A 91522-nucleotide genomic window follows, 5' to 3' on the forward strand; every position below is an offset into this window, starting at 1 on the left:
GTGTCAATGGTGACTTTGACGAGTTCGTTATCTGCTACAGTAATCTCGTCAACTAAATCCAGGTTGCGACCAGTAATTTCCAATTAACTACCAACTACCAACTACCAACTACCACTCTTCATTGATAACTGACAACTGATAACTGATTACATTTTCTCGCGTTAAAATCTGCTAGCGTTCCATAACAGCATCGTCAGATGGCAAAATAAAAGTTTCTAGACTCCTGGTGTAGCAATCCATGTACGAGAAGATTACTCCTCCTACTACTGGTTCTCGAATTACCTTCAGTAATGGCGAACCAATCGTTCCCGATAATCCAATTATCCCCTTCATTCGCGGAGATGGTACGGGGGTAGATATTTGGCCCGCCGCCCAAAAGGTGATGGATGCTGCTGTACAAACTGCCTATCAGGGCAAAAGACAGATTGACTGGTTTAAAGTCTACGCTGGAGATGAAGCCTGCGAAGTGTACGGAACGTATCAATATTTGCCTGAAGATACGCTTCAGGCGATTAAAGAATTTGGCGTGGCAATTAAAGGTCCGCTCACGACACCGATTGGTGGTGGTATTCGATCGCTCAACGTGGCGCTACGCCAAATCAACGATTTATATGCCTGCGTTCGCCCTTGTCGTTACTACCCTGGAACGCCTTCCCCGCACAAAAACCCAGAAAAACTAGATGTGATTATTTATCGCGAAAACACGGAAGATATTTATCTAGGTATTGAGTGGCGACAGGGTAGCGAAATTGGCGATCGCCTGATTAAAATCTTGAATGAAGATCTCATCCCTGCTACCCCCGAACACGGTAAAAAACAAATTCCCCTTGATGCAGGGATCGGCATCAAGCCCATCAGCAAGACTGGTTCTCAACGCTTAGTCAGACGCGCAATTAAACACGCTCTACGGTTGCCTCCCAATAAACAAATGGTGACTTTGGTGCATAAAGGCAACATTATGAAATATACCGAAGGCGCTTTTCGCGATTGGGGCTACGAATTGGCAACATCTGAGTTTCGCAACGAGTGCATCACCGAACGCGAATCTTGGATTCTTAGCAACAAAGAACATAACTCAGACCTCAGTACAGAAGACAACGCCCGACAGCTCGAACCTGGCTACAATGCTTTGACTGCCGATAAAAAAGCCCAAATTTGCCAGGAAGTCGAAGCGGTGTTGAGCCAAATTTGGGAGACGCACGGCAACGGTCAATGGAAACATAAAATCATGGTCAACGATCGCATTGCCGATAGTATTTTCCAACAAATCCAAACCCGACCCGATGAATACTCCATTCTGGCTACGATGAATTTGAATGGAGACTATTTATCCGATGCAGCAGCGGCGGTTGTCGGCGGCTTAGGGATGGGTCCAGGGGCAAATATTGGCGACGAGTGCGCTATTTTTGAAGCGACTCACGGCACTGCACCAAAACACGCCGGACTCGACAGAATCAATCCTGGTTCGGTAATTCTTTCCGGCGTAATGATGTTGGAATATATGGGTTGGCAAGAAGCAGCAGAATTAATCAAAAAAGGAATTGGAGATGCGATCGCCAATCGTGAGGTTACTTACGATTTAGCGCGATTGATGGAACCCCCAGCTCAACCGCTTAAATGTTCTGAATTTGCCGACGCGATTATTAAACATTTTAGTGACTAGTGGCTCGTGGCTGGTGGCTAGAAAAGATTAGGTCTGAGGTTACACGTATTATTTCCTTGTGCCTTCTGGCACTAGTCACCAGCCGCTAGTCATCAGCCACTTAATTTATCGTCCCAATTTATTTGGAATCCCTTCACAGCCACCAGGAATGGTGGCTCTGGTTTTTTCGCCTCCCCAAGCGCAGCAGTAATAACGTAAGGATTCAGACATGCGCTGGGCATCAGTAAAATCAGCATTCTCAATGACTGCCCCCGTCTGTTCTCCTGTATTGTAGTTGGGAGCGATATTGCGACTGCGGGGTGTAGCAGTTTGGGCATCACCGTAAAATAAACGAGTACTTTTGAGGTCGGCACTCACTAGCTGTGCTTCATACAAAATGGTACGGGAAAAATTAGCTTTTACTAAGTCGCAATTGGTAAGATCTGCCCCAATTAAATTAGCTTCTGAGAGATCTGTCCAACGCAAATCGGTTTTAGAAAGATCTGCTCTAGCTAGCATTACACCTAAATCTATAACGCGAATACCGTAGTTACGGTCTTCGGAGTAACCGCCTTCACCATTAAGAATGGCTCTACCCAAGCGAAAATCTCGCTGTAAGGGAGTCAGTAACTTTGACTGGGATAAAAAGCGAATGATTTTGGCTTTACCGCTAGCATCGACACTACTAAAAATTGCAGCCGTACGTCCTTCAGCGATCGCTCGTTCTTGGGGCCAATCTTCTAACATTCCCTCTTCATCTAATACCAGATCGGAAATTCCCTGAAAATAAGAATCGATGGTTTGCTGTTGGGTAATTAAATTTTGCTGTACTGTTAGCAAGTTTTGTTGAATTGTCAAGTCTTTGGAGATTACATATTGTCGCCAAGCTACATAAACGGCAATAATTGCAATTAAAATTTGTCCTAACGCGCCAAAAACTTCACCTAATGCACCGATCGCATCCCAGTTTAATTTTGTTGCCCAATCGATAATGGCACGACCGATATTTCCAAATCGGAATAAGCCGATTAAGGCAATAGCTAAACCTGTCCCCGCCACAAATAGCGATCGCTCTAGGGGGGAAAATATGTCTGATATTGCTTTTATCGTCCAAGGTAAAAGTACCCCCAGCGAAAGTAACAACGCTAGCAGCGTCCCTACCCAGCCAATCCACAAAAAGTTATTTAAGTACAGTCCGACGCAAATCAGCGCGATCGCGACTAAGGTAAGTAAAGAAGCCCTGGGATGTGCCGTGCGCCAACTCGTGCGTTTGACGATGAGATTTGATGCAGAAGACGATTGCTGTTGGGCATTAATTGCGGCAATTGCTGCCAGTGCTTGCTGAGTTGCCAAGTTCTCATTTGATGTATCGTTGTCTTGGAAATCATCTAGATCCAAAGGCGATCGAGATTGAGTCCCAATCTCTGGATTCGGAGATGATGCCTTATTGTTACTATCTGAGTTGTTTTGGCTAGTCATGCTCAATTATTTGCAGCAGGCTGAAGGGCTTCTCGCTTTCATATGGTAACTGCTGTCAAGAACGGAACGATCGCGCCTCGGTATCAAATTTTTCTTACATCTAGGCGAATGTAATTCGCCCCATACTCGCTATTGCAATGCCTCGATTTGCCGCACCACTGTTAGGGCTGAATAACTCACGCCAGCCGTTCCTTCTCCTGGATGCGTAGAGTCGCCGACTAACCACAAATTTTTAACAGGGGTGCGGTTGGCAAAACCAAAGGGTCCAAATGTCGGGACTCTCTGACCGATCCCGCCTACTATACCGCGATCGCGTGCTGTATAACGGGCAAACGTGCGTGGTGTCGCTGCTTCCTGGTGTAATATTGTTTCTGGCGTGAGGTGAAAGAATTGTCCCAAACGGGCGATCGCTTCCCGAGTATATTTTTCCTTCATCGCCTCATAGTCTTCACTCCGCCACCAAGGTTTCGGATCGACAAAAGATGAAGCAATAATCGTACCTTTTCCCTCTGGGGCGCGTCCGTCTGCTGTGCGACTGACGGAGACAAATAAAGAATTATTTTCCCCGATTGCTCCATTGCGATCGTACATGAATTGCAAGTGCGGCGGACATCCTGACGGAATCGCAGTTTCATCTACGCCGAGATACACGACAAAAGCCCCCGATGCTTCGGGTAATTTATCGACACGTTGCTTGTAACCTTGGGGGGCATTTCTACCCAACAACTGAACTAAGTTTTGTACCGTAACGTTAGCCACGATCTCGTCTGCGGTTTCTGTCCTGACTTCTTTAGTTTTTTGGTTGCGCACCAAAACACCTTTAACTTTGCCGTTTTCAACTAAAATTTTCTCTACACTATGGCGCATCAGCAGCTTGCCACCATATTTTTCTAAAGCTTCTACCAAGCGATCGCTCAACACCTGCATACTACCGTGAAGGTGAGACAATCCTTGCGGTGATTGGGAAACGCTTAATGCTGTAGCCGCATAAAGTAAAGCTGTTTCCTCTGCATCGACTTGGGAGTAAAGTTTTAATTGCAAATCTAAAAACGTCCGTAGCCGCCAATCGTCTTCCAAACCGTGTCCCCGTAAAGCATCGCCTACGGTCAAAAAGGTATAGGGTAAGGTAGTTAAAGTCCCTGGACGAACGGCTTGCGTCAGTTGCCACAAATCCCAGATGTTGCGGGGTGGTAAAACCGGATCGCGGGCTTGAAATGCCCAACTCGCTTGAAATAGATTGTCTATTAATTGCCAAAAGCGATCGCTACCTGGAAATTGTTTTTCTCTTTCGGCTTTCCATTTGGCGCGATCGCGCCAAACATTAATCGGTTGATTCTCTCCTGGTAAATATACCGCACAAGCAGGATCGCAAGGCGTTGCTTCTGGTAGATCGATTTCTAATTCGGCAAAGATACGGTGATGAATTCCGCCTGGTTCTAAACCAGCTACCTGAGTCGCGCCGACATCGAAGGTAAATCCTTTACGTTGGAAAGTCGAGGCACACCCTCCAGGGACGATTGCCTGGTCTAAGACTAAAACCTGGTAGCCGCGACGGGCAAGCAGCGCCGCCGCCGTTAGTCCACCAATTCCAGCACCAATGACGACAACACGCGATTTGCGATCGCTCGCTAACCTACTTAGCATGGATATAAAGCCAAAATCAAACCTACTCTATCTTTATATTAAGTTATGTTAAACACTGAAAAAAAGACACAGGAAGCAGAAGAAGCAGAGGAGTAACTACCAACTACCAACTACCAACCACTAACCACCAACTACCAACCACCATCACATCTGACTTCTGACTTAAGCTTATGTCCGATCGCGATTGGGAGACACCGCTGACTAGCAATACTCTAGAACAGCGATATGAGATTATACAACAATTAGCAAAAAAAGCAGGCAGACGCACGTTATTGGCGCGTGACAGAAAAACTGAGGAGTTAGTTGTTGTCAAACTCCTGTCCTTCACCAGTGATTTTGAGTGGGATGCACTGAAATTATTTGAACGGGAAGCCAAAATATTACAAGCAATCTCTCATCCTGCGATTCCCCGTTATCTAGATTATTACGAACTCGATTTCAATAACGGTAACAAGGGTTTTGCTTTAGTACAAACTTATATTTCTGGAAAATCTATAGAAGAGTATCTTAAATCTGGACGTAGCTTTGATGAAGTAGAAATTAAACAGCTAGCGAAAGCAGTACTAGAAATTTTAATTTATTTGCATGGCAGACAGCCGCCAGTGATACACCGCGATATTAAACCGAGTAATATTTTACTGGGCGATCGCTCTGGTAACAGTATCGGACAAGTCTATTTAGTTGATTTCGGTTCCGTGCAAACTTTAGCGGCAAAAGAAGGCGGAACGATGACAGTAGTAGGAACTTATGGCTATATGCCACCAGAACAATTTGGCGATCGCACCGTTCCTGCTTCCGATCTTTACAGTTTGGGTACAACTTTAGTTTATCTGGTAACGGGAACGCATCCGGCAGATTTACCGCAAAAAGACGGACGAATTCAATTTGAGTTATTGACAAATCTCAGTCTTGAATTTACCCAGTGGTTGCGGCGGATGATAGAGCCAAGTTTAGAACGTCGTTTTACTTCTGCCGAACATGCACTACAAGAATTAATTCAACCTCAGCTTGTAGATATAGTTCTTTCAACGACCCAACAACCTAGTGATAGTAAAGTCAAATTAACTAGAAAAGCAGATACCTTGGAAATTCTTCTTCCTGCTAAAGGTTGGAATTTTGGCGTAGGATTTACTACGGCTTTTACTACTTTTTATAACCTCATACTCGTTCCTGCAACAGGTATAGCTTTTTCCCCATACTGGAGAATTAGCCATCCTTTAATATGGTTAATTGTTGGAGGTCTGTGGTATGGAAATTATATTTTAATCTCGGGAGTTCTGAAGTATTTATTAAAGCGAGTTAGACTCAAAATCAGTTCTCAGGAAATCGAGCTTACTCATGAAATAATCGGCTGGAAGTATCGCCATATTTTCAATGCAAGTAAACAAGATGTGTCAGCATTAAAGTTAATTTATGGATATCACGGTAACCGCCGATACATGCATATTTGGATTGGTAAAAATAGGTATGAGTTGTGGGGTGATTCGATTCTAACCGAACCCGAAATGGAATGGTTGGCGCAAGAAGTTAGTAGTTGTTTAGGGATAGAGATTTCTAGAGAACCTAATTTTTATATTCCCAAAGGCGATTAACTTTACAACAGTTTGCGATCGGCGAGCGATCGCTCATTTTTTTTGAAACAGTAGACATTGCTCGGATAGATGCAGATGTTATTCGAGATTTTCACCGAAACTAATGCTACAACAACTTTTCTGAGTCGAGCGATAGAAGAAAGCGATCGCTTCAATAGATAGAGTGTATTGCTACGTAGTGTAATTTTAATATCCAGCCAATTCAAATCTAGCATACCTATATAGTTTACTAGTGTTTTTAATGGTTCTTCTGTATAGGAATAATCTCGGATGTTTTACATAACAAAAACAAGTATTTTGCAGTTCAGATGCACATAGATCGAGCTAAATTTAGCCGTGTAGTTATAAAACATTTAAGTGATTTTTATGAGCAGTTTTTTGTTACTTCGATCGTTTGCTTGTTCTCGGTTAATTTAAAATATATCAATGTTAGTTTGCAAAAGAATATCGTTAATCAAGATATGTAAACTTATCTTTTTTGAATTGTATTGGCTGGTATTCTCAATTGCAGTCAGTCCAGTATTATTAAATACAACTACAAATCGATAGACGGAGTTGTATTAGTACTGCGATATTCTGTATATTTGGAGGATATTGGTATGATCGAAAATTCCATAAAAGGTTTGAAAGTTCTGCAAGAAGAAGATGAGATTTGTTTGACTGGCGGTGCAGCCAGAGCTTATGGTTTTGCTGATGCTCGTGGTTTAGATCCGAAAGATGCTGACGCTAGAACGTCAGTGATAGTAGAAGCTATTGATGATGGAGTTTTTCGTTATGCTCGCTCTACCTCGATTGCTTCTATAGTCTTACAGTAGAGCGCTAGTGAAATTGCTCTAGCATTGACGCTATATCGCTGAAAGCTTCCTGCAATCTAAGAGATTTGCTTTCAGCGATAAGATTTGCTTTCTGCAATTGTCTTCTAACAAATTGGTTGCAACAAAATGGAATTTCAGTTTGCAGCTAAGTTTTTTGTTCGTGTATATCCAAAAAGTGAGATTGAGTTGATTAAGATAGTGATTCGCTACAAGGTTATCTCAGTCATTCAAGCTAACTTTCTAAATGTACATCAACGTTCTTAACTATTAAAGCTATTACCGATACTTTCAGTAGTAATAGCTAACAGGATCGATCGGGAGTTCATCTAAATTTATGGCGTTGCCATCTCACATTTACCCAGAAGCACAAAATCTTCCCAAGCAGACAGAAATTGCTAAGGTTTGTGTTTATGGTCTTAGCATCTTATCAGCAGCAACATTCCTATTCTTGCCTCTGTTTAATTTATTGCATCCTAGTCCTTGGCAACGTTGGATGGGTGTAGTACACGGTTCAGCCGCCATACTGGCAACAGTAGTTGCTGTTTATACAGGACATTTAGCTTTCCCATTGCTTCGAGGTGCAAGCAAGATTTTACCGCAACTGCGAACGTTAACATTTTGGACAACAGTACTAGCCTTACTGTCTATTGTTTCAGGTAACTGGGCTTATATGAGATACCGCGCGCCTATAGGTGGTGCGCGTGCTTGGTTGCAATCAAACTCTCCATTAGTTCATAACGTGTTCATGGAATATCACGAATTTACCGTACTGTTTACAGTCCCACTAGGAACAGCTTGTGCGTGGATTCTTTGGCGCTATGGAGACTCTATAGTTGATAAGAAAAATGTTCCTGTTCTGGCAGCTACCTCAATTGCGTTGATGGCAATTATGTTTTTTGCTTTGGGTGGTTTAGTCACTGGTATTGGTATTGCCAAAATCCATAGCTTGTGATCGTTGAATAACTGGAAAAACTGACAAATGAAGCAAAATTCGCCCCAAAAAACTCAAAATTTGATTGACGAGGATAAAACGGTTGATTTGCCAATTTACAGTCAAATTTGGCAGTGGCTCAAGCATTTTCCATCAGGATTAGCTGTTGGTTCTAAAAATCCACCTCATAGTTCTGCTTCAGCAGCCGCTGCCTTAATTAGTGCTAGTTTTGGTTGCTTCTATATGATGGTCAACCAACATTTAACTGTACTTTTTAAATCGTGGGATGAGTTTGTTTGGATGCTTGGCAGTTGGATACCAGGTAGCCACAATGCTAACAAGCTGTTTGGTGAAATTGGTCCATATTCTGGTAAAGAGACATTATTGTTGTTTGGTTGGCTATGCAGTTGGTTTTGCCTGCATAATTTGTGGAAGCGCAAAAACATTCATTTCTCATTCATGTTTTTTTGGATGGCTTTTTTCTTGGTAGCCGCAACTTTGATGAATTGGCATCCATTATTCCCTTACATGCCATTGATGCCAACAAAATAGCTCTAGTTCATGACAAATTTTTGCAGTATCTTGACAAAGCTGATGATTACTCAACAAGAAAATTACTCGAATCAAACTCGCTTGCATCAAATACAAGTAAGACAGATGCATAAAGCTGTATTTGGCTTAGTCGGTATTTGGCTAGCTTTTACAACTACCTTTCTGATTGCCGGTTGGCGAGTTAGCCAAAGTGGAAGGTACAGTAATTTTTATCTCAATTCTTGGACAATTGAAAGTCAAGAACTACCAACCGTTCGTTCTCAGCAGGATAAATCATGAATTTTTTGCTTCGTACCAATTTGTCTAGGGACAATCCCGCTAGCGCTAAATTGTTTGAGCATACGGCAAATCTTTCCGCGTTAGTGAAAGTCTGTACTGTTGTTGACACGAAAATTGAGAGGTAAACAATGACTCATTTAGCAATTGATTCGGAATTATTGACAGACATTGCAGAAGATAGCGAAGCTAGTCTTTGTGGCGGGGTTTCTACAGGAATCAGCATTTCTGCCTTTGCGGACGGTACGAACTTTGCTTATTCTAGAACAGGCGCTTTCAGCTTTGCTGTAAAATTACCAGATAGTCGTAGAGTGTCAATTTCCTTGGGGGGTGGTCTTAGTATAGGCATAGACAATCCCTCAGACTGAATAGATTCATACTTGAGCAAATAGTTCGTCACAATTTTGGCGATCGCCACACTAGATTCTATCCCCCCTCGCTCCCCTAATTCAGGAGATGAGGGGATTTTCTGTGGTATATTTCGATCAAAATTTCCAAGTTAGTTGCAGTCCGACAACATCAACATCACTTTCAATGCTTCCTCTCAAATTACCGCTAGTACTGCTAGATAAATCGATCTGACTATCATCAACAAATAAGTGAGCGTAACCGACATCAAAACTAATAGCATCAGAAGCTTTGAAACTAGCACCGATCGCTAACCAAGTACGATTATTATCGGGAATTCTAGGCGATCTATAAGTACTATCTACCGGACTCGGATCGTATGCAACACCAGCACGTAATTCCCAAACTGGACTTAATGTATAGTTAATTCCTAAAGAATAGCGCACTGTATCGTGCCAATTTTCCGGCTGCACGTTATCCGGTTCCGCTGGGTTGTCAAATGTGACGCGCAACTCTTCAAACCGACTCCAATTCGTCCAAGTTACGTCACCTGTAAGTGCAAGGCGAGAACTAATTTGATGATAGGCATTGAGAGATAGAGTATCGGGTAGGTTCAATTCAGCGTCGATACTACCATCTTGAAATCGTCCAGTCGCGGTTAAAGCTGACACCGCAGCAGGAACGTTAAAATCAGCCTCCCCTGCTAAATCGTGGGTAATTGCCGAACGATAAGCCAAGCCGAGGCGCGTTTTCCGATTGGGTTCGTAGAGTAACCCCAAGTTATAACCCCAACTCCAATCATCGCCTTCTAACTCAACAGAACCATCAGTTGCTTGAGGCGCGGTACGCAATCTCGTAGCACCAATCAAACCAAAATCGATCGCGTTTGATAGTTTTGCCTCAGCATATTGTAAATTGATGCCAGCACCTAAAGAAAGGTTGTCTGTCAGTTTTGCCGCAACAGTAGGATTAATATTAATTGTGACGAGTTCTGAATTAATCGCGTAGTAGCGCCCAACCCAGTCGCGATCGTACCTCGTCTTCAGACCAAAAGGCGAATTTACTCCTAAACCTAGCTTGACGCGATCGCTGGCATTCCAGACAGCGTAGAAGTTAGGGACAAAAATATCCACGCCGCCGTCTCCGCCATCTCCACCTGTTAAAGGTGCGCCAGTGACAACGACCGAACCTCGATCTTGAAACAGAGCTGTAGGAGATATATAGTATCCTGCCGCGATCGCCGAATTATTTGACAGACGAGTTAATCCAGCAGGGTTGAAAAAGATCGTACTGGCATCATCCGCCGCTGCACTATTAGAAAAAGCACTGCCTAAACCGCGCACGCTTTGTTCGAGAATTGCAAAACCTGATGCTACAGCAGTACTAGTCGTGCCAAAAAATTCTAACGCCAAGAACAGCGGCAACAGCGCTGCAATTGACTGCAACGTTCTCCTCACTCTGACTCCTCGTTCTGATATTTGAATAAAGCAAAAGCAAATATATACCTTCGAGCAGTCACGCTTATAGTTTTGAAGCTAAATGAACAAATAATTATTAGATCGTTACATTTCAGTCGGGTTTCAGTGCCAATATAGAAAATAGAACTGGCAGCCAACAACAAAAAGTAGCAAGGGAGCAGGGAAAGACACAAGATCTAGAAATAGCTGAATAGTCGATCGCCTTTACGTTGCGAGATGTATTTTCCTACGACTTTCCCCTACAGTACTGATAACAAATGCTACCTCTTGATGTACTGCAAGAATTCGTCCTTAAGGCGCATTAAAAACTATGATGAAGTAAGTTAGTCTGGCAGAGCTACATCATATTTTGTAACTTACTATTCCGTCAGCGTCTGCTTTTACTTTCACAGTAGAGTTAAGTTGGATTTTCTACAGGTGAAGGTGTAAGGTAAAACAAACGATCTGGCAACAATATGGCTTATCTGAGTGTAACTACTTAGAATAGTACGACCTTTATAGATAAAAGTTTTTCTAATGTTGAAATTTAGAATATTTAACTCAAAATTTGACTAATTACAGGGGAGCGAACGGTTAATGTTGTCTTTGCACTCTCAGACTCAACTACACTGATGGAGTAAAAAATTACAATGAGGATTCGACTGGAGCGAAAGTTAAGTTCATGCCCCCATCACCTATGTTGTACTGTCTGCGATCGCATGTTTGAATCAGGTAGAGTCCGCACGCTCCTACACAATGACGAAGGATTCATCCAAGGTGACATTTGCCCAGAGTGCATGAGGCTATCGGTCGAAACCATTCAACATAAAATTAGAGAGCGGGCAATGCTGCTACTGGAAGAAACAGACGACAGTAGCAATACGACTTTCTCACCTCAAGCACGGGCAATGGAATTGCTAGACTGCTCTACCGAAAACGTCAAATATCCCCAGTTTTATCATTGGTGGTTGGTACAGCTAGAGATCTTCTCGCGTAAATCCTCAGATGCTAGAAATGTTACAGGTATAGAAAATTGGGAATACAAAGGGCGATCGCGTAAGGCACAAGATCGCAGTTGGCGAGAGCGATTGCGGACGTTTTTTGAAAAAGATGAATCGGAAAAATAGGGGCGATCGCGTCGCGGAATTTCCTAGTTTTTCAAGCTGAGTTTTTAGAACTTACGCCACAGCTTGTGTATCCACTGCCAAAATTTCAGAAAAACTTCTTCAAACCACAACATGGCGCGATCGAGCCATGCCAAGATTTGCTCTAGTGGATGTTTAACATAACCCATTAAGGTTGCAGGGGTTTCAATCCAGTCTGGTGTTGACTGCACGGATGAATTTTGAGTCTCTGATGTAGAAATATTGCTCGGCTCAGCTTTATGCAGCGATTGTTTGCCTTTGCTAGCTTTACGAATTTCAGAACTTTTTGCTCTGGTTTCGATCCCCCCAACCCCCCTTGAGAAGGGGGGCGAGATTTTCTCGCGAGAGCCGCTCTCCCCAACTCCTCTTCTTAAGAGAGGTGAGATTCTCTTGCTAGCACGATTTTGCAGCCTTGAAATTTCAGGAGTAGACTGCTGCCCCCCTTTATAAGGGGGGTTGGGGGGATCGTTCGCCTGCCTCCCTTCATAAGGGGGGTTGGGGGGAGCGCTTGCCCGAATTTGTGGTTTAGCTATACCTTTAGGCGCTCTAATTTTGGAGAGAAATTGACGCAACCTTCCACGTTCTTGAGGGAAAGTATAGTCAATACTAGGATTAGCGGGGAGAGCAAAATTAGGCATGGTGCGATCGCCTGTCGTTTCTGGCGTAATCGATCCGAAGAGATCGCTAGCCGTCAGCCAGGGATCTTCTAGATCTTCCTCGGCTGAACCTTCACTAGCAGGAAGTTTGGCAGTTGGGCGACGAGCGGGAAATTTAGGATTTACGGGGATCGATCTACCTGTGAGCGGGGAAACTCCCTTGGGAGTCGTACTAGTTGTGATGGAAGGTGTAGTAGCGCGATCGTCCGTCCCAAAAAAGTAATCGATCGCCGCCCAAATCAGAGATAGAATTCCTGTCGCGTGAGTTTTGCTGCTTGCCTCAGTTCGCACGGCGGCTGTAGAGCGTTCTGAACCAGCAATATCGTGACTTTGAGAGAAAATACCTTGATAGAAGGCGATCGCAGCTGACTTAACTCGGACGAGATGATGAGATTCTACCTCAGCCACAGTATGGTCTAGAGAAGTCAGCCACGGGGGAGTTGTAGGGGCGCACAGCTGTGCGCCCGTACTGGAGTCGGGAGGAGCCAGTCGCTTGCGGGGGTTCCCCCCGTTGTGCGAACTGGCGTTCGGGAGTTGAGATTGATGCCCAATTTTTTGACGGTATTGCCAGTACTGAGCTATGGCAGTCATTATTTGGTCTTGTAACGCTACTTGCTGTTGAGGATCGATAACATCCAGAGTTTGATTTTGTGCTGTCACTAATACCAAATTTCGGCTATCTAGCTGTGAAGCAATTCCTTGGATGGGGTAATTGGTAATTGGTAATTGGTAATTGGTAATTGGTAATTGGTAGTTGTTGGTTGACAGTTGACAGTAGACGCTGGCGCTACACTGCGTGAAAACAGGTGAGTGTTGTTTTTTCTCCCTCAGCTCCCTCAGTTCCCTCAGCTCCCCCAGCTCTTTTCTCCCTGCTCCCGTCACATACAGCAAAACTTGCCGAATCGGAGTATCAACCGTTGGCGATTCCTCTTGAATCACTGCGTCATCAGATGGTAACTGACGCAGGGTGGCTTCAACTGCTTGATGTACTTGATTTGCCGTCGATCGCCTGGACTGTAACAGTAGAAATATGGGATACATTCCCACAGCTGCAACCCAACTGGCAGTAGATTGGAGATTGCGCCAAGCGCGATCGCACTGCTGGTTAAAGCGGCGCGATTGCTTGTGAACGAATCGAAACAGTCTGCTTTGATAGCGAGCGGAGGAAGCAGGAGTCATAGACTAAGTGCGGACGAGGAATTATAAATTATGAAACGAACGATCTAAAAAATGAATGAGTATTTTATCCTTGAGGCGGCTAACATTCATGTCGGCAGATATGCACCGATCTTATCGAGAAACAGATCCTTTTATAACGTTTGTTGCTAACTGAAATCTTAAAATAGATCGATTCTTATCACTTCTCAACCGTGCTTTTATCTTTATAATTTAGTGTTTTGATATTTTCGCGTCCTCATAACTGGGCTAGATCTATGACATCTTTTGCACCACACTCCAATTTAGAGGTAATTGCACAAGCGATCGCCCAGTTACGCCACTGTACTCAAGTCGATCTGCAAATGAATTGGTTGGGGTGGCTGGAGCCAAAATCGGAGAAGTCTGTAGGGGCGCACAACTGTGCGCCCCTACCAACCCTTTGCTCCCTCAATAACAGAGGACATATTGCCTGGGAAAAAGGGAAAAAAGTCTTGTGGTTGCAGCAAAAGTTAGTAGTTCCAGCACAATTACAGGGCTATCCTCTGGCTGGCTTATCGCTGCGACTGGCTTTGACTTGGTGGGCGGAATTAGCTCAAATTTATGTCAACGATGAATTGGTACAAGAGGGAGATTTATTCGATTGCTCGACAAGAATACTCCTCAGTTCTGGCGTGAGTCCTGGGGAAGAATTTTCTGTGAGTTTACGGCTGGTAAGTCCAAATCACGACGATGGAGCCTTGGTACGATCGCTGTGTCTTTACGAATCAAACGATCCAGCAGATCCAGAGCCAGGTTTTGTGGCAGATGAATTAACCATTCTCCAGAAGCATTTAGAAACCTTTGAGCCAGCACAATTATCCACGCTTGCAGATGCGATCGCTCAAATCGATTGGTCGATTTTATCAGATAAAGACAAATTTGGGCGATCGCTCCATGCTTTACGCCAAAATCTCCAACCCAAAATCCAAAAGCCAAAATCTAAAATCTTTCTCCTCGGACACGCTCACTTAGATTTAGCATGGTTGTGGGCTGTCAGCGAAACTTGGGAAGCGGCTCAGCGTACCTTTACTTCCGTTCTTAACCTGCAACAAGCTTTTCCCGAACTCACTTTTTGCCATTCTACTCCCGCTCTTTACGCCTGGATCGAACAATACCGTCCCGATTTATTTACCGCAATTCAGCAACAAGTCAAAACTGGACGTTGGGAAATTGTCGGCGGTTTATGGGTAGAGCCAGAACTCAACACCGTCAGTGGAGAATCAATTGTCAGGCAGCTCTTGTACGGACAAAGATACGTGCAAGCAAAATTTGGTCAAATTTCTTCTGTTGCTTGGTTGCCAGATAGTTTCGGCTTCTGCGCGACTCTACCGCAATTTTTAGTTTTGGGAGGAATGGAATATTTCGTCACCCAGAAATTACGCTGGAATGACACGACTCAATTTCCCCATGAAATTTTCTGGTGGCGATCGCCTGACGGTACGGATATACTGAGCCTCATGTCTGCGCCCATCGGTGAAGGCATCGATCCGGTCAAAATGGCAGCTTATGCTTGCGACTGGGAAGCCAAAACTCAATTACCACAATTTCTCTGGCTACCTGGGGTCGGCGATCATGGTGGTGGTCCCACCCGCGATATGCTTGAAGTCGCGCGACGCTGGCAACAATCGCCCTTTTTTCCCGATTTAGAATTTACCACCGCTGAGAAGTATTTGCGGGGAATTCCGCATGTAGAGACGTTACATGTAACGTCTCTACATTTGCCCATATGGAACGATGAGCTTTATTTAGAATTTCATCGCGGCTGTTATACGTCTCATGCCGATCAAAAACGATTCAATCGTCGTTGCGAAGACTTGTTATATCAAGCAGAATTATTCGCAACTCTGGCAATGCTGACTGCTGAGACAGCCTATCCCAAAACAGAAATTGAAGAGGCTTGGAAAAAAGTCTTATTTAATCAATTTCACGATATTTTACCTGGTTCTGCTATTCCTGAAGTTTATGTTGATGCTAACCAAGATTGGCAGGCAGCAGAGCAAACGGCAACAGCTATTTTAAACCAATCTTTGCAAGCGATCGCCGCTCAAATCGATCTCCCTCCATTTCCCCATCCTGAAGCACAGCCAATTGTCGTTTTTAACTCCCTCAATTGGGTGCGATCGCAAGTTGTCGAACTTACAGTTCCAAATCTACAAGATACTAACTGGCAAATCTGTACTTCAACGGGAGAAAGCGTCCAATCTTACATTAACGTTACTGAATTTACGGGCGATCGACAATCATCTACCGGACTTATTTCTTTTCTCGCCAAAGATATTCCCTCCGTTGGTTATCGCGTTTATTGGTTATGTCCCCATCCCAATTTCATTGCATTGAGTTCTCAGGTAGCAAGTTCTACCGAATATGTTATTGAAAATGAGTATTTGCGCGTTACTGTAGATTCTCATACGGGAGATTTATCAAGCGTTTTTGACAAAATCAATCGATGGGAAGTCCTCAATGGTGCAGGCAATCAACTGCAAGCTTTCCAAGATAGCGGACAGTATTGGGATGCATGGAACATCGATCCTAATTACGCTCAACACCCCTTACCATCTGCTGAACTCATAAGTATTAACCAACATTGCGATCGCGATTTCCTACAAAGTTGCGTCAGTGTAGCTCGAAAAATCGGTCAGTCAATTTTTAGCCAAGATTACATTTTAGAAATAGGTTCTCCCGTCCTCAAAATTAAAACTAGCGTTGACTGGCAAGAACGTCATGTAATGGTAAAAGCTGCTTTTCCCCTGAATGTATCAGCAAACTATGCTAATTATGAAATTCCCTGCGGTGCGATCGCCAGACCGACGCAACCCCAAACTCCAGCAGAAAAGGCAAAATGGGAAGTACCGGCTTTACGTTGGGCTGACATAAGTATGAGCGATCGCGGTGTCAGCTTGCTAAATGATTGTAAATATGGCTACGATTGCCAACCGGATCGACTGCGTTTAACATTACTGCGTAGTCCTGTATGGCCCGATCCCGAAGCAGACATGGGCTTACATGAATTTACCTATGCACTTTATCCCCATGCTGGTACGTGGCAACAAGCACAGACAGTTAGGCGTGGTTACGAACTGAATATACCGTTGCAAGTTTTACTATTGCCTGCTGCGACAGCTACATCAGGAAAGATCCCAGATAAGACCAGCTTTTTAACAATATCAGCCGATAACTTAATTTTGATGGCGTTCAAGCCTTCAGAAGACGAGCCGCAAGAGTTGATTTTGCGGTGCTATGAATGCCACGGCGATCCAGCTCAATTAGACCTACAGAACACCTTAAATTTAAACGTAGCCGACGATCTCGATCTTTTAGAAAGATCTATAGCTACTAATCGAGCCGACCGAACAGCCAAGACTATTTCACCGTGGAAGATCGTCACCTTAAAGCTCAAGGTTAGATGAAACGGAGCAACTGCGATCGCTGGCGATTGCGGTGGGCTTCTGGAGAATATAGAGACTGCCTGCTGCCCACCAATAATACAAAAGTATAACTATCTTTAATCTTCGTGTTCTTCAAACGGATCTCTTAACTCTTTTGCTGGAGGACCGAAGGAGGTATACACTGTCCAGCCAGTAATGGCAATCAATACGGCAGCCAAGGAAATGCTAAGAACTGTTGCGGGTTCCATCATAGCGATAGATTATGAGTACTCTTCCTATACAATATTACAGAACGTTAAAAAATGCTTTCGCAATTCATCATAGGTGAGTCATGGCACAACGGACTTGGTTGGGAGAAATCCTCAGACCCTTGAATTCAGAGTATGGTAAGGTTGCCCCTGGTTGGGGGACGACTCCCGTAATGGCGATTTTCATACTATTATTTTTCGTCTTTCTCTTGATCATCCTGCAAATTTATAACCAATCATTGCTGATTGAAAGACCTGATATTGCCCCTAGTTGGACTGGTTTAGGTGGTTAATCGTTAGAAAACTGAGAGTTATTAACAATACTTATAACTTGCATTCCACCCAGAATCGATCTGGGTTTTTTTTTGAGATATAAGGAATAAAGTACAGACGTGACAACTTTGTAGAGACTTTACATGTAACGTCTCTACACTGACAACCAATCGCTACTCAATAGTTACTGTTCGCAGCCTATACTAAGACTGGGGGAACAGACATTGCAGGAGGGTTGTTTATGAATGTCTTCGGTATTGGACTGCCAGAAATGGCTTTAATTTTTGTAGTTGCATTGCTGATCTTTGGACCCAAAAAGCTGCCAGAGATTGGTCGGAGCTTGGGGAAGGCTATTCGCAGTTTCCAAGATGCCTCTAGCGAGTTCCAGTCAGAGTTTAAGCGCGAAGCGGAACAGATAGAACAGGCAATGCAGACAACTGCCGAACTAGAACCAAAGCAAATTCCGCCAGCAGCAACAGAAGAAACCGTTTCTACCAATACGACAACTTCTTCAACGCAGCAAAGCTAGACAAATAAAAGCTAGATCGATAGGTGTAATGACAGAAGCGATCGCGTCTAATTCAACTTCCAATCAAGTTCTCATTGTGCCGCAACTCATTGTTGGTCTGGGAAACCCAGAGCCTAAATACGACCAAACCCGCCACAATATTGGTTTTGCTGCTGTTGATGCGATCGCTCGTGCTTGGCAAATTCCACTGGCAGACAATCGCAAATTTCAGGGCATATTTGGTGAAGGTAGGAGTAATGCAGGTAAAATCCGCTTACTCAAACCCTTAACATATATGAATAATTCCGGTCAGGCAATTCGCGCCGTCACGGATTGGTATAAGCTACCACCAGAATCGGTACTGGCAATTTACGACGATATGGATCTCCCCTTGGGAAAAATTCGTCTGCGCTTATCCGGTTCGGCTGGCGGACACAATGGAATGAAAAGTGCGATCGCTCACTTAGGAACGCAAAACTTTCCCCGCCTACGAATCGGTATCGGTAGACCTCAAGGCAACAATACCAAGGAAGACGCATCGACTATATCTTACGTGCTGGGACGCTTTTCCTCAGATCAAACCCCATTAGTAGCTGAAGTTTTGCAAATGGCGTTAGAAGCTGTAGAACTAAGCTTAAAGCAAGGAGTCGCGCAAGCAATGAACCGTTATAACAACCGCAATATCTTATTAAACGCGAAGGATACAAAACAGGCTGTAGGTAACTAGCAATCGCCTATTTTGTATCCTTATCTCACTTTTTATCTGATACGATGACTTACTTCCTTCAATTCAGTTAAGCAGCGTCACCAATTGAGAATATATTAAATTTAAATTTCCGATCTATCTATCTCATCCGTCGCTTGCGTCGAGCTGCAACAGCTTTGCGTTTGCGTTTCTCTTGGGGTGTTTCAAAATGACGATGATATTTTACATCTGCCAAAATTCCTGCTTTGGATACTTGGCGCTTGAACCGCCGTAATGCCGAATCAATTCCTTCATTTTCTCCGAGAAGCACTTGGGTCATTCTATCTCTTTCCTCAAAATCATCAATTCAATTGTAGTCTTCCCTAAAGTTCGTTTGTTCGGTGACTACATACCATAAATAGTGCTGAAAACAAGTTTAACATTATCGTTGTTGCCTTAACTAGGGATAACCAATGCTGGAAGAGAGCTGAGGGGGATAAAGGGGACAAGGGGGACAAGGGGGACAAGGGGGACAAGGGGGAACTCGGGGACCCCACGACCGAAGAGAGTGGGGACAAGGGGGACAAGGGAGACAAGGGGGAGAATTCTGGTTCCACCAGCCACTAGTCACTAGTCACTGATAACTGATAGCTGACAACTGACATTTTGGGCAACATAAATACAGTTGCTCTCTTGTCCTATTGATGCTCGATCTCATTGCTGCTGCTTTTGAACGCCAAGATTATGACACCGCAGCCCAGTTATTACAGCAGCTGCGACATAGTTCTCCCACAGACCCTTGGGTACAATTCTACTCGGGTAGATTAGATGAAATATCTGGCAAATTAGATACAGCAGCAGAGATTTATCGGCAACTGTTACTGAGTTCGGTTCACGTTCACGCTAGGATTATGGCGCAAGCGCGTCAAGGTATAACCCGCATCGAATCACTGCTCAAGGCACAACGCCAGCAGGCGATCGCCCAAGCTATTGCCGATCCAGATAACATGCAAAAAGGCGTGTTGGTATTAGAACCGATTGCTAGCGATCGCAAGTCTGAAGCTGCCCGCAGATTATCCCAAATCATGCAGATTGACCCTTATACAGCTCGACTTCAGCTACCAAGTCGCGGTTGGCGGCTGTATCGTACAGGTGCAATTGGCGAATTACAATTTTTCGGTCAACAACTTTTAGCTGCTGACATTCCTTGTTTTTGGGCAACTTTGGCAGAAATCGAACAAATCCAAGTTTTTCAAGCGCGATATTTTGAAGTCGCTCCAGCAGCCAGTGTTGTTTGTCAAAATGAAGTAGATGAGCTGAGTTTTCTGAGCTTTCAATGGTCGGAAGTGACTCATAAAGTGACGGGATTACTACCCCTTTTCGAGCAAGTTGTAGACATAAATGTACGTGGCAAGCTACAACGCAAAACTCAGACTCAAGACTACGCGCAATTCTGCGATTTACACTTAAGCGATCGCGGTTATATCGTGCGACTATGCGATCGCGATTATATGTTCCACAACGGCATTTCTTTTTCCGAGCAGCAAACGCACAATCAAACAACCGTCAGAATTAACTGGAATCATTTACAGAATTTTCTCGACCAAAAACTCGAACGCGCTGAATCCTGGTCGGATTTTACCATTTTTGCCAATACAGCTTTGGATTGGAGCGATTTGCTCGCTCCAATTCCATCTCACATCCATCTGTTCCGCCGCGATCCCTCCAACTGGGATGCAGCATTCCATCTCTACAGTGGATTAGTTTTTCTTAAAAGGAAGGAAAAATTAATGTAGAGAGGCGATCGCCACACCCTACATTTTCTACTTCAATCTAACCAGGAGTCTTAACCTGGCGTGCCATATCCAAGAAAGAATTCATATTTGCTCCTGGGCGACGACGGCTGTTAGAAGCAGACGGCATCAGGTAGTTGGGCGCAAATGTAGAAGCAGCCTTACCATTGCTATCAGCAACAGCTTTCACTGGTTTGGTTGGCTTAACAGCCTGAGCTTTGACTCCCTCAGCAGTTTGCACCAATTCTACTTCTACTTTAGGGGGTTGTTTCTTAGTAGGAACCTCAGCTTTTACCGTTTCTGCTTTGGCTGGTGTAGCCGCATCAGCTGTTTTTACCTTCTCTGCCTTAGCTGGCTCTGCTTTAGCTGGCTCTGCTTTAGCGTTAGACTCAGATTCTTTGGTTGTTGCAGCAGTGACGAGTTCTGACGCTTTAGCTTTAACTTCGTTGGTTGCTGAAGCAATTGATTTAGCAGCAGCTTTTAGTTCTTTAGGGACTTCTGTTTCTTCTAATTCAAGAAAATAACCATTACGCTTGCGAGGTTTATCGGGTTTACCTTCTAAGGATTTTTTGCTACTGAAAAAACCTAAAAAGAAAGACACTATCCCACTCAGTATTTTTTTGATCGAACCAAACATTTGCAATACTCCTGGCTTCTGACGATGAGATTGACGGCAACTTATGAAAAACTCAACTAGGCTGCGATCGCAACACGAGATCGCTCGCGCTGCCCCCTGCTATCTGACAGCACTTGTTTCTTTTTATACTTTTTCGCTTGCAGTTGAAATTGCTTCACTAGGCTAAATATCCCTAGATACTTCTTGCAGGTCACTCAAATTTGGATCTAATTAGGATTAATTATGAAATTTTTTGGGAATTTTATGCAAGATTACTATTTATTTCTTAACATTTATTTACTCTAAACCACTCAAGTATTATTGCTTAGTCCATTAGGAGTAGATAAACGCAGCAATTGTTAATAAAAATCTACATATTTTTAAGAAAGCAACGGTTATTGATGAGTGGCTGGTGGCTGGTGACTAGTGGTTAGAAACGATTCTAGCCACCAGCCCCTAGTCACTAGTCACTGATAACTGTCCCTCATCTTTGCCACTGCTGTAATATGTACTCATAAAATATCTCGCGATCGACTCGCTCCATGACTTGAACTTTGCGCCCGCCAGGTTGAATTTTGGTGCGACCTTGGCTTGCACCTGTAGTGATAATTGTGGTTTCCCATTCTCGCAGTTGATAAAACTCTGGATGAGCTAGATATGCTGTGGCTAACACATCCCAAAAATAATAATCTTGAGGAATGACCAAGGCATAACACTGTCCTACCAAGTCTGAAAGGGGATAATGACGCTGTTTGCCCATTTGTCGCACGATCGCGGCTGTGACTGGAACATTATTTGTTAAATCCAGAGGACACATCACAATCGGAATCTGTGTCTGCCAAACGCGATCGACAGCCATTGCATCCCAGTAAGCATTCCATTCCGCCGAACCATCCTGTCCTGGCTCGATGCTTTTTTCCACATTACCAGGAACATTCAGCGCTCCACCCATCCAAACCAGGCGTTGAATCTTAGCTTCGATTTCTGGAGCCGTATCTAAAGCAACTGCAATAGTGGTCAAGGGACCAGTTACCATCAAGGTTACGGGTTCTGGCGCATTCAGCAACGTATGGATGGTAAACTCCTGACCTGTTTGCTCAACCAAAGACGTGCAAATGGTATCTTGCTGGTTGAGAATGGGTAGGCAATCGACAATGAGGGAATCGCGACGATAGAGACGGGGGAAAGGATTAATCCCGCGCACGGTACTAGCTGCAACCGGAACGCGATCGCATCCCATGAAATCGAGAATTTTACGGGTAGCACTGACGGCGGCGTGGGCGTAACAATCACCTGGAGTGACAACAACACCCAGACATTCAACTCGTTCCATCGTCATCAGTAGCATAGTTGCTAGATAATCATCTACACCACCGTCACAATCCATAAGTACGAGTTGTTTAGACATAAATAGGAGAATTATTCATGGATGAATTTATGGCAGCCGCGATCGCTCAAGCACAACAAGGGTTAGCAGAAGGAGGTATTCCCATCGGTTCGGTACTAGTCAAAGATGACAAAATTGTCGGTCAGGGACACAATAAGCGAGTTCAAGACGGCGATCCTGTCACCCATGCAGAAATCGATTGTCTCCGTAACGCAGGTAGAATCGGTAACTATAAAGGTACGACTCTTTATTCCACATTGATGCCTTGTTATCTCTGTGCTGGTGCTGTAGTGCAGTTTGGGATTAAAAAGGTGATTGCAGCTGAATCTGCCAATTTTGCTGGAGCCAAAGACTTTATGGAGGCACATGGCGTAGAAGTTATCGATTTAAATATGTATGAGTGCAAGCGAATGATGGGAGATTTTATTGAAAAAAATCCTTCTCTTTGGAATGAGGATATTGGTGAATAGGGTACAGCATAGCGCCTCGGACTCTACTCGATCGCAAAAAATAAGAGCGCTAAATCGTGCGCTCTCATTGTTTTATTTAAGTTGATTCAAGCAACTTGCGAGTGTATTTCCTCTTCACTCGGTATCCAGTTAGCTGATAAGTCTTCAACGACACCTGTTTGTCCTAATTCCCTATCTCTCACGACTCTGACTATTAAGGTTGGCTGATAAACTCCATCAATAATCTGGTGTCCGTAACCGATGACATTACCAGATTGTCCGCTAGCGTGATGAATAACGCGATCGCCGACTTGAAACATGGCTCACTCTCCTTATTTGAGGATATGGTTGTCTGCTGTTTCTTGTCTCGAACCTGGATCGTTAAATTGATTAAGTTGTGATTCTCCTTCTATACAATTTGCCGTGAATTATATGTTGAGGTCAACTTCGATTTATGGGTTGATTGCCAAAATATGTTCTTCTTACTGAAGAACACTTGACCTACAATTGACGCAAACGAACTGCCCAGACAACACTCAATCAAATGAGAGAAAGTTATTTCGATTGGCAGCCACTAACATTGACTTTACTCTTACTTTATTCCAACGTCACAATATCAGACGAAGTTTAACGGGTCAACAAGCTGAAAATATTTTGTAATCAGTACTACGAGTTATTTGATAACTCAGTAGTATTTAAGTATTTCTTTAGTTCTGCTTTAACTTTTATGTACTCAGCCTCAAGCTCAGAGACAATTTCTCTACTCTTTGGGAATTCAATTGTGCCATTACGTCCAATGATTTCTAATTGCTTTGATAGCTGACTGAAATACATTGCCCCCAAAGTAGCGCTACTAGATTTGAGAGTATGGGCTGCTCGTTGTAATTCTGTAGCATTTACAGATGCGATCGCGATTTGCATTGTTTGAATTAATTTCGGTGCATCTTCTAAATAAGCATCAACTACCACTGCGATCGTTGCTGCTCCACCTTCCCCCGCCATCTCCTCTAATGCTTGCAAAGCTTTAGGATCGATTGCAGGAGAGGGTAAAGGTGGTGCGTGGTAGGTGGTGAAGCGGGCGGGAGCGTCCGGTTCCTCCGCAATAAAGCCGCGTCGTGGTGCGTGACTAATTTCTCCCTTGTCCCCCTTGTCCCCCTTGTCCCCCTTGTCCCCCTGCTCCCTACTCCCTGCTCCCTGCTCCCTGCTGCCAACACCTACGGGATGGCACTGACTCAAAGCCTGAGCCAAATGCTCGATCTTGACGGGTTTAGTTAGGTAATCGTCCATACCAGCATAGAGACAGGCTTCGCGATCGCCTTGCATGGCATTTGCAGTCATGGCGACAATTCGCGGTTTATGCGGAGGGAACCACCGCTGGCAAATTTGTCTTGCTGCCTCCAATCCATCCATTTCTGGCATCTGTACGTCCATCAACACGACATCGTAAGGCTGACGTTGCAGCGCGGCTAGAACTTCCAGTCCATTGTTAGCAACATCTGCCCGATATCCCATTTGCTGCAACATTAACAACGCTACCTTCTGATTTACCGTATTATCTTCAGCTAATAAAATATTTAAAGGATGAGTTTGCGCTATTTGAGCGCTAAGAGTTGAGGATTTAGGCAAAAATGGCGCAACTTGGGATGGCTGCGATTGTTCGCTCAAAATTTGCAACAGTACGTTATATAGCTGAGATTGTTTGACAGGCTTTGTCAGACAGGCAGATAACTTGACTGCTGTACTTTGACTGGCGACTTCTGGCTTACCCATAGAAGTCAAGATGACTAAAGGTAGCTTGCGATAGTTAGAGTGTTGGTGGATAGTTGTAGCTAGGCTCAAACCATCCATCTGCGGCATTTGCATATCTAACACTGCTAGATCGAAAGGATCGCCACGTTGCAACCATTCCAATGCCTCTGCACCAGAAGTAGCTGCACGGGGAAGCATTCCCCAAGATTGAGCTTGCAGCATCAGAATTTTACGATTGGTAGCACTATCGTCCACAATTAACAAACGCTTACCGTGCAATTGCGGCAAAATACAGGAACTTTCATGCTGCACGATATTGGGTGCTGCTACCGCGATCGTAAAGTAGAAGGTAGAACCAACACCGACTTGGCTCTCTACCCACATTCTCCCGCCCATCATCACACTTAAACGCTGAGAAATTGCTAAACCCAACCCCGTCCCGCCATATTGACGAGTGGTGGAAGTATCGACTTGACTGAAGGACTTAAATAACCGATCCATGCGATCGCTAGGAATTCCAATCCCGGTGTCTTTAACGGCAAATTGAATTTCATAGAATGTCGGCATGAGATAATCGGCAGTCTGCGGTAGTTGCTCTTTTTTTCTCCCCTCTAGGTACTCGCTACTATTTATCTCTTTAGTCGTGACTGAAACTACAACTTCTCCATGCTCCGTAAACTTAACTGCATTGCTCAGCAGGTTGACTAGAATTTGACATAGCCGCGTCACGTCTCCCATAATCGTAGCTGGTGTTTGTGGATCGAGCAGGTAAGCCAGCTCCAGGTTCTTGTCCGCAGCTTGAGGAGCTAGCACATCGAGAGAATTTTCAATACAAACTCGCAAATCGAAGGGTTGTTCTTCTAAATCCAACTTGTCTGATTCAATTTTGGAAAAGTCTAGAATGTCGTTGATGATTGTCAGTAAAGCATCGCCGCTTCTGCGGATCGTATCTACAAAATCTTGCTGCTGAGGAGTTAGGGATGTATTGAGCAGCAAACCTGTCATGCCAATCACTCCATTCATGGGAGTACGGATTTCATGGCTCATGTTGGCGAGAAACGCACTTTTAGCTTGATTGGCAGCCTCAGCTGTGGTACGAGCCATCTGCGTTTCCAACTGCAACACTTCCAATGCTGTTTTTGATTCTACAAGTTGCATACTAGCGGCTTCTGCTTGCTCTAAGGCTGCCTGTAAAGCTGCCGTTCTCGCGGCTACTTCTCGTTCTAGCTTCGTATTTTGCTCTGCTAACTGGGTATCCCGATGCGCGATCGCATTTGCCATCTTGTTAAATGATGTCGCCAGATACCCCAATTCATCTTTTCTGTCGGCATCTAGTTGGACATCTAAGTTTCCCGCCGCAATCAGCTCTGTGGCTGTCAGCAATCTCCTTAAAGGTTTAGCAATTTGCTGGCGTAAAGTGACAAATATTAAGGCAACTTCTGTTAATAGCGATAATAGCCCTAAGATCGGGATAAATTTAGCGTTAGACCATGCTTGCTGGAACAAGAATGACTTGGGAAGGACAACTACGAAATACCAATTAAGAGTGGGAATACTAGCAACAGCAAGATACTCGTTATTCTTGACGTTATCTATGACTGTTTGTCCGGGTTGACTATGCTTAACTAATTTAAAAATAGTTTGCAAATGCAAATCGTCCGCGCGATCGAGATAAAATTTACCCTGACTAGTTTGAATTTGTGACATCAAATTTGGATGAGCAATTAGGCGACCGTCGGAGTGAAAAATCATGCTGTACGATCCTGGCAACCACTCGTTTGTCGTTCTCTTAACTAGATCGTCGAGCAGAATGTCACGATCGGTTGAGGTTAAGCGTCGCTCGTCCTGAGTTGCTGCTGCGAGAGCCAAAAAATCGCTCTCTTGCCGACCTCGTTCAATTACATATTGTTTGAGGTCTTCTCGCACATGAGATTCTAAATTCGATAAAACATGAAGATAACCGATCGCACTAGCAGCAATAATCACAAGAGTTACTCTCAGTGTTATTTTTAATAATGTTCGCCGTGCTATCTTGCCAATTGCTATTCGACTAGAAGCCATATCTTAATTTCCAATCCGACAAATGCTTCACGCTACGTTCGCATTTAGTATTCCCGGAATCAGTTATCAGTTATCAGTGAAGAGGGAGCGCACGAGCGCACGAGCAGAGAGCAGGGAGAATATTCTGATTTCCCTAAAATTTTCTTTATCAAAAATTTATGAGAGTAGGACAAAATTGCGTGATTTACTCGATGTGAAAGCTGACAATAGTAGTCCATAGTGAAGCTACGAGATCCAGCAGACTTTGCGACTCGGTAGAATATGTGACTCATAGTTTGCTATTCAGAGTTCAAGTGCTGCATCTATTACGATTGATTCTCTCAACGCGAGTGCCAATAACAATACTGGCAATACCAGTACTGGTAACACCAGACAGTTGGCAGTGCAAAAAGTCTTGCTCTTCTACTGCAACTTTACTAATCTTTCCTACTTCTTATGGGTGTTCGTCACTATGAACTCTAACCCCGTCTCTTCAACTACACCCTTAATTCTCGTGGTGGACGACGATAGAACCATGAGGATTTTACTGCGTCAAGCAATGGAGAAGGATGGCTACAGGGTAGTAGAAGCGGTAAACGGACAGCAAGCGTTAGAGGCGTATACTCAATTTCATCCAGATTTGGTCTTGCTCGATGCACTCATGCCCGTGATGGATGGCTTTACTTGCTGCGGTCAGCTACAAGCTCTTTCTCGCTCCAAACACGCACCTATCTTAATTATCACGGCTCTGGAAGACCAAGAATCAGTCGATCGCGCCTTCCGCGCTGGTGCAAGCGACTTTGTGACAAAACCGATTCACTGGGCTGTTTTACGGCAGCGAGTCCGCCGACTTTTACACCAAACTCAACTTTACAAGCAATTGGCGCGATCGAATCGCGAATTACAAACAAAAATCAACGAACTCCACCAAGCACAAAAAGCACTGCAAGAGAGCCGCGAACGTTATGCTTTAATCGCGCAGAGCGCTCACGATGGTTTGTGGGACTGGAATATCAGAAGCAATCAGATTTATTATTCTCCTCGTTGGAAATCGATGTTGGGTTATGAGGAGAAAGAAGTAGGTAATACTTTAGCAGAATGGTTCGATCGCATACATGCTGAAGATAAAGCTCAGTTCCAAGGAAAATTAAGCGCCCATTTAGCGGGGTTAACCAACCATTTTGAAACTGAATATCGGTTATTGCGTCAGGATGGTAGCTGCGGTTGGATGCTTTGTCGGGGGCTAGCCGTGCGCGACTCTGAAGGCAAACCTTACCGCATGGCAGGTTCTCAAACTGACATTACTCAACAAAAGGCAGCTGAGGCGAAATTACTGCACGATGCTTTCCACGATGGGTTAACAGGTCTACCAAATCGTCTCTGGTTCATGGAGCAATTAGAAAAAGCCATTCACCAAACAAAACAAGACCCGAAATCTCAATTTGCCCTCCTATTTTTAGATCTCGATCGCTTTAAAGTGGTCAACGATAGTTTAGGTCATGCTATGGGCGATCGCCTCCTGTTGGAGATCGCAACTCGCTTAAAAGCGTGCTTACCATCCAATAGCACTCTCTCTAGGTTAGGAGGAGATGAGTTTACGATCCTGTTGGAAAATTGCGACGCTCTTCGAGTTCGGCAAATTGCAGATCGAATTCATCGAGAATTGTCAACCCCCTTCAACCTCAAAGGCAATGAAGTTTTTTGCACCGCTAGTATTGGGATTGCTTTAAGTCATAGCGGGTACGAACATTCGGAAGACGTGCTGCGAGATGCCGATATGACCATGTATCGTGCTAAAGCTATGGGTAAAGCGCGATCGGAAGTCTTTGAACCTGCCATTCACGATCGGGCGATCGCCAGAATGCAGCTCGAAATTGACCTGCGGCGGGCGCTAGAACACAAAGAGTTCATGGTAGTATACCAGCCAATTGTCTCGCTCAACAGCGGTCGAGTTGCTGGATTTGAAGCATTAATTCGTTGGCAGCATCCCCAACGAGGCTGGGTATCACCCGCAGAATTCATTCCTGTAGCCGAAGAAACTGGATCGATCGTCCCGATTGGTTGGTGGATACTCGAACAAGTGTGTCAGCAGTTACGCACTTGGCAACAGCATTCTGTAGTTGACTCTCGATTAACAGTGAATGTCAATCTTTCTGGCAAGCAATTGACGCAACCCGATCTGGCGCGGGAAGTTAAACAAATTCTGCACAAAACTGGACTTTCTCCCAGTAGCTTGAAGTTAGAAATTACTGAAAGCGTACTGATGGATAATGTTGATGCTGCGGTTACTATTTTGCAGCAGTTGAAGACCTTGGGAATCCAATTGGCGATCGATGATTTTGGCACGGGTTATTCTTCCCTCAGCTATCTCCATCGCCTACCCATAGATACGCTGAAGATCGATCGTTCTTTCGTTAACGATATTGATTGCGATCCAGAAAAAATTGAGATGATCCGTACTATCGTCTCTATGGCGTGGAACTTGGGCATCAATGTGGTTGCTGAAGGGGTAGAAACGAAAAAGCAAATGTATCAATTGCAAGCCTTAAGATGCGATTACGGACAGGGTTATTTCTTCTCGCGTCCGGCGGATGCTGAAGCTGCCAAGACTCTAAAGTATTTTGAGATTAGAGGTAGCCGTTCTTCGCGCAGATCGAAACAACATATGCCAACACGTCATATCGATTTGATGGAAACTCGTCACGTCGATTTATTGGAAAATAGTTCTCAACACGCAACAAAAACATTTAGCCTACCAGATTTAGTCGATCTGGGCGGGCATGGATTAACCGATCGCAGATAGGGAGGAATATCTCGTTTAGAATTAGGAATGACGATCGATAGACAGCCTTAACGTGAATCGATATCTAGACGTAATTAAGCTGTTGTGGAGTGCCGCGATCGCGGCTGAGTTAGAATACCGCGCTAATTTTGTTTTAGCAACCCTCACCAGCCTTGGCAATCTTGCAGGCAGTTTATTCGGGCTTTCCCTATTCTATAATGGCACTGGCTATACTTTTGAAGGCTGGCGTTGGCAAGAAGCCTTAATCGTACTGGGTGTTTTTACTGTACTTCAAGGCTTTTCCAGTACGTTTCTCTCGCCTAATCTCAACAAAATTGTCACCTACGTCCAACAGGGAACGTTGGATTTCGTGCTGTTAAAACCAATTAATAGCCAATTTTGGCTTTCTACCCACACCCTTTCCCCTTGGGGAGTTCCCGATATTCTTTTCGGTAGCATCATCATCGGTTACGCTGGGAGTCTACTCGGTTTAACAATTGGTGACTACTTACTGAGTGCAATTCCATTAATCTTTGGTTTTATCAGCCTCTATAGCTTGTGGTTTATGCTAGGGGCGACAAGTATTTGGTTTGTCAAAATTTATAACGTCACCGAGGTATTACGAGGATTATTAGAAGCAGGACGATATCCAATGGTAGCTTATCCAATTGCTTATCGTTTCTTCTTTACCTTTGTCGTTCCCGTCGCTTTTCTCACCACAGTTCCAGCCGAGACAATGTTGGGAAGAGTTCAGTTAGGCTGGGTAATTGGTGCGGGAGTATTGGCGCTATTTTTATTTGCGATCGCTACTGTATTTTGGCGGTTTGCTTTACGGTTTTACACCAGTGCTTCGAGTTAGTAAGATGTAGGATAAGTGACCTTGTTAACGCAGCCCACGAACTTAAAATAAAGATTAATTTTAAAATTGCAGAAGATTTTTCAGCAAATATTGGCAGTTTTCCCATCTTTGCTACCTCCAGTAGTCGCGATCGCTTCAGCGTTACTTGTAGGTGCGGGATTGATGTTAGTTGCAGGGGCAAATCCGATCGCGGCTTATACAGCCCTATTTCAAGAATCCCTCTCTACTTATTTCGGTTTTGGTAATACGCTCACAAAAATGGCTCCCCTACTACTAACCAGTCTAGGGGTTCTAGTAGCTTTACGAGCTGGACAATTTAATATTGGCGGCGAAGGACAGATTTATATGGGTGCGCTAGGAAGTGCGATCGCAGGATTATCTATCAAAGGTATACCTGCATTAATTCACGTCCCTTTAGCACTACTAGCGGGTTTTCTGTTTGGGGGAATTTGGGGTTTAATTCCTGGTTATCTGAAAGCAGTGCGGGGAGTCAATGAAGTCATTACTACGCTGTTGCTCAATTATATTGCTTTCAACTTAGTCAGTTACCTCGTGCAAGGACCGTTAATGGCTCCCAATGCACCTAGCCCTTATTCTCCCATCATTCCCCGTTCTGCCCAATTGCCGATTATTCTACCAGGCAGTTTAGCCCATGCAGGAATTTTAGTCGGACTCGTAGCGGCTGGGGTGTTATGGGTACTGTTGCAGCGATCGCCTTTTGGTTATCGTACCGCCGCCGTGGGAATGAACCCAATTGCAGCCCGTTATGGTGGTATATCGGTACAACGTACGATCGTGCTTGTCATGGCGCTGGCGGGTGGTTTGGCGGGGTTGGCTGGTGCATCGGAGGTGATGGGGTTGAAATTTCGTTTGTTCGAGCAAGTTTCGCCCGGTTACGGCTTTGATGCGATCGCGATCGCTTTTTTGAGTCGCGGTAGCGTTCTCGGAGTTGTTCTCACTTCTCTATTTTTTAGCGCCCTCCGTAGCGGTGCAAATGTCATGCAACGCAGCGCAGGTGTTCCCGTAACGATTGTTTTTGCGATTCAGGGGTTAACCGTGTTGTTCGTGGCTATTAGCCAGCGTTGGTTAGTTAAACCGCCGCAGAGAGAAAGCATTGTTCAAAAAGTCTCTCCTGCTAACGAATCGTAAAATTGGCGATCGCAGAGCTTAACGGTGCAGTAGATGACGCGATGTATTGCCAATATCCACAAGTCATTCGTAACAATATATTACATCTACGTGAAATTGAGCTATATTTCGCGGAATTTGCTTATGACAAACAGTATTTTAACTAAATCCACCTCTAGCAAGCGCGCATGACTTCCATTCACACAAAGTTTCGTTCACAGCGAGTACAGCAAAAGTAAGCATCGATCGCTCTCACTTGCATTCTCCACTCGATTCTAGAGCGGCGATCGTCAAACACTTCATCGTTTCTTCAACTTAGATTTACACACACTTTATCTCAAATCTCTATCCAAAGAGGTAGTTCGAGTGTATGTTAGAATTTATACATAATATAGAAATGATCGATTAGCTCTGTTAAACAAACACTTTTAAATCAAGAGTAAGCGTATAAGTAACTGAGATGCTCATAACAAAAAGAATACATCAAGTACGTAATAAAATCTTAAGAAAGATTTTTGATACTCCAGTATTTACAATTCCCTCAGAACTTGCTTATAAAGAGGCAGTTGAGCAGCATACTCATAAGTTACCCGTACTTACTCCCAACGACTCTCAGATTGTTAAGACACTCAAACAAGAAGGAATTTTTATAACTTCCTTAGAAGCATTAAATATTTCTTCTACACCTTCAGTTCTGGCATCTGTAAAAAAAATACTGCCAACCTTACGAAACGTTTTACCCAGCAACAAACAAGAATTTGCCCTTCACGCCAGCAACGCACAAATTATAGAACATCCAGAGCTTTTTCTCTGGGGATTAGAAGATAGATTGCTGGATATTACCGAGAATTACATTGGTTTACCAATCTCGTATCACGGCGTATACTTTCGGAAAGATCTAGCAAATGATGTCAAAATTAAATCAAGGCTTTGGCACATAGATACAGAAGATCGCTGTGTGTTTAAAATTATCATTTACTTACATGATGTCAGCGAAGGTAACGGTCCTTTTCAATACATTTCCAAACCTTTGACTGCGCTTTTATCTAATTCGTTAGGATACAAACACGGCTATCTACAAGATAAGACTGTAGAACCAATTATTCCTCAATCTGAATGGATCTCATGCACTGGTGCGGCTGGCACGGTAATTTTAGTAGATACTGGCAGTATTTTCCACCGAGGCAAAGTGCCGGAGAATAGCGATCGATTTGCTCTATTTTACGATTACAGTTCGAGAGAACCAAAATATCCCTATTACTGTAAGTCTTCTCTACCGCAAAAAGATTTACTTACCTTGATGCCGAGATTATCCACACATCAACAGCAATGTCTTTGGGGTGTTGACTAGCCGCGATGAGGCGATCGCATGTATGAAGCTTAACTAGCAGTTATTTTAACATCTCATCCAGTGGCTATGTAGTTAAACTAGACATAACTTTCTTTACAGTAATGTATGTCAAGCTATCAGCCTCAAGCTAGTGATACGCATCCAAACGTCGATCGCTTCCTGATGCAAGCTTTTCGTCACATGCCTGTTTGGAAAAAAGCACATTCGATCGACGAAGCAACGAAAGGAATTCGACAAATGGCGATCGCTGGGATTCGCCATCAATATCCCAATGCTACTACTAGTCAAATTAAATTTCAACTAGCGATTAGATGGTTAGGAAAAGATATAGCAGTTCGATTTTGCGGAGATAGAAATGAGGATAAATTAGTGGATGCAGAATCAATTCAACTAGCTTTGAGAATGGCAGAAATTTTAGATACACTAGCTATTCCTTATCTAATTGGCGGTTCTGTAGCAAGTTCAATTTGGGGCGAACCGCGTGCTACTCTGGATGTAGATATTGTTGCCGATATCCAAAATTCTCAGATACAGCCATTGGTTGAGATGCTAACTGGAGAATTTTTTGTCGATGAAATGATGGTAAGAGAAGCAATCGAACGTAAATCGTCTTTTAATGTTATCCATCTTGAAACTTTACAAAAAGTCGATATTTTTATTCTTTCAAATCAGCCTTTAGCTCAATCGGAGATGCAGCGGAAACAGCAACTAGCGATCGCTCAAAACCCCGAACGATTGGCTTGGTTGCCAACTCCTGAAGACATCATTTTACAAAAGTTGATTTGGTATCAAATCGGAAATCGAGTTTCAGATCGACAGTGGCGAGATGTATTAGGTGTGCTAAAAGTTCAAAGCGATCGCCTCGATCTTGACTATTTAAATTATTGGGCTGCAACGCTAGAATTACAGGAATTATTGGCACAAGCATTGCAGCAGTCAGGATTGAGTGATGAGTGATGTATCTGCACAACACTACGCACTAGTCGATCGCCTCAAACAACAAGGCTTCATTCGTACTCCTCGCATAGAAGCTGCTTTTCGTAGCGTACCGCGTCACTTATTTCTTCCCGGCGTTTCAATAGAAACAGCCTACACAGATGAAGCGATTATTACCAAATACTTGAACGGCAAACCAATCAGTTCTGCTTCCCAGCCATCAATTGTGGCAATCATGTTAGAACAACTGAGCGTGCAAGAGGGCGATCGTGTATTAGAAATTGGTGCGGGAACAGGTTATAATGCTGCTCTAATGGATTACTTAGTTGGAGATCGAGGTCAAGTTGTTACCCTTGATATCGATCCTGACGTTGTAGAAAATGCCTGTCAGCATTTATTGACTGCTGGTTGCGATCGCGTGCAAGTTATTTGTGCTGATGGCGGTTTTGGTTATCCTGCTGCTGCACCATACGATCGGATTATTCTCACAGTTGGCGCTGGGGATATTTTACCTGCTTGGCAACAGCAATTAAAACCTAGTGGGCGGTTATTATTGCCTTTAGCACTTACAAAAAACGTACAACTGTCTGTTGCTTTCGATAGAGTAAATAGTTATTGGGAAAGTGATTCTGCTGCAAATTGTGGTTTTATGAAACTACGGGGTGCTTTTGCTGAGTCACAAGAAAAGGAGACAAATAGTAAGGCTTTAGATTTTAAAGAAGTACTAATTCAAGTTAATAATATTTATCCTTTGCTCGAAACTTTACCTCTCGATTTGTTATTAAGTCTATACAATTTGATAAATTTTGGTCATGCTTCTCTGAAAGATTTGAAGATTAAAGCTTATTCTCAAGAAATTGATTACATGCCAAAAGCAAAGGAAACTGTCATTGATAAAAATTGGACAAAGCTTGTATTGTCATGGCAGTAATGTTTAAATTGAACGCAGATGTAGGCGTTAGCCTTCGAGTACGCGAACTACCTTTTGCGAAAGAATTGCTGTAATATTTCTTTTGGCGATCGATCCCAGGTGTCGATATGTTCGTAAATTAAACCATTGTCATTTAATTTGTAGTTGGAATAGCCGTTAAAAAATACTTTAGCTTTCCAAGGTACGCGCAAGACTCCTCGAACAGTCCAAGTTGCTAGAATCGTCTGTTCGTCTTTCTGATGTACGTCGTGTACGTCGAAGTAGATTTCTGTGAAAAATAATTTGGCGTGAAATCGTAACGTCCAAAAGATGATTCGATAATTGAATTTATATTTAAATTTATTAACTGGGTCTTGAAAGTAAATATTTTGTGTATAGATATCGTAGGAAATATCCCGTTCAAACAGAGTTGGTAAATCGTGTTTGAGCGTATTAATGTTATGTTTTACCTGTAATTGATATTCCATTAATCCCTATTTATTACCGTTTTGTGTTGGGTGAAATCGCAGTTGGTAGTAGGGGCGCACAGCTGTGCGCCCCTACAGATAATTTGTCCTTAAAAGCGATTCTGCCACAATTTGAGCAAGTTCTGAATTCCTCTAGCTACCGAAGAACCAGCGTTCTCAGGCTGGGGCTGGGCAAGGTTGGCAACAGAGGGAAAGGCAGCAGATTTCGCATAAGCACCGTTACGTAAAACTTTAGCTAAAGCATGATTATCCGATCGCAAGCCTTCGTAAAAGAAAAAGACTTCTCCATTGATACCGCAATAGCGATTATGGGCGATCGCCTGCGATAAATATTGAGGAGTCATGCGGTACGAACTAATATTGAGTAAAACACCTGGAGCGACTCGCGATCTCTGTTGTGGGGTTTGTTCTGTGACAAGGCGATCGATAATCTGTTTGTAGCTGTTGAAATCGCGCCGATAAGCTTGGGGATGGAGTAGATCGACTAATCCTCGTTGCAGCCAAGTTTGAGAATCTTGCAGATATTCTTTATAACCCCAATCGTAGATACTAGGAGCCATTGATATGAGTAAATTGGGATTAACGGCTTTGACTTCTCGATTCAGACGGGCGAGAAAGTTAGTTAAAATATCTGCCCGCCATTGCAGCCAACGCCGATCCTGGGGGTTTGAGGGCGGTTGACGGCGAAATTTTTGGCGATAGCGGGCTACAGTTCCCGCGTCGTAGCCACCTTCACATGGCATAGCAGGAATGCGATCGTCGCCTTGAATGCCATCTATATCGTAATTATTGACAACTTCTAAAATTAAACTCAGCAAAAAATCTTGTACTTGGGAGTCGAGGGCATTCATCCACTCGAAGCCATTCTTTTTCAGTAGATTACCGTTACAATCGCGGGCTGCCCATTCTGGTTTTTTTGCTAATAACTGTCCTCCGTTTTGATTGTAGGAACTAGCAAAGCCATATTCAAACCAGGGAATAACTTTCAGTTCGACTCGTCTTGCTTCAGTCACCAGTTCGGCTAACGGATCGCGCCCAGTGTAGCGCGGATCGATCGCCAAGCCAAACTGCGATCGCATCACTTGACTGGGATAAACTGTAGCTCCTTTACTCCACACAACGGGAAACACCACATTAAATCCCGTCGCTGCCAAGAAATTCATCGCCTCGGCAATATTAGCTTGAGAGTCGAGAACTGTACTATCGGTATTGGTAATCCAAATGCCTCGTATTTCACTCACGATTTAATCTACTTTCAATCGGCGATATCGTGCTTGCAACACCATATAAATACTGTAAGCAATTAATCCCAAAGCTACAATTCCTAAAATCCACTTACCAAAAGGTTGTTGGGATAGCACCTGTAGCGCCTCACCCAGTCCTCTTGCTTCGTTAGGGTTATTATTTCTTGCCGCTTGGATCAGAAAAAAGCCGATCGCGCAAAATACGACTCCCCGTGCTGCCGTGCCAAATCCACTAATACCTAATACCCATTTTTTCTCAGTTTCACTTAATTGATGCAGATCCATTTCTTGACGATATTTAGCCTTAAAAGCGCGGTAAAACTGATAGAAACCCATGCCAATAATAAATGCACCTACAGTTCCAACCAACCATTGTCCGAAAGGTTGAGAAAGTAGCCTTGCCGTCCAATCTTGAGTTGCATTACCACCACTCCCACCGCCAGTTCCAGCAACTAATTGAATTGCAGTAAAAGCTAATCCAGCGTAGATAAAACCATTAATTGCATAACCAAGTCGCTGAAAAATTCCCTTAGCATTTGTACCTTTATGTTCGGGATCTTTAATTGCCTGGACGAACCGCCAAAGCGCGTATCCGAGTAAACCAAGAGCGATCGCGGCTAGTAAAAATTTTCCGAATGGCTGAGTTAATACCGTTTGTAATGCACCTTCGGTATCTGTTGTTTTTCCACCTGCGCCAAAAGCCGCTTGTGCTGCCAACAATCCAACAATACCGTAAACCACTCCCTTAGCTGCATAACCAAATCTCGCCAGTCGCTCCACCCAAGTTGAAGGGTCTTGCCTTGTCAGCTGTTGTGTCATGGTACGTAGTAGAACTCATGTAAGTTCTTTAGCAGTAAAGCATTAATAATTACATCTATCCAAGTGTTTAGCTAGGATTTTGATAGCTCGTTGCTTGGTCAGTTGTTAGGATCGATACAAGCGCGATCGCAAATATTATGTCAACTGCTAATTGCAATAAATCCGTAGAGGCGCACATCGGTGCGCCCCTATAGAGGGTAATGCTCAGAGAGCAGGACATAAGCTAGATTCTGGCAAAGAATCTTACTCCGTAAGGCTTTCAGACTTTGTACAAAATTTACGTACGTTAAGCGTACAAATATACACGAAATGTATGTAGAATTTTCTGTACGGAGTAAATAAAACGTTCGTACTATGCGTACAAAAAACGTACAATCATGCTATCCAGCTATCCATTCTCCCAAACCACTTAGAGTATTAACTTAAAGTAGTAGTGCTATTTAGGAAAGGCTAGAGAAAAAAGAATAGGATAGGCGCTCCAACGGTCGGTGTAAAGCACAGCACACTGGACGGTACATCGGTGGCATCGAGTTCCAGAACGCTTTTGCACAGTTGCCACTACGATCGCCAATGTGCAAGCCCACAATCTCTCGTGTTACAACATCTAATGATAACTACACCCACTGGTCATTGCCTTTGCGAAAGTCGATAGGTCTACTTAGCTTACACCACTTTTACACCAATTTTGCAAGTCTACACCACTCATTACTCTCTCTTTCTTAAGCCGATGGCGGGATTTGAACCCGCGACCGCTCGATTACGAATCGAGTGCTCTACCACTGAGCCACATCGGCGCTGCCAAACCTTTATTATACTATCAAAACTTTGATGATAGAGCAAAATCCTAAAAATCGCGGCGACAAACGGTTGACATCAGAACAATACGCTCGGTTGAGAGCAGAAGCAGCCGCTCCTTATCGAGGATTGAGAAAATTTATCTACTTTTCTTTCGGAGCATCGGGTTTAATTGGTGCTGTCATCTTTTTAGCTCAACTAGCAGCGGGACAAAACGTCAGTAATGCTTTACCCAATTTTGCTCTCCAAGTAGGAATCGTTGCCTTGATGATTTTCCTGTTTCGTCTGGAACGGGGGCGAGCAAAGTCGTAGTTAATAGAGACAAGGAGGACTTGGGGGACACGGGAAACTCTTAGACTTCAAAAATCTGAATTCCCCTCACTCCTTCTAAATAAATTTGGAAGAAATACTCAGGATTATCTCTTGTCAAATGTATACTATTACTCGTTTTGGCAGCTCGGCGGCGCGATCGCCCTGTTAAACAGACCGCTCCTTAAAGAAAGTTCAAGCTCATTCACAACTCTCAACGGTATCGTAGAAAAAATAAAGAAAACATTAGAAAAGTCATTACTTCAGATAGAGTTTGTCATACTATATACATAGGTTCAAACGGGGTCAGCTTATATAAAGACCCTGACTATATCTCCGCTAACTCAAAGGGGTCAGCCATAAATATATAAAGACCCCACTGCATATAAGAAGCAAAATAGCGCCAGCATTCCGACAGGAACGCTGGCGTTGTTAATTCAGTTATCAGTTGTCAGTTACCAGCGATCGGGGTGTAGGGTGTAGGGTGTGGAAATTGTAAATTTCTTTCTCCCTTGTCTCCCTTGTCTCCATTGTCCCCCTGCTCAGAAGCTCCCTCATCTAAGGCAGACTAACGAGGTAAGGCGAGGGAATCGCTTTAGCTCGTCCGGCGTTCACGAGTGCTTGATAGACAAAAGCAGCAACCTCAGCACGGGTAGCCTCGCGATTTGGGTTTAATTGAGTGGGTGTAGGATAGTTAATCACCAATTGTTTCTGAGTAGCGGCGGCTACGGGTTGAGCGGCGTAGTTGGGAATTTGAGCTGCGTCAGTATAAACTGCGATCGCGCTAGAATTATCCGCACTCAATTTTAGACCGTTTGCCAAGGAAACCAGCGCTTGGACTCTGGGAATTTTCTGCTCGGGTTCAAATAAATTGCCAGGATATCCAGCCACAAAACCACCTTGATATGCCGTTTGGATCGCTTGGTAGCCCCAATATTTACGCTGAACGTCCTGAAAATTAACGGCTGGGCGTTGTCCTTTTGGTGTAAAGGCTTTACTGACAATTGCGGCAAATTGGGCGCGGGTGACAGGTTCGTCTGGCTTAAAAGTACCATCAGGGAAACCAGCAATAATATTTTTAGCAGCTAAGGCTTCAATATAAGGCTGCGCCCATAAACCTTTGATATCGCGCAGAGCAAATTGAGCAGGGGTAAATGTGACTTTGCCAGAAATGCGCTTGGGATCGATATCGTTACCAATTGCAACCAGAGCGTTGCTCCGCGTGGCATTGTATAGGTCATAGCGCTTATTACCGCGAATCAGATTTTGTCCGGCGTTATCAGCGGAACCAATATCGGGTTGAGCGTTGACAGTGGCGACAACTCCATCGCGATCGTTATTTTGAATCACGTTATTGCGTAAAATCGGTTGAGCCGCCTCGGAAACATAGATCCCGTCTTTATTTTGTTGAATTTGGTTATCGCTGACTAAGGGTGATGAGGTACCACCAATTGCGAGTCCAAAACCCGTAGCTTGAAAGACGTTGTTGCGAATTTCTCCCTGTGCTGCCCGTGCTACAGAGATTCCGTTACCACCATTTTTAATGAATCGGTTTGCTTCTATTTTGGGGCTAGCCGTTCCAGTCACAAAAATACCATCTCGATTGCTGTTGGCAAAAGTACTGTTCGTTACCGTAGGATTAGTCGATTCAATCCACAAGCCCGTGCCGCGTGTATTAGTGTTAGTCACGGTGACACCACTAATTGTTGTCTCTTTCTCGGCACGAATCGTGACGTTCTGTCGGGCAAAGGTAGGGCTGATATACTCTCCACCACCACTGATGATAATATTCTCACCTTTAGTTGCTTCATCACCGCGTAGCGTCACGCCGGATTTGAGAGTGAGGGGAAAGGCTTCTCCAGTTTCGCTAGTATAGTTACCAGCAGCAAGTTGAACGACCGTGCCAGGTTCGGCTTGAGTCAAAGCAAAAGTAATAGTTTTGTAAGCAGATGCTTCGCTCGTACCAGCACCAGGAGTATCCGTACCGACTTCGGGATTGACGTAAATAACTTTGGCAGTGGTGGGAGCGGCAATTGGAGGTGTAGTTGGCGCTTGAGCGTGTACGATAGAAGTATCTGTTAGTGTAGCGATGGGGATCGTGCCACTGGCAACTAACAGTAAGGCGGTTAGTCCAGTTCGCCAAGGAAATAACGAGCAAACAAGCGGTTTGACGGACGAAGCGCGATTGGCAGACGAGAAAATTGGAGAATCTTGGCGTGTCATACTTGTAGGATGTGTCATGTGCTGACGATCTGCATCTAGTAAGACAAGCGATCGCAAAAATTGCACAAAAATTTTACTTTTATTAACATTCTTGGAACGAATTCGCTTGTCCTGAGATTTGAGCTGATGACACATACCACTGCTACTATGTTCCGCAATTTTCTATAAATCTTTCGCAGAGTAGATAGTACCTGCTTTACCAAACTCGGTTAGTTGTGAGAAACAATCTTGTAGGATGAGTCTTGACTGAAAGCAACCGTGCTACTGTGTTGAAGTTAAAACAATAAAAACAACTTAAATCTTAACTTTTAATTAATGCGCTTATTTTCGTTGTTGCTGCGTTATGGTTTCGCCTCCTGGGTAAGTGCAGCAATTGTATTTTCTAGCACCTCCGTTTTTGCAGCCGAACGAGTCGTACTGAAGTACCGAGCTTTTCGCGAATCAATCGCGATTGAGGATTTGACAAAGTTCGCGCGCACTGGAGAAATGTCACCCGATCTACGGGTAAACTTGGCATTAGCCCGACAAGATCCCCAGACGATTCGCCAGTCCCTTACAAATACAGTAACGGTCGATCCAATCTTGTTAGATCGATTTCTCAACAATGCTTTAGGAGAATTATTGTTAGATGAAATAGGTAAAACCGTTCATCCACCTTCGCGCCAAGCAAATCGACAAGCTCTACGCGCTGCCATTACCTTATCTGCTCGCGATCGCCAGCTCTCGCTACTGGAAATTCTCCAAAACTACCCGACAACAGATGTGGAAGTGGAAGGCAATCGCCTGGAAGCCGTTTACAGCCAACTGCGTCGCCTAGAAGGGACTCTGAAAAATTTTTTGAAATAGTCCTGTGAGAAACAAGGAGAGTCAACCTAAAATTTGCCTTCTCCCTACTCCCTGCTCCCTAATAAGCCAAAGTTTCCAGCGTTTCGCGCAAATACAGACTAACTTGACGATCGAGGTTCACCTCTTGCAGTTGGCGATCGCCAGACATCTTTTCTAACCGCCAGCGCTGAAAGCCGGAGCTAGCAGCGATTGCGCTTTTTAGTTCGTCCCAGATTTGGCTATCTTCGGATCTGCTGGTGTCTGTAGCTGGATGAGCCATGTTTCCTCATTCCTTTACTTGAGCTGTTACTTGAGCTGTATCTGTTTGAGAGTTGGTGAGTTGGGGCAAGATGCGGTTAACTTGCCAGCCAACAATCGTAAAGTCTCGCGCTATTCTTTCTACAGGATAAGGTTTTGCCTTAGAAAATTCTGTTTCGCTAGTAACGAAAACCCGTGCCACGCTGACAGGGATTTGCAGAAATAGATTGCTTGCTAAAAAGGCAACACTAGCTACCAACAATCCTAAGCCTCGCCATTGGGGTGGTAAGGGTATGACATTTGCCGCGATCGGCGCGGTACGATACAACAACCATAATAGCCCTACTAGCAATACTGCTGCTACCATAGCCAGCAGGCGATTGGCAGTCGTACGAATTAACCTGAGAACTTTTCTTTGCTGCTCGTCGAGCTGAGTTGGTTTTTGTGCGACTCCCAGCACGCCAAAGATCAAAAAAGGACGGGATAGCTGCATCCACAGAACGGGTAAGACTCCGATCGCCGCCACAATTGAGAATTCTAACCACACGGGCAAGATGGGATCGCCCACAGCCAAGCCGAGCCAGCACAACTGCAACAGAATCGGCAGCGTTGCTAACCCAGCTAGGTGAATCCACAAAAATGGTTCGGAGCGAAATGATTGCATAGTTTTCAAGATGTCAAGACGCGCGATCGCACGTCTTGACAGTGCTACCTCGTAAGCGTGCGGCGTTTTGTCACCATGTGATAGGCTTCGACGATATCGCCTTCAACCCAATCATTGAATTTATCAACGCCAATACCGCATTCGTAGCCGGAATTGACTTCGCGGGCATCCTCTCGCATCCGCTTGAGAGAATCTAAAGCACCTTCGTAGATCACCTTACCACCACGACGCACCCGCAGCTTGCAGTTACGCACGAGCTTGCCCGACTGCACGTAGCTACCAGCCACCTTACCGCGACCGACTGGGAAGACCTGGCGGACTTCTGCCTGACCGAGAGGTTCTTCTACCAATTCTGGCTCTAGCATACCTTCTAGGGCAGCTTGAATGTCTTCCAGCAGTTTGTAGATAATGTCGTATTCTCGAACATCTACCCCTGCTTCGTCGGCTGCTTGTCTAGCACCGCTAGCAAGCGTGGTGTTGAAGCCGATAATCACGGCGTTACTAGCTGCTGCCAAGTCGATGTCAGTTTCAGTGACTTCTCCAGGTGCAGACAACAACATTCTGATTTGGACTTCGTTTTGTGGCAGTTGTTTGAGCGCCCCGACGATTGCTTCGACGGAACCTTGGACATCTGCCTTGAGGATCAAGTTGAGTTCCTTCAACTCGCCTTCCTGAGCCTGTGCGGATATGGAAGTTAGGGTCGCGCGTCCTTGCAGCAAGCGGAACTGACGTTGTTTCTCTGCCCGTTCGCTGGCGATCGCCCGTGCTTCCTTCTCGACGAGATACACCTCGAAATCGTCTCCAGCTGCTGGCACGTCGCTCAAGCCCAAGACCTCTACGGCGAAGGAGGGACTAGCGATATCTACCCGCCGACCGCGATCGTCCACCATAGCGCGGACTTTGCCAAATGCCGACCCAGCCACAAGGATATCGCCCACGTGCAGCGTTCCGTTTTGTACCAGCAAGGTTGCGACCGGACCTTTGGCTTTGTCAAGATGGGCTTCAATTACCGTTCCTTTCGCCGTCCGATCTGGGTTAGCGTATAGGTCTTCTACCTCTGCAACCAACAGAATCATTTCTAGCAAGCCGTCAAGGTTTTCACCTTTAATGGCGCTGACGGGAACCATAATCGTGTCTCCGCCCCATTCTTCAGGAGTTAGACTGTATTGAGTTAACTCTTGCTTGACGCGATCGGGTTGAGCGCCTTCTTTATCAATCTTATTGATTGCGACGACAATTGGTACTTCTGCTGCTTGGGCATGACTGATCGCCTCAACCGTCTGGGGTTGAACACCGTCATCGGCAGCAACCACTAAGATGGCAATGTCCGTCACTCGCGCTCCTCGCGCCCGCATCGCCGTGAAGGCTTCGTGACCTGGGGTATCTAGAAATACGACTTGCTGCATTTGCCCGTTTTGTTCGACATCGACGTGGTAAGCACCGATGTGCTGGGTAATGCCTCCAGCTTCGCCCTGCGCCACTTTTGTTTTGCGGATGGCATCGAGCAAAGTCGTTTTTCCGTGGTCTACGTGACCCATAATTGTTACGACTGGCGGACGGCGCTGGAGATTTTCCAAGTCTGCCGCATCGAGCATTTCTGTAACTTTACGGGCTTCTGCTTCTGGCTCGGCAGTTTCTACCTCTACGCCCAGTTCTTCCGCCACCATTTTAATCGTGGCAAGATCTAAACTTTGGGTAATACTAACTGCTATCCCTTTCATGAACAGAATCTTGACAATTTCTGTATCTGGAGTTGCTAAACTCTCAGCTAGTTCTTGCACGGTGAGATTGCCCATGACTACCACTTTTTCTGGGCGTTCGCGTTTCTGTTCTGGTTCGCGGCGACGGTTGTTTTCTCGTGCTTGGCTAAACTTTTTGCTTCTAACTACACTAATAGCAGCAGGCTGCGGCTGTCCTGGACGAGCTGCTGTTTTCTGTTTTGGCGGACGAGCTATAGACAGGCTAACTTGAATTGGAGTATCGCTATCTCCGTCCTCCTCATCGTCAAAGTCTTCTTCGTCATCCAAATCGACTATAGGCTTGAGACGTTTGGTTTTTACACCTGCCTTCGTTGCCTTTGCGTCTTGTCCTTCGTCTATCTCCTCTTCTTGCCATTTCTTGCCACCTTTACCCACTGGACGCGGCATGGGGCGTTTGAGGATTGGCTTGTCATCCACACCGATCTCGGCGATTTCTTCCGTTCCCGGTAAAGCTTCTGCCCCATCTGGTTTAGAGCGTTCTGGTGCTACTGCTTCGCCTGCCCTCACTGGCTTAGGTCTTTGCAGTTCCAGCACGGGTTTAGGTCTAGCTGGCGTGCTTTCCGAGCTAGCAGCTGCCTCCTGCGAACGACGCATTGGTTTTTCGACTCTATCTGCCTTCGCCACTGGACGATTGGCTGCGCGATCGTCTTGCTCCCGCTTGAGAATTGGTCGCTCCGGTCGTTCCGATCGTTCCAGGCGCTCCGCTCGCTGTGGTGGCGACGGTGGTAGTCCGGCAGTTTCATCTACACCGTCTCTTGCCCCGGACGGTCTAGGGGGTGGTGTTGACAGCTTGGGTGATTCTGGTGGTCTGGATTTGTTTGTGGGTATTGAATTATCGCCCTGCTCGCTTTGGGTTGTAGGCTGAGTTTCTACTGCTTGCACTGGCTTTTGTGCTTCGGGACGGGTTGGCGCTGTTGTCGGTCGCACGGGTGAATTAGAAGCGGTCGGACGAGCTGGAGGTTGAGGTGCTACGGCAACAGAAGGTTCTGGGGGGTTAGGACGATCGGGGTTGTGCTTTGGTTTGCGAATTTCCAAGATTTGCTGTTTGTGAGGCACGACAGGTTTTGGTTTAACTTTGTTAGTGGCTGGTTGAGGATGTGCCTTGTAGCTGTTGGCATGACCTTCTCTACCAGCAGTGACGGGGTTTGCAGCTTGTTTTTCTGCTGCTTGTCTGATTCGCTCTGCTTCTTCTTCGCTAATAGTGCTGCTATGACTTTTCACTGCAATATTAAGCCGATCGCAAATGGCTAATATTTCCTTGTTATCCAAATTCAATTCCTTTGATAGATCGTAAATTCTGACTTTGCCGTTGTTCATCCATTCTTCCCCTTGTACCTACCAGCTATAACTGGATGGTTGCCCGATTTACAACATCTCCATCCTCCGATTTTTGTATATTCGTTTACTGTTTGAATTGCGGTTCTTGCCTCCAAATGATATAACAGAGAAGCTTTCTATTTGGCTTAAATCCCTACTTTGATAGGGTTAGCAGGTGTTTTTTGCTTGTGTTTTTTGCTTGTGTTTTTTGCTAGCGCTCCAACTTGAGGAAATCCGGTCGCAACTTTTGGTTGTCGATCTACTACTAGGATATTTTGACCCATATATTATTTTGGCATCAAGTTAGGTTTGCAGAAATTACCAGCTGCAAATTCCTTAACCTGTCAATGGGAATGCCGATGTGTTTGTATGCTTGATGCTCGTTCGCTCTTGTTAAGTTCAAGGAGTGGGTAAGTATAAGGGGTTGTACATATCACTGCTATCTGGCTCTGTCACCTGGTTTCGTACTTATGGTTCTGTAACTAGGCGCTGCAATAGAGTTTGATAAAGCACCTCTGAGACTGTCTTGACCTTGAGCGATCGCCCCAAGCGGTTTTTCTTTTGCGCCACTTGTAGACAGCTTGCTTGGGGACAGATGTAAGCAGAACGCCCCATGCCCCGATCTAATTGTAACTCTCCCGAGTCGCGATCGCGGACAATGCGCCAAAACTCCGATTTTAATGCCACGCGACCGCAGCTGATACAACGGCGATAGTTAGGTTTCATCAACAGGAGGGGGTTGGGACGGTGAAGAGAGCTTCAGGGCAGTTACCAAGTCACGAGTCACAAGTCACAGTTCGTTAGTCGCCGATTCTTCTAGCTCCTCAGATGTTTCCAGTTCTTCATCCAATGCTTCACCAGTGTCATCTACTGTTTCTATCATGTCTTCTAGTTCTTCCTCTGCCAATTCTTCCTCTGCTAATTCTTCCTCTAACTGTGCGGCGGCTTGTTGTCTAGCTGCTGCCGCAAATTTAGCATCTTCAGCGGCGTAATCGTATTTGTCGCGGTCTTTGATGTCAATTTTCCATCCTGTCAAACGGGCGGCTAGACGGACGTTTTGTCCTTCTTTACCAATTGCCAAACTGAGTTGATCTTCTGCCACCAATACGTGAGTCTGACGAGTTTCCGGGTCCATCAACCGTACTTCATCCACCCTAGCCGGACTCAAAGCATTGGCAATATAAGTAGCTGGATCGGGCGACCAGCGAATCACATCAATTTTTTCTCCGCGTAATTCGTTGACTACGACTTGAATTCGCGACCCTCTAGCGCCAATACATGCCCCTACTGGGTCTACATCTCGGTCTAGGGTATCGACAGCTATTTTTGTCCGAGGACCGACATGCCTGGAGGGAGGATTGGCTTCCCTAGCTACAGCGACAATGCGGACGACTTCATCCTCTATTTCCGGCACTTCATTCGCGAATAAATACACGACTAGACCAGCATCAGCCCTGGAAACCAATAACTGTGGACCTCGATGCTGTCCCTGCAAGACTTTCTTGAGATAAACCTTAAAAGTAGCATTGGCGCGATAATTATCGTTAGGTAGTTGCTCCCGCTTGGGTAATTCTGCTTCGACTTCTGGCTGACCGAAGCTGCTACTAACCGCCATAATCACTGACTGTCGCTCAAACCGTAGTACTCTAGCTTGCAGTACGGTATCTTCTATATCTTGAAATTCCTCTTGGATCATTTGACGCTGCTGATCGCGGAGTTTTTGCGACAAAACTTGTTTTGTCTGCATCGCTGCCATGCGTCCAAACTCTTCTTTATCTGGAGTCACGTCAACTAGCACCGAATCACCAATTTGAGCTGCATCCCCTGCAAATTCTTGCACGTCTTTGAGGGAAATCTCGTGGTCGGAGTTGGTGACTTCTTCAATAATCGTTTTAGTTGCTAGAACTCGAAAGCCTTGTTCTTCAACATCCAACTCTACTTCAAAGTTGTCAAAATATTCTTCTTCAAAATGCTTTTTGTCTAAATTTTGCGCTCGCCGATAGCGCTCGTAGCCTTTTAGCAAAGCTTCTCTCAAGGCATTTTGTACCGCATTCCGAGGTAAATTCCGTTCGCGGCTGATGCTTTCAATTAATTCTTTTAGACCCGGTAGGCTAACCATTGACATAATATTTAAACCTCTTTATCTGTAGGGAGTCGGAAGTGGGGACAAGGAAGACAAGGAGGACAAGGGAGACAAGGGAGAAATTGCAATCCGAAATCTCAAATTCACAATTTTCCTAACCTCCAATCCCTCACTCCTAACCTCTGATTTAGTGGCGCTCGTCCAGTTGTACCCTGGTGATGAGAGAGCGGGGAATGGCGATCGCCCGACCTTTTTGATTCAAAAACACTGCGGTTTCATCGCGCTTAATTAATTGACCCGTCCACTCTGTATGACCTTCATAGGGTTCGGATAAGGTGACGATCGCAGGGAATCCTTTAAAAGAAATAAAGTCTCGGTCTGCCACCAGCTGGCGCGATATCCCTGGACTAGAAACCTCCAAAACGTAAGCATCAGGAATGACATCTGCTGTATCTAGCGTTGCTTCTAAAGCGCGGCTCATGCGTTCGCAGTCGTCTAGTCCGGTGTCTTGCTGCGGATTGCGGATGTCCACGCGCAGCACTGGCGGACGATGGTTTGTATGGAAAACAACGTCAACGATTTCCAACCCTAGATCTTCTGCTACAGGCGAGGCGAGTTCAATGATTTGGGGAATTAAGGGATGAGCCATTGTTCAGACATAAAAAAAGCGGGTGGACACCCACTTCCTGAGAAACAGTTATTTTTCCAGAAAGTTTAAAGGCGAAACAAATTCGTTTCGCCCTTACATTTGAGTTTAGCGCATCAATTAGGGGTGAGGAGCGAGGAGCGAGAGAATGAGACAAGGGAGAGGGGAAAAATGTTTTTCTTCCTGTCCCCCTTGTCTCCCTTGTCCTCCTTGTCCCTCACCCCTTACTCCTCACTTCTCACCCCGCTTCAATAGCCGGGTTTGTTCCATAATTTGCTCGACATCCTCTTGTGCTAGTCTGCGGACGTAGTTGAGTTTGACTTCTTCTAAAAAGTCAGAAGTCAGAGATTGAATGCGTTCTAAGGTATGTTTTTCCTGCATTTGCGTACCTAAAGCTTGGCTGAAATGTTGAGCTAGCTGGCGGGAAATTTTTGCCCCAACCGGATCTTCTACGGCTTTGACGATCGCGGTATAAAAATTTTGGGTAATGGAGGTCGCTAGTTGCTGGCTCAGCGTGTGGGGGAAGTTGCCGACTCCTGGTAGATTATGGATGCTGCGATAGAGAGGGGATTGGTCGAGGGTGCTTTCGATGCTGTGGCGTAAAATGGCAATGATATCTGGTTCGATTTGGGGGAAGACTTGGTAGACGAGGACGTTGACGACCAGAGAAGCGATCGTCTCAATTTCGTTAATATTATTTAAATCTATGTATGGTTGCCGCTTAGAGCTGGCGGATAACCAATTTGTTAACTCTCCCCGTCGTACCGAAACTTGTAACTGATTAATAAATTGAATTAAAACGACTTCAGTGATTTCCTGTGCCAAACTGGCGACAAATCCTTGAGTCGCTTGTCGTCGGACTGATTCTAAATTTAATAATTTTGCTTGGTGCAAGCGAACCGTCACTGGAATAATTCGCAGCCACGTCCAGCGCAAAAAAGGTAACAACTCAAAGGGAACGATGAGTAGAATGTCATACCATCGCCATAACATCGCATCTTGCCATTTCAACCCAACATGACGACGGCTAATGATAAAAGTGCGGATGAGAAATTCTACGCCAAACAGGACGATGAAATAAGCGTCAATTCCCCAGAATTCATCGATAAATTCTCCGTTTTCACCGATCGCACGATAATAATTTGTGGCAACTAAAGGGCGAATACTGCGATTGAAAAAGTCAATCTCTTTTTGCCACCCAGCCTTGAGGAGATATTCTTGACTCCAAAAAATATTAAAAGCAGTACGCGAAGATTCTTCACCGATGCGATCGCGCATTCGATTTTTAATTCTTTCTAGCGTCCCCGTCTTATTTGCCAAGGCAAACGGATTAGTTTCGATAATGTCACTGCTGTAGCGGCGCAGTTGCTCTAACACGGCTGCTGTCTGGGGTGACTGCAATCCTGTTTGACTCACTTGTTGTTCTAAGGCATTGACTAGCTTTAAATACTGCTGAGTTTCGCGGTGCGGTTCAATGCCTTTAATTGGATCGTAAATTGTTGTAACTTCAGGAATGCGGTTGAGGTAAAAATCGCGCCAGGGGACGTAGGTGAAGTCAAAAATGACTAAACCAAAATTTACTGTAGCTGCGATCGCCATTAAGCGCTCGAACCATAGAGAAAAGCGACGTTTAGGCAAGTCAAAAGTCAAAAGTTAAATGTCAAAAATTAGGATATAGGAGATAACAGTGATGGTCAGGAATGAAAACTAACCCGCTCTAACTAGCAACCACCAACTACCAATTACCCATTACCCATTACCATTACAACCTGCGTGTCTTCTAGATCTTACCAGTAGTATTAATAACGAATGCGGGGATCGATGGAGGCATTGAGAATATCAATGATGATGCTGGCAAGCACGACGATCGTACCAAAGAATACTAAAATTCCTTGAACGGTAGGATAATCGCGCAAGGAAATTGCTTCGTAGAGGCGGTTGGCTAAACCAGGCCAAGAAAATGTCACCTCAGTTAAGATTGCTCCGCCTAATAAAGCGGCGAAAGTGAGTCCCATAATCGTAATCACGGGAATTAAGGCATTTTTTAAAGCATGGGCAAATAAGATCCGTCGTTCGGGAATTCCCCTAGCACGGGCAGCTTCTACATAGTCAGCTTTAAGGGTATGTTTGAGGTTGACGCGAACAATACGCTCGAAAATTCCCGATAGTAAAAGTCCTAGAGTTAGACTCGGCAGCAATAGGTAATAGATAGCACTGAAAAACTGGGTAAAATTGCCGCTTAATAAACTATCAATAGTGTAGAGTCCTGTAAAACCTTCAGGTGCGGGTATAGAAGTTGGAAAGCGCGTTCCCAAGGGAAACCACCCCAACTGTACTGCAAATACCAACTGCATTAACATTCCTACCCAGAATAAGGGTAAGGCATAAGTGATAATCCCAAATAATCGCCCCCCTACATCTAACCAAGAATTAGGGCGGGAAGCAGCTAGCATTCCGATGCTAATTCCAATGATGAGCGCAAATGCCATGCTAAATACGGCTAATTCTGCCGTAGCGGGGAAGTGCTGTCCGATGGTTTGCCAAACGGATTCCCCTTGAGTCGTAATGGAACTACCGAGATCGAAACGTAAAAGACTACCAATGTAACGAATGTATTGAATTGGCAAAGGATCGAGTAGCCCTAACCGTTGCCGATATTCTTGCTTGACGCTTTCTGGGGCGCGTCCTCCTAACACAGCATCGACGGGATCGCCAGGAGTTGCTCTTAACAACAAAAATACCACAGTCACGATCGTCCACAGCATGAGTGGTGTCAGCAGCAATCGAGCCAGAATGTAATATTGCAGAGATTTTGAGCGAGACATATGAGGGATAAGGGAGCAGGGACGAGCTGGGAGCAGGGAAATAAGGGAGAATTAGCGACCGATCGCTGACTTAAGATCGGGGAAGAACGATTAGTCAGCAATATCTTAGATCGGCAACTGCCATTAATGCTAATATCCCTTCAGGAAAGCCGATCGCCACGAACTGCTATCTTATGGATAACGCTGCTAGAACTCCAGCTAGGTGCGAACGTGCTAAGTTTTGGCGACAGCCGGAGTTTGGTAATTTGGAGTTACTTAGAGCAACTTATATTACTCATGCTTTCTGCCGACACATTCACGAAGCTTATACTATCGGTGTCATCGAACAAGGGGTAGAAAAGTTTACTTACCAAGGCGAAATGCATTTTGCCCCTGCTGGTACGGTGGTGATTGTCAACCCTGGTGAGGTGCATACGGGAAGTGCGGGAGTTGAGAATGGTTGGACTTATCGCGTGTTATATCCCGATGTGAGTTTATTGCAACAAGCTGCGGCTGAGGCTTTTGTGGGGCGACAGGTTATGCCTTATTTTCCGCAAGCCGTGATTGACGATCGCCAGCTTGCTCAACAGATATTACAACTACATCAAAGTTTAGAAACTTCGCCGTCGCAGTTAGAAAAAGATACGCGCTGGTTGGGAACGCTTGTAAAATTGATTCAACGTCATGCAGGCGCTCGCCCTACACTGAAACAAATAGGTACACAAGACAAACCGATCGCGCGAATTAGATCGTATTTAGAAGCAAATTATACAGAAAATATTTCTTTAGAAAAACTTGCCGCGATCGCCAATCTCAGTCCGTTTTATTTATTACGAACATTTCGCGATTGCGTTGGTATGCCACCTTACGAGTATTTAACTCAAGTGCGGGTGGCAAAAGCAAAAAGGCTTTTATCACAAGGATATGCGATCGCGCAGGTGGCGCAACAAACGGGTTTTGCCGATCAAAGTCATTTAACCAGGCAATTCAAGCGTTTTGTTGGAGTCACGCCAGGGAAGTATAGTAAACCAGTCGGATAATACCATCACTTCGCGCTCTAAGCATTTGAGGCGACTGAGAGAGACGAGCTGCTGATAATTATGTTCGGGACAGTCAATATTGTTATGTTGTGACTAGCGATCGCGGAAATTGGCGCACTAAAGCCGAAAATACCGGACAGGGGCGACTGTTATCTAAATTTTCAGGTTTGCTCCAGGTGAAAGGTGCTTTTTGTGCCGCAGAAATCCACAGTAACCGTTTGGCGCGAGTGATGGCAACATAAAGTAAGCGAAACTCTTCTGCTGTCTTGAGTTGTTTTGCCTGTTCCCACGCCGTAGCAACATCGGGTAAGGGAAATTGTTCGTGCAAAGCAGCGCGAATTTGGGCGCGGGCAACTTCTGCAACGGTGAAATCTCCCAAAAAATGAGCTTGAGGTAAAACGCGCAGATTTCCAGGAATTGTATTTTCGTGTAAAAACGGAATGAATACGCAGTCCCAATCCAATCCTTTAGCTTTGTGCATGGTAATAATTGTCAGTTGCCCAGGACGGGTATAACGCGCCTCGGAATCTTCCGTATCCACGGCTTCAAATTTTTCCGAATTGACGATCTCGCTCAACACTAGCAACATGGCAGCCAAATTATGACTGCCATTACCAGCAAGTTGCTGCTGCACTCGTTCTGCTAGCTTATCTGCTGTCGCGAGTTCTGCTTGGTCGTAATTCAGGGTTAAGGCAAGGAAGGAAATTAATTGATAGGGAGGTAACTCCATGCGAGCGCGGAGCAGGCTGCGGCACAAATGACTGGCTTTTTGAGCTGGTTCGGGTTGAGGTGCGTCTAAAGGACCAGGATACAGAAATTGTTCGGGAATGGTTGCCAGCGCGTTCAAATCTTGCGGTTGGATTAACTGACGCTGTACCAAAACTTCCAAGGCAGCTTTGAGATAATCGGGGGAGTGAGGACGGTCGAGGAATTGCAGCAGTGCTAGCACTTCCGCCGGAACTTGAGAATGGCGATCGCTTTCTGAAACCTCGTACACTACGATATTATGCTCTTGGCAAATCGGCGCGATCGCTTCAGCCAGCCATCGTCCCTGTCTGTTTTCCCTCACTAAAACCGCCATGCGCAGATTATTCTGTGTTTCTGGAGTTTGTGTTTCTCCATTCGATCCTGCTTGACACAGCGCCACTACCCGCCGACCAATCAATTCTGCCGTGTGATGAATATCGCGAGGCGTATGCAACTCCAATCCCCCACCAATCGGCGCAGGATTAGCATCCGGCTGCGGGTCGTCCAGGCTAACCGGATGAATCGTTTGCGCTCGAAATGGCAAAGAGGTAATTGGTAATTGGTAATTGGTAATTGGTTGACCGCTCCCTTGTCCCCCTTGTCCCCCTTGTCCCCTTCCTCCCTGCTCCCTACTCCCTACTCCCTGCTCCCTTCCATTCACCCACCCCAACATAAAGTTAGCTGCGGCAATGACAATCCTAGTGCTGCGTCCTGCCATATCCATTGTCGCCAAACGTTGTTGCTGCTGGCACTCTTCGCAGAAGCGACGAAAATAAATTGGGTCGGCAGGGGTAAAGGTAGAATTAATTGCTTGGTTGGGGTCGCCAACGCGGATTAAATTTGGTGGTAAATCTGGGTTTTCTGGATCTTGCGCCAGAATTTCTAAGAGTTTGGTTTGCAGGGGTGAAGAGTCTTGAGCTTCGTCTTCAAATACGGCAAAAACTTGCTTTTGTTCGTTGCGTCTGGCGCTAGGATTTTCTAGTACCCGTAGCGCTGCCAAAATCATATCGTCGTAGTCGATTAAATCGCGCGATCGCATTAGATTCTGATACTGTTCGTACAATCCAGCGGCGACGGTTAAAATTTCATATTCATCTATTGCCTGTTCGCCCAACACTCGCAACTGTTGCGGTTGATATCCAGAGCTTTTCGCTTCGTGAATGACTAAATAAGCTAATCCTGGTAGTACTTCTGTCCGCAATACCGACTGTCGCCGTAAGCGTTCTGTTTCTTCGCCGTCAAATTGCCTACCTTCGAGTAACCGAGAATACAAGCGGGGATTAGCAGCAATCCACTGTTCTACACAAGTCCGAATCAAGCGGTGGCTCTGGTTGGGCGTGATTAACGTCGCGTTATCCAACGGTAGTCCCGACAAGTCAGGATAGCGGCTGGCAATATTCAGCGCTAAACCGTGTAGGGTATTGACAGTGAATCCTCTTGGTGGTAAAGATAATTCTTCTCGTAAATACCTGCGAATCTTACCTTTAATATTTGCTGCCGCAGAACGAGTAAATGTAACAACAACGATCGCACGTTTGGCATGTAATTGATAGCGGGCGATCGCAATTGCCGTTGCTGCTGCCATTCCCGTCGATTTGCCTGCCCCTGGCACTGCCGAGACTGCCAACTGTCCCCCCTGCCAATCTGCCATTTGTTGCTGTCCTGGGCGCAAGCTGTTGCGCAGCTGTTCCCAATTATTTGTACGGGCGCACAGCTGTGCGCCCGTACTAGAGTCGGGAGTCGGGATGGATAATTGGTCGGTGAGGTTGGCTTCTGGCATCGGGAATTTTGGACTCAATCTAGATATCTAAATCTAAAAGAGAATTTATGTTTTCAGCGTAATTTTTCAATATTAAGCCCAGATTGTCGTTGGATGACAAGTGAGACTACAGTATTTGTAAAGAATGCAGCGATCGCGCTGACCGTGTGGTGAGAGTAGGAGAGATGCGATCGCTTTTTAGTATGGAAGCGACAATATAAAGTTTTATTTAAGCAGGACTCGGTAGATTTACCATTTGCTCATTCATAGCTGTACATAGGTAAAATATTATTTTTCTTCTGCGATCGCACAACTATTATATTATTGCTCCGCGATCGTACAGTTGCCATAAATTATTCATGTTGATTATAAAATTATTTAGAAGCAAAAAATATAACTGCTATTATAAATTCGTGAAAAAATTAGAAGCAATTGAATTACTTGTAAGTGAAGGATGGACAAAAGCAGATGCCGATCGAGCTTTAAAAGTAGTTGACTTCACAACCCATCCTGACGAACTTACTATTCGTAAATCTGTTTCACTATTTGCTGGTGCTGAACTCCTTCATCGTCAACGTCTTCAAGCAGCTCAGAGAACTTTAGTCACGAAAAAAACTAGAGAAATCGAGCGAATAAAAGAAGAATATACAGCTACAATTGAACAGATAAAGAAGCCTCAATCAGGTAAAGATAATAACACGGACATTCGAGATTTATTAGCTAAAAATAAGTCGTTGGAAGCTACAATTAAAAACCTGAGCTTGGTGAACGAGCATCTCAAAAAAGACAATAAGGACATGAAAAATATAGTTGATGCCATCAAGCTTCAACTAACTATTGAGATGAGAAAGCTCTTGCGATACCCAGATAACGAGATCCGACAAGCAGCAATGAAATTCTTCAAATCTATACTTGGTTGAAAAAATATGCCAAAAACAATTTTAAAAAAAACCAGACTTTTTAATAACATGAACTATCGCGAAGTTCAAAGTGATAATTCAAAAAAACGCAGCAAACTTGAAAAAAAAGATCGGCAGTGGCTAAAGATAAATAGTTATAAAAATGTTGGCTGGGATAATGTCATTAGTCTCCATCAGAAAATTGACGAGTTTTTAGAACGAGATGCATGGAAAGAGTGGTCGCTTGAAGATCTGTTTTTAGAAGCAGATCGCATTGGAAATAAATATCTCACTTATCAAGAAATAGTAAATTTTAATCAGAAGTTATCTCAAGAAGTTAATGAAATTGCCGAAGAGATCGACCGACAGTTTCCCGATACGACGATTGAACAGATTGATTTCAGTAATAGCACTAAGGACAACTCTCGAAAAAGTATGTTTAAAAGACATTTAAAATTAGTAAGGTTTAATAAGAAATAGTATGAGTCTTGAAGACAACAGCCTGAAAGAATTGTTTAGACTAGCAAGCAAGATTGGTAAAAAGCGTTATCACAGGCTAACAGCACAAGATTTTGCAAATTATAGAAAGTTTGACAATTGGCGATATATCAATGGCGATGGTGAGTGTGGCACGACTCAAGAAAGTAAAGATTGGGTAAGGAGTAATTCAGATTTTTATTGTCCAATTTGTGGAGATGATTACTCTCAAAAAGGTGGTAAGTCAATAGATCATAAGCTACCGCGATCGCAGTATCCTTGGTTGTCAATGGAATTCAAAAATTTATGGGTGATTTGCAAAACTTGCAATCAGGAAAAAGGCGAAATGCATTGGTATGAGTACGAACACTATATGCTCGTTAATCATCCCGATCTTTATCTTGTTATCAAAGCCGTACGTCCTATCCAATTGCTCCAGTCTTTAAAGAATAAAATTAATAAATAGAAAGATTCTGAATCAAGTCATAAGTAACGTTATAAATGAGGTAGTTAGATAGAAAATTTCTACATAATAAATGGTTGGCTCTCTAGCCTCGGTTGGGGCAGTGGTTGAAAAGTTACTCGTCAGTTTCAATTTCATGAATTCGTTGTCTAGATCCAAGTTCAGATAAGATTTATGCCCCTAGCGTGATATGCTCAGAAAACTCAATTTCGCAGATTCATGAGTGGCATTGACCGTAAAATTATCCTCGATCCCAGACACATTGCAAAGCATTTACCAGAAACACCACAAGTACAGCGATTACTGAGACGAGGTAGATCTGCTCACGTTTTCAATAATGCAGCCATAATGGAGAAAGTTACTCAAGCGATCGTTGAAAAAGGAGAATTTACAGGAGTGATTCGAGGATACGAGCGTTACGGCTTATACTTTGCTGAATCAATTGGCTATCGAATCAATCCTGAAGATGGCTTAAGCACTCCACTGTTCTATGGCGAGGTAAAAATTGATGCAGAAAATCGATACCATGTCATCCCCCGCACTCGACCCAGCCAAGAGTGAATGGGACTTTGTTGAAGTTTGGATCGATCCGATGCTGTCTCCTCCTTACATACTGGTATTATTAGGCGACTCAGCAGGAAATTGTCGCGTGTACGATCCGGCTGAGAATTATAAGGTCGTCTTTAGTAGTGCAACCTATGAAGAAGCTCAAATTTGGTTGTTAGAAGATGAGTATGAGTCAGTTGAAGGGCGACTTTCAGCATCAGAGCTGTAGTTTGTAGGGTGCGTTAAACAACGCACTACTGCTAGTGCTGAGCGCAAGATGATCGGCCGCCGCTGATTTGAGTCGTTGAATTGCTCTGTTCCTGAGTGGGAACAATGTTTTGATGCTATTTCTGAGTCCCCAAGGTTGTGATAGACTCAGCGTCAGATGAGTAGTCTATGCAAACGATGCCCGTACAAACGAAAGCTCAAGTGCTGGCTCTTCTCCAGGAATATCAGCAGGAGTTGCAGCGCTTTGGAGTTAAACGTTGCGGCGTTTTCGGCTCGTTCGCCCGTGATACCGCAATTCAAGCTCAAAGTGATGTCGATATTTTAGTTGCTTTTGAGCCAGACCAGAAAACGTTTGATAACTTTATACACCTATCCTTTTTTCTAGAAGATCTTTTCGGTAGAGCAGTTGACCTTATTACTATTGAATAATTAAGTCCTTACATTGCTCCGCACATTCTAGATGAGGTCGAGTATGTCTCCGTCGGCTCGTGAATATTTGCAGCACATTCTTGATGAAACGACATACATCATCACAAATTCTACGAGTTTAGACAAGACAAAATTTGTGCAAGATGAAACCCTAGTATTAGGGTGCGTTATTTAACACACCCTACTTTAACGTAGCGATACCCCTACAGCTTGGGCTGATGGTAGTTTGTTAGACTGAAAGTCTAAAGTGTCAGTAAATCCTCAACAAGGACCCTCAAGCCCGATGATGCTATCGACGTATCCGAGTAGCCTACTGCTATCGAGAGAACTGCCTAACCTGGACTATAAATTAAAACGCGATCGCTTTGATGAAACTTGGGAAGCACCCCTTGCTACCCTACTTGGTTTAGGACGAGCAGCAGGTGCAGATTTTGTAGAATTTTTCTTGGAACGAGTTAACTATATTAACTGTTTAGCAGAAGACGACACGATCGCCAGCATCTCCCCCAGATTATCTACTGGTGCAGGGGTGAGAGTGTTTCGCGGTAAGGCTGATTGCTATGTCAGCACCAACGATTTAACATTTAACGGACTCAAAGCCGCTTTAGAAAAAGGACTTTCCATTCTAGGGTTACAACTTCCAGCACCCAACGCCTACATCCCTGCGATTAATTTAGAACTGCTGCGAGACTACGCCACGACTAAAGGTAAAGATAGCTGGTTTGCTAGCTGTAGTTCGATTCGCGAAATGGGAGAAGTGCTGCTAGATGCCAACCAACAGTTACAACTCAAAGCAAACCACGTCCAATCGAGACGCGCTACCTATTTCCGCGACTGGCAAGAAGTTTTAGTTGCTTCCAGTGATGGCACATTTGCTAGAGACATTCGCTTGACGCAATCGGTAGGATTTAACTTGTTGTGTGCGGATGGCATCCATCGGACATCCATCGGACAACGGGCAGGTAGTACTAGCGATCCTAATTTTCTCAGAGCTTGGGATTACAAATCAACCGCTGAGGAAGTGGCAGAATCGGCAGGTAAGATGTTGTATGCCGATTATGTAGAATCGGGTACGTATCCAATCGTGATGGCAAATCAGTTTGGTGGTGTCATCTTCCATGAAGCTTGCGGACACCTGCTGGAAACCACCCAAATCGAACGCAAAACCACTCCTTTTGCTGACAAGAAGGGTGAAAAAATCGCTCATGAAAGCCTGACTGCTTGGGATGAAGGACTGTCAGATAGTGCTTTCGGTACGATTGACATGGACGATGAGGGAATGCCAGCCCAACGGACATTATTGATCGAAAATGGAATTTTGAAAAACTTCTTGAGCGATCGCGCTGGTTCCTTGCGCACCGGACACCCCAGAACGGGAAGCGGACGCAGGCAAAGTTATACCTACGCCGCCGCCTCGCGGATGCGCAACACTTATATCGCACCAGGTAGCTATACCAACGAAGAAATCTTTGGTTCGATTGACAAAGGGATCTACTGCAAGAAAATGGGTGGTGGTAGCGTCGGCGCGACGGGACAGTTCAACTTTGCGGTTGAAGAAGCTTACTTAATTGAAAATGGCAAAATTACCAAACCCCTTAAAGGTGCTACTTTGATTGGTGACGCACAGGAAATTATGAATAAGATTTCTATGTGTTCCCAGGATTTGGGATTAGCGGCGGGTTTCTGCGGTTCTGTTAGCGGTAGTATCTACGTTACTGTCGGACAACCTCATATTAAGGTAGATTCGATTACGGTTGGCGGAAGATAAGAATTTTGTCACGCAAAGACAAGGACACTTGCGTGCGGGGGTGTCCCCCGTTGAGCAAAGTGTCCGTGCAAAGGCGCAAAGGATGCTTAGCGTCTCTGCGTCTTTGCACGATCGCATTTTAAGTAGATAAGTAAAGAGTATGACGAATATTCAAGAACTTGCAAATTACGTTCGAGATAGTGCTGGTAAAATTGGCGTTCAAAAATTTGATATTTTCGGTTCTTCTGTTGATGAAACTAGCGTGCAGGTAGATTCAGGCGAACCAAAACAAGTCAAAGCCTCAAATCGTTCTGGGGTGACGGTGCGGGTGTGGAATGAAAACAATAACGTAGGAGTCACTAGCACGACAGACGTATATCCTGAAGGTATCGAACTTGCTTTGAAAACTGCCTATGAAGCGAGTTTCTTTGGGGTTAAAGAAAATGTACCAGATTTTAGTCCAGAAGCAATCGCGCCGATTACTGCTGATACAGAAGCTACAGCACCTCAAGCACCTGTAGCTAAGTTAATTGAAACCCTCATCTCGGCTGAAAAGGAACTCTTGGCTGCTCACCCGGCGATCGCGGGTGTACCCTACAATGGTTTATCGCAAAGAGATTTAGATCGGTTTTATCTTAATAGTGAAGGTGCGACACGTCATGAAGCTCGTTCCTATGCTTCGATCTATCTTTACAGCAAAACCGATGAAGAAGGGAAAAAACCCCGTTCTGCTGGCGCATTTCGGATTAGCCGTAATCTAGACAACTTAGATATTCAAGCTTGTCTGAAAGAAGCAGCCGAAAAAACTATCAGTCACTTGAATTACGAGAAAGTTAAGTCTGGTAAATATCGCGTTGTCTTTTCTCCTGAAGCTTTTTTAAGTCTGCTGGGTGCTTTTTCTAATCTGTACAATGCTCAAAGTATTCTGGATAAACAAAGTCTGTCTACACCAGAATCTATCGGTAAGCAAATTGCCTCGCCTTTGCTTTCGGTGTGCGATGATGCATTACATCCTGAAAATATTGCTGGAGAAACCTTTGACGGTGAAGGTACGCCTACCCGTCGCATCTCGATTATCTCTGATGGAGTATTAACAAATTTTCTCCATAGTGCAGGTACGGCAAAGCGCTTAGACGCAAAACCCACCGGACACGCTAACATTGGGGCAAAGGTGACGGTTAGTCCTCATTTCTATCACGTTTTTTCTAACCAACCAGCAACTCAAACATACAACTTAGATACGGCTGAAAATGTCATTTTTGTTGACGATTTACATGCCTTACATGCCGGAGTTAAAGCCTTGCAAGGTTCTTTCTCCCTCCCCTTCGATGGTTGGGTCGTTAACAATGGCAAGCGGACGAGTATCGAATCTGCTACTGTGGCAGGAGATTTTCTGGAAGTGTTGCAGTCAATTATTTTCGTCGAACCAGAGGCAGAATTAACCCCATCTGGGGTTTGCCCTCGGATTTGGAGCGATAATTTATCAATTACTGGGGAATAGTTGTTGGTTGCTAGTTCTTGGTAGGGACGCACACTGTGCGCCCCTATCGATTGCAGATTTCTTGAGAATATATCTCAAGTAAAATTCAAATAAATAGCTTTATATGAGAGCTTATAGCTTGACATAGCAATTGGAGGGAAAGTGAAATATGGTCGCAACTTTAGACGATACCAAGCGTAGAGCGATCGCAATGGAACTAGCAGATTTAAAAGCCCTACAAGAGTTGCTAATTAGCAATGAAGAGAAATTGATTCCATCTGTCAGTAGCGATAAAGAAATTAGCGATCGCCTCAACGATTTTCTCAGAGACGACAGGCAAAATTTGACTGTCATTAACGAAGTTATTGCTAAGTTTGGTGGTGGTTCTGTCGGGCATAGAGATACAACGGGGCAATATGTAGAGCAAGTCAACCGTTTAATGGATGGTAACGAACTTTCGTTATATCAAAAAGTCTCAGCTCACGAGCGGATCAAACACCAAGCTGTTATGACTGGCTTAATTATTCACAAAGCATCCCAGGTGACAGGGGAAGATGTCAAGGATGCGATCGCGCCTCTTAACCAAGTCAACTTTGAAAACCGCGCCCACCAAGAGCAAATGAAAGGAATTCTAGAGGTTCTGGGAACCCGCGAACTAACGGGTAAAGATCCAGATCAAAGCGTTTGGGCAAGAACTCAAGATGCTGTCGCTGCTTTGCGGGGCGTATTTGATGGGTTGACGAAGTAGTTATTCGCTCCCCCAACTCCCCTTTAAAAGGCATATAGTTTGTTTAAACACCTTGTGTAGGGGCGCACAGCTGTGCGCCCCTACAGACATTTGCTATATTTCTCAATTAAGCACTCGGCAATGCGGCGGGCTGCACCCGGTTTACCCATGCGGCGTATGCCGTTCTCAGCGATAGATTGCAGCTTTTCGGGGTTAGAGAGTAAAGCCGCGATCGCAACACCAGCTTGGTGAGGGTTTTGGACGAAAGTAATCGATTCCCCAAAATGACGGCTTTGTGCCTCAGCAAAAGCATAGGTAAATTGCGGACCTTGACCAGGCATGATAATGGCAGGTTTGCCTAGCCCAATGAATTGTTCTGTCGCCGTTCCTGCCATTGCGATCGCAATTTGGGCTTGATGCAAGCAGTCGTTGTAGGCGTGTTGAGTTAAGATAACAGACGCATTTTTTTGTTGAAATGTCAATGACTCGGGAAGATCCCCCCAACCCCCCGAAGATCGGGGGGCTTTGGTAAATCTAGTATTTACAAGAGATTGACAAAAAGGCTCTAAATCGAGATTAGGGGCGATCGCAGCTAAAAATACCAATGGGCGATCGCCGAAAGTCACGATTAAATCTTTGACTGCTTGCAATATCAGTTCCCAATTTCGGTAAACTTCGGGAGGACGAGAACCAGGTAGCAGCAGAATTTTTAGCGCTTGGCTTGTCTCCTCTACAAATTGGGATGGTTCGAGGCGATCCATCATGGGATTTCCCAGATCGAAGGCAGGAACGTTATGCTGTTGCAAAATTTTAGCAGTCAGGGAGTCTCTAGGAAATACCGCTCGACAGCGGCGATGGCTCATAAAATAGCGCTCCCAAGGATGATAAATCGAACCCGACCAATGTTCTAAACGGGCAAAAGGCGATCGCCCAGGCAAAACACCATTTTCATCCCGCACGTAATATTCAGATTTAGCTGTCCCCACAAAAGCATAATTCGCTCCACTCCGCCAGGCAAAGAGTAAGGGTACGATATCGCCTACGGCTAATACTAGGGTGTGGGGTGCGGGGTGTGGGGAACTGGTAGTTGATAGTTGGTAGTTGGTAGTTGGTGGTTTTTCTCCCTCAACTTCCTCAGCTCCCTCAGCTCCCTCAGCTCTCTTCTCCCCTGCTCCCTTCATCCATTGACGTATCGCCCTCAACTGATGCCAAGTCAGTTGTAACAAGCCACCTTGAAGATCTCCTAGCAGTTGCCGTCCATCCATGTAAATGAAGCCACCAGAAGGCATGATTTTTACGCTACCAATTAGGGGAATACCCAGACGAGCGTAAGCTTTACCTTCACCGACAATTGGTAAAGCAGCAATATCGAGGTTTGGACAAAGCTGCTGGAGTTCTTGGACGATCCGAACTGAAATGATATCTTCGCCATGACCGTTACTTAGACAGAGTAACTGCGAATGAGGGGCGAGTATAAAGTCAGAACTGAAGCAGGAATGAGATCTATAGTCCATTTCAGTAATAAAAATTAATAAAAGAGCGAGGGAGTTGTTTAAATTTTTAGCATTGAAGAAGCGTTGTTACTAGGTCGCTAAGAAGCTATTTCGAGGCTTGTGGGTTAGTTAACAAACCATAACTTCTCAGCCAGACTAATTTGGACTAACTTAGACTGATAGATGTATGGCTTTGGATTTCATTGCTGTAGCCCTCACTGTTTCTCGTCTTTCATCTCTAAAGAAAGAATAAAACTGCACGTCACGCCGCGATCGCTTTCGCTACGCAGCAAGCAGATTGGACGACTGGATGAGTGTACGGCTGGTAGCAGTGGTTGGTATAATCCATACTGGTTTTTTGTCGCGTCGGAGGGTGACAGGTCTATAAGTGGAACCAAGTTAAAAATTCTACATAAAAGCGATTTAGCATAGGCAAGAGGCAGAAAAATTAAGCAAGCCTAAAGGTCGTGCATTAGTCTTGAGGGGAGTATGCTAGCTGGCAAAACATTACAGCGTGGGAAATATACCCTGGAACAAGAAATAGGACGGGGGGGATTTGGCATTACTTATAAAGCCACCCACCAATTTTTAGGGCAACCAGTGGTAGTCAAAACGCTGAATGAATTGCTCCGGCAAGCGCCGCAATTTGCTAAGTTTCAGCGCCAATTTCAGGATGAAGCCCGACGCTTAGCAGCCTGCGTCCACCCCAATATTGTGCGAGTCAGCGACTTCTTCATTGAGGACGGCTTGCCATTCATGGTGATGGATTATATTCCTGGGCAAACTCTCGCCAAGGTGGTGTTTCCAGATCGTCCCTTGCCAGAAACGCTGGCAATTCACTACATTCGGCAGATTGGTGCGGCATTGGAAGTCGTGCATCAGAAGAACTTGCTGCATCGGGACGTGAAACCCCAAAACATTATTTTGCGCCAGGGAACTCAGGAAGTCGTACTGATTGATTTTGGGATTGCGCGGGAATTTACTCCAGGTTCAACCCAAACTCATACCAACATGGTTTCAGAAGGGTACGCACCCATAGAACAGTATCTCGCCCATGCCCCCCGTACTCCAGCCACAGATGTTTATGCCCTAGCAGCAACGCTATACGCGATCTTGACAGCCAAAGTACCAGTTGCCGCTAGCCTGCGCGATCGCATCCCTATGCCCAACGTACGCCAAATCAATCCTCGGTTAAGTGTTGACGTGGAACGAGCGATTATTTTGGGGATGGAGATTGAAGCTGTCAATCGACCTGCTACCGTAGCCGATTGGCTGGAACTATTGCCTCATACTTATTCCCAAAGTTTCTCAGGTGGTCTGACGGGTGGCGGGCGATCGCCAACTCATAATTCTTCGATCCCGAGTTGGCTTTCTCAGTCCAGCCAACCTGGAGTATCGGTTATGGAACCCCCATCTATCGAGAGCGAGGAGATCCCCGCCAAACAATCTTTTTTACGCGGTTTGTGGATTGGTGGTGGTTTAGCTGCGATCGCTGGCATTGCAACTCTAGCGATCGGCACAGTTTTTCCTAAGTCTGTACCTCAGTCACCTCAAAATTCGATACCCGCGCGCTCCAGCCAGCCTGCACCTCAGCCTACATCGCCCACCGATGCTAGATATGAGAAAAACATTACACTTCCACAAAAAGAAAACTCGCAAAAAGCAAACTCAACCGCTCCCCCGCCAACTCAACCTGTAAAAAATACTACCGAGCAACAGCCAGCAGCCAATACTTCTGGGCAAAGTGGGACGCAAAATCTCAGCAGCCCCGTCAACCCAACAATTCGATCTGGCACTCGCAGATGGAGACAAGATCGGAATAATGCTGGGCAAGGTTTTAACCGTAGAGTGAGGGCTACCTCATCAACCAGAAATCGCTCAACTGTCACGCCTACTCAACCTAAAACCAATCCTCAACGTAACTCGACAAAGACAAATAAGAATAAATCACCTCAACCTGCACCATCCCCTACACCAAAACCAGAACAATCGCCAACATCTAAGCAGTCCCCAACCCCATCCTCGCCAACACCATCCCCATCCCCAGCAGCATCACCCTCACCCCAGAACGCTCAACCATCCCCAGCAGCATCACCCTCACCCCAGAACGCTCAACCATCCCCAGAAGCATCACCCTCACCCCAGAACGCTCAGCCATCTCCAGAACCAGCACCCTCACCGCAAAACGCTCAACCATCACCAGAAGCATCACCCTCACCCCAGAACGCACCAGCACCAACACCAGAAGCCTCCCCAACAACCAACAACCAACCACCATCGCCAACACCCGCTGCACCAAGTTCAAATTCCTCTCCAGCAAAAGGAGGAGAGCCAATGTTGCCTAGCGATTACGAGTCTGGTAGCATTACGCCATCACCAACGCCCACAGCTGCACAAACACCCCCTGCCAATCCACCACATTAAAAACCTGGTATCTATCCATGAAAATCATCCACGGTACTTGGATTCCCTCTGCCGAAGCTGATTTCATTCAAGATGGTGCATTTTACCTGTGGGTAGAAACTTCAACTGTCCAAAAACGTCGCAACACCGATCGGCGCACCCATCCTTTTCAATTGGCTTCAGCAGATCTAGAAGCCTTCTTAACTGAGCAATTGGGAATTGCCTCAGCTACTTATAGCAAGACGAACGATCGCATTTCTACTAAATACTTTGCCCTACCAACTGCAAGCGATCGCCCCCTTCCTTCACCAGAATTAGCCAGATATCTTGATGACATCGAGCTAGAAAATGAAGGATTTGCATATTGGGCAATTGCTTGTTACCTAGTTAATACCAGCGTCAAAACAAACAGTTACAGCTATAGTCAAGTCAGTCATATTATTAAACTGCTCAACGACATTCATTTTTTAGCTTTAAATAATGCTGATGAAATTCAATTTGGTTCGGATTTAGTATTTTGGTATCACTACACCCAAGCTTTTAAAGAAATTATCCTCAAAGACCAATATATCCCAGCGCTGAAATATTGCGAACTGCCAGCAACCAAAAGTAAACGCAAACAGACAGCTAATCGATTTGAAATTTATCCAGCTTGGGAAATAGTCTCCGAACAATACGATGCGATCGTCCAAAAATATGTTGATTATATGCCAGCTATCTGCACGGCGGGACGGGCAACTTCGAGCGATCGCGTGGAGTTTTTTACTCCAGAAACTTTGCTGCGACACTTTTCCGAATATCTACTGCGAGACATTATAACTCATACCCCTTCCACGGCTGCATTTGATAGCTTAATCTCTGATTCCTTGCTGCAAAAATGCTTTCAATCTAACAATACTCCCCAACAAAGCGATCGCGCTTTAATAGAATACAAACAGTGGTACGCCTGGAAAGAAAAAATTACCCGTACCCAAACTGCTACCCCTTTTGACCTCTGTTTTCAACTCCAGGAAGCGCCAGCCGATCGCGTAGATAATTGGAAAATTGACTTTTTAGTAGCGGCAAAACAAGACCCTTCTTTAAAGCTATCGCTATCCGATTATTGGGGTATGAACCAAAGAGCTAAAAAAGCTTGGTTTAAACATTTGGGTACGGATTTTGAAGCCGATTTGTTATTGAATTTGGGATACGCAGCAAGAATGTATCCTTTGCTTTGGGAGGGATTAGAAACCGATCGCCCGATTGGGTTACAACTAAGTTTGACACAAGCCTTTGAATTTCTCAAAGAAAACGCCTGGGTATTAGAAGATGCAGGCTACAAAGTTATCGTTCCTGCTTGGTGGACTCCTGAAGGTCGTCGTCGCGCCAAGATTCGTCTCAAAACGTCTTCACGCGGCGCTAAATCGACAACTGCAAACCAGGGATATTTCAGTCTAGACTCTCTAGTACAGTATCAATACGAATTGGCAATTGGCGGTGAGGCTGTCACGCAAAAAGAATGGCAGCAACTTGTTAATGCTAAAACCCCGTTAGTACAATTTCGAGGTCAGTGGATAGAATTAGACCAAGATAAAATGCGGCAGATGCTGGAATTTTGGCAATCTCAAGCTAAAGAACAGCCGGAAATGTCGCTACTCGATTTAATGAAATTAGCAGCATCAGAAGATGAATTAGAAGTTAACCACGATGATGCTTTAGCAACAATGATGGCGAAGTTGCAGGACAAAAGCAAGCTAGAACCAATTTCAGATCCGCCGCAGTTGCAAGGGACTTTACGGGAATATCAAAAACGCGGTGTAGCTTGGCTGCAATATTTAGAAGCTTTAGGGATCAACGGATGTTTAGCTGATGATATGGGACTGGGAAAATCGGTACAGGTGATTACCAGAATCATCAATGAAAAAGAAGCGATTGCTACACCACCAACTTTATTAATTGCACCTACATCAGTCGTAGGAAATTGGCTGCGGGAAATTGCTAAATTTGCACCGCATCTACAAGCAATAGTACATCATGGTAGCGATCGCCTCAAAGATGAAGCTGAATTTAAAGCCACCTGCCTCAACCACGATGTGGTAATTACTTCATTTACTCTTGCTCGTAAAGATGAAAAACTTTTAAGTAGTGTAACGTGGCAGCGCATAGTAATAGATGAAGCCCAAAATATCAAAAATCCGAAAGCAGCTCAAACTCGTGCCGTTTTAAAATTACAAGCTAAACATCGACTAGCTTTAACGGGAACGCCTGTAGAAAACCGCTTATTAGATTTATGGTCGATTTTCAATTTCCTCAATCCAGGTTATTTGGGAAAAGAAGCACAATTTCGGAAATCGTTTGAAATTCCAATTCAAAAAGATAATAGTAAAGTCAAATCTAGCAGTTTAAAAAAATTAGTCGAACCGTTTATTTTACGGCGAGTCAAAACTGATAAATCGATTATTAATGATTTACCGGATAAAGTCGAACAAAACTTATATTGTAACTTGACAAAAGAACAAGCTTCGCTCTATGAAGCTGTCGTAAAAGATGTCTCAAAGCAAATTGAAGAATCAGAGGGAATTCAACGCAAAGGGTTAATTTTATCGACTTTGTTGAAACTCAAACAAGTCTGCAATCATCCGGCACAGTTTTTACAAGATGGTAGCGAATTTTCTCCAGAGCGATCGCACAAACTTAGCCGTTTAATAGAAATGGTAGAAGAGGCGATCGCTGAAGGAGAAAGTATGTTGATCTTCAGTCAATTTAAAGAAATTTGCGACCCTTTAGAAAAGTATTTGAAGCACAATTGTCATTACAATACTTATTACATTCACGGTGGGACAAACCGTAATAAAAGAGAAGCAGCGATCGCCGAGTTTCAAGACCCTGAAACAGAACCATCGGTATTTATTCTATCTTTAAAAGCGGGAGGAGTGGGAATTACTCTGACTAAAGCCAACCATGTTTTTCACTTCGATCGCTGGTGGAACCCCGCAGTAGAGGATCAGGCGACAGATAGAGCTTTTCGGATCGGTCAAAAGAAGAATGTTTTCGTACATAAATTCGTTGCAATGGGTACGTTAGAAGAACGCATCGACCAAATGATCGCCGATAAGAAAAAGCTATCTTCTGCGATTGTTGGTAATGATGAGTCTTGGCTGACAGAACTCGATAATGAAGCATTTAAACAACTAATTGCATTAAATAAAACTGCAATATTGGAGTAGCGATCGTGGCTAAATTCAGTCGAACTTGGTGGGGAAAGCGTTTCATTGAAGCCTTAGAAGCATTCAGCGATTCTGGTAGGTTGGGGCGCGGACGTTCCTATGCTAGCAATGGTAAAATCATTGAATATAAAATTGACGGCAACAAAATTACGGCTAAGGTGAGAGGTTCGATAAATCCCTATTTTGGGGTATATAAAGAACCAAAATACGATACAAAAATCGAAATTACTCCAATTGATAAAGCGAGTTGGTCAAAGGCAATTAAATACGTTTCTTCTAAAGCAAGTTTTGTATCAAAGTTGTTAATGAATGAAGTGCCAGACAGTATTGACTCAGCTTTTTCTGACTTAGGATTGCATTTACTACCGCATAGTAGAAAAGACTTCAAAACGAGCTGTAGTTGTCCCGATTATGCTAACCCTTGCAAACATATTGCAGGTGTTTATTACTTAGTTGCATCTCAACTCGACCATAACCCATTTCTCTTATTTGAATTGAGGGGTTTATCTAAGGAAGAATTGCAGTCAGAACTCGTGAAATCTCCTTTAGGACAAGTTTTATCTGCCGAATTAACTACTAAAGAAACTCCTTTAGTAGCAGAAATATCTTACTATACAAAACTCGAACAAGTGCCTGTAACCGAGCAGATGCATTCTAGAGAATTCTGGCTTGGAACTAAGCGCTTACCATCAAATATTGAAGTTGCCGAACCAGCAATTATTTCAGCAATTGTCGTGAAAAAACAGGGGGACTATCCCGCTTTTTGGCAAAAAGATACTTCCTTTATTACGGTGATGGAAGAATTATATCAGCGAGTGAGAACAAAAAACAAAGACGTTATGTAAGAAAGTCAAAAATTACTAATTTTCTTTGTCCCCCATATCCTCTATTCCTCATTCTCATCATGACTCAAGAAGAACAAAGATTACAAGAAGACCGCGATCGCAAAGCACACTGGCGGCGCTGGGGTTCGTATTTAAGCGAACGACAATGGGGAACAGTCCGCGAAGATTACAGTGCTGATGGTTCGGCTTGGGATTATTTTTCTCACGAACAAGCGCGTTCTCGCGCTTATCGCTGGGGTGAAGATGGAATTGCAGGTATTTCCGACAATCACCAACGCTTGTGTTTTGCGATCGCGCTTTGGAATGGTGTCGATCCAATTTTAAAGGAAAGGCTGTTTGGTTTAACTGGTAATGAAGGCAATCACGGCGAAGATGTCAAGGAATGTTACTTTTACCTTGACAATACTCCCACTCACTCTTACATGAAATATCTCTATAAATATTCTCAGCAAGCTTTTCCCTATACTCAATTAGTGACAGAAAATCAAAATCGCAGCAAGCGCGATCGTGAATTTGAATTACTTGATACAGGAATATTTGACAATAACACTTATTTTGATGTTTTTGTTGAATATGCCAAAAATACACCTGAAGATATTTTAATTAAAATTAGTATCGCTAATCGTGCTTCGGAAACTAGAAATTTATATTTATTGCCTACATTATGGTTTCGCAATACTTGGGCTTGGGGACGAGCCGAAACCGCTAAACCCAGACTGAAAAAGCTGCATCAAGATAGCAATCTGAGTATTATCGAATCTACTCATCCTAGTTTAGGCGATCGCTGGTTGTATTGTGAAGGTACAGCAGAGTTATTATTTACTGAAAATGACACAAACTACCAAAAGTTGTTTGGAGTCGAAAATAAATCTGATTTCGTTAAAGATGGAATTAATAATTATCTTGTTAACAATGATAAAAACACCGTCAATCCTCGCCAAATTGGTACTAAATTTGCAGCCAATTATAATCTAAAGATTGCCGCAGGCGAAACCGTAACTATTTGCTTGCGTTTGTGCGACTCTCCTTATTTAGTCACCCCATTTGGTAAAGATTTCGAGCAAATCTTTCAAACTCGCATTCAAGAAGCAGACGAGTTTTACGATCGCATTACTTCTCCTTGCCAATTAACACCAGATCGACGCAATATCCAGCGACAGGCTTTTGCGGGGATGCTATGGGCTAAACAATATTATTATTATGTCATCCATGAATGGCTGCAAGGCGATCCGGCTCATCCTAAGCCACCAAAATCGCGACAAAACGTGAGAAATACTGATTGGATTCATCTATTTAACGATGATGTTATTTCCATGCCCGATAAATGGGAATATCCCTGGTATGCAGCGTGGGATCTAGCTTTTCATGTCATTCCTCTCGCTATTATCGATCCTGATTTTGCCAAGCGTCAATTAAGTCGTTTGACGCGAGAATGGTATTTACATCCTAACGGACAATTACCAGCTTACGAATGGAATTTTAGCGATGTCAATCCACCCGTTCATGCTTGGGCGACGTGGCGCATATATAAGATCGAACAAAAGATCTACGGACGCGCCGATCGCTTATTTTTAGAACGGGTATTTCAAAAGCTCTTACTCAATTTTACCTGGTGGGTAAATCGCAAAGATATAGCTGGTAAAAACGTTTTTCAAGGCGGGTTTTTGGGAATGGATAATATAGGAGTATTCGATCGCAGTACCCAAGTTCCTACTGATGCCTATTTACAGCAGTCAGATGGTACGAGTTGGATGGGTATGTACTGTTTAAATATGCTGGCGATCGCGTTAGAATTAGCTAAAGAAAATCCCGCCTATGAAGATACTGCCAGTAAATTTTTCGAGCATTTCCTCTACATTGCTGATGCGATGAATAGTATGGGAGAGGAACGCAAAGGTTTATGGGATAAAGACGATAGTTTTTATTACGATATGCTCCACGTCCCCGCTGATGGGGATATAGTCCTGAAAGTGCGAAGTCTTGTAGGACTGATTCCCTTATTGGCTGTTGAAACTTTAGAACCAGACGTTTTAGAACGATTGCCTGGTTTTAAAAAACGCATGGAGTGGTTTATTAACAATCGCCCCGATCTGCGTCAAAATGTTGCTTGTATGGAAACAAAAGGAATTGGTGCAAGAAGGCTATTAGCAATTTGTTATAAACCACCAGGAGAAACGGAAGCAGAAAATAAGTTGCGCTGCATTTTGAAAACAATGCTAGATGAGAACGAATTTTTAAGTCCCTATGGTATTCGTTCCGTATCTAAATATCATGCTTCTCATCCCTATTCCATTAAATTAGACGGACAAAAATATCACGTCAAATACGAACCCGCAGAATCAAGTGATGCTATATTTGGGGGTAATTCTAATTGGAGAGGTCCCATTTGGTTTCCAATCAATTACTTAATCATAGAAGCATTACAAAAGTTTCATTATTATTTGGGTGATGATTTTAAAGTTGAGTTTCCCACTGATTCGGGTCGCGAAATGAACCTTTGGGAAGTTTCTCAGGAATTGTCGCAAAGACTGATTAAAATATTTCTGCAAGATGAATCGGGGAAAAGACCAGTTTATGGAGATTTAGAAAAGTTCCAAACCGATTCACACTGGCACAATTTAATTATGTTTCACGAATACTTTCATGGAGATAATGGTGCGGGTTTAGGGGCAAATCATCAGACGGGTTGGACGGGTTTAGTGGCGAAATTAATTCAGCAGTGTGGTGAATACGATAGATGAAGAATTGATTTCGCAGGTAGATAATCTTAAGTCAAATCGTAAGGACGTTCGGTATCATCTTCACCCATATATTCGCCATTTTGAATTTCTAGTAAAATGAGTGGAATTGCCCCAGGATTTTCAATACTATGTAGCGTTGCTACAGGTACGTATGTTGACTCATTGCGATGTAGTAACTTCTCATCATCACCGCAATTAACTTTAGCCGTACCAGAAACAACAACCCAATGTTCGCTACGATGGTAGTGAATTTGCGATTTTATGCGGTGCTTCGGTTTAATTTCAATCCGATTAATTCGATAATTTTCTCCTTCTTCTATTACCTCAACCAAACCCCAATATCTCTGACCTGCGTGTGGAGAGGATTCAATTAAATCTAGCTGAGCCTGATTCCCGTTGTTACTCATAAATAGCCTGAAAATAAACGTCAATCGCCATTATTAGCAGAAGTATGGCATTTCAGCTCTGGAAGAGTAGGTTGGTTAACAAAATCTTCAAATTTATTTAAACTTCAAAATGTACTCTTCACAATCGGCTTTTTGGGGATTTGTCTGAAGTAGTTTCAGCACGATCGAAATTTCGTTGCTAAAACTTCGATATTTTGAACTAAACATCTCGATATCTCCATCACTCTAAATCTTCCGAATCTGTATTTTCTGGGAGAGATTCAGAAACTTTCTTGTGCCGATCTTCCTTCCATCTTCCCGTCTTTCTTGCCGCGTCTGTGAGTAAGTATTCAATTTGAGCATTGACACTTCTGAGTTCGTCAGCCGACCATTTTTCTAATACTTCATACAGTTTTAGATCTAGACGCAGCAAGAATCTTTTTTTTTGACTCATGTATACAAACTACCAGTATTGACTACAGGCTGAGCGTTTTGTTCCGAGGTTAAAACCACAAGTAAATTATTCACCATCGTAGCTTTGCGTTCCTCATCCAATTCGACGATTTGTTGTTCGCTTAACCTTCTCAATGCTTCGTCAACCATCCCTACAGCACTATCTACAATCTGCCGTCGAGCGTCAATTATTGCTTTAGCTTGTTGGCGGCGGAGCATTGCTTGAGCAATTTCTGGCGCGTAGGCAAGGTGAGAAAGCCTAGCTTCAATAATCTCTACCCCCGCAACTTCTAACCGTGCTTGTAATTCTTGTTGCAGCGATCGCGCTACTTCGTCAGGAATGCCTCGCAGCGAAGGTATACTCTCATCATCACCTGTGTCATAGGGGTAGCGGATGGCTAAGGCACGAATTGCCGTTTCACTTTGGATGGCAACAAATTCTTCGTAGTCGTCTACTTCAAAATAGGATTTGGCAGAATCTACAACTTGCCAAACTACCACGGCTGCAATTTCAATTGGGCTACCTTGAGCGTCATTGACTTTGAGAATTTTGCTGTTAAAGTTGCGTACTCGCAATGAAATCTTGCGTTTGCGGGTAAAAGGGTTAGTCCACCAAAATCCTGCTTCTCTAACGCTACCAGCGTAACGACCCAAAAATGTTACTACAACTGCTTGGTTTGGTTCCACCGTAAAGAAGCCTGAAAATGTAGGGATAACGACTGCAATTAGAGTTGCTCCCAGCCATGCACTTATTTCTGCTGCGGTGTCTTCTCCCAGAAAATCGGTAATTTTCAGAGTTCTACCTAAGATTGCCTCCCATCCGTGGATAGTCGTCCACAGCCACCAAATAGCCAAAATTGCGATCGCACCTAATACTACCAACGCCACAAAACCATCAACCTTAAAGGCAGGACGCTCCTTTAATCGCTCCATAGATCTTTGTTACCTGATTTTAATGTGATATCACAACGATATAATTAGTTTGTTCATAATGTCAATGTGATATTATTGCAGTATCACTTAGTTAAAGTTTGTCTGAGAAAATGTCACGCAAAGACGAGCCAGCGCCGTGCGGGGGTTTCCCCCGAGTCCCGCGACTGGCGTAGCGAAGACGCAAAAGATTCTTAGCGCCTTTGCGTCTTTGCGTGACCAAAAACCAGAGAAGTGTAAAGATTGGAAAGTATTACAATCACAGCGGCAAATAAAAGATATGACTACTGCTGCACCGACAAAAACTAAATATGAGGCGATTATTGGTTTAGAAACCCATTGCCAGCTGAATACGAATACGAAAATTTTTTCTAGCAGTTCTACAGAGTTTGGCTCGCCTCCAAATACAAATATCGATCCGATTTGTATGGGTTTACCTGGAGTGTTGCCCGTATTGAATGAGAAGGTATTGGAATACGCAGTGAAGGCGGGTTTGGCGTTAAATTGCCAAATTGCACCTTATAGCAAGTTCGATCGCAAACAGTATTTTTATCCCGACTTACCGAAGAATTATCAAATTTCTCAGTATGACTTGCCAATTGCCGAACACGGTTGGTTAGAAATCGAACTTCTCGATGCGGATAACAACCCTATCAGTAAGCGAATTGGGATTACGCGCTTGCACATGGAAGAAGACGCAGGCAAGTTAGTACACGGGGGTAGCGATCGCCTGTCTGGTTCTACTTACTCTTTAGTAGACTACAATCGTGCTGGCGTGCCTTTGGTGGAAATTGTCTCAGAACCCGATATGCGTTCTGGACAAGAAGCGGCGGAATACGCCCAAGAACTACGTCGGATCTTGCGCTATTTGGGTGTCAGTGATGGCAATATGCAAGAAGGCTCTTTACGTTGCGATGTCAATATCTCCGTGCGTCCTGTCGGACAAAAAGAGTTTGGCACGAAGGTAGAAATTAAAAATATGAACTCGTTCAACGCCATTCAACGGGCGATTGAATACGAGATCGAACGGCAAATTGCGGCTGTAGAGTCTGGAGAAAGAATTGTTCAAGAAACCAGGCTATGGGAAGAAGGCAGCCAACGCACTGTTAGTATGCGGACTAAAGAGGGTTCTAGCGACTACCGCTATTTCCCCGAACCGGATTTAGCGCCGATTGAAGTTTCCAAAGAACAGTTAGAAAAATGGCGTGCTGAGTTGCCAGAATTACCAGCCCAAAAACGCCATCGCTATGAAAGCGAACTGGGACTTTCCGCTTACGACACCCGCGTACTAACCGACGAGCGAGCGGTAGCGGAATATTTTGAAGCAACTGTGGCGGCTGGAGCCTCGGCAAAACAAGCTGCTAACTGGATTATGGGAGATATTGCAGCTTACTTAAATAGCAATAAGCTCAACATTACCGAACTTGCCCTCAAACCAAATACTCTTGCCGAATTGATTCAGTTGATTGAAGGCAATACAATCAGCGGCAAAATTGCTAAAGATATCTTGCCTGAACTGCTAGCTCAAGGTGGTTCGGCGAAGGAGTTAGTAGAACGTAAAGGATTAATTCAAATTTCCGATCGCAGCGCCATAGAAGCGATCGTCGAGCAAGTCATTGCTGCCAATCCCAAAGAACTAGAACAGTACCGTAACGGCAAAACCAAGCTTCTCGGCTTTTTTGTCGGGCAAGTGCTGAAGCAAACAGGCGGACGTGCAGATCCGAAACTGACAAACCAACTGTTAGCGGAAAAGCTCAATGGGTAATAGGTAGTTGGTAGTTGGTAGTTGTTGGGTATTGATGAGTGGCTGGTGGCTAGTAGCTGGAATTTTTTCTAGTCTCCAGCCGCGCTTTTACTAGCCACTCATAACTGATAACTGGTTACTGCTCCCTGCTCGCTGCTCTCTGCTTCCTCCAAAAACAGCAATTCTTCATCGGATCTTTAAGAAAATCCCGTAGAAAGCCGTAAGATTCTTTACACACCACCTGTTATATTCTACTGAGTAGATGCACCCTGATGATTGGGAGAGTCACCGAACTGACTCTCTTTTTTTTGGCTTTTTTCAGCGAGCGGTGAATAGTAGTAATGGTTAGTTGGTAGTTGGCAAGAGGCTTTCTTGTTTTTCTCCCCTGCATTCCGATCGCAAGTAACTGATAACTGATAACTGATAACTGAAAAAGCTACGATCGCTTCAAGTAGAAAAAGGAATTAATGAGATAATTTCTTATTAAGTTCTATGCCTCCGTTGTCATGACTATCACCATTTCCCAGCAAGCCTACGACGAACTGTTTCATCAGGAGACAGTAGAGCGATACCTTCGGTCAGCTTCGCTAACGCAACACCCAGATCCCGACGATCCTTTGGATGCAGTGTATCGATTTCCGCAAGTGTTGGGACAGGGTTACTGGCGGGAAATTCAACTGCGCCAAGGATTGCAGTTGACAATTGGAAACTTGCAAATGCGCGATCGCATTATTACCGGAGCGCCAGAACGGGAAGATTGGTGGGAATATCACTTTCATTTTTCTGGAGAGCATCAAGACAGGTACAACTCAATATGTGGCGGACAATACGCACTTTATGGCAATGGTTTAGCTCCTCAAGAAGTTTGGGATTGTTCGGGTAAAGAACCATACTTTGAGATTCTGATCCACGTACAGCCGGAGTTACTTTACTCCTTCGCAGGCGATTGCGAAGGAGAATTACCGCGCTGCTTGCAACCGTGGATTAGACAGACTGAGGGAGAGCGTTACAGCCGTCTGGGAACTGCAACCCCTACCATGCAGACTGTAGCTAAACAAATCGTCCAGTGTCCCTACCAAGGAATTGCCAAGCGAGTGTACTTGGAAGGTAAGGTTTTGGAGTTAATGGGAATGCTGATTGCTGAGGAAATTGAAATCGGGGACGGCAAATACAATCCTTACTCTTTAAAATCTGATGCAGTAGACAGAATCCACCACGCCAGAGATATTTTGCTACAACGATTGGACGATCCGCTAACTCTGGCAACACTGGCAAGACAAGTAGGACTCAATGAATGTACTCTAAAACGGGGCTTTCGGCAGATTTTCGGGACAACAGTATTCGGCTATCTACACAACTATCGTTTGGAGCAAGCACGGCAACTGCTTGAAGCAGGAACCTGGAGAGTGGGAGAAGCCGCTCAAATGGTCGGTTACAGGGATTTTACTGCTTTTGGCAGAGCTTTTTATAAAAAGTTTGGGATACGACCGCGCGACTGCATGAAAAAATATTCCGTTTGAGCTGAAAAGAAATTCCGTTTAAGCCGAATTACGATCGCTTGAGTATCATTTGTTTCCTGTAAGCTAACTGAGAGAAATTCCTAGCTAGTTTATAGGTGTGGGTTGTGAAGTTGAAATTGTGGTGGCGATCGCTATTATTCGCAGGTGTATTTTCTGTTTCGGTGATTCCAGCAGTATCGATCGAAAAGAGAGTTTTGGCTCAGTCACCAGCAAGTCATGCATCACCCATAACTGTCACCGGAGTAAGGCTGAAGCAAACAGATAGTGGTTTAGAGGTGTTATTGGAAACTACAAGCCAGCAGCCACTCAGTATTGCGACTTCTGGTTACGGAAAAACATTTGTTGCCAATATTATCAATGCTCGGTTAGCCCTACCAGAAGGCAACAGCTTTCGTCAGTCAAACTTAACTGGTGGGATAGCAGTTGTGAGCGTCACTCAGCAGGGAAGTAGTATTCGGGTAAGTGCGATCGGTTCGGCGGGATTACCGACGGCAAAGTTGAGACGGAGTAATGGCAGTACCAGTCTCAGTTTATCTGCCCCCGCCGCTCCCACAGCTCAAACACCCACACCTCAGCCAGCAGTACCAGCAACTCCAACTCAGCCAGAGGCGATCGCACCAGAAACAGAAGAAATACCCCCACCAGTTACACCCGACGAACAGCCAGAGGGATCGGTGCAAGGGGACGAAGAAATTGAAATTGTGGTGACAGGGGAGCAAGATGGGTATCTTGTACCCAGTGCAACGACGGGAACGAGAACCGATACACCCTTGCGCGACATTCCCCAATCGATTCAGGTAGTACCACAACAAGTGTTGCGCGACCAACAGATTACTCGCTTGGATGATGCACTCAGAAATGTTGCTGGTGCAACTCCAGATTTTAATTCTGGTCCATATGTTACCTATAGAATTCGCGGATTTGAGGCATTAAATAATAATTTGCTCAGGAATGGGCAAGTAGATGCGGGGGCGGGAGAATCTGTTGAACTTTCCAGTGTCGAGCGAGTCGAAGTCCTCAAGGGACCTGCATCAGTGCTATTTGGCTTAGGTAATCCAGGTGGAAGCATCAACATCATCACTAAGCGTCCCTTAAGCGAACCTTTTTATGGTATCGATGCAACTGTTGGTAGTTATAGTTTCTATCGAGGTGCAATTGATTTATCTGGATCCTTAAACGATGCAAAAACCGTATCGTATCGTCTCAACACAGCCTACAGAAATTCAGATAGTTTTATTGATTTTTACAATAGCGAACATTTTAATATATCACCTGTCGTCACTGTGGCAATTGGTGAGAGAACTAACCTGACTATAGAAGGAGATTATATCGAAACCAAGGATTCTGGATTCACACCTTTTGTACCCGTTGTTGGCTCTGTACTAAGCAACCCTAATGGCAAGATACCACGCGATCGCAACGTTGGCGAACCTTCAGATGAAATCAATGCATCGTTGACTAGGCTGGGATATCAACTAGAACATAAGTTTAGCGATCGCTGGTCGTTACGCAATACTTTTGCATACAATTTTCGCGATTACAGCGACAAAAGAACGCTTCCCGGAAGCTTAGAAGCAGATAATCGCACGCTGAATCGTTCCTACCGAGATTACGAATTTCAAAGCACATCTTATGCTTTAACTACGAATGTTGTTGGCAAATTTTCCACTGGTTCAATTCAGCATCAGTTGTTATTTGGAGTTGATTTGAATAGTTATGAGAACGAAACACTAAAATTTGCTGAAGCTACTGCTGCACCAATTGATATATTCAATCCTATTTACGGTCAGCCACGAGGTGAACTTAGTTCAGAAACTAGTAACACCACAATTACAGACTCATTGGGGATTTATCTTCAAGACCAAATTTCACCAATAGATAGCTTGAAAGTGATATTGGGTGGTCGCTTTGATACTTTCGACCAAAAATCTGAAGATTTTTCTGCTGACACGGAAAGCAGCCTATCAGATAGTGCATTTAGTCCTCGTTTTGGGATTGTCTATCAACCTATTCCAGCTATTTCACTTTACGCTAGCTATATCAGTTCATTCACTCCAGCAAGAGGCACATATCTTTTTGGTGGTAGTTTGGACGATCCCTTTGAGCCAGAACGCGGTCGTCAGTATGAGGTTGGAGTAAAAGCAGATTTAAACGATCGGTTGTCAGCTACACTTGCATTGTACGATTTAACTCGTACTAATGTCTTAACAGAAGACCCTGATAATCCAGATTTTTCTATCCAAGTAGGCGAGCAAAATAGCCAAGGGATCGAACTGAATCTTGCAGGCGAAATTTTGCCAGGATGGAATATTTTTGCAGGCTACGCTTATACAGATGCACGAATCACTGAAGATAATACTTATGATTCTGGAAACCAATTACCCAACACTCCCTACCATGCTGCTAACTTATGGACTACTTACGAAATTCAAAAGGGTAACTTACAAGGGTTAGGTGTTGGCTTTGGCTTGTTTTTTGTAGGCGATCGCGCTGGAGATTTGGACAATACTTACGATATACCTAGTTATGTTCGGACTGATGCGGCTGTTTTCTATAACAGAGATACATTCAGAATTGCACTCAACTTTAGAAACCTATTTGATATAGAGTATTTTGAAAATGGTTCTAGTGCTACTCGTGTTAACTACGGACAGCCTTTTACGGTGCTGGGAACGATTTCGTGGCAGTTTTAGGTGACGTACTAGGCGATCGCGTCTTTGTCATGCTTTAAGTTAGGCGATCGCCAAAAGGCTTTAATGCGATAATTTCTTATTAATCCTCAAAGCCTCTTATCTGCATGGCTGAACCTTCATGACTATCACTATCTCCCAGCAAGCCCTCAACGACCTATTTCAGGAGACTGTGGAGCGATACCTTCGGTCAGCTTCGCTAACGCAACACCCCGATCCTGACGATCCGTTGGATGTGATGTACAAGTATCCACAACCGCTAGGACAGGGCTACTGGCGGGAAATTAAACTGCGACAGGAACTAGAGTTGACGATTGGAGATCTTCAGTTACGCGATCGCATGGTGACAAAACACCCCGAACAGGAACGACAGGACATCCAGTATCACTTTCATTTTTCAGGTAGACATGAGGATCGTCGCGCATCTATTGGTAGCGGCGAATATGGGTTATTTGGAATTGGCATCGATCCGCATAGAACTTGTGATTGTTCGGATAGGCAACCCTATCTGGAAGCGATCGTACATATAAAGCCAGAGGTGCTGTACTCTTTTGCCAGTAACCAGGCAGGAGAATTACCACCAGCATTGCAGCCGTGGATCGGACAGTTAGATCGGGAACATTACTGTCGTAGGGGAAATGCTTCACTGGCAATGCAAAGAGTGGCGCGGCAAATTGTACAGTGTCCCTATCAAGGAATTGCCAAACGGTTATACCTAGAAAGCAAAGCCCTAGAATTGATGGCAATGGTAGTTGTGGAGGAAATAGAAATCTGGAAAGGTAGCGGCGAATCTTGCTCCTTAAAGCCTGATGTAGTGGAGAGAATTCACCATGCTAGAGAAATTTTATTACGAAAACTTGACAATCCACCATCGTTGATAGACCTAGCGCAACAAGTAGGGCTAAATAGCCGCGCGCTTAAAGAGGGATTTCGCACTTGTTTTGGCAAACCTACCTTTGCTTACCTGCACCACTATCGGCTAGAGCAAGCGCGTCAACTGTTAGAAACTAAAGAAATGAAAGTAGCTGAAGTTGCTGCTGCCGTGGGATTTAACAATCAAAGCTATTTTGCGGAGGCATTTAGAAAAAAATTTGGTTTCAATCCTAAGACTTATCAGATGCAGCGAAAAAAGTTCTTCTAGCGCTCAAAAAAAGTTCCTCCAACCGCCAAAATATCTTTCGATCGCGCTTACCATCCTGTATTGTTTTTGACAATTCTTCTCAGTTTGGTGTGAGTGATGTTGAAATTGTGGTGGCGATCGCTATTTCTAGCAGGTGTGTTTTCTCTTTCGATCGTTCCAGTCGTACAGGTACGAGTTTTTGCTCAGTCAAGCATAAGTATTCCATCGCCCGTAACCGTTACAAGCGTGCGACTGAACCAAACGGATAGTGGTTTGGAAATATTCTTGGAAACTACAAGCAAGCAGCCACTCAGTATTGTGACTTCCGGTTATGGAAAAACTTTTGTTGCCAACATTACCAATGCTCGGTTAGATTTATCAGAAGGTAAAAGCTTTCGTCAGGAAAACCCCAACGCTGGAATTGCGGTTGTTAGCGTTACTCCACAAGGAAACAATGGTATTCGGGTGAGTGCGATCGGTTCTGAAGGATTGCCAACAGCAAAGGTGAGGCAGAGTAATGGCAATAGCATTCTCAGTTTAGCCGCCCCCGCCGCTCCTACAGCTCAAACACCCGTATCACCTCCAACCATACCGCAAACTCCTACCCAGCCAGAAGCAACGACACCAGAGGCAGAAGGCGAAAGCACTCCACCAGCTGCACCCGAACCAGCAGATACAGCGCCAGGGGAAGAAATGGAAATTGTGGTTACGGGCGAGCAAGATGGATATAGTGTTACAGATACCAGCACTGGAACCAAAACCGACACACCTTTGCGCGATATTCCTCAATCGATTCAGGTAGTGCCGCAAGAAGTGCTACGCGACCAAAATATCAACAGTTTAGAGGATGCTACCCGCAATGTCAGCGGCGTGACTGGAACGAGAGCATCTTATGTAAGAGACGGGGCAGTAACGATTCGCGGATTTCAGTCTTCTGGCTTTACTGGAAATCTCTTGCGTAACGGATTGAGAGATCCGCGTGGAGGGTTTGGGCTTGAGTTCGCCAATATCGATCGCGTTGAAGTATTGAAAGGTCCAGCTTCAGTATTATTTGGTTTGGGGAGTCCAGGGGGAACGATTAACATTGTGACAAAACAGCCACTGCGCGAGCCATTCTATGCGGTTGAAGGGACGATCGGCAACTATGACTTTTATCGAGGCGCGATCGATTTGTCTGGACCATTAAACAGCTCTAAAACAATTGCCTACCGACTCAATGCTGCCTATCAAGATAACAAAGGATTTATTGATTTCCAACAAGATAAAATTTTCTTTATTGCACCCGTTTTAAGCTTTGATATTGGTAAAAATACAAAGCTGACCTTAGAAGCAGAGTACCGCGAATGGGACTTGTTCTTCTTGCTGGGTCTACCTGCGGTTGGTACGGTTTTACCTACTGGTATTGGCAGATTACCACGTAACTTAAATTTTAGTGAATCTTCTACTGGTGGCGATAATACCATGAAAGTTACAACGAGTAAAATTGGCTATCGTCTCGAACACAAATTGAGTAAGAATTGGTCAATCAGAAATAGCTTTCTCGCCACCCTGTATCGAATTAATCGAGAATTTTTATTTGCTACAAGCCTCGCTCCTGATAATCGCACCCTCAACCGTGGCTATGAGCTTGGTGAATTTGACGACAACACTTTTAACTTAGACACAAATGTCTTGGGGAATTTTTCCACTGGTTCTATTCAACACCAACTTCTATTTGGTGTCGATCTATATCGGCTAAATGAATACCGACAACAGCGTAACACTGGAACTGCTGCACCACTTGACCTTTTTAATCCCGTATACGGTCAACCGCTAGGTTCTATTACTACTAGGGGTGATGATTCTACGCTGACAGATTCACTGGGCATTTATATTCAAGACCAAATTACGTTAGCAGACAATCTTAAGTTACTATTGGGTGGTCGATTTGATACCTTTAAGCAAACCACAGAAGATTTCATTGAAGACACAGAACAAGAGCAAACTGGAGATGCTTTCAGTCCCCGTCTAGGTATCGTTTACCAACCAATTGAGCCGATTTCTCTTTATGCCAGCTATATTCGATCTTTTACACCAGCAATCGGCAGATCCTTTGATGGCAGCCAATTTCAACCAGAACGGGGAACGCAATACGAAGTTGGAGTTAAAGCAGATTTGAATGATCGACTATCTGCAACTCTTGCCTTATACGATCTAAGCCGCTCTAACGTGTTAACCGATGACCCAATCAATGAGGGTTTTTCTATCCAAACAGGCAAGCAAAAGAGCCAAGGTATTGAACTAAATATTTCGGGTGAAATTCTACCAGGTTGGAACGTATTTGGTGGCTATGCTTACACAAATGCGCGAATTACAGAAGATGAAACTTTTGATGTTGATAATCGCCTGAGTAGTACTCCTGAAAATGCTTTTAACTTATGGACAACCTATGAAATTCAACAAGGTTCTTTGCAAGGGTTAGGCTTTGGCTTGGGATTATATTTTGTAGGAGAACGGCAAGGCGATTTGGCTAATACATTTCAACTTCCTAGCTATTTTCGCACTGATGCCTCGATTTTTTACAAGCGCGATCGCTTCAGAGCTGCTCTAAATTTTAGGAATCTCTTTGACGCAGATTACTTTGAAGCCGCGACAAGCAGACTTCGCGTTTTCTATGGCGAACCATTCACCGTGCAAGGAACAGTGTCTTGGGAGTTTTAGTAGCTGACACCACCCCTTAATTCTCAAAATCTCTCACCCCTCACTCCTTACCCCTCACCCCTTCTGATATAATCGCAGGCTATGCGTTGGGAGACAGGCAACATGGCATGGCATGAGATAAGCGGTGGAATCACTGCGCCAAGGGGTTACAAAGCGGTAGGCATTAGAGCGGGGTTAAAGCCTTCAGGACTACCAGATTTAGCCCTAATTTTGTCAGATGTAGAAGCGATCGCCGCAGGTGTGTTTACCACATCTCAAGTCCGTGCTGCTTGTGTCGATTACTGCAAGCAAAGATTACAAGACAAACCCAGCGCCCGTGCGATTCTTTGCAATGCAGGGCAAGCTAATGCTGCTACGGGTTCTCAAGGCTGGTTGGATGCCCTAGAGTGTGCGATGGCACTGGGGCAAGCATTGAGTATTCCCTCAGAATCGGTGTTGCTTGCCTCTACTGGGGTAATTGGCAAAAGAATTGTGATGGACAAGATGCACGCAGGCATTCCCCAACTAGTTGCAGAGGCTTCCGAAACAGGCGGAGATGCGGCTGCACAAGCGATCGTCACTACAGATTTAGTCACAAAATCGATTGCTTTAGAAACAACAATGGGCGATCGCCCCGTGCGAATTGGTGGTATTGCTAAGGGTTCGGGCATGATCCACCCCAACATGGCAACGATGTTAGCTTTTGTTACCTGCGATGCGGCTGTCTCTCCCGCATTATGGCAACATATGTTGAGTCGAGCTGCCGATAAAAGTTTTAACCAAATCACCGTTGATGGCGATACCAGTACCAACGATTGTTTAATTGCCTTAGCCAACGGACAATCGCGCACCCCAGCAATTACCGAAATGGGTGCAGAGGCAGAAAAATTAGAAGCAATGCTGACAGCCGTGTGCCAGCATCTAGCCAAAGCGATCGCCCGCGACGGTGAAGGGGCAACTTGTTTAATTGAAGTGCAAGTATCAGGGGCAACCGACGAAAAAGCCGCGCGTCAAGTAGCAAAAACCATCGCTGGTTCTTCTCTAGTTAAATCAGCCATTTTCGGACGCGATCCCAACTGGGGTAGAATTGCAGCTGCGGCGGGACGTGCGGGAGTACCTTTCAAGCAGGAAAATCTCAGAATCCAATTAGGAGATTTTCTCTTAATGGAAAACGGACAGCCCTTAGACTTCGATCGCGCTGCTGCTAGTGCATACTTAAAGCAAAAAGCAGCACAAAAGTCTCAAGTAGAAACCGTTAGTACTGCCCAGAGCAACGAATTATTAGCGGTTAAAGATGGAGAAACAAAAGCTTTCGAGCGTCAAAGCGGAGGCGATCGCTTTCAAGACGAAACCGTTTTAATTGCCGTCAGCATTGGCAGTGGTTTCGGTTCTGGCATAGCCTGGGGCTGCGATCTCAGCTACGATTACGTGAAGATTAACGCTGAATATACGACGTGAAGATGTAGAGACGTTGCACGCAACGTCTCTACATCTAACGTTGCAACAACACGCTGACAGTCGTTTTCAATTCTGTCCCGCCACTTTCAATAAATAATTTACCTCCATGTAATTCTGTGATGCGTTTTGCCAAAATTAAACCCAAGCCTAAACCCTGTTGTTCGTAAAATTTGCGCTCGAATTGCATATAACCGCCAATACTAGCAATTTGTTCGTTAGACATAGCGCGTCCGTAGTTAGTAATACTAATTTTGAATCCATCTTTTTCAGTGGCAGCTTTGACATGAACAGATGTGCCAGCTTCAGAGAATTTAAAAGCATTATCGATAATTTCTTCGATCGCTTTTTTCAAGTCTCGCTTCGCAATTTTGACGTTAGAATTAGCAACTTGTAAAATTAAATCTGCTTCTCGTTGATATTGTTTTGCCTTTTGAATTGCTATAGCAAAGATAATATCGCTAGGGTTGAGGGTTTGACAACTGCGTAAAGCTTGTAGTTCTTCAGGATTAGTGGCTAAGAGTTCAATTTGAGCGTACATAATAAAATTCTCAATCATTCTTTGCAGGCGTTGAGAAGAATTATGTAAATTTTGGGCGGTTTCTAATAGTTCTTGAGGTTTTATTGTATCGTAACTTTCAACTAGGACTTTAGAAAAAGCTAGGACTTCGCTTAAAGGTAACAATAGTTCTTGCGGTAGAGCATCGGTAATACTTCTGCGTAACTCGGCTAGCTTTTTTTCTGACTGTTGGGCGACAAATGCCTGCTTTTGCAATCTCGCCGCGATCGCCCCCAATAGTTCCGTGCGTGTAAATGGTTTGCTGATGTAGTCATCTGCTCCCATTTCCATGCCTTGGCGCACGTCTAATTTATCAGCTTTAGCCGTTAAAAAAATAAATGGAGTTGATGCTGTGAGCGGATTTTGACGTACCATAGTTAATACCCCATAGCCATCCATTTCTGGCATCATCACATCGCAAATAATCAGATCTGGCTTATGCGCTAATGCCATCTGATAGCCTTTCAATCCATTTTCTGCATCAATCGTATCAAATCCTTCTGCTTCCAAACGGGCGAGTATATTTTCTCGCACTGATAGTTCATCTTCAATCACTAAAATTCGGCTCATGTCGATCTTTCCTAATTAATTTAGAGTTAAAAACTGTGTTTTAATGAGGTATTCAAAAATTAGCATTCAGAACTCAATCGTCAAAATGAAATACCTCGTACCCTCATGTCTTGATAAATGAATTTTTCGTGACTCCTAACTGCTTTCATAAGGAAGAGAAACTATAAAAGTTGTTCCTACTCCAACTTCACTTTCAACAGTAATATTGCCGCAGTGCAAATCGACTGCTCTTTTGACAATAGCTAAACCCAAACCCGTACCGGAGATCGTGCCGACATTGCTAGCCCGATAGAAAGACTGAAACAACTGTTCTCTGTCGATCTTAGGAATTCCAATACCTCGATCCTGCACCTGAAAGATCACTTTTTTTGCATCAACATTCAGATTGAAACTGACGATACTACTAGTAGGAGAATATTTAATTGCATTTGATAATAAATTAATCAAAATATGGCGCAATAACTTTTCATCCAACGCCACCTCGCTAGATTCACATTGAGAATTCAAGTGAATTGTGTGGCTGTCAGTAATCATTTGCATCTCCTCTACTAGCTCGCGACAGAACTGGACGATATCGAGTTCGATTGGGTTACACTCTAGTTTTCCCGCTTCGGCTTTCCCAATTAACAACACGTCATCTAAAAGTTGATTCATGTGCTTGACAGTGGTGACAATGCGCCGTAAGTGCAGCAGTTTCTTTTCTTCTGCCCATTGAGAGCCGAAATCTTCCATCAATTCGGCTGAAGACAGGATAGTGGTTAATGGCGTGCGGAATTCGTGAGAAGTCATGGTGACAAAGCGAGACTTGAGTTCGCTAAGTTCTTTTTCTTTAGCCAGCGTGTGCTGCATTTCTGCTTCAGTTCGCTTGCGATCGGTAATGTTGCGGACGATCGCCATCACTTCATTTTCTGCACTCACGACAATTCGCGCTTCGTAATCGCGCAATTCATCTTCGGTGTAAAGTTGGTATTCAAAGATTTGCAATTCTCCCGTAGCTAAGGCTTGCTGAATGTAATACATCGTCGGCTGAGCGATTTCTGGTGGCAGTACTTCATCAATTCGTCTGCCCAAAAACCGATCTGGCGGGACAATTAACTCTTCTGCTTTAGAAACTTTGTAGTTGACAAAAATTCCATCGCCATTCATGCGGAACATTAAATCGGGAATCGCATTGATCAGAGCGCGGTTAGTAGCAAGGCTAGAACGGAGAGCTTCTTCTGCTCGCTTGCGCTCGGTAATATCGGTAGAGATACCCCCAACAGCGTAGGGTTCGCCAGCAGCATTGAATAAGGGAAACTTAACTGAAAGGTAAGTATGCAAACCGTCATCGTGGGGTAGTACCTCTTCCCAATCCAATGCCGATTTTGTCTCTAACACCTGGCGATCGTTGGTTCGCAGCACCTCAGCAATTTCTGGCGGGAAGATCTCGTAGTCAGTTTTGCCAATTGCCTCAGTTCGATCTAAATGGAACAGAATCCCGTACCAAGAATTGATCGTGAGATATTTACCTTCTAAATCTTTGACGTAAATTAATGCCGTAGAGTTATCTAAAATTGCTTGTAACCGCTCCTCGCTCTGCCGCAGTGCCTCTTGTACTTGCTGGCGTTCTGTGACATCGTGGGCAACAATGCAAAAAACTTCTTTGCCACCATAAAAAATTGAATTGAGATGAACTTCTGCATAAGCCACGCTCTCATTGCTGCGGTGATGTGGCACTTCTCCTAAAAATAGATTTTTTCCCCTCAGCGCGCGCTGGGCATTGCGATCGATTGTCAGGCGATCGCCTGCGAAAATATCGTATAGCGTCAGTTGTAAAAGTCGCTCGGGAGCATAACCGAGGAAACGCGCAAAAGCATCATTTGCTTCCAAAATACGTTTTGTCTCGATATCGACGAGACAAATTCCCTCGGCAGTCTGCTTGACTACAGCACGATACCGAGATTCGCTGTCGTGCAGTCCTTCTTCTGCTCGCTTGCGTTGCATTAATCCGCCTAGCTGGGTAGCCACAGTTGAGACGATCTCGACTTGATGCTTGTCCTCAGTGCAAGATTCGGACATGAAAAAGGCGATAACAGCTAGTACTTCCGATCTGTTCGCAGCGCGATCGGCGACGATCGGAATGGCTAAACTTGCTTTGAGACCAGCAGCCCGTGCTAAATGGCTGCGGACGATCGCCATCTCAGTCTCGTCTTCTAGACTCGGAACCCAATGCGGTTGCTGCGATCGCCAAACATGACCGATTAAACCAACGCCAGGGGAGAATTTAAATTTCTTGCTCGAACTACGGAAGTTTGTGACGTTGTAATGCTTGCCATACCAAGCAGGACTGCTCTGAAGGATATCGTTTTCTGCACTGGGTATCCACGCCTCACCATAACTCCAACCAGTAAATTCGCAGATCTGACGCAGTGCCACTCCCAGAGCAGCATGGAAGTTTTGGGCATCTCCGATCGCCTGAGCGATTTTTTGTAACAGCCGGACTTCTGCCTCAGCGCGGTGACGTTCTACCATTTCACTGTGGAGTTGCTGGTTGATGCTGACCAGTTCGGCAGTCCGATCGGCAACTTTGGTTTCTAACTGACAATAAGCATCATGTAGGGCTAATTCCGCAGCTTTGCGATCGCTAATATTACGAAAAATTCCGCGAGTCGCCGTTGGTTGAGACTCGACAAATTGACAGTTGATGCTACCTTCTACCCAAATTTTTTCGCCTTGCTTGGTGACAAAAATTGTTTCAACTTGCGCGAATTTTTCGCCAGCCATGATGCGCCCAAAGACTTCGAGGCAGTGACACAAGCTATCGGGATGAATAATGTCGTAAATTTTTAGCTCGGCAAGCTCTGCTTCGCTATAGCCAAGAGTTTCTTTCCAGGCGCGGTTGACATAGATAAATCTGCCATCTGGCGTAACCGATTGAATCAAATCGTTAGCATTTTCAAATAAATCTCGATAACGTTCTTGGCTCTGTCGCAGGGCAAATTCAGTTTGCCGCTGCTGTTGATGTGCCTGCTGTAAATCGATGAAATTCCGTCTTAGCTCCAACTGTGTCATGACCTGACGCGCCAGAATTTCCAAAGCCTCCAATTGTTGGGGACTCAACTCGCGAGGTACGTAGTCGATCGCGCAGAGAGTTCCCAAAGCAAAATTGTCCGATGTCACCAGTGGTGCGCCCGCATAAAACCGAATTTTGGGTTCTCCAGTTACCAGCGGGTTGTCGACAAAACGCTCGTCTTGGCAAGCATCAGGCACGATCAGTAAGTGGCGTTCGGCAATTGCCCGATCGCAAAAAGCAATATGACGAGGAGTTTCTGGAATAGTTAAACCAACTTGAGACTTAAACCATTGGCGCTCGGCATCGACCAAACTAATGAGTGCTGTAGGAGTCTGGCAAATTTGGGCAGCCAAACGAGTGAGATCGTCAAACGCCTGTTCTGGTGAAGTATCCAGAATATCGTACCGCTGTAGGGCATGAAGTCTATCTATTTCGTTACTAGGCAGTGAATCTTTCACCGTCATTTTCCTACTATGATTTAGCGATCGCCTTTATCAGTTACCAGTGACCAGTGACCAGTGACCAGTTAATTCTGAATTCTCCAAGGGTTATTCTTAACAGTTAGTATTCCCAAGTTTTTGCATTGACTTACATTTTTACTGCTGGCGATGTGAAAGATTGGGAATTCTGGGTTTAAATGTTATTTGGCAAGCGAGTAGTGAAGAGTGGTGTGTGGTGCATGAAGAAGGGGTGTAGGGTGTGGGTAATGGGTAATGGGTAATAGGTAATGGGTAATTGGTAATTGGTAATTACTCCCCTTCTCCCCCTCTCCCCCTCTCCCCCTCTTCCCCTCTGCTCCCAGCTCGTCCCTGCTCCCAGCTCGTCCCTGCTCGTGCGCTCCCTGCTCGTGCGCTCCCTATTTTTTTGTGACCAATCAACAGAAATCTCGAACTTTAGCTGGAATTGCGGGGATTGTGGCGATCGCAACCCTGCTGAGTAAATTAGTTGCCTTGTTCCGCCAACAGGCGATCGCGGCGGCTTTCGGTACGGGTATAGCTGCTAATGCCTACAACTATGCCTATATCATTCCTAGTTTCTTTTTAATCTTGCTGGGAGGTGTGAATGGTCCGATCCACACCACGATTGTCAGCATCTTAGAAAAGCGTAGCAAACAGGAAGCCGCTCCCCTAGTGGAAAGCATCACGACTCTAGTTAGCGGAGTGTTGTTGCTCGTATCCATCGCCCTGTTCTTGTCGGCGGATGGATTAATTTATTTGGTGGGTCCGCAATTGAGCCAGACAGCCCACGCGATCGCTGCCGAGCAATTGCGAATTATGTCTCCAATGATTTTACTATCGGGATTAATTGGAATTGGTTTTGGCACGCTCAATACTGCCAATCAATACTGGTTGCTGTCCCTCAGTCCCGTACTTTCTAGTATCACAATTATTTTGGGGCTGGGAATCTTATATTTATCCGTGGGAAGCCAAATAATTTCTCCTGCTTATGTGGCGATTGGCGGGCAGGTTTTAGCCTGGGGAACCCTTGCAGGGGCATTATTTCAGTGGATCGTACAATTAATCGTACAGTGGCGGTTACGACTCGGTACGCTGCGCCTGCGGTTCGATTTTCGCTCTCCTGGCGTGCAGCAAGCAGTTAAGTTAATGGCTCCGGCTGTTTTTGCTTCTGGGATGCTACAAATTAATCTGTTCACCGATTATTTCTTTGCTTCCGGCATTCCTGGGGCTGCTGCTGCTTTCAACTACGCTAACTTGATCGTTCAGACTCCCCTGGGCATCATTTCCAATGTCATTTTGCTGCCCTTATTTACAATTCTCTCTCGGCTTGCCGATCCGTTAGAGTGGCACAATTTGAAATCGCGACTGCGCCAGGGATTGATTCTAACGGCTCTCACGATGCTGCCTTTAGGAGCTTTGTTTGCGGCTCTAGCGATGCCAATCGTCCGAATCGTTTACGAACGCGGAGCCTTTCAACAAGATGATTCGCAACTCGTAGCTTCAATTTTAGTTGCCTACGGCATTGGTATGTTTGTCTACTTAGGGCGCGATGTCTTGGTACGAGTATTTTACGCCTTGGGAGATGGAGAAACGCCCTTCCGCGTTGG

At 44.5% G+C, this 91522-nt stretch carries 76 protein-coding genes, 1 tRNA gene and 1 pseudogene; 43 read left to right on the top strand and 35 right to left on the bottom strand.

What is annotated here, in order from left to right:
- Window positions 1–238 precede the first annotated feature (238 nt).
- The gene (locus DSM107010_RS01370) at window positions 239–1663 is read left to right on the top strand and encodes an NADP-dependent isocitrate dehydrogenase (RefSeq protein WP_106168018.1); all 1425 of its coding nucleotides are present in this window, start codon (window positions 239–241) and stop codon (window positions 1661–1663) included.
- A 105-nt stretch (window positions 1664–1768) separates the two neighbouring features.
- On the opposite strand, the gene DSM107010_RS01375 is transcribed toward DSM107010_RS01370, so the two are convergent.
- Together DSM107010_RS01375 and crtD are read right to left on the bottom strand one after the other, a co-directional pair.
- On the bottom strand, window positions 1769–3121 hold the full coding sequence (locus tag DSM107010_RS01375) for a pentapeptide repeat-containing protein (RefSeq protein ID WP_127022167.1): 1353 nt from the start codon (window positions 3119–3121) through the stop codon (window positions 1769–1771).
- A 129-nt stretch (window positions 3122–3250) separates the two neighbouring features.
- Window positions 3251–4765 (bottom strand): C-3',4' desaturase CrtD, encoded by a 1515-nt coding sequence (gene crtD / locus DSM107010_RS01380; RefSeq protein WP_106168016.1) that lies wholly within the window; start codon window positions 4763–4765, stop codon window positions 3251–3253.
- A 170-nt stretch (window positions 4766–4935) separates the two neighbouring features.
- Here crtD and DSM107010_RS01385 point away from each other — a divergent pair, with 170 nt between their 5' ends.
- Window positions 4936–6357, top strand: a complete 1422-nt coding sequence (locus tag DSM107010_RS01385) for a serine/threonine protein kinase (protein WP_015157023.1) — start codon at window positions 4936–4938, stop codon at window positions 6355–6357.
- A gap of 2 nt (window positions 6358–6359) precedes the next feature.
- Here DSM107010_RS01385 and DSM107010_RS01390 read toward each other — a convergent pair whose 3' ends face one another.
- Window positions 6360–6572 (bottom strand): hypothetical protein, encoded by a 213-nt coding sequence (locus tag DSM107010_RS01390; protein ID WP_106168015.1) that lies wholly within the window; start codon window positions 6570–6572, stop codon window positions 6360–6362.
- A 384-nt stretch (window positions 6573–6956) separates the two neighbouring features.
- Here DSM107010_RS01390 and DSM107010_RS01395 point away from each other — a divergent pair, with 384 nt between their 5' ends.
- The 5 genes from DSM107010_RS01395 (at window position 6957) to DSM107010_RS01415 (ending at window position 9299) form a co-directional block, all read left to right on the top strand.
- Window positions 6957–7172, top strand: coding sequence for a hypothetical protein (locus tag DSM107010_RS01395; protein WP_127022170.1), 216 nt, complete (start codon window positions 6957–6959; stop codon window positions 7170–7172).
- Between the two features lie 334 nt (window positions 7173–7506).
- Window positions 7507–8124 (top strand): hypothetical protein, encoded by a 618-nt coding sequence (locus DSM107010_RS01400; protein ID WP_015157026.1) that lies wholly within the window; start codon window positions 7507–7509, stop codon window positions 8122–8124.
- A gap of 27 nt (window positions 8125–8151) precedes the next feature.
- Window positions 8152–8655 carry a hypothetical protein gene (locus DSM107010_RS01405; protein WP_106168013.1) on the top strand — a complete coding sequence of 168 codons (504 nt, stop codon included), beginning with the start codon at window positions 8152–8154 and terminating at the stop codon, window positions 8653–8655.
- A gap of 42 nt (window positions 8656–8697) precedes the next feature.
- Window positions 8698–8934, top strand: a complete 237-nt coding sequence (locus DSM107010_RS01410; RefSeq protein ID WP_106168019.1) for a hypothetical protein — start codon at window positions 8698–8700, stop codon at window positions 8932–8934.
- Between the two features lie 128 nt (window positions 8935–9062).
- Window positions 9063–9299: a hypothetical protein gene (locus tag DSM107010_RS01415; protein WP_106168012.1), complete on the top strand. Its 237-nt coding sequence runs from the start codon at window positions 9063–9065 to the stop codon at window positions 9297–9299.
- 117 nt (window positions 9300–9416) lie between these two features.
- On the opposite strand, the gene DSM107010_RS01420 is transcribed toward DSM107010_RS01415, so the two are convergent.
- A complete protein-coding gene (locus DSM107010_RS01420) occupies window positions 9417–10736 on the bottom strand; it encodes an OmpP1/FadL family transporter (RefSeq protein ID WP_106168011.1) in 1320 nt (439 codons plus the stop codon).
- A gap of 650 nt (window positions 10737–11386) precedes the next feature.
- Between DSM107010_RS01420 and DSM107010_RS01425 the strand changes: the two genes are divergently transcribed.
- Entirely contained in the window at window positions 11387–11863 is a 477-nt protein-coding gene (locus tag DSM107010_RS01425) for a hypothetical protein (protein ID WP_015157031.1), read from the top strand.
- A gap of 44 nt (window positions 11864–11907) precedes the next feature.
- On the opposite strand, the gene DSM107010_RS39290 is transcribed toward DSM107010_RS01425, so the two are convergent.
- Window positions 11908–13716 carry a hypothetical protein gene (locus DSM107010_RS39290; RefSeq protein WP_199755350.1) on the bottom strand — a complete coding sequence of 603 codons (1809 nt, stop codon included), beginning with the start codon at window positions 13714–13716 and terminating at the stop codon, window positions 11908–11910.
- A gap of 254 nt (window positions 13717–13970) precedes the next feature.
- On the opposite strand from DSM107010_RS39290, the gene DSM107010_RS01435 reads away from it, so the two are divergent.
- A complete protein-coding gene (locus DSM107010_RS01435) occupies window positions 13971–17141 on the top strand; it encodes an alpha-mannosidase (RefSeq protein WP_127022173.1) in 3171 nt (1056 codons plus the stop codon).
- A 95-nt stretch (window positions 17142–17236) separates the two neighbouring features.
- Here the strand turns inward: DSM107010_RS01435 and psbN are convergent, their stop codons facing one another.
- A complete protein-coding gene (psbN, locus tag DSM107010_RS01440) occupies window positions 17237–17368 on the bottom strand; it encodes a photosystem II reaction center protein PsbN (RefSeq protein ID WP_041462633.1) in 132 nt (43 codons plus the stop codon).
- Between the two features lie 83 nt (window positions 17369–17451).
- Between psbN and psbH the strand changes: the two genes are divergently transcribed.
- The 3 genes from psbH to pth all read left to right on the top strand — a co-directional run bounded on the left by psbH (window position 17452) and on the right by pth (window position 18876).
- A complete protein-coding gene (psbH, locus tag DSM107010_RS01445; RefSeq protein WP_106170949.1) occupies window positions 17452–17661 on the top strand; it encodes a photosystem II reaction center phosphoprotein PsbH in 210 nt (69 codons plus the stop codon).
- Between the two features lie 221 nt (window positions 17662–17882).
- The gene (locus tag DSM107010_RS01450) at window positions 17883–18170 is read left to right on the top strand and encodes a TatA/E family twin arginine-targeting protein translocase (RefSeq protein WP_015157036.1); all 288 of its coding nucleotides are present in this window, start codon (window positions 17883–17885) and stop codon (window positions 18168–18170) included.
- 28 nt (window positions 18171–18198) lie between these two features.
- Window positions 18199–18876: an aminoacyl-tRNA hydrolase gene (gene pth, locus DSM107010_RS01455; RefSeq protein ID WP_127022176.1), complete on the top strand. Its 678-nt coding sequence runs from the start codon at window positions 18199–18201 to the stop codon at window positions 18874–18876.
- Between the two features lie 118 nt (window positions 18877–18994).
- On the opposite strand, the gene rpsU is transcribed toward pth, so the two are convergent.
- Complete coding sequence (gene rpsU, locus DSM107010_RS01460; protein WP_015157038.1) at window positions 18995–19174, bottom strand: 30S ribosomal protein S21; 180 nt, start codon at window positions 19172–19174, stop codon at window positions 18995–18997.
- 364 nt (window positions 19175–19538) lie between these two features.
- Here rpsU and DSM107010_RS01470 point away from each other — a divergent pair, with 364 nt between their 5' ends.
- A complete protein-coding gene (locus tag DSM107010_RS01470) occupies window positions 19539–20630 on the top strand; it encodes a tetratricopeptide repeat protein (protein WP_127022179.1) in 1092 nt (363 codons plus the stop codon).
- 37 nt (window positions 20631–20667) lie between these two features.
- Here DSM107010_RS01470 and DSM107010_RS01475 read toward each other — a convergent pair whose 3' ends face one another.
- The 3 genes from DSM107010_RS01475 to DSM107010_RS01480 all read right to left on the bottom strand — a co-directional run bounded on the left by DSM107010_RS01475 (window position 20668) and on the right by DSM107010_RS01480 (window position 22651).
- On the bottom strand, window positions 20668–21264 hold the full coding sequence (locus tag DSM107010_RS01475) for a hypothetical protein (protein WP_015157040.1): 597 nt from the start codon (window positions 21262–21264) through the stop codon (window positions 20668–20670).
- 56 nt (window positions 21265–21320) lie between these two features.
- The gene (locus DSM107010_RS38105) at window positions 21321–21458 is read right to left on the bottom strand and encodes a hypothetical protein (protein ID WP_158631719.1); all 138 of its coding nucleotides are present in this window, start codon (window positions 21456–21458) and stop codon (window positions 21321–21323) included.
- A 269-nt stretch (window positions 21459–21727) separates the two neighbouring features.
- Window positions 21728–22651, bottom strand: coding sequence for a nucleoside hydrolase (locus DSM107010_RS01480; RefSeq protein ID WP_106169969.1), 924 nt, complete (start codon window positions 22649–22651; stop codon window positions 21728–21730).
- Window positions 22652–22668: 17 nt separating this feature from the next.
- Between DSM107010_RS01480 and DSM107010_RS01485 the strand changes: the two genes are divergently transcribed.
- Window positions 22669–23100 carry a nucleoside deaminase gene (locus DSM107010_RS01485; RefSeq protein WP_015157042.1) on the top strand — a complete coding sequence of 144 codons (432 nt, stop codon included), beginning with the start codon at window positions 22669–22671 and terminating at the stop codon, window positions 23098–23100.
- A gap of 86 nt (window positions 23101–23186) precedes the next feature.
- Here DSM107010_RS01485 and DSM107010_RS01490 read toward each other — a convergent pair whose 3' ends face one another.
- Window positions 23187–23399 carry a hypothetical protein gene (locus tag DSM107010_RS01490; protein WP_015157043.1) on the bottom strand — a complete coding sequence of 71 codons (213 nt, stop codon included), beginning with the start codon at window positions 23397–23399 and terminating at the stop codon, window positions 23187–23189.
- A gap of 346 nt (window positions 23400–23745) precedes the next feature.
- Complete coding sequence (locus DSM107010_RS01495) at window positions 23746–26889, bottom strand: response regulator (RefSeq protein ID WP_127022182.1); 3144 nt, start codon at window positions 26887–26889, stop codon at window positions 23746–23748.
- 451 nt (window positions 26890–27340) lie between these two features.
- On the opposite strand from DSM107010_RS01495, the gene DSM107010_RS01500 reads away from it, so the two are divergent.
- The 6 genes from DSM107010_RS01500 (at window position 27341) to DSM107010_RS01525 (ending at window position 34855) form a co-directional block, all read left to right on the top strand.
- Window positions 27341–29671: an EAL domain-containing response regulator gene (locus tag DSM107010_RS01500; RefSeq protein ID WP_106166289.1), complete on the top strand. Its 2331-nt coding sequence runs from the start codon at window positions 27341–27343 to the stop codon at window positions 29669–29671.
- A 52-nt stretch (window positions 29672–29723) separates the two neighbouring features.
- Window positions 29724–30509, top strand: coding sequence for an ABC transporter permease (locus DSM107010_RS01505; protein ID WP_015157046.1), 786 nt, complete (start codon window positions 29724–29726; stop codon window positions 30507–30509).
- Between the two features lie 66 nt (window positions 30510–30575).
- A complete protein-coding gene (locus tag DSM107010_RS01510; protein WP_106166288.1) occupies window positions 30576–31658 on the top strand; it encodes an ABC transporter permease in 1083 nt (360 codons plus the stop codon).
- 439 nt (window positions 31659–32097) lie between these two features.
- Complete coding sequence (locus DSM107010_RS01515; RefSeq protein ID WP_106166287.1) at window positions 32098–32988, top strand: phytanoyl-CoA dioxygenase family protein; 891 nt, start codon at window positions 32098–32100, stop codon at window positions 32986–32988.
- Window positions 32989–33093: 105 nt separating this feature from the next.
- Window positions 33094–33945: a hypothetical protein gene (locus DSM107010_RS01520; RefSeq protein ID WP_106166286.1), complete on the top strand. Its 852-nt coding sequence runs from the start codon at window positions 33094–33096 to the stop codon at window positions 33943–33945.
- The gene (locus tag DSM107010_RS01525) at window positions 33938–34855 is read left to right on the top strand and encodes a methyltransferase domain-containing protein (RefSeq protein ID WP_106166285.1); all 918 of its coding nucleotides are present in this window, start codon (window positions 33938–33940) and stop codon (window positions 34853–34855) included. The genes DSM107010_RS01520 and DSM107010_RS01525 overlap by 8 nt, the downstream gene beginning before the upstream one ends.
- 47 nt (window positions 34856–34902) lie before the next feature.
- On the opposite strand, the gene DSM107010_RS01530 is transcribed toward DSM107010_RS01525, so the two are convergent.
- From DSM107010_RS01530 to DSM107010_RS01545, 6 genes and pseudogenes are all read right to left on the bottom strand, one after another.
- A complete protein-coding gene (locus DSM107010_RS01530) occupies window positions 34903–35322 on the bottom strand; it encodes a C6orf136 family protein (RefSeq protein ID WP_015157051.1) in 420 nt (139 codons plus the stop codon).
- Between the two features lie 89 nt (window positions 35323–35411).
- Window positions 35412–36563, bottom strand: a complete 1152-nt coding sequence (locus DSM107010_RS01535) for a glycoside hydrolase family 10-like protein (RefSeq protein ID WP_106166284.1) — start codon at window positions 36561–36563, stop codon at window positions 35412–35414.
- Window positions 36564–36566: 3 nt separating this feature from the next.
- Window positions 36567–37385 (bottom strand): DUF1206 domain-containing protein, encoded by an 819-nt coding sequence (locus tag DSM107010_RS01540; protein WP_106166283.1) that lies wholly within the window; start codon window positions 37383–37385, stop codon window positions 36567–36569.
- A 67-nt stretch (window positions 37386–37452) separates the two neighbouring features.
- Window positions 37453–37605: a hypothetical protein gene (locus tag DSM107010_RS38110; RefSeq protein WP_158631720.1), complete on the bottom strand. Its 153-nt coding sequence runs from the start codon at window positions 37603–37605 to the stop codon at window positions 37453–37455.
- Between the two features lie 249 nt (window positions 37606–37854).
- Window positions 37855–38023: pseudogene (locus tag DSM107010_RS43505) on the bottom strand (IS1 family transposase); the annotation flags it as partial.
- Between the two features lie 84 nt (window positions 38024–38107).
- Window positions 38108–38179: transfer RNA gene (locus DSM107010_RS01545), tRNA-Thr, on the bottom strand.
- Between the two features lie 34 nt (window positions 38180–38213).
- Here DSM107010_RS01545 and DSM107010_RS01550 point away from each other — a divergent pair.
- Window positions 38214–38492 carry a DUF3493 domain-containing protein gene (locus DSM107010_RS01550; RefSeq protein ID WP_015157054.1) on the top strand — a complete coding sequence of 93 codons (279 nt, stop codon included), beginning with the start codon at window positions 38214–38216 and terminating at the stop codon, window positions 38490–38492.
- 555 nt (window positions 38493–39047) lie between these two features.
- Here the strand turns inward: DSM107010_RS01550 and DSM107010_RS01555 are convergent.
- Window positions 39048–40847, bottom strand: a complete 1800-nt coding sequence (locus DSM107010_RS01555; protein ID WP_106166282.1) for a DUF1565 domain-containing protein — start codon at window positions 40845–40847, stop codon at window positions 39048–39050.
- A gap of 180 nt (window positions 40848–41027) precedes the next feature.
- On the opposite strand from DSM107010_RS01555, the gene DSM107010_RS01560 reads away from it, so the two are divergent.
- Window positions 41028–41558 (top strand): alpha/beta hydrolase, encoded by a 531-nt coding sequence (locus DSM107010_RS01560; RefSeq protein WP_127022185.1) that lies wholly within the window; start codon window positions 41028–41030, stop codon window positions 41556–41558.
- A gap of 58 nt (window positions 41559–41616) precedes the next feature.
- Here DSM107010_RS01560 and DSM107010_RS01565 read toward each other — a convergent pair whose 3' ends face one another.
- From DSM107010_RS01565 to DSM107010_RS01600, 8 genes are all read right to left on the bottom strand, one after another.
- Entirely contained in the window at window positions 41617–41817 is a 201-nt protein-coding gene (locus DSM107010_RS01565) for a hypothetical protein (RefSeq protein WP_015157057.1), read from the bottom strand.
- A gap of 6 nt (window positions 41818–41823) precedes the next feature.
- Window positions 41824–42459 carry a low-complexity tail membrane protein gene (locus tag DSM107010_RS01570; protein ID WP_106166280.1) on the bottom strand — a complete coding sequence of 212 codons (636 nt, stop codon included), beginning with the start codon at window positions 42457–42459 and terminating at the stop codon, window positions 41824–41826.
- 44 nt (window positions 42460–42503) lie between these two features.
- Window positions 42504–45536 carry a translation initiation factor IF-2 gene (infB, locus tag DSM107010_RS01575; RefSeq protein ID WP_015157059.1) on the bottom strand — a complete coding sequence of 1011 codons (3033 nt, stop codon included), beginning with the start codon at window positions 45534–45536 and terminating at the stop codon, window positions 42504–42506.
- A 468-nt stretch (window positions 45537–46004) separates the two neighbouring features.
- Window positions 46005–46262: a YlxR family protein gene (locus DSM107010_RS01580; RefSeq protein ID WP_015157060.1), complete on the bottom strand. Its 258-nt coding sequence runs from the start codon at window positions 46260–46262 to the stop codon at window positions 46005–46007.
- A gap of 64 nt (window positions 46263–46326) precedes the next feature.
- Window positions 46327–47661, bottom strand: coding sequence for a transcription termination factor NusA (gene nusA, locus DSM107010_RS01585; protein ID WP_015157061.1), 1335 nt, complete (start codon window positions 47659–47661; stop codon window positions 46327–46329).
- 145 nt (window positions 47662–47806) lie between these two features.
- Window positions 47807–48268, bottom strand: a complete 462-nt coding sequence (rimP, locus tag DSM107010_RS01590) for a ribosome maturation factor RimP (RefSeq protein WP_015157062.1) — start codon at window positions 48266–48268, stop codon at window positions 47807–47809.
- A 228-nt stretch (window positions 48269–48496) separates the two neighbouring features.
- On the bottom strand, window positions 48497–49915 hold the full coding sequence (locus DSM107010_RS01595; protein WP_241994083.1) for a hypothetical protein: 1419 nt from the start codon (window positions 49913–49915) through the stop codon (window positions 48497–48499).
- Window positions 49916–50064: 149 nt separating this feature from the next.
- The gene (locus DSM107010_RS01600) at window positions 50065–51090 is read right to left on the bottom strand and encodes an ABC transporter permease (RefSeq protein ID WP_106171230.1); all 1026 of its coding nucleotides are present in this window, start codon (window positions 51088–51090) and stop codon (window positions 50065–50067) included.
- Window positions 51091–51263: 173 nt separating this feature from the next.
- Here DSM107010_RS01600 and DSM107010_RS01605 point away from each other — a divergent pair, with 173 nt between their 5' ends.
- Window positions 51264–52109 carry an AraC family transcriptional regulator gene (locus DSM107010_RS01605; protein ID WP_106171227.1) on the top strand — a complete coding sequence of 282 codons (846 nt, stop codon included), beginning with the start codon at window positions 51264–51266 and terminating at the stop codon, window positions 52107–52109.
- A gap of 82 nt (window positions 52110–52191) precedes the next feature.
- On the opposite strand, the gene DSM107010_RS01610 is transcribed toward DSM107010_RS01605, so the two are convergent.
- Window positions 52192–54636 carry an ATP-dependent helicase gene (locus DSM107010_RS01610; RefSeq protein ID WP_127022263.1) on the bottom strand — a complete coding sequence of 815 codons (2445 nt, stop codon included), beginning with the start codon at window positions 54634–54636 and terminating at the stop codon, window positions 52192–52194.
- 392 nt (window positions 54637–55028) lie between these two features.
- On the opposite strand from DSM107010_RS01610, the gene DSM107010_RS01615 reads away from it, so the two are divergent.
- The 9 genes from DSM107010_RS01615 (at window position 55029) to DSM107010_RS01655 (ending at window position 61632) form a co-directional block, all read left to right on the top strand.
- On the top strand, window positions 55029–55535 hold the full coding sequence (locus DSM107010_RS01615; RefSeq protein WP_041463520.1) for a hypothetical protein: 507 nt from the start codon (window positions 55029–55031) through the stop codon (window positions 55533–55535).
- Between the two features lie 6 nt (window positions 55536–55541).
- Window positions 55542–55994 (top strand): hypothetical protein, encoded by a 453-nt coding sequence (locus DSM107010_RS01620; RefSeq protein WP_015157068.1) that lies wholly within the window; start codon window positions 55542–55544, stop codon window positions 55992–55994.
- 1 nt (window position 55995) lies between these two features.
- Entirely contained in the window at window positions 55996–56457 is a 462-nt protein-coding gene (locus tag DSM107010_RS01625) for an HNH endonuclease (RefSeq protein WP_015157069.1), read from the top strand.
- 216 nt (window positions 56458–56673) lie between these two features.
- Window positions 56674–57015: a DUF6972 family protein gene (locus DSM107010_RS01630; RefSeq protein ID WP_015157070.1), complete on the top strand. Its 342-nt coding sequence runs from the start codon at window positions 56674–56676 to the stop codon at window positions 57013–57015.
- Entirely contained in the window at window positions 56963–57229 is a 267-nt protein-coding gene (locus DSM107010_RS01635) for a hypothetical protein (protein ID WP_015157071.1), read from the top strand. The genes DSM107010_RS01630 and DSM107010_RS01635 overlap by 53 nt, the downstream gene beginning before the upstream one ends.
- 167 nt (window positions 57230–57396) lie before the next feature.
- Window positions 57397–57657 (top strand): nucleotidyltransferase family protein, encoded by a 261-nt coding sequence (locus DSM107010_RS01640; RefSeq protein WP_199755352.1) that lies wholly within the window; start codon window positions 57397–57399, stop codon window positions 57655–57657.
- Between the two features lie 283 nt (window positions 57658–57940).
- Window positions 57941–59425 carry a TldD/PmbA family protein gene (locus tag DSM107010_RS01645; protein WP_015157072.1) on the top strand — a complete coding sequence of 495 codons (1485 nt, stop codon included), beginning with the start codon at window positions 57941–57943 and terminating at the stop codon, window positions 59423–59425.
- 139 nt (window positions 59426–59564) lie between these two features.
- Window positions 59565–60905 (top strand): TldD/PmbA family protein, encoded by a 1341-nt coding sequence (locus tag DSM107010_RS01650; protein WP_106168417.1) that lies wholly within the window; start codon window positions 59565–59567, stop codon window positions 60903–60905.
- Between the two features lie 148 nt (window positions 60906–61053).
- Window positions 61054–61632: a hemerythrin gene (locus DSM107010_RS01655; RefSeq protein ID WP_015157074.1), complete on the top strand. Its 579-nt coding sequence runs from the start codon at window positions 61054–61056 to the stop codon at window positions 61630–61632.
- An 80-nt stretch (window positions 61633–61712) separates the two neighbouring features.
- Here DSM107010_RS01655 and DSM107010_RS01660 read toward each other — a convergent pair whose 3' ends face one another.
- Together DSM107010_RS01660 and DSM107010_RS01665 are read right to left on the bottom strand one after the other, a co-directional pair.
- Window positions 61713–63125 carry a lipid-A-disaccharide synthase-related protein gene (locus DSM107010_RS01660; protein WP_127022188.1) on the bottom strand — a complete coding sequence of 471 codons (1413 nt, stop codon included), beginning with the start codon at window positions 63123–63125 and terminating at the stop codon, window positions 61713–61715.
- A gap of 194 nt (window positions 63126–63319) precedes the next feature.
- Window positions 63320–63502 carry a hypothetical protein gene (locus DSM107010_RS01665; protein WP_127022191.1) on the bottom strand — a complete coding sequence of 61 codons (183 nt, stop codon included), beginning with the start codon at window positions 63500–63502 and terminating at the stop codon, window positions 63320–63322.
- A gap of 91 nt (window positions 63503–63593) precedes the next feature.
- Here DSM107010_RS01665 and DSM107010_RS41935 point away from each other — a divergent pair, with 91 nt between their 5' ends.
- Genes DSM107010_RS41935 through DSM107010_RS01685 form a run of 4 tightly spaced genes read left to right on the top strand, consistent with a single transcriptional unit; the run spans window position 63594 to window position 72299 of the window.
- A complete protein-coding gene (locus DSM107010_RS41935; protein ID WP_127022194.1) occupies window positions 63594–65528 on the top strand; it encodes a serine/threonine protein kinase in 1935 nt (644 codons plus the stop codon).
- A 17-nt stretch (window positions 65529–65545) separates the two neighbouring features.
- Window positions 65546–68713: a DEAD/DEAH box helicase gene (locus tag DSM107010_RS01675; RefSeq protein WP_106170760.1), complete on the top strand. Its 3168-nt coding sequence runs from the start codon at window positions 65546–65548 to the stop codon at window positions 68711–68713.
- A 5-nt stretch (window positions 68714–68718) separates the two neighbouring features.
- Complete coding sequence (locus DSM107010_RS01680) at window positions 68719–69558, top strand: SWIM zinc finger family protein (protein ID WP_127022197.1); 840 nt, start codon at window positions 68719–68721, stop codon at window positions 69556–69558.
- A 59-nt stretch (window positions 69559–69617) separates the two neighbouring features.
- The gene (locus tag DSM107010_RS01685) at window positions 69618–72299 is read left to right on the top strand and encodes an MGH1-like glycoside hydrolase domain-containing protein (RefSeq protein WP_181246302.1); all 2682 of its coding nucleotides are present in this window, start codon (window positions 69618–69620) and stop codon (window positions 72297–72299) included.
- 26 nt (window positions 72300–72325) lie between these two features.
- Here DSM107010_RS01685 and DSM107010_RS01690 read toward each other — a convergent pair whose 3' ends face one another.
- The 3 genes from DSM107010_RS01690 to DSM107010_RS01700 form a co-directional block, all read right to left on the bottom strand.
- Complete coding sequence (locus DSM107010_RS01690; protein ID WP_015157079.1) at window positions 72326–72706, bottom strand: phosphomannose isomerase type II C-terminal cupin domain; 381 nt, start codon at window positions 72704–72706, stop codon at window positions 72326–72328.
- A 220-nt stretch (window positions 72707–72926) separates the two neighbouring features.
- Window positions 72927–73139, bottom strand: coding sequence for a type II toxin-antitoxin system antitoxin (locus tag DSM107010_RS01695; protein WP_106166625.1), 213 nt, complete (start codon window positions 73137–73139; stop codon window positions 72927–72929).
- Window positions 73136–74071: an SPFH domain-containing protein gene (locus DSM107010_RS01700; RefSeq protein WP_015157081.1), complete on the bottom strand. Its 936-nt coding sequence runs from the start codon at window positions 74069–74071 to the stop codon at window positions 73136–73138. The genes DSM107010_RS01695 and DSM107010_RS01700 overlap by 4 nt, the downstream gene beginning before the upstream one ends.
- Before the next feature lie 277 nt (window positions 74072–74348).
- Here DSM107010_RS01700 and gatB point away from each other — a divergent pair, with 277 nt between their 5' ends.
- The 6 genes from gatB to argJ all read left to right on the top strand — a co-directional run bounded on the left by gatB (window position 74349) and on the right by argJ (window position 85279).
- Window positions 74349–75833: an Asp-tRNA(Asn)/Glu-tRNA(Gln) amidotransferase subunit GatB gene (gene gatB / locus DSM107010_RS01705; RefSeq protein WP_106166628.1), complete on the top strand. Its 1485-nt coding sequence runs from the start codon at window positions 74349–74351 to the stop codon at window positions 75831–75833.
- Between the two features lie 485 nt (window positions 75834–76318).
- Window positions 76319–77332 (top strand): helix-turn-helix domain-containing protein, encoded by a 1014-nt coding sequence (locus DSM107010_RS01710; RefSeq protein ID WP_106166624.1) that lies wholly within the window; start codon window positions 76319–76321, stop codon window positions 77330–77332.
- Between the two features lie 104 nt (window positions 77333–77436).
- Window positions 77437–80025 carry a TonB-dependent siderophore receptor gene (locus DSM107010_RS01715; RefSeq protein WP_106166627.1) on the top strand — a complete coding sequence of 863 codons (2589 nt, stop codon included), beginning with the start codon at window positions 77437–77439 and terminating at the stop codon, window positions 80023–80025.
- Between the two features lie 118 nt (window positions 80026–80143).
- On the top strand, window positions 80144–81163 hold the full coding sequence (locus DSM107010_RS01720) for an AraC family transcriptional regulator (protein WP_106166623.1): 1020 nt from the start codon (window positions 80144–80146) through the stop codon (window positions 81161–81163).
- Window positions 81164–81259: 96 nt separating this feature from the next.
- Window positions 81260–83842, top strand: coding sequence for a TonB-dependent siderophore receptor (locus tag DSM107010_RS01725; protein WP_106166622.1), 2583 nt, complete (start codon window positions 81260–81262; stop codon window positions 83840–83842).
- An 81-nt stretch (window positions 83843–83923) separates the two neighbouring features.
- Window positions 83924–85279: a bifunctional ornithine acetyltransferase/N-acetylglutamate synthase gene (gene argJ / locus DSM107010_RS01730; protein WP_241994084.1), complete on the top strand. Its 1356-nt coding sequence runs from the start codon at window positions 83924–83926 to the stop codon at window positions 85277–85279.
- A 34-nt stretch (window positions 85280–85313) separates the two neighbouring features.
- On the opposite strand, the gene DSM107010_RS01735 is transcribed toward argJ, so the two are convergent.
- Together DSM107010_RS01735 and DSM107010_RS01740 are read right to left on the bottom strand one after the other, a co-directional pair.
- Window positions 85314–86405, bottom strand: a complete 1092-nt coding sequence (locus tag DSM107010_RS01735; RefSeq protein ID WP_015157088.1) for a hybrid sensor histidine kinase/response regulator — start codon at window positions 86403–86405, stop codon at window positions 85314–85316.
- Between the two features lie 135 nt (window positions 86406–86540).
- A complete protein-coding gene (locus DSM107010_RS01740) occupies window positions 86541–89915 on the bottom strand; it encodes a PAS domain S-box protein (protein ID WP_158631721.1) in 3375 nt (1124 codons plus the stop codon).
- A gap of 408 nt (window positions 89916–90323) precedes the next feature.
- Here DSM107010_RS01740 and murJ point away from each other — a divergent pair.
- Window positions 90324–91522 (top strand): murein biosynthesis integral membrane protein MurJ (gene murJ / locus DSM107010_RS01750; RefSeq protein WP_241994085.1); only part of this gene is annotated, 1199 nt, incomplete at its 3' end.

It is taken from the genome of Chroococcidiopsis cubana SAG 39.79 (assembly GCF_003991895.1).
Lineage (GTDB): Bacteria > Cyanobacteriota > Cyanobacteriia > Cyanobacteriales > Chroococcidiopsidaceae > Chroococcidiopsis > Chroococcidiopsis thermalis.

Coding starts and splice junctions, on each gene's coding strand:
- DSM107010_RS01390 (WP_106168015.1), bottom strand. CDS start 6,572: ATGCTAGATTTGAATTGGCTGGATATTAAAATTACACTACGTAGCAAT.
- DSM107010_RS01650 (WP_106168417.1), top strand. CDS start 59,565: ATGACGAATATTCAAGAACTTGCAAATTACGTTCGAGATAGTGCTGGT.
- DSM107010_RS01550 (WP_015157054.1), top strand. CDS start 38,214: ATGATAGAGCAAAATCCTAAAAATCGCGGCGACAAACGGTTGACATCA.
- DSM107010_RS01675 (WP_106170760.1), top strand. CDS start 65,546: ATGAAAATCATCCACGGTACTTGGATTCCCTCTGCCGAAGCTGATTTC.
- pth (WP_127022176.1), top strand. CDS start 18,199: ATGACAGAAGCGATCGCGTCTAATTCAACTTCCAATCAAGTTCTCATT.
- DSM107010_RS01405 (WP_106168013.1), top strand. CDS start 8,152: ATGAAGCAAAATTCGCCCCAAAAAACTCAAAATTTGATTGACGAGGAT.
- DSM107010_RS01660 (WP_127022188.1), bottom strand. CDS start 63,125: ATGGACTATAGATCTCATTCCTGCTTCAGTTCTGACTTTATACTCGCC.
- DSM107010_RS01720 (WP_106166623.1), top strand. CDS start 80,144: ATGACTATCACTATCTCCCAGCAAGCCCTCAACGACCTATTTCAGGAG.
- DSM107010_RS01495 (WP_127022182.1), bottom strand. CDS start 26,889: ATGGCTTCTAGTCGAATAGCAATTGGCAAGATAGCACGGCGAACATTA.
- crtD (WP_106168016.1), bottom strand. CDS start 4,765: ATGCTAAGTAGGTTAGCGAGCGATCGCAAATCGCGTGTTGTCGTCATT.
- DSM107010_RS01490 (WP_015157043.1), bottom strand. CDS start 23,399: ATGTTTCAAGTCGGCGATCGCGTTATTCATCACGCTAGCGGACAATCT.
- DSM107010_RS01655 (WP_015157074.1), top strand. CDS start 61,054: ATGGTCGCAACTTTAGACGATACCAAGCGTAGAGCGATCGCAATGGAA.
- DSM107010_RS01645 (WP_015157072.1), top strand. CDS start 57,941: ATGATGCTATCGACGTATCCGAGTAGCCTACTGCTATCGAGAGAACTG.
- DSM107010_RS01690 (WP_015157079.1), bottom strand. CDS start 72,706: ATGAGTAACAACGGGAATCAGGCTCAGCTAGATTTAATTGAATCCTCT.
- DSM107010_RS01685 (WP_181246302.1), top strand. CDS start 69,618: ATGACTCAAGAAGAACAAAGATTACAAGAAGACCGCGATCGCAAAGCA.
- DSM107010_RS01435 (WP_127022173.1), top strand. CDS start 13,971: ATGACATCTTTTGCACCACACTCCAATTTAGAGGTAATTGCACAAGCG.
- nusA (WP_015157061.1), bottom strand. CDS start 47,661: ATGTCAATGGTTAGCCTACCGGGTCTAAAAGAATTAATTGAAAGCATC.
- DSM107010_RS01710 (WP_106166624.1), top strand. CDS start 76,319: ATGACTATCACCATTTCCCAGCAAGCCTACGACGAACTGTTTCATCAG.
- DSM107010_RS01580 (WP_015157060.1), bottom strand. CDS start 46,262: ATGAAACCTAACTATCGCCGTTGTATCAGCTGCGGTCGCGTGGCATTA.
- DSM107010_RS01425 (WP_015157031.1), top strand. CDS start 11,387: ATGAGGATTCGACTGGAGCGAAAGTTAAGTTCATGCCCCCATCACCTA.
- argJ (WP_241994084.1), top strand. CDS start 83,924: ATGCGTTGGGAGACAGGCAACATGGCATGGCATGAGATAAGCGGTGGA.
- DSM107010_RS01375 (WP_127022167.1), bottom strand. CDS start 3,121: ATGACTAGCCAAAACAACTCAGATAGTAACAATAAGGCATCATCTCCG.
- DSM107010_RS01630 (WP_015157070.1), top strand. CDS start 56,674: ATGAGTGGCATTGACCGTAAAATTATCCTCGATCCCAGACACATTGCA.
- DSM107010_RS01605 (WP_106171227.1), top strand. CDS start 51,264: ATGGATAACGCTGCTAGAACTCCAGCTAGGTGCGAACGTGCTAAGTTT.
- DSM107010_RS01540 (WP_106166283.1), bottom strand. CDS start 37,385: ATGACACAACAGCTGACAAGGCAAGACCCTTCAACTTGGGTGGAGCGA.
- DSM107010_RS01565 (WP_015157057.1), bottom strand. CDS start 41,817: ATGGCTCATCCAGCTACAGACACCAGCAGATCCGAAGATAGCCAAATC.
- rimP (WP_015157062.1), bottom strand. CDS start 48,268: ATGGCTCATCCCTTAATTCCCCAAATCATTGAACTCGCCTCGCCTGTA.
- DSM107010_RS01385 (WP_015157023.1), top strand. CDS start 4,936: ATGTCCGATCGCGATTGGGAGACACCGCTGACTAGCAATACTCTAGAA.
- DSM107010_RS01570 (WP_106166280.1), bottom strand. CDS start 42,459: ATGCAATCATTTCGCTCCGAACCATTTTTGTGGATTCACCTAGCTGGG.
- DSM107010_RS01485 (WP_015157042.1), top strand. CDS start 22,669: ATGGATGAATTTATGGCAGCCGCGATCGCTCAAGCACAACAAGGGTTA.
- DSM107010_RS01370 (WP_106168018.1), top strand. CDS start 239: ATGTACGAGAAGATTACTCCTCCTACTACTGGTTCTCGAATTACCTTC.
- DSM107010_RS39290 (WP_199755350.1), bottom strand. CDS start 13,716: ATGACTCCTGCTTCCTCCGCTCGCTATCAAAGCAGACTGTTTCGATTC.
- DSM107010_RS01500 (WP_106166289.1), top strand. CDS start 27,341: ATGAACTCTAACCCCGTCTCTTCAACTACACCCTTAATTCTCGTGGTG.
- DSM107010_RS01515 (WP_106166287.1), top strand. CDS start 32,098: ATGCTCATAACAAAAAGAATACATCAAGTACGTAATAAAATCTTAAGA.
- DSM107010_RS01470 (WP_127022179.1), top strand. CDS start 19,539: ATGCTCGATCTCATTGCTGCTGCTTTTGAACGCCAAGATTATGACACC.
- infB (WP_015157059.1), bottom strand. CDS start 45,536: ATGAACAACGGCAAAGTCAGAATTTACGATCTATCAAAGGAATTGAAT.
- psbH (WP_106170949.1), top strand. CDS start 17,452: ATGGCACAACGGACTTGGTTGGGAGAAATCCTCAGACCCTTGAATTCA.
- DSM107010_RS01610 (WP_127022263.1), bottom strand. CDS start 54,636: ATGCCAGAAGCCAACCTCACCGACCAATTATCCATCCCGACTCCCGAC.
- psbN (WP_041462633.1), bottom strand. CDS start 17,368: ATGGAACCCGCAACAGTTCTTAGCATTTCCTTGGCTGCCGTATTGATT.
- rpsU (WP_015157038.1), bottom strand. CDS start 19,174: ATGACCCAAGTGCTTCTCGGAGAAAATGAAGGAATTGATTCGGCATTA.
- DSM107010_RS01635 (WP_015157071.1), top strand. CDS start 56,963: ATGCAGAAAATCGATACCATGTCATCCCCCGCACTCGACCCAGCCAAG.
- DSM107010_RS01695 (WP_106166625.1), bottom strand. CDS start 73,139: ATGAGTCAAAAAAAAAGATTCTTGCTGCGTCTAGATCTAAAACTGTAT.
- DSM107010_RS01620 (WP_015157068.1), top strand. CDS start 55,542: ATGCCAAAAACAATTTTAAAAAAAACCAGACTTTTTAATAACATGAAC.
- DSM107010_RS01560 (WP_127022185.1), top strand. CDS start 41,028: ATGCGCTTATTTTCGTTGTTGCTGCGTTATGGTTTCGCCTCCTGGGTA.
- gatB (WP_106166628.1), top strand. CDS start 74,349: ATGACTACTGCTGCACCGACAAAAACTAAATATGAGGCGATTATTGGT.
- DSM107010_RS01530 (WP_015157051.1), bottom strand. CDS start 35,322: ATGGAATATCAATTACAGGTAAAACATAACATTAATACGCTCAAACAC.
- DSM107010_RS01725 (WP_106166622.1), top strand. CDS start 81,260: ATGTTGAAATTGTGGTGGCGATCGCTATTTCTAGCAGGTGTGTTTTCT.
- DSM107010_RS01555 (WP_106166282.1), bottom strand. CDS start 40,847: ATGTGTCATCAGCTCAAATCTCAGGACAAGCGAATTCGTTCCAAGAAT.
- DSM107010_RS01480 (WP_106169969.1), bottom strand. CDS start 22,651: ATGTCTAAACAACTCGTACTTATGGATTGTGACGGTGGTGTAGATGAT.
- DSM107010_RS01735 (WP_015157088.1), bottom strand. CDS start 86,405: ATGAGCCGAATTTTAGTGATTGAAGATGAACTATCAGTGCGAGAAAAT.
- DSM107010_RS01520 (WP_106166286.1), top strand. CDS start 33,094: ATGTCAAGCTATCAGCCTCAAGCTAGTGATACGCATCCAAACGTCGAT.
- DSM107010_RS01400 (WP_015157026.1), top strand. CDS start 7,507: ATGGCGTTGCCATCTCACATTTACCCAGAAGCACAAAATCTTCCCAAG.
- DSM107010_RS01450 (WP_015157036.1), top strand. CDS start 17,883: ATGAATGTCTTCGGTATTGGACTGCCAGAAATGGCTTTAATTTTTGTA.
- DSM107010_RS38110 (WP_158631720.1), bottom strand. CDS start 37,605: ATGTCCTGCTCTCTGAGCATTACCCTCTATAGGGGCGCACCGATGTGC.
- DSM107010_RS01640 (WP_199755352.1), top strand. CDS start 57,397: ATGCAAACGATGCCCGTACAAACGAAAGCTCAAGTGCTGGCTCTTCTC.
- DSM107010_RS01625 (WP_015157069.1), top strand. CDS start 55,996: ATGAGTCTTGAAGACAACAGCCTGAAAGAATTGTTTAGACTAGCAAGC.
- DSM107010_RS01410 (WP_106168019.1), top strand. CDS start 8,698: ATGATTACTCAACAAGAAAATTACTCGAATCAAACTCGCTTGCATCAA.
- DSM107010_RS01525 (WP_106166285.1), top strand. CDS start 33,938: ATGAGTGATGTATCTGCACAACACTACGCACTAGTCGATCGCCTCAAA.
- DSM107010_RS01415 (WP_106168012.1), top strand. CDS start 9,063: ATGACTCATTTAGCAATTGATTCGGAATTATTGACAGACATTGCAGAA.
- DSM107010_RS41935 (WP_127022194.1), top strand. CDS start 63,594: ATGCTAGCTGGCAAAACATTACAGCGTGGGAAATATACCCTGGAACAA.
- DSM107010_RS01700 (WP_015157081.1), bottom strand. CDS start 74,071: ATGGAGCGATTAAAGGAGCGTCCTGCCTTTAAGGTTGATGGTTTTGTG.
- DSM107010_RS01600 (WP_106171230.1), bottom strand. CDS start 51,090: ATGTCTCGCTCAAAATCTCTGCAATATTACATTCTGGCTCGATTGCTG.
- DSM107010_RS01475 (WP_015157040.1), bottom strand. CDS start 21,264: ATGTTTGGTTCGATCAAAAAAATACTGAGTGGGATAGTGTCTTTCTTT.
- DSM107010_RS01395 (WP_127022170.1), top strand. CDS start 6,957: ATGATCGAAAATTCCATAAAAGGTTTGAAAGTTCTGCAAGAAGAAGAT.